The organism is Bradyrhizobium sp. i1.15.2, assembly GCF_040548425.1.
In the GTDB taxonomy this organism is placed as follows: domain Bacteria; phylum Pseudomonadota; class Alphaproteobacteria; order Rhizobiales; family Xanthobacteraceae; genus Bradyrhizobium; species Bradyrhizobium canariense.
Genome location: NZ_JBEPRQ010000027.1, coordinates 1 through 96,855, shown reverse-complemented (window position 1 = coordinate 96,855; position 96,855 = coordinate 1). Strand labels below are relative to the sequence as shown.

The 96,855-nt window shown below is 64.7% G+C and carries 93 protein-coding genes, 1 tRNA gene and 1 pseudogene; 50 read left to right on the top strand and 45 right to left on the bottom strand.

Features of this window, described 5'->3' with window-relative positions; translation table 11 throughout:
- Positions 1–97 precede the first annotated feature (97 nt).
- Positions 98–316 carry a helix-turn-helix domain-containing protein gene (locus ABIB80_RS32370; RefSeq protein WP_354128973.1) on the bottom strand — a complete coding sequence of 73 codons (219 nt, stop codon included), beginning with the start codon at positions 314–316 and terminating at the stop codon, positions 98–100.
- 107 nt (positions 317–423) lie between these two features.
- On the opposite strand from ABIB80_RS32370, the gene ABIB80_RS32365 reads away from it, so the two are divergent.
- From ABIB80_RS32365 to ABIB80_RS32350, 4 genes are all read left to right on the top strand, one after another.
- Positions 424–1,548, top strand: coding sequence for an ABC transporter substrate-binding protein (locus ABIB80_RS32365; protein ID WP_354128972.1), 1,125 nt, complete (start codon positions 424–426; stop codon positions 1,546–1,548).
- A 265-nt stretch (positions 1,549–1,813) separates the two neighbouring features.
- Positions 1,814–2,488, top strand: a complete 675-nt coding sequence (gene tenA, locus ABIB80_RS32360) for a thiaminase II (protein WP_007596695.1) — start codon at positions 1,814–1,816, stop codon at positions 2,486–2,488.
- A gap of 129 nt (positions 2,489–2,617) precedes the next feature.
- Positions 2,618–3,337: an Xre family toxin-antitoxin system antitoxin gene (locus tag ABIB80_RS32355; RefSeq protein WP_007596693.1), complete on the top strand. Its 720-nt coding sequence runs from the start codon at positions 2,618–2,620 to the stop codon at positions 3,335–3,337.
- Positions 3,338–3,346: 9 nt separating this feature from the next.
- The gene (locus ABIB80_RS32350; protein ID WP_219683703.1) at positions 3,347–3,826 is read left to right on the top strand and encodes an RES family NAD+ phosphorylase; all 480 of its coding nucleotides are present in this window, start codon (positions 3,347–3,349) and stop codon (positions 3,824–3,826) included.
- Here the strand turns inward: ABIB80_RS32350 and ABIB80_RS32345 are convergent.
- The 3 genes from ABIB80_RS32345 to ABIB80_RS32335 are packed head-to-tail and all read right to left on the bottom strand — an operon-like array spanning position 3,819 to position 6,862.
- Complete coding sequence (locus tag ABIB80_RS32345) at positions 3,819–4,763, bottom strand: AEC family transporter (RefSeq protein WP_354128971.1); 945 nt, start codon at positions 4,761–4,763, stop codon at positions 3,819–3,821. The genes ABIB80_RS32350 and ABIB80_RS32345 overlap by 8 nt on opposite strands.
- A gap of 6 nt (positions 4,764–4,769) precedes the next feature.
- Positions 4,770–5,693: an HpcH/HpaI aldolase/citrate lyase family protein gene (locus ABIB80_RS32340; protein WP_007596690.1), complete on the bottom strand. Its 924-nt coding sequence runs from the start codon at positions 5,691–5,693 to the stop codon at positions 4,770–4,772.
- Positions 5,694–5,695: 2 nt separating this feature from the next.
- Positions 5,696–6,862 carry a CaiB/BaiF CoA transferase family protein gene (locus ABIB80_RS32335; protein ID WP_007596687.1) on the bottom strand — a complete coding sequence of 389 codons (1,167 nt, stop codon included), beginning with the start codon at positions 6,860–6,862 and terminating at the stop codon, positions 5,696–5,698.
- Between the two features lie 321 nt (positions 6,863–7,183).
- Between ABIB80_RS32335 and ABIB80_RS32330 the strand changes: the two genes are divergently transcribed.
- The gene (locus ABIB80_RS32330) at positions 7,184–7,546 is read left to right on the top strand and encodes a hypothetical protein (protein ID WP_007596686.1); all 363 of its coding nucleotides are present in this window, start codon (positions 7,184–7,186) and stop codon (positions 7,544–7,546) included.
- Positions 7,547–7,946: 400 nt separating this feature from the next.
- The gene (locus tag ABIB80_RS32325; RefSeq protein ID WP_007596685.1) at positions 7,947–8,624 is read left to right on the top strand and encodes an AAA family ATPase; all 678 of its coding nucleotides are present in this window, start codon (positions 7,947–7,949) and stop codon (positions 8,622–8,624) included.
- Between the two features lie 77 nt (positions 8,625–8,701).
- On the opposite strand, the gene ABIB80_RS32320 is transcribed toward ABIB80_RS32325, so the two are convergent.
- From ABIB80_RS32320 to trxB, 5 genes are all read right to left on the bottom strand, one after another.
- Positions 8,702–8,881 (bottom strand): hypothetical protein, encoded by a 180-nt coding sequence (locus ABIB80_RS32320; RefSeq protein WP_007596684.1) that lies wholly within the window; start codon positions 8,879–8,881, stop codon positions 8,702–8,704.
- A 98-nt stretch (positions 8,882–8,979) separates the two neighbouring features.
- A complete protein-coding gene (locus tag ABIB80_RS32315; RefSeq protein ID WP_007596683.1) occupies positions 8,980–9,126 on the bottom strand; it encodes a hypothetical protein in 147 nt (48 codons plus the stop codon).
- Positions 9,127–9,305: 179 nt separating this feature from the next.
- Positions 9,306–10,214, bottom strand: coding sequence for a 4-hydroxy-tetrahydrodipicolinate synthase family protein (locus tag ABIB80_RS32310; RefSeq protein WP_007596682.1), 909 nt, complete (start codon positions 10,212–10,214; stop codon positions 9,306–9,308).
- Positions 10,215–10,677: 463 nt separating this feature from the next.
- Complete coding sequence (locus tag ABIB80_RS32305) at positions 10,678–11,601, bottom strand: LysR family transcriptional regulator (protein WP_007614700.1); 924 nt, start codon at positions 11,599–11,601, stop codon at positions 10,678–10,680.
- A gap of 5 nt (positions 11,602–11,606) precedes the next feature.
- Positions 11,607–12,572, bottom strand: a complete 966-nt coding sequence (gene trxB / locus ABIB80_RS32300) for a thioredoxin-disulfide reductase (protein ID WP_007596678.1) — start codon at positions 12,570–12,572, stop codon at positions 11,607–11,609.
- 265 nt (positions 12,573–12,837) lie between these two features.
- Here trxB and ABIB80_RS32295 point away from each other — a divergent pair, with 265 nt between their 5' ends.
- Positions 12,838–13,317: an Lrp/AsnC family transcriptional regulator gene (locus ABIB80_RS32295; protein WP_007596676.1), complete on the top strand. Its 480-nt coding sequence runs from the start codon at positions 12,838–12,840 to the stop codon at positions 13,315–13,317.
- Between the two features lie 89 nt (positions 13,318–13,406).
- Here the strand turns inward: ABIB80_RS32295 and greA are convergent, their stop codons facing one another.
- From greA to ABIB80_RS32280, 3 genes are all read right to left on the bottom strand, one after another.
- A complete protein-coding gene (gene greA, locus ABIB80_RS32290; RefSeq protein WP_007596674.1) occupies positions 13,407–13,880 on the bottom strand; it encodes a transcription elongation factor GreA in 474 nt (157 codons plus the stop codon).
- Positions 13,881–14,093: 213 nt separating this feature from the next.
- Entirely contained in the window at positions 14,094–17,558 is a 3,465-nt protein-coding gene (gene carB, locus ABIB80_RS32285; protein ID WP_007596671.1) for a carbamoyl-phosphate synthase large subunit, read from the bottom strand.
- Between the two features lie 145 nt (positions 17,559–17,703).
- Positions 17,704–18,873 (bottom strand): MFS transporter, encoded by a 1,170-nt coding sequence (locus tag ABIB80_RS32280; protein ID WP_007596670.1) that lies wholly within the window; start codon positions 18,871–18,873, stop codon positions 17,704–17,706.
- A 112-nt stretch (positions 18,874–18,985) separates the two neighbouring features.
- Here ABIB80_RS32280 and ABIB80_RS32275 point away from each other — a divergent pair, with 112 nt between their 5' ends.
- On the top strand, positions 18,986–19,357 hold the full coding sequence (locus tag ABIB80_RS32275; protein WP_007596669.1) for an ArsR/SmtB family transcription factor: 372 nt from the start codon (positions 18,986–18,988) through the stop codon (positions 19,355–19,357).
- 287 nt (positions 19,358–19,644) lie between these two features.
- Here the strand turns inward: ABIB80_RS32275 and ABIB80_RS32270 are convergent, their stop codons facing one another.
- Entirely contained in the window at positions 19,645–20,346 is a 702-nt protein-coding gene (locus ABIB80_RS32270) for a class I SAM-dependent methyltransferase (protein WP_007596668.1), read from the bottom strand.
- Positions 20,347–20,459: 113 nt separating this feature from the next.
- Here ABIB80_RS32270 and ABIB80_RS32265 point away from each other — a divergent pair, with 113 nt between their 5' ends.
- Positions 20,460–20,984 (top strand): Dps family protein, encoded by a 525-nt coding sequence (locus tag ABIB80_RS32265; protein WP_007596666.1) that lies wholly within the window; start codon positions 20,460–20,462, stop codon positions 20,982–20,984.
- 112 nt (positions 20,985–21,096) lie between these two features.
- Here the strand turns inward: ABIB80_RS32265 and ABIB80_RS32260 are convergent, their stop codons facing one another.
- Both ABIB80_RS32260 and carA read right to left on the bottom strand, forming a co-directional pair.
- Positions 21,097–21,618, bottom strand: coding sequence for a hypothetical protein (locus tag ABIB80_RS32260; protein WP_007596665.1), 522 nt, complete (start codon positions 21,616–21,618; stop codon positions 21,097–21,099).
- A 165-nt stretch (positions 21,619–21,783) separates the two neighbouring features.
- The gene (gene carA, locus ABIB80_RS32255) at positions 21,784–22,974 is read right to left on the bottom strand and encodes a glutamine-hydrolyzing carbamoyl-phosphate synthase small subunit (RefSeq protein WP_007596664.1); all 1,191 of its coding nucleotides are present in this window, start codon (positions 22,972–22,974) and stop codon (positions 21,784–21,786) included.
- A 131-nt stretch (positions 22,975–23,105) separates the two neighbouring features.
- On the opposite strand from carA, the pseudogene ABIB80_RS32250 reads away from it, so the two are divergent.
- From ABIB80_RS32250 to ABIB80_RS32235, 4 genes and pseudogenes are all read left to right on the top strand, one after another.
- A pseudogene (locus tag ABIB80_RS32250) lies at positions 23,106–23,849 on the top strand (alpha/beta fold hydrolase); the annotation flags it as partial.
- A 33-nt stretch (positions 23,850–23,882) separates the two neighbouring features.
- Positions 23,883–24,338 (top strand): GatB/YqeY domain-containing protein, encoded by a 456-nt coding sequence (locus ABIB80_RS32245; protein WP_007596662.1) that lies wholly within the window; start codon positions 23,883–23,885, stop codon positions 24,336–24,338.
- A 150-nt stretch (positions 24,339–24,488) separates the two neighbouring features.
- On the top strand, positions 24,489–25,625 hold the full coding sequence (locus ABIB80_RS32240; RefSeq protein ID WP_007596661.1) for an epoxide hydrolase family protein: 1,137 nt from the start codon (positions 24,489–24,491) through the stop codon (positions 25,623–25,625).
- Between the two features lie 115 nt (positions 25,626–25,740).
- Complete coding sequence (locus ABIB80_RS32235) at positions 25,741–27,351, top strand: acyl-CoA synthetase (RefSeq protein ID WP_007596658.1); 1,611 nt, start codon at positions 25,741–25,743, stop codon at positions 27,349–27,351.
- Between the two features lie 14 nt (positions 27,352–27,365).
- Here the strand turns inward: ABIB80_RS32235 and ABIB80_RS32230 are convergent, their stop codons facing one another.
- Positions 27,366–29,594, bottom strand: a complete 2,229-nt coding sequence (locus ABIB80_RS32230; RefSeq protein WP_354128970.1) for an ATP-binding protein — start codon at positions 29,592–29,594, stop codon at positions 27,366–27,368.
- Between the two features lie 316 nt (positions 29,595–29,910).
- Between ABIB80_RS32230 and ABIB80_RS32225 the strand changes: the two genes are divergently transcribed.
- Positions 29,911–30,684, top strand: coding sequence for a DUF2189 domain-containing protein (locus ABIB80_RS32225; protein WP_007596654.1), 774 nt, complete (start codon positions 29,911–29,913; stop codon positions 30,682–30,684).
- A 27-nt stretch (positions 30,685–30,711) separates the two neighbouring features.
- Here ABIB80_RS32225 and ABIB80_RS32220 read toward each other — a convergent pair whose 3' ends face one another.
- Complete coding sequence (locus ABIB80_RS32220) at positions 30,712–30,903, bottom strand: hypothetical protein (RefSeq protein WP_007596652.1); 192 nt, start codon at positions 30,901–30,903, stop codon at positions 30,712–30,714.
- Positions 30,903–31,709 (bottom strand): transglutaminase-like domain-containing protein, encoded by an 807-nt coding sequence (locus ABIB80_RS32215; protein ID WP_007596646.1) that lies wholly within the window; start codon positions 31,707–31,709, stop codon positions 30,903–30,905. The genes ABIB80_RS32220 and ABIB80_RS32215 overlap by 1 nt, the downstream gene beginning before the upstream one ends.
- Before the next feature lie 392 nt (positions 31,710–32,101).
- Between ABIB80_RS32215 and ABIB80_RS32210 the strand changes: the two genes are divergently transcribed.
- Complete coding sequence (locus tag ABIB80_RS32210; protein WP_035995268.1) at positions 32,102–32,281, top strand: hypothetical protein; 180 nt, start codon at positions 32,102–32,104, stop codon at positions 32,279–32,281.
- An 18-nt stretch (positions 32,282–32,299) separates the two neighbouring features.
- On the opposite strand, the gene ABIB80_RS32205 is transcribed toward ABIB80_RS32210, so the two are convergent.
- The 3 genes from ABIB80_RS32205 to ABIB80_RS32195 are packed head-to-tail and all read right to left on the bottom strand — an operon-like array spanning position 32,300 to position 33,586.
- Positions 32,300–32,812 (bottom strand): SRPBCC family protein, encoded by a 513-nt coding sequence (locus ABIB80_RS32205; protein WP_007596644.1) that lies wholly within the window; start codon positions 32,810–32,812, stop codon positions 32,300–32,302.
- Positions 32,809–33,279 carry an SRPBCC family protein gene (locus ABIB80_RS32200; RefSeq protein ID WP_007596642.1) on the bottom strand — a complete coding sequence of 157 codons (471 nt, stop codon included), beginning with the start codon at positions 33,277–33,279 and terminating at the stop codon, positions 32,809–32,811. The genes ABIB80_RS32205 and ABIB80_RS32200 overlap by 4 nt, the downstream gene beginning before the upstream one ends.
- Positions 33,272–33,586, bottom strand: coding sequence for an ArsR/SmtB family transcription factor (locus ABIB80_RS32195; protein WP_354128974.1), 315 nt, complete (start codon positions 33,584–33,586; stop codon positions 33,272–33,274). Before ABIB80_RS32195 ends, ABIB80_RS32200 begins: the two co-directional genes overlap by 8 nt.
- A 116-nt stretch (positions 33,587–33,702) precedes the next feature.
- Here ABIB80_RS32195 and ABIB80_RS32190 point away from each other — a divergent pair, with 116 nt between their 5' ends.
- From ABIB80_RS32190 to ABIB80_RS32180, 3 genes are read left to right on the top strand one after another with little or no spacing between them, the layout of a single operon-like run.
- The gene (locus ABIB80_RS32190) at positions 33,703–35,151 is read left to right on the top strand and encodes an LVIVD repeat-containing protein (RefSeq protein WP_219683733.1); all 1,449 of its coding nucleotides are present in this window, start codon (positions 33,703–33,705) and stop codon (positions 35,149–35,151) included.
- Positions 35,152–35,180: 29 nt separating this feature from the next.
- Positions 35,181–35,696 (top strand): hypothetical protein, encoded by a 516-nt coding sequence (locus ABIB80_RS32185; RefSeq protein WP_007596636.1) that lies wholly within the window; start codon positions 35,181–35,183, stop codon positions 35,694–35,696.
- 45 nt (positions 35,697–35,741) lie between these two features.
- The gene (locus tag ABIB80_RS32180; RefSeq protein WP_007596634.1) at positions 35,742–36,362 is read left to right on the top strand and encodes a LysE family translocator; all 621 of its coding nucleotides are present in this window, start codon (positions 35,742–35,744) and stop codon (positions 36,360–36,362) included.
- Positions 36,363–36,373: 11 nt separating this feature from the next.
- On the opposite strand, the gene ABIB80_RS32175 is transcribed toward ABIB80_RS32180, so the two are convergent.
- Positions 36,374–37,180, bottom strand: a complete 807-nt coding sequence (locus ABIB80_RS32175) for an N-formylglutamate amidohydrolase (protein WP_007596632.1) — start codon at positions 37,178–37,180, stop codon at positions 36,374–36,376.
- A gap of 91 nt (positions 37,181–37,271) precedes the next feature.
- On the opposite strand from ABIB80_RS32175, the gene ABIB80_RS32170 reads away from it, so the two are divergent.
- Both ABIB80_RS32170 and ABIB80_RS32165 read left to right on the top strand, forming a co-directional pair.
- Positions 37,272–38,183: a transglutaminase family protein gene (locus tag ABIB80_RS32170; RefSeq protein ID WP_007596629.1), complete on the top strand. Its 912-nt coding sequence runs from the start codon at positions 37,272–37,274 to the stop codon at positions 38,181–38,183.
- A 90-nt stretch (positions 38,184–38,273) separates the two neighbouring features.
- Positions 38,274–38,672, top strand: coding sequence for a gamma-glutamylcyclotransferase family protein (locus ABIB80_RS32165; RefSeq protein ID WP_035993593.1), 399 nt, complete (start codon positions 38,274–38,276; stop codon positions 38,670–38,672).
- Here the strand turns inward: ABIB80_RS32165 and ABIB80_RS32160 are convergent.
- From ABIB80_RS32160 to ABIB80_RS32150, 3 genes are all read right to left on the bottom strand, one after another.
- The gene (locus ABIB80_RS32160; RefSeq protein WP_007596625.1) at positions 38,669–39,232 is read right to left on the bottom strand and encodes a chlorite dismutase family protein; all 564 of its coding nucleotides are present in this window, start codon (positions 39,230–39,232) and stop codon (positions 38,669–38,671) included. The genes ABIB80_RS32165 and ABIB80_RS32160 overlap by 4 nt on opposite strands.
- A gap of 70 nt (positions 39,233–39,302) precedes the next feature.
- On the bottom strand, positions 39,303–39,542 hold the full coding sequence (locus ABIB80_RS32155) for a BrnA antitoxin family protein (protein WP_245285940.1): 240 nt from the start codon (positions 39,540–39,542) through the stop codon (positions 39,303–39,305).
- Between the two features lie 25 nt (positions 39,543–39,567).
- Positions 39,568–39,879 (bottom strand): BrnT family toxin, encoded by a 312-nt coding sequence (locus ABIB80_RS32150; protein WP_007596621.1) that lies wholly within the window; start codon positions 39,877–39,879, stop codon positions 39,568–39,570.
- A gap of 159 nt (positions 39,880–40,038) precedes the next feature.
- On the opposite strand from ABIB80_RS32150, the gene dnaG reads away from it, so the two are divergent.
- The 3 genes from dnaG (at position 40,039) to ABIB80_RS32135 (ending at position 45,169) form a co-directional block, all read left to right on the top strand.
- Complete coding sequence (gene dnaG, locus ABIB80_RS32145) at positions 40,039–42,051, top strand: DNA primase (protein ID WP_007596620.1); 2,013 nt, start codon at positions 40,039–40,041, stop codon at positions 42,049–42,051.
- 377 nt (positions 42,052–42,428) lie between these two features.
- Positions 42,429–44,579: an RNA polymerase sigma factor RpoD gene (gene rpoD / locus ABIB80_RS32140; RefSeq protein ID WP_007596618.1), complete on the top strand. Its 2,151-nt coding sequence runs from the start codon at positions 42,429–42,431 to the stop codon at positions 44,577–44,579.
- Between the two features lie 209 nt (positions 44,580–44,788).
- Entirely contained in the window at positions 44,789–45,169 is a 381-nt protein-coding gene (locus ABIB80_RS32135) for a thiol-disulfide oxidoreductase DCC family protein (protein WP_371261371.1), read from the top strand.
- Positions 45,170–45,187: 18 nt separating this feature from the next.
- On the opposite strand, the gene ABIB80_RS32130 is transcribed toward ABIB80_RS32135, so the two are convergent.
- A complete protein-coding gene (locus ABIB80_RS32130; protein ID WP_007596614.1) occupies positions 45,188–45,424 on the bottom strand; it encodes a hypothetical protein in 237 nt (78 codons plus the stop codon).
- A gap of 623 nt (positions 45,425–46,047) precedes the next feature.
- Entirely contained in the window at positions 46,048–46,986 is a 939-nt protein-coding gene (locus tag ABIB80_RS32125; protein ID WP_007596612.1) for an OmpA family protein, read from the bottom strand.
- 158 nt (positions 46,987–47,144) lie between these two features.
- Here ABIB80_RS32125 and ABIB80_RS32120 point away from each other — a divergent pair, with 158 nt between their 5' ends.
- Entirely contained in the window at positions 47,145–47,951 is an 807-nt protein-coding gene (locus ABIB80_RS32120; protein ID WP_007596610.1) for a lytic murein transglycosylase, read from the top strand.
- 191 nt (positions 47,952–48,142) lie between these two features.
- Here ABIB80_RS32120 and ABIB80_RS32115 read toward each other — a convergent pair whose 3' ends face one another.
- Positions 48,143–48,976, bottom strand: a complete 834-nt coding sequence (locus ABIB80_RS32115; RefSeq protein WP_007596608.1) for an SDR family NAD(P)-dependent oxidoreductase — start codon at positions 48,974–48,976, stop codon at positions 48,143–48,145.
- Between the two features lie 129 nt (positions 48,977–49,105).
- Here ABIB80_RS32115 and ABIB80_RS32110 point away from each other — a divergent pair, with 129 nt between their 5' ends.
- The 4 genes from ABIB80_RS32110 to ABIB80_RS32095 all read left to right on the top strand — a co-directional run bounded on the left by ABIB80_RS32110 (position 49,106) and on the right by ABIB80_RS32095 (position 52,586).
- Complete coding sequence (locus ABIB80_RS32110) at positions 49,106–49,480, top strand: response regulator (RefSeq protein WP_007596606.1); 375 nt, start codon at positions 49,106–49,108, stop codon at positions 49,478–49,480.
- 56 nt (positions 49,481–49,536) lie between these two features.
- Positions 49,537–50,148: a LysE family translocator gene (locus tag ABIB80_RS32105; protein WP_007596605.1), complete on the top strand. Its 612-nt coding sequence runs from the start codon at positions 49,537–49,539 to the stop codon at positions 50,146–50,148.
- A 565-nt stretch (positions 50,149–50,713) separates the two neighbouring features.
- Positions 50,714–51,925, top strand: a complete 1,212-nt coding sequence (locus ABIB80_RS32100; RefSeq protein ID WP_007596603.1) for a GGDEF domain-containing protein — start codon at positions 50,714–50,716, stop codon at positions 51,923–51,925.
- A gap of 34 nt (positions 51,926–51,959) precedes the next feature.
- Positions 51,960–52,586, top strand: coding sequence for a peptidoglycan recognition protein family protein (locus ABIB80_RS32095; protein WP_007596601.1), 627 nt, complete (start codon positions 51,960–51,962; stop codon positions 52,584–52,586).
- Between the two features lie 182 nt (positions 52,587–52,768).
- Here ABIB80_RS32095 and ABIB80_RS32090 read toward each other — a convergent pair whose 3' ends face one another.
- The 3 genes from ABIB80_RS32090 to ABIB80_RS32080 form a co-directional block, all read right to left on the bottom strand.
- The gene (locus tag ABIB80_RS32090) at positions 52,769–53,110 is read right to left on the bottom strand and encodes a hypothetical protein (RefSeq protein ID WP_007596600.1); all 342 of its coding nucleotides are present in this window, start codon (positions 53,108–53,110) and stop codon (positions 52,769–52,771) included.
- A gap of 190 nt (positions 53,111–53,300) precedes the next feature.
- Positions 53,301–54,200: an RNA polymerase sigma factor RpoH gene (rpoH, locus tag ABIB80_RS32085; RefSeq protein WP_007596598.1), complete on the bottom strand. Its 900-nt coding sequence runs from the start codon at positions 54,198–54,200 to the stop codon at positions 53,301–53,303.
- Positions 54,201–54,417: 217 nt separating this feature from the next.
- A complete protein-coding gene (locus ABIB80_RS32080) occupies positions 54,418–55,425 on the bottom strand; it encodes an RluA family pseudouridine synthase (RefSeq protein ID WP_007596597.1) in 1,008 nt (335 codons plus the stop codon).
- Here ABIB80_RS32080 and ABIB80_RS32075 point away from each other — a divergent pair.
- Both ABIB80_RS32075 and ABIB80_RS32070 read left to right on the top strand, forming a co-directional pair.
- Complete coding sequence (locus ABIB80_RS32075; RefSeq protein WP_007596596.1) at positions 55,424–55,768, top strand: hypothetical protein; 345 nt, start codon at positions 55,424–55,426, stop codon at positions 55,766–55,768. The two genes, ABIB80_RS32080 and ABIB80_RS32075, sit on opposite strands and share 2 nt — an antisense overlap.
- A gap of 188 nt (positions 55,769–55,956) precedes the next feature.
- Positions 55,957–56,031 (top strand) — tRNA-Glu (locus ABIB80_RS32070).
- A 96-nt stretch (positions 56,032–56,127) separates the two neighbouring features.
- Here ABIB80_RS32070 and ABIB80_RS32065 read toward each other — a convergent pair.
- Entirely contained in the window at positions 56,128–57,081 is a 954-nt protein-coding gene (locus ABIB80_RS32065; RefSeq protein ID WP_007596595.1) for an alpha/beta hydrolase, read from the bottom strand.
- 1,028 nt (positions 57,082–58,109) lie between these two features.
- Between ABIB80_RS32065 and ABIB80_RS32060 the strand changes: the two genes are divergently transcribed.
- Together ABIB80_RS32060 and ABIB80_RS32055 are read left to right on the top strand one after the other, a co-directional pair.
- Positions 58,110–59,600, top strand: coding sequence for an amidohydrolase family protein (locus ABIB80_RS32060; RefSeq protein ID WP_007596594.1), 1,491 nt, complete (start codon positions 58,110–58,112; stop codon positions 59,598–59,600).
- Between the two features lie 3 nt (positions 59,601–59,603).
- On the top strand, positions 59,604–60,533 hold the full coding sequence (locus tag ABIB80_RS32055) for a CobW family GTP-binding protein (RefSeq protein ID WP_007596592.1): 930 nt from the start codon (positions 59,604–59,606) through the stop codon (positions 60,531–60,533).
- Positions 60,534–60,595: 62 nt separating this feature from the next.
- On the opposite strand, the gene ABIB80_RS32050 is transcribed toward ABIB80_RS32055, so the two are convergent.
- A complete protein-coding gene (locus ABIB80_RS32050) occupies positions 60,596–61,069 on the bottom strand; it encodes a hypothetical protein (protein ID WP_007596590.1) in 474 nt (157 codons plus the stop codon).
- A gap of 12 nt (positions 61,070–61,081) precedes the next feature.
- Positions 61,082–61,582 (bottom strand): hypothetical protein, encoded by a 501-nt coding sequence (locus ABIB80_RS32045; RefSeq protein WP_007596585.1) that lies wholly within the window; start codon positions 61,580–61,582, stop codon positions 61,082–61,084.
- A gap of 295 nt (positions 61,583–61,877) precedes the next feature.
- Here ABIB80_RS32045 and ABIB80_RS32040 point away from each other — a divergent pair, with 295 nt between their 5' ends.
- From ABIB80_RS32040 to ABIB80_RS32025, 4 genes are all read left to right on the top strand, one after another.
- Positions 61,878–63,560, top strand: a complete 1,683-nt coding sequence (locus ABIB80_RS32040; RefSeq protein ID WP_007596584.1) for a methyl-accepting chemotaxis protein — start codon at positions 61,878–61,880, stop codon at positions 63,558–63,560.
- An 11-nt stretch (positions 63,561–63,571) separates the two neighbouring features.
- On the top strand, positions 63,572–64,255 hold the full coding sequence (locus ABIB80_RS32035; RefSeq protein ID WP_007596583.1) for an aspartate/glutamate racemase family protein: 684 nt from the start codon (positions 63,572–63,574) through the stop codon (positions 64,253–64,255).
- A gap of 127 nt (positions 64,256–64,382) precedes the next feature.
- A complete protein-coding gene (locus ABIB80_RS32030) occupies positions 64,383–67,688 on the top strand; it encodes a carboxyl transferase domain-containing protein (RefSeq protein WP_354128969.1) in 3,306 nt (1,101 codons plus the stop codon).
- 109 nt (positions 67,689–67,797) lie between these two features.
- Positions 67,798–69,663 (top strand): sigma-54-dependent Fis family transcriptional regulator, encoded by a 1,866-nt coding sequence (locus ABIB80_RS32025; protein WP_007596575.1) that lies wholly within the window; start codon positions 67,798–67,800, stop codon positions 69,661–69,663.
- 211 nt (positions 69,664–69,874) lie between these two features.
- Here the strand turns inward: ABIB80_RS32025 and ABIB80_RS32020 are convergent, their stop codons facing one another.
- Together ABIB80_RS32020 and ABIB80_RS32015 are read right to left on the bottom strand one after the other, a co-directional pair.
- Positions 69,875–70,444 carry a flavin reductase family protein gene (locus ABIB80_RS32020; protein WP_007596573.1) on the bottom strand — a complete coding sequence of 190 codons (570 nt, stop codon included), beginning with the start codon at positions 70,442–70,444 and terminating at the stop codon, positions 69,875–69,877.
- A 57-nt stretch (positions 70,445–70,501) separates the two neighbouring features.
- On the bottom strand, positions 70,502–71,599 hold the full coding sequence (locus tag ABIB80_RS32015; RefSeq protein WP_007596571.1) for an LLM class flavin-dependent oxidoreductase: 1,098 nt from the start codon (positions 71,597–71,599) through the stop codon (positions 70,502–70,504).
- A 240-nt stretch (positions 71,600–71,839) separates the two neighbouring features.
- Here ABIB80_RS32015 and ABIB80_RS32010 point away from each other — a divergent pair, with 240 nt between their 5' ends.
- From ABIB80_RS32010 to poxB, 3 genes are all read left to right on the top strand, one after another.
- Positions 71,840–72,754, top strand: coding sequence for a 2-dehydro-3-deoxygalactonokinase (locus tag ABIB80_RS32010; RefSeq protein ID WP_007596568.1), 915 nt, complete (start codon positions 71,840–71,842; stop codon positions 72,752–72,754).
- Positions 72,755–72,767: 13 nt separating this feature from the next.
- A complete protein-coding gene (locus tag ABIB80_RS32005) occupies positions 72,768–73,400 on the top strand; it encodes a 2-dehydro-3-deoxy-6-phosphogalactonate aldolase (protein WP_007596567.1) in 633 nt (210 codons plus the stop codon).
- Positions 73,401–73,480: 80 nt separating this feature from the next.
- A complete protein-coding gene (poxB, locus tag ABIB80_RS32000) occupies positions 73,481–75,217 on the top strand; it encodes a ubiquinone-dependent pyruvate dehydrogenase (RefSeq protein WP_007596566.1) in 1,737 nt (578 codons plus the stop codon).
- On the opposite strand, the gene ABIB80_RS31995 is transcribed toward poxB, so the two are convergent.
- Together ABIB80_RS31995 and ABIB80_RS31990 are read right to left on the bottom strand one after the other, a co-directional pair.
- Positions 75,214–75,579: a hypothetical protein gene (locus ABIB80_RS31995; protein WP_007596565.1), complete on the bottom strand. Its 366-nt coding sequence runs from the start codon at positions 75,577–75,579 to the stop codon at positions 75,214–75,216. The genes poxB and ABIB80_RS31995 overlap by 4 nt on opposite strands.
- A gap of 68 nt (positions 75,580–75,647) precedes the next feature.
- Positions 75,648–76,556, bottom strand: a complete 909-nt coding sequence (locus ABIB80_RS31990; RefSeq protein WP_007596564.1) for a PaaI family thioesterase — start codon at positions 76,554–76,556, stop codon at positions 75,648–75,650.
- 150 nt (positions 76,557–76,706) lie between these two features.
- Between ABIB80_RS31990 and ABIB80_RS31985 the strand changes: the two genes are divergently transcribed.
- Entirely contained in the window at positions 76,707–77,027 is a 321-nt protein-coding gene (locus tag ABIB80_RS31985; protein WP_007596563.1) for a hypothetical protein, read from the top strand.
- 38 nt (positions 77,028–77,065) lie between these two features.
- Here ABIB80_RS31985 and ABIB80_RS31980 read toward each other — a convergent pair whose 3' ends face one another.
- Both ABIB80_RS31980 and atzD read right to left on the bottom strand, forming a co-directional pair.
- Positions 77,066–78,535: an amidase gene (locus ABIB80_RS31980; protein ID WP_354128968.1), complete on the bottom strand. Its 1,470-nt coding sequence runs from the start codon at positions 78,533–78,535 to the stop codon at positions 77,066–77,068.
- 125 nt (positions 78,536–78,660) lie between these two features.
- Positions 78,661–79,773, bottom strand: a complete 1,113-nt coding sequence (atzD, locus tag ABIB80_RS31975) for a cyanuric acid amidohydrolase (protein WP_007596559.1) — start codon at positions 79,771–79,773, stop codon at positions 78,661–78,663.
- Between the two features lie 399 nt (positions 79,774–80,172).
- Between atzD and ABIB80_RS31970 the strand changes: the two genes are divergently transcribed.
- The 4 genes from ABIB80_RS31970 (at position 80,173) to ABIB80_RS31955 (ending at position 85,163) form a co-directional block, all read left to right on the top strand.
- On the top strand, positions 80,173–82,509 hold the full coding sequence (locus tag ABIB80_RS31970; RefSeq protein WP_007596557.1) for a Tex family protein: 2,337 nt from the start codon (positions 80,173–80,175) through the stop codon (positions 82,507–82,509).
- Positions 82,510–82,809: 300 nt separating this feature from the next.
- Positions 82,810–83,313 carry a hypothetical protein gene (locus ABIB80_RS31965; protein ID WP_007596555.1) on the top strand — a complete coding sequence of 168 codons (504 nt, stop codon included), beginning with the start codon at positions 82,810–82,812 and terminating at the stop codon, positions 83,311–83,313.
- A 97-nt stretch (positions 83,314–83,410) separates the two neighbouring features.
- The gene (locus tag ABIB80_RS31960; RefSeq protein WP_007596553.1) at positions 83,411–84,103 is read left to right on the top strand and encodes a response regulator transcription factor; all 693 of its coding nucleotides are present in this window, start codon (positions 83,411–83,413) and stop codon (positions 84,101–84,103) included.
- Complete coding sequence (locus tag ABIB80_RS31955) at positions 84,090–85,163, top strand: sensor histidine kinase (RefSeq protein ID WP_007596551.1); 1,074 nt, start codon at positions 84,090–84,092, stop codon at positions 85,161–85,163. Before ABIB80_RS31960 ends, ABIB80_RS31955 begins: the two co-directional genes overlap by 14 nt.
- Here ABIB80_RS31955 and ABIB80_RS31950 read toward each other — a convergent pair.
- Complete coding sequence (locus ABIB80_RS31950; protein ID WP_007596549.1) at positions 85,160–85,531, bottom strand: response regulator transcription factor; 372 nt, start codon at positions 85,529–85,531, stop codon at positions 85,160–85,162. The two genes, ABIB80_RS31955 and ABIB80_RS31950, sit on opposite strands and share 4 nt — an antisense overlap.
- A complete protein-coding gene (locus tag ABIB80_RS31945) occupies positions 85,528–86,394 on the bottom strand; it encodes a S1C family serine protease (RefSeq protein ID WP_007596547.1) in 867 nt (288 codons plus the stop codon). The genes ABIB80_RS31950 and ABIB80_RS31945 overlap by 4 nt, the downstream gene beginning before the upstream one ends.
- A gap of 199 nt (positions 86,395–86,593) precedes the next feature.
- Here ABIB80_RS31945 and ABIB80_RS31940 point away from each other — a divergent pair, with 199 nt between their 5' ends.
- From ABIB80_RS31940 to ABIB80_RS31930, 3 genes are all read left to right on the top strand, one after another.
- Positions 86,594–87,559, top strand: a complete 966-nt coding sequence (locus ABIB80_RS31940; RefSeq protein WP_007596546.1) for a VOC family protein — start codon at positions 86,594–86,596, stop codon at positions 87,557–87,559.
- Positions 87,560–87,623: 64 nt separating this feature from the next.
- Positions 87,624–88,499, top strand: coding sequence for a dihydrodipicolinate synthase family protein (locus ABIB80_RS31935; protein ID WP_007596544.1), 876 nt, complete (start codon positions 87,624–87,626; stop codon positions 88,497–88,499).
- Between the two features lie 231 nt (positions 88,500–88,730).
- Positions 88,731–91,055: a xanthine dehydrogenase family protein molybdopterin-binding subunit gene (locus ABIB80_RS31930; RefSeq protein ID WP_007596542.1), complete on the top strand. Its 2,325-nt coding sequence runs from the start codon at positions 88,731–88,733 to the stop codon at positions 91,053–91,055.
- A gap of 90 nt (positions 91,056–91,145) precedes the next feature.
- Here the strand turns inward: ABIB80_RS31930 and ABIB80_RS31925 are convergent, their stop codons facing one another.
- Genes ABIB80_RS31925 through ABIB80_RS31915 form a run of 3 tightly spaced genes read right to left on the bottom strand, consistent with a single transcriptional unit; the run spans position 91,146 to position 94,366 of the window.
- Positions 91,146–92,342, bottom strand: a complete 1,197-nt coding sequence (locus tag ABIB80_RS31925) for an acyl-CoA dehydrogenase family protein (protein ID WP_007596541.1) — start codon at positions 92,340–92,342, stop codon at positions 91,146–91,148.
- Between the two features lie 15 nt (positions 92,343–92,357).
- Positions 92,358–93,506 carry an acyl-CoA dehydrogenase family protein gene (locus ABIB80_RS31920; RefSeq protein WP_354128967.1) on the bottom strand — a complete coding sequence of 383 codons (1,149 nt, stop codon included), beginning with the start codon at positions 93,504–93,506 and terminating at the stop codon, positions 92,358–92,360.
- A gap of 5 nt (positions 93,507–93,511) precedes the next feature.
- Complete coding sequence (locus ABIB80_RS31915; protein ID WP_007596537.1) at positions 93,512–94,366, bottom strand: enoyl-CoA hydratase; 855 nt, start codon at positions 94,364–94,366, stop codon at positions 93,512–93,514.
- A gap of 181 nt (positions 94,367–94,547) precedes the next feature.
- On the opposite strand from ABIB80_RS31915, the gene ABIB80_RS31910 reads away from it, so the two are divergent.
- From ABIB80_RS31910 to ABIB80_RS31900, 3 genes are all read left to right on the top strand, one after another.
- Complete coding sequence (locus ABIB80_RS31910) at positions 94,548–95,156, top strand: LemA family protein (protein WP_007596535.1); 609 nt, start codon at positions 94,548–94,550, stop codon at positions 95,154–95,156.
- 138 nt (positions 95,157–95,294) lie between these two features.
- Positions 95,295–96,188, top strand: a complete 894-nt coding sequence (locus tag ABIB80_RS31905) for a TPM domain-containing protein (RefSeq protein WP_007596534.1) — start codon at positions 95,295–95,297, stop codon at positions 96,186–96,188.
- A gap of 3 nt (positions 96,189–96,191) precedes the next feature.
- Positions 96,192–96,689, top strand: a complete 498-nt coding sequence (locus ABIB80_RS31900; protein ID WP_007596533.1) for a TPM domain-containing protein — start codon at positions 96,192–96,194, stop codon at positions 96,687–96,689.
- Positions 96,690–96,855: the final 166 nt, after the last annotated feature.

Sequence of the window (96,855 nt, the reverse complement as noted above, 5' to 3'; positions counted from 1 at the left end):
GAAGAAAAACAGGTTGAAGTCGCGATTCCAGATTGACCACGCGGCTTGACCGATGCCAGAGAACCAGCCGGCCAGAACGCCTCGCCGCTGGGCGAAATCAAATCGGAAAGGTGGGCGACATCGTCTCGGAATCCACGGGCGACCTCATATCGGTACGCCTGGGCGACTTCGTCGGAATCCGCACCAATCTCCGCTCAAGAGCTTGGATTTGTCGCCCGACCGCCATTCGCGACAGACCAAGCGCCGCGGCTGCCGCCGCCTGACTGCCCAGATCGACGGTTCGAATGAAGGCTTCCAGTTCGGTCAAACGATCCATCAGCGATTGTATCGCTGCCGCGTTACTGTATGTCACAATTTCACGTGATTGTATCAGGCAAGCGCGCGGAATAACTGAGGGAAGCAAAATTCGGAGATCAAAGAGTCATGCAACAGTTCAGCCGTCGCGCCTTTGCGGCAATCTCTCTTGCAGCACCGCTCGTGCTTGCTGCCGCGCGTGCATCGGTCGCCAGACCTCAGTCAGTGCCCCCGGACGTTGAGACGCGCAGCCTGGACGAGCTGCATCGTGCGGCACTCGCGGAAGGCGGAAAGCTTGTGGTGTACGCAGGGGGTGACATTCCGAACGCCTCGGCGGGCCTGGAGCAGGCTTTCAAGAAGCGCTTTCCGGGCATGGACGCCCGCATCATAACAGATCTCAGCAAATTCCATGATGCGCGCATCGACCTGCAACTTGCGCGCGGTCGCCTGGAGGCTGATGTCGCGCACCTGCAGACGCTGCAGGATTTCGAGCGTTGGAAGACACAAGATCAACTCCTCGCCTACAAGCCGCTCGACTGGGACGCCATCGCGCCCGAATATAAGGACCCGGACGCCGCTTTCCACGCAATCAGCGTCGTCGCTTTCAGCAACTCGTTCAATATTGCGCTTGTTCCGGAGGCGGACGCGCCACGCGATGCGCTCGACTATCTCGATCCGAAGCTCAAGGGGCGCATCTGTCTCACTTATCCGCACGATGACGATGCTGTGCTCTATCAGTTCGATCGTATCGTCAACGCCCATGGATGGGAGTACATAGATCGCCTGCTGCAGCAGGACGTATTGTGGGTCCGTGGTACTGTGCCGGCGCGCCTAGCGGTGCAGGAGGGTAAGCGAGCCGCGACCTTCACCGCCTCCGGAGCATTTGCGCCGGCAGCTAATAGCCCGCTACGCTTCGCATTGCCTCGGCACGACGTGTTCCACAGCTGGCCGCAGACAGCGGCAATCTTTCGCGAGGCGCAGCACAAAGCCGCAGCACGGCTTTATCTAAGCTGGATGGCCTCGAAAGATGCCACGATTGCCCGGACCGGCCAGTGGTCGGTGCGTCGCGACGTGCCGGTCCCCGGTGGCTACAAGCCGATTTCGGAGTACAATACGGATCCGCTGCGTTTCCGGCTGTTCATGCAGGATCGGACACGCGTCGAACGGCTGAAGACTCAGTTCGAGGAGATGATCGGGCCTGCACTCGGCCCCAATCCGACTGGAGCCAAAGGCGTGTACCTCGTCGACATCTGAAGGCTCGCCGAGTGGGGCCGCTCCTGCAATCTTCTTTTCGGGTGAAGCGTGGCCGATGCCGAAATGGCAGCTTTGCGCGATCAAACTCTCGGAACGGTGGGTTCGGCATTACGGCGACAGTGCACACAACTCTCGACGCGGGGAGTGCCCCATCCGCAACGCTGCTCAAACCCAGTTTGTCCGCCGTCACCGTAGCTCCCCGGTTCGCAATGCGCTATCGGTAGCAAACTAAGGGCGTTCATGGACAGCAGGCCGGGCAGACATCGTGAGTTTCTTCGAGCGTCTCAAGACAGAAGCATCCGTTGAGTGGCGGGCCTACACCGAGCATCCCTTCACGAACGGATTGGCAGACGGCTCGCTCCCCGAAGCGGCGTTTCGTCACTACCTCGTTCAGGACTATTTGTTCCTCATCGAGTTTGCTCGCGCCTACGCGCTCGCGGTCTACAAGTCGCCAAAACTCGCCGACATGCGTGAAGCAGCGGCCGGACTTTCGGCCATCCTCGATGTCGAGATGAACCTCCACGTGAAGCTCTGTGCCGATTGGGGTCTATCGCCGACCGATCTTGAACATGCTCCTCCGGCGGCCGAGATGCTGGCCTATACACGCTACGTGCTCGACGCGGGAATGCGCGGCGATCTGCTGGCACTCAAGGTGGCGCTTGCCCCCTGCGTGATCGGGTACGCGGAGATCGCAACGCGGCTCGCCTCGCGACCCCTCGCGGACGCCGCGACGAACGCCTATCGCGTTTGGATCGCCGAGTACGCCGGCGCGCCGTACCAGGAGGTCGCTGCCAAAGCGCGGGCGCATATGGAGCATCTCGCCGATCTCTACGCCACGCCGGCGCGAGAGGCAGAACTGATTGCGATCTTCAAGGAAGCCACCAGACTCGAGGCAGACTTCTGGGAGATGGCCTGGCGTGAGGGCCAGCGTGTTCAATAGCCCTTTCAGGCATTGTCTGAGCTTCCCGGCATGAGGTCGCGAGAGCACCGCCGCGCTTGAATCCGGCAGCCCATGCGCTTAAATGCCACTTGGCTGTATTTTTTAGGCGTTTGGCATTACGGCGGACCAATGGCAAAGAACGAGCGGACTGGCAAAGGCGTTGGTTCAACTTCCCGCGGGCTTCGTGCCCCCGGCTCGCTGACCAACAAACAGATCAAGACGATCGCGGCGGCAGCCCTGACCCAGCGACCTGACCGCAAGCCATCATCGAAGCCGACGCACAAATCTCCTCCCGACAAATCGCGCGGGGGGGCGGCAATTGAACGCTTGTTCGCCTCCGAGCAGGACCACACCTATCAACCGCAAGCCGGCGCCATTGTCGTGCAGGGGCATTTCGATGCGGTCACGGGGCTCTCCACCGTCACCGACGCGCCTTCGCTCGGGCTGGGCAGGGGCGGGACGGATGAATCGCAGCCGTCGGCCGAGCTGTTCAATGTCGTTATCGACGCCAACAGCCTGTTTCGCATCGAACCTGCCGCGCTCAAGCGCCTCGCCAATTACAGCGACGACGAAATTCACGCGCTTGTCGTGCCGAAGCGCACACTGGCGCGGCGGCTGTCGGAGGGCGAGCCGCTGACGGTCGAGGAGACCGACAAAGCCGTGCGGCTGGCGCGGGTTGACCGATTGGCCGCCAACGTGTTCGGCGAGCCTGCGAAGGCGCACCGCTGGTTGCGCAAGCCCAAGAAGTTGCTTCGCGGGGAAACGCCACTTGCTTACCTCGCGACGGAGGCGGGCGCGCGCGTCGTCGAAGAGATGCTGCACCGGATCGATCACGGCATCCTTGCGTAAGGATTTGGCGTGAGGATCTGGCGGATCTCCAACTTCGACGATCTGTCTGGCGTGGGCGGCCTCAAGGCCGACGGCCGCTGGCATGATCGCGGCCGGCACGCGGTCTACGCAGCGGATCATCCGGCGTCGGCACTGCTCGAAGTGATGGTGCATCTTGAAATCGATTTCGAGGACCTGCCGACGAGCTACCAACTGCTCGGCATCGACGTGCCGGACGACCTCGCCGTCGAGACGGTGAGCCGGGCCGACATCGAGAGTATATCGCCGGATTGGGCTGACGATCCCAGGGTGAGCCGCGACGTGTTGCGGACCTGGTTCACTGAGGTGCGCACGGCGATGGTGTCGGTGCCATCGGTCATCGTGCCATTCGCGCAAAACTACCTCATCAATCCCAGGCACAAGGACGCGGCGCGCATCCGCGTGGCGCATGTCGCGCGCTATCCCCATGACCTCAGGCTGTTCGGCCAATGGCCGGCCAACGCTACCTAACCCCCGCCACCACCCACACCACCACCGGCAACGTCACCGCCGCCAGCAGCGTCCCCAGCGCCACCGCGCCCGATACCGGGTTCACCAGCCGCTGATACTGAACCGCGAAGATGTACGCATTCGCGCCGGTCGGCATCGCCGCGAACAGCACGACGACGCCGGCCGCGAGCGGCGGCAGGTCGAGCAGCTTTGCCAGCACGAAGGCGGCCGCCGGCATCGCCAGCAGTTTGAGCGCGCTCATGGCGAGGATGCCGAGCTTCTCGCCCTTGACCTCGAAACGAAAGAGATTGATGCCGAGCGCGATCAGGGCAGCGGGCGATCCCGCCTGCGCCGAGAGCTCGACGGTCCGGTCGACGACCGGATGCAGGCCGAGGCCGGTGAGGCGCCAGACGAGGCCGAAGCCGATCGCGAGCATGATCGGGTTGCGGGAGAGATCGCGCAGCACCGGCAGGATCAGCGATGCGGCCGAGGCGGTCTGCTTGCGGTCGACCAGCTCCATCTGCAGCGTGCCGCAGAGCCAGAGCAGCGGCGTGTTCACCGACAGGATCAGCGCCATCGGGCCCGCGGCCTCATTGCCCAGCGCCGAGAGCGTCAGCGGAATGCCGAGCATGACGATGTTGCCGTAGACCGAGCCGATCGCGAACACGACGCCGTCCTCGCGGTCCTCGCGCCGCTTCCGCAGCAGCGCCGAGAGGATGAGCGCCGCGATCCAGGTCAGCGCGAGCGCGCCGTAATAGGCGCCCCACATCCGCCACGGGCTGACGCCGGAGAATTCCGAGACGACGATGGTGCGGAACAGCAGGGCGGGAATGGCGATGCTGAAGGCGAATTCGGAGATGCCCTTATGCGCGGTCTCGGAGACGAAGCGAAACAACACCGCGGCATAGCCGGCCGCGATCAGCGCAAACACCGGCGCGACGATCAGCACGGTGGCCATGCGCGGCTACGACCCCATCTCGATGATCCGGCGCGCCATGCGCACATTGGCATAGTCGATCATCTTGCCGTCGAGCGTCACCGCGCCCTGGCCCTGCGCCTCGGCCTGCTCCATGGCCTCGACCACCCGCCGCGCGTGCGCGAGCTCGGTTTCGGAGGGGACGAACGCCCGCAGCGTGGGCTCGATCTGGTCGGGATGGATCACCTGCTTGCCGTCAAAACCCATCGCCGCCGCCTTGAGCGCGCTGCTTTCGGTCAGTCTGGCGTCCCGGAACGCGCCGCAAGGGCCGTCGATGGCGCGCAGGCCGAACGCGCGCGCGGCCACCAGCAGGCGCATCATCGGATAGGCGAACAGATCGAGCGGGGCGTAGGCATAGCCGCTCTCGGCGGAGCCGACGTGGCGATAGCCGTCCGGCGACGCGCCGATTTCCGAGGAGCGGGCCCCGATCGACGCCGCGAAATCGCCGACACCGAGATGAAGGGCGGCGACGCTGTCGTGCGCGGCGGCGAGCGCGTCGACATTGACGAGACCCAGCGCGGTCTCGATCAGCAGTTCGAGGGCCACAGGCGAGGGGCGACCAGGCGCGGCCGCGCGCAGCTGATCGGCAATGGCGGCGATGTCGCTCGCGCGCTCCGCCTTCGGCACGATCACCGAATCCAGCCGGGGCAGCGCAGCGAGCTTACGGATCTCCTGCGCGATGAAGGGGCTGTCGACGGCGTTGAGCCTGACAGCGACGACCTTGCTGCCCCAATCCAGAGAAGATAACGACCCCGCAGCTTCCTCCAGCGCCGCGCTCTTCTCGGACGGCGGCACCGCGTCTTCGAGATCCATGAACACCGCGTCCGCGGCCGAGCCAGCAGCCTTGGCGACGAGACGGGAGCGATGCGCGGGAACGGCCAGATAGACCCGCGTCGGCCGCTGAGGGGCCATCGTCATGTCTCCTTTGCGAGATCGAGCTCGCTGAGGATGGATTGGTTGTGCTGCCCGACGTCAGGCACCGCATCCATCCGAGGCGACAGGCCGGGAATGGTGAGAGCCGGCAGGAAGCTCATCACCGGGCCGCGCGGAGATCCCACCGTTTGCACCCGGGAGCGGGCGCGGAGCTGCTCGTGCTCCAGGAACGCCTCGACCGAATTCAGATGCGCATTGGCGATCGAGGCCTCGTCGAGCAGCCGCAGCACCTCGTCACTGGTCATCGCGGCAAAACGCTGCTCGATATGGACCTGCAGATCGTCCCTGTTCTGCATGCGCAGCGGATTGGTGCGGAAGCGGGGGTGGTCGGCAAAGGCGGCATCGCCAAGCACGATGGCGCACAGCGATCGCCATTCCCGGTCGTTCTGGATGCCGAAGAAGATCGTGTTGCCGTCGCCGACGCGGAAAGGGCCATACGGCGCTATCGTGGCGTGCTTGGCCCCGGTTCGCGGCAGCGGCCGGCCTGTACTTGCCGTGTAGAAGGCGGGATAGCTCATCCAGTCCGTAATGGAATCGAACAGCGAGGCCTGGAAGGCGGTGCCCTTGCCGGTGCGCTCGCGGCGATACAGCGCCATCAGCACGCCGTTGAGGATGTACATGCCGGTGGCGATATCGACCACCGAAAGCCCGACCTTGGCAGGCTCCGCCTCGGTGCCGTTGATGGCGAGGACGCCGGCCTCGCACTGCACCAGGAGATCGTAGGCCTTCTTGTCGCTGTAGGGTCCGCCCGCGCCATAGCCCGAAACGTCGCAGGCGATGATGCGGGGAAATTTCCGCAGCAGCGATGCGGCATCGAGGCCGAGCCGCTCCGCCGCGCCGGGCGCCAGGTTCTGGATGAAGACGTCGGCCTGCGGCAGCAGGGCGTCGAGCACCTCCTGGCCTTCGGGGCTTTTGATGTCGATGGCGAGGCTCTCCTTCGACCGGTTGGTCCAGACGAACTGGCTCGACATCCCGTTCATCACGTGATCGTAGTCGCGGCAGAAATCGTCATCGCCCGGCCGTTCGATCTTGATGACGCGCGCGCCCCAGTCCGCAAGATGCCGGCTGGCAAGAGGAGCCGCAATCGCCTGCTCGAGCGAGACCACCGTCACGCCGGACAGCGGCAGCTCCGCCTCACTTCGCTCCATGCAATCGTCTCCGCTCCCGCTCACGCTTTTGTCCAGCGCAGGAGACAAGCCGACCACCCCACGCACGTTCTGTGATGATGGCATCATGCTCCTGTTTTGCCCGACGAGTCAAATCTAATTTCGTAAAATCCGCAAATCGCGATCCGCAAAGTTCAATCGCCACATGGACTTGGCTACTGTGCATGGGGTTGTTTTCGCGTTTTTTGTTTTAGGGGCCCTGTTGCCGAGACCGCACACGTCGCGGCTTTCGCATCTCGCCTCGGTTGCCAACGAACGCCCGTTCACCCACTATCGCCTCCGACTCGACATTTGGGGGGATCGATGCCGGCGTTCCGCTTTAAGAAATCTTTCGCTGCTGCGATCACGGGGATCGCCCTGGCCGTCCTGATCCACCCGGGTGAAGGCTTTGCCTACTCCCAGGAGGAGCAGCAGGCCTGCACCCCTGATGCGATGCGGCTGTGCGGCGAGTTCGTTCCGAACGTCGACGCCATCACCGCCTGCATGATCCAGAAGAAGTCGCAGCTCTCGCCGCAGTGCCGGGTGTTCTTCCGGCCGGGGCCGGAGCCGGGCATGGCGGCCGCGCCCCGCGCCGGCAAGCCGACCAGCATTGCGCCCAAGAGCTCGGCCCGGACGGCGAAGAAGAGCACCAAGCCGGCCAAGAAGAAGAAATCCAGCGAAGGCTGAACGCGGACACCGCGTTCCCTCTTTGAAACTCGATCATGCCCGGGCCAAAGCGCGCAGTGCGTTTGAAGTCCCGGGCATTTGCGTGTCCGGCTCCTCGTTCGCTGTCGCCTTGAGTCAAACTGACCCAGGCATCAGCCCCACACCAGCCACCGGACTCGTTTTGTTCGCCTCCGATTGCGGACGCTTGCGACAAGGCGGGATGGAAACGGTTAGCGAAGCGGTTTGCGCGGCGAAGTTGCATTCCCCTTCGTCCCGCAGCGCCGCGCACGCAGCAGTGTGACTCAAAAGCCAACGCGCTTTGTTATTTCATGGCGCCAGCATAACTTATGATAAATTTTTCTTTCCCGAATCACCGCGGTGATTCATTTTCGCCGCCTGGGGTCAATCTGGAGGCAGAGGTATGAACGTTATTGTTTTTGCATCGCGTAAAGGTGGCTCAGGCAAGAGTACGCTGGCCGCGCATCTCGCCGCGCAGATCAAGGCGACCAAGCCGATCCTGCTCGTCGATGCGGATCCGCAAGGCTCGCTCACGCTGTGGCACAAGCTGCGTGGCACCAACGAACCGCCGATCAAGTCCGCGGTGAACTCGGTCAGCGGCATCGTCTCCGCGGCCAAGCGCGACGGTTATGAATGGGTGTTGATCGACACGCCGCCGAACCTCTCGGCCGTCGTCGACGACGCCATCCGCAATGCCACCATGGTGGTGATCCCCGCCCGTCCCGGCGTGTTCGACGTCAACGCGGTGCAGGAAACCATCCAGATGTGCCGCGCGGCGCGCAAGCCCTACGCGGTCGTGCTCAACGGTGCGCCGGCGCGCCGCGACGAGTCCGAAAGCCCGATCGTCACCATTGCCCGCGAGGCACTGGCGAAGTTCCGTGCTCCGGTGTGGGGCGGCCAGATCACCAACCGTTCGGATCTGCTGATGGCGCTGAGCCACGGCGAGGGCGCGCGGGAATATCAGGCCGAGAGTCGTGCGGCTCAGGAAATCGCAAGGCTGTGGGCGGCGATCGAACGTTCGGTAAAGGCTATTCGCGGCACGGCGTCGGCGTCCGGCGCAATGCACAAGCAGGCGGCGTAATTTTTCATAAATCATTCCCCGGACGAAAAACGCGCGGACATCCGCGCGTTTTGCGTTTCTGGAGATCGCTGTGGAGGCTATGCCACCATCAGCATGTAGAACACGATCACCGGCGACAAAGTGAGGATCACTGACCAGATGCCGGCGGCCCAGAGAATGTCCTCGGTGGTGAAGCCCTGCTGTCCAGCGTCGTAATGCGACGCCATTTCGTTATGACTATTCACAAACGCCCCCGCGATTTCTTCGCTTATGGGCATGAACGCTACACGGGATGATTTAAAAATCCGGGTCGCAGTTTCGCGCGCTTTCGAACACAGGTGCTACCACGGGTTAACCATCCCGACCCGCGCTTGCATCACGCCAGCCAGACTCGAAACACCAGCACCGGCATCAGGCCGAGCATCACCGCCCAGAAGCCAAACGACGACACCACCAGAATTCCCCGCAAGAAATCAGCCGACGCGAACATGTCTGCCGCCGTCGGGCGGATGCGCTGCCCCATGATCGTTCCCCCATTTGAAAAGACTTTGAATGAAGACGATAGGCGCGTTTGCGTAAACGAGCCGTGGATGCGCCATGCGGCAGCAGCGAAGGCCGTTGGCGCGCGGTTAACCAAGCACTCCGCTCTCTCACTCCCTCTCCCCGTTCTTACGGGGAGAGGGTGGGGTGAGGGGCTATCAGCTACGCCGCGACTTGCGTCCGCCGTTCGATCTCGCGGTCGAGCTGGACGGCGAGTTCGCTGCCGATCTCGATCATCGGCAGGCGCACTTCGGGGCTGTCGATCAGGCCCGTGCGCCACAGCCAGTATTTTGCCGGTGCGGGACTGGGCTCGGTGAACAACAGCCGCGTCAGGTCCGCGACCTCCTGCCAGCGCGCCAGCGCCGCATCGTGATTGCCGCGCTTCAGCTCGGCATGGACAGCCGCAAATGTCGCGGTCTCGAGATGGGCTGACAGCACGATGCCGCCGTCGGCGCCGTCGCTGAGCGCGTCGAAATAATTCGCATCCTCGCCGGTCAGCACGCGAAAGTCCGCAGGACGGTCGCGCAGCAACGCGATGGATTGCTCGCGGCTTGCGCCGCAATCCTTCAGGCCGATGATGTTCGGATGCCCGGCAAGCCGCAGCAGCGTCTGGTTGGTGATGTTGACCGAGGTGCGATAGGGAATGTTGTAGAGCGCGAGCGGCCAGGCGGCGTGATCGGCGAGCGCCTCGAAATGCGCCAGCAACCCGCGCTGCGACGGCCGCACATAATACGGGCTTGCGATCAGATAACCGTCGATCGGCCAGTCCGCGGTCGCGTCGAGACGCTCCTTCAGCCGCGAGGTGTCTGCGCCTGACAGTCCGAGGCAGATCGGAATCTTGCTGTGGCCGGTGGTCAGCTCGTCGCGCACGATGGCGACGAGGCGTTCGAGCTCGGCGTCGCGCAGCGTCATGCCTTCACCGGAGGTCGCCCCCAGGATGAAGCCGTCGACAGCCTGTCCGCTGTAATGCCGTGTCAGCCGGCGCAGCGACCTCTCGTCGAGGGCGCCGTCGCGAAATGGCGTCACCAGCGGCAGCCAGAGCCCGTGCAAATGTTCCTGTAGTCCGGTCATGTTCCATCTCCTTCTCGGGAAAAATCCTGAGACGAGGGCACATGAAAAAACCCCGTCCAGGCGGCGGGGTTTTCGAAGTTTCGGCTCGCGATGACGAAGGCTGTTAGCGCGTGCAAAAATCCGAGGTCCCCAGATGGGGGCCTTTTTTCGAGGCGATTGCCTGCGACGAGCTTACGCACGACTTCGTGATCATTTGCAAATCATGCGGGGTAAGCATGGAACTGTCAATACACGTGGAGGGCGAAGGCCGAATCCGCCAAAAAAAAGCCGGGCTCGATCGAGCCCGGCTTAAGGTATTGGCCACGTGAGGCCGACACAATCACCTTCCAAGAGGGATTACTGAACTCCCGCGCCACTGGAGGAGGGGGACAAATGCGCAACGCGAAGGCTCAGCGTGAAAAGATTATGGGCTAGCTTCGCGCCATGCATCAAGCGTCCAAGCCGCATGTCAGACATGCGGAAATCAGGACGGCCAACGCTGCGCCTTGCTCACCACGAAGTCGCGGAACACTTGCACGCGCGCGACCGTCTTCAGCTCTTCCGGATAAACAAAATACGTATCGAGCTGGATCGAATCCGATTCGCCGAACAGCTGCACGAGGCGGCTCTGTTCTTCGATCAGATAGTCGGGCAGCGCGGCAATGCCGAGGCCCTGCTGACAGGCGCGGACGAGGCCGAGAATGTTGTTGACCCTGAAATAGGCCTCGCGCGGACCCGAGCCGTTGCGCCCCGCTTCGACCAGCCAGTTGCGGTTCTGAAGATGCGGCGCGAAGTTGCCGTCGGAGAGCGTGATGATGCGGTGGGAGTCGAGCTCCTCCAGCGTGCGCGGCGTGCCGAAGCGCTTGATGTAATCGGGCGAGCAATAGGCGTGGAAGCCCATCGCGAACAGCTTGCGCTGGATGAGATCCGGCTGCGTCGGCTTGCGGGTGCGGATCGCGACATCGGCCTCGCGCATCGACAGGTCGAGCTCCTCGTCTGTGACGATCAGCGAAATCCGGATTTCCGGATAGAGCGCGGTGAATTCGCCGAGCCTGGGGATCAGCCAGTTGATGCCGACGCCGGGCGTGGTGGTGATCTTGAGATCGCCGCTCGGCCGCTCGCGGCTGTCGGTCAGTTTGGCGCGCGCCGCCTGCAGCTGCATGAACACGTCATGGGCGGTGCGGAACAGGAGGTCGCCCTGTTCGGTGAGGATCAGGCCGCGGGCGTGGCGGTGGAACAGCGAGACCGAAAGCTCCTGCTCCAGTGCCGAGACCTGGCGTGACACCGCCGATTGCGACAGGCCGAGCTGCTCGCCCGCGTGCGTGAAGCTGCCCGCTTCCGCCGCGGCGTGAAACACCTTCAGCTTGTCCCAGTCCATATCCGTAAATCCGTCGCGTGTTCTTGCCATGATGTCTATTCCGCTGCCGCGCGCTCGCTGGCGCGCAGGGCCAAAAATCGTTCCGCCTCGAGCGCTGCCATGCAGCCGAGGCCGGCCGCCGTGACCGCTTGACGATAGGTCTCGTCGGCGACGTCGCCGGCGGCGAACAGGCCGGGGACCGAGGTGGCGGTCGAGTTCGGGGCGACCTCGACATAGCCCGACGGTTTCAGCTTGATCTGGCCGGCCACGAGCTCGGTCGCCGGGGCATGCCCGATGGCGACGAAGACGCCGTCGGTCGGCACATCGGTCAAGGCGCCGGTCTTGACGTTCTTCAGTCGAACATGGGTGACCTTGTTCGGGTTCTCGGTGCCGCAGATCTCGTCGACGGCTGAGTCCCAGACCACTTTGATCTTCGGGTGCTTGAACAGACGCTCCTGCAGGATGCGTTCGGCGCGGAAGTGATCGCGACGATGCACGATGGTGACCTGCGAGGCATGGTTGGTGAGGTACAGGGCTTCCTCGACCGCGGTATTGCCGCCGCCGACCACCACGACTTCCTTGTTGCGATAGAAAAAGCCGTCACAGGTGGCACAGGCCGACACGCCGCCGCCCTGGAATTTCGCTTCGGACGGCAGCCCGAGCCAGCGCGCCTGGGCGCCGGTGGCGAGGATCACGGTGTCGGCGAGATAGACGTCGCCGCTATCGCAGGTCAGGCGAAAGGGGCGCTGCGAGGTGTCGAGCTTGGTCACCAGATCGGTCTTGATCTGGGTGCCCACATGCAGCGCCTGCTTCTCCATCTGCTCCATCAGCCAGGGGCCCTGGATCACGTCGGCGAAACCGGGATAGTTCTCGACGTCGGTGGTGATGGTCAGCTGGCCGCCCGCCTGGATGCCCTGGATCAGGATCGGCTCGAGCATCGCGCGTGCGGCGTAGATCGCCGCCGTGTAGCCGGCGGGGCCGGAGCCGATGATGACGACCTTTGCATGGACAGCGGCGGACATTTCGACAGATGCCTTTCACGGGGGACTGCAGCGCGGGCGCGGAACGTGCCGGGAGGCCTCGCGGAGGCGCTGAAATATCAGAGGTAATCTAAGCCTTCTGGTGAGCTATGCAAGAATTGCATTCCCTGTCGGCGGATTTTTCCAACAGGGAACAAAAGTCGATTGCGCTGCACGCGCAATAAAATTGCGCCGAGTGCGCGGTCTGGGCTATGAGGATTGCGACAGACCCACCAATACCGCCGCAAAGGCCAGGAGTTCCAATCACGTGTCGCGGAACCTAGACGAGATCGACCTGAAAATTCTCACCGAGATTCAGGCCGACGGTCGAATCACGAATGTCGAGCTGGCCAAGCGGGTCGGCATTTCGCCCCCGCCCTGCCTGCGCCGAGTCCGGGCGCTGGAGGAGGAGGGGTATATCCACGGCTACCGCGGGCTTCTGGACGCACGCAAGCTCGGCTTCGACGTCACGGTATTTGCCGCAGTGCACCTCTCCAGCCAGGCCGAGGCGGATTTACGCGCCTTCGAGGAGTTCGTCCGCGCCGAGCCGCTGGTGCGCGAGTGCTGGATGTTGTCCGGCGAGGTCGATTTCATCCTGAAATGCGTCGCGCCCGACATGGCCACCTTCCAGGATTTCGTCACCCATTTGACTGCCGCTCCACACGTCCGCAACGTGCGAACCTCGCTGGTGCTGCACAATTCGAAATACGAGGCGGCCGTGCCGCTGGACGTGAGGGGACGAAGGTAGCGCCTCCTCCGTCACTGCCAGCAACACGCAGCAACAAAAAAGGCCGCGCAGTGCGCGGCCTTTTTCAAATCACACGCAACGGCAAATCGCTACCGCCACTCCACCTTGGTGATCTCATAAGCCTTGGCGCCGCCGGGTGCATTGACCTCGACGGTTGAGCCCTTCTTCTTGCCGATCAGCGCGCGCGCGAGCGGCGAGGTGATAGAGATGCGGCCCTTCTTGGCGTCGGCCTCGACCTCGCCGACGATCTGCCACACCGTCTTCTTCTCGGTGTCCTCGTCGACCAGTGTCACGGTGGCGCCGAACTTGATGGTGTCACCGGACAGCTTCGAGATGTCGATGATGTCGGCGCGCGCGAGCTTGTCCTCGAGCTCGGCGATGCGGCCTTCATTGTGGGACTGCTCTTCCTTCGCGGCGTGGTATTCCGCGTTCTCCGACAAGTCTCCGTGCGAGCGCGCCTCGGCGATATGCTCGATGATCCGCGGACGGTCCTCCGACTGGCGCTTCTTCAGTTCTTCCCCGAGCGCGGCAAAGCCGCCCGCTGTCATCGGTACCTTTTCCATCTCTTCTCTCGTCCTTCGGTCGCGCGCGCCCTGACATGTCAGCGCGCACGCAACTTGATTCGTCAGTTCTGTCCGGGGGCTCAACGCGCGTGCCGCCGAACGTTCATATGGGCTTGGCGCCGGAACAGAACAACCTTATGGCCGGACAGTTCCTCCGGCCATAGTGGCTTCATCGCCAATCACTTAGCGGAAGGTTGGGCCTCCCGCTCGCGATCAGGTTTCCGAAAAGTAGCTCTGCAGGGTCCGAACCTCAAGGTCCCCGCCCAGATAGGCGCGGATGCCCTGCGCGGCCGCCACGGCCCCGGAAAGAGTGGTGTAATACGGCACTTTATGCAAGAGGGCCGCGCGCCGCAGAGAACGGCTGTCGGCGAGCGCCTGCGGCCCTTCGGTGGTGTTGAAGACGAGCTGGACGTCGCCATTGGTGATGGCGTCGACGATGTGCGGCCGGCCCTCCAGCACCTTGTTCACCTTCTCGGTCGGGATGCCCTGGTCGGTCAGGAAGCGGGCCGTGCCCGACGTCGCCAGCACCTTGAAGCCGAGCGAATGCAGCTCGCGGACGGCCTCGGTGATGCGCGTCTTGTCGCTTTCGCGGACCGAGACGAACACCGTCCCCTTGCGCGGCACCCGTGTGCCGCCGCCGAGCTGGCTCTTGGCGAACGCCACCGCGAAGGAGCGGTCGATGCCCATGACCTCGCCGGTCGAGCGCATCTCGGGGCCGAGCACGGTATCGACGCCGGGGAAGCGGGCAAACGGAAATACCGATTCCTTCACGCCGACATGATCGAAGTTCGCCTTCTTCAGCTTGAAATCGGCAAGCTTCTCGCCGGCCATGACGCGCGCCGCGATCTTCGCGACCGGCGTGCCGACCACCTTGGCGACAAAGGGCACCGTGCGCGAGGCGCGCGGATTGACTTCGAGCACGTAGATCTCGCCGTCTTTGATGGCGTATTGCACGTTCATCAGGCCGACGACGTCGAGGCCGAGCGCCAGCTCGCGGGTCTGCCGCTCCAGCTCCTCGATCATCTTGTCGTCCAGCGAGTGCGGCGGCAGCGAGCAGGCGCTGTCGCCGGAATGGATGCCGGCTTCCTCGATGTGCTCCATGATGCCGACGATGAAAGTGTCCTTGCCGTCGCAGAGGCAGTCGACGTCGATCTCGGTCGCATCGGACAGATAGCGGTCGAACAGCAGCGGGTTCTTGCCGAGAACGGTGTTGATCTGGCCGGTCTTGTCGTTCGGGTAGCGCGCCTTGACGTCTCCCGGCACCAGCTCCGGCAGCGTGCCGAGCAGGTAATCGCTGAGCTGGTTCTCCTCGCGGATGATTTGCATCGCGCGGCCGCCGAGCACGTAGGACGGGCGCACCACCAGCGGCAGGCCGAGATCGGTTGCGACCAGGCGCGCTTGCTCGACCGAATAGGCGATGCCGTTCTTGGGCTGCTTCAGCCGCAGCTTGTCGAGCACCCGCTTGAATCGGTCGCGGTCTTCCGCAAGATCGATGGCGTCGGGCGAGGTGCCGAGGATCGGCACTTCGGCGGCTTCCAGCGCGCGCGCGAGCTTGAGCGGGGTCTGGCCGCCGAACTGCACGATCACGCCGTGCAGCGTACCGTTCGTGCGTTCCTTCGCGATGATCTCCAGCACGTCCTCGGCGGTGAGCGGCTCGAAATAGAGCCGGTCGGCCGTGTCGTAGTCGGTGGACACCGTCTCCGGGTTGCAGTTGACCATGATGGATTCGTAGCCGGCGTCGTGCAGCGCGAAACAGGCGTGACAGCAGCAATAGTCGAATTCGATGCCCTGGCCGATGCGGTTCGGTCCGCCGCCGAGGATGATGACCTTCTTCTTGTCGGACGGCGAGCTCTCGTCCGCAGGCGTGCCCGCGAACGGCGCCTCATAGGTCGAGTACATGTAGGCGGTGGGCGAGGCGAACTCGGCCGCGCAGGTGTCGATGCGCTTGTAGACCGGGCGAACGCCGAGCGCGTGGCGCTTCGCCGTGACCTCGGCCTCCGTCGTCTCCGCGATCACCGCGAGCCGGGCATCGGAGAAGCCCATGGCCTTGAGCGTGCGCATGCCGAAGGCGTTGCCCGGCAGGCCGTTCTTGCGGACCTTCGCTTCCATGTCGACGATGCCGCGCATCTCGCTGAGGAACCACGGATCGATCTTGCAGGAATTGAAGATCTCCTCGTCCGACCAGCCGAGCCGCATCGCCTGGGCGACCTGGAGTAGCCGGTTCGGCGTCGGCGTGCCTAGCGCAGCGCGGATCGCATTCTTGTCGTCGTCGCGACCGAGACCTTCGATCTCGATCTCGTCGAGGCCGGTGAGTCCGGTCTCGAGCCCGCGCAAGGCCTTCTGAAGGCTTTCCTGGAAGGTGCGGCCGATCGCCATGACTTCGCCGACCGACTTCATCGACGTGGTCAGCGTGGTGGAGGCACCGGGGAATTTCTCGAAGGCGAAACGCGGCACCTTGGTGACGACGTAGTCGATCGTCGGCTCGAACGAGGCCGGCGTGGCGCCGCCGGTGATGTCGTTGGCGATTTCGTCGAGCGTGTAGCCGACCGCAAGCTTGGCGGCGACCTTTGCGATCGGAAAGCCGGTGGCTTTCGAAGCCAGGGCGGAGGAACGCGACACGCGCGGATTCATCTCGATGACGACCATGCGGCCGTCTTCCGGGTTGACGCCGAACTGCACGTTGGAGCCGCCGGTCTCGACCCCGATCTCGCGCAGCACCGCAAGCGAGGCGTCGCGCATGATCTGGTATTCCTTGTCGGTCAGCGTCAGCGCCGGCGCCACCGTGATGGAATCGCCGGTGTGCACGCCCATCGGATCGAGATTCTCGATCGAGCAGACGATGATGCAATTGTCTTTCTTGTCGCGCACCACCTCCATCTCGTACTCTTTCCAGCCGAGCACGGATTCTTCGATCAGCACTTCGTTGGTAGGAGACGCATCCAGGCCGCGCTCGATGATGTCGAGGAACTCTTCCTTGTTATAGGCAATGCCGCCGCCGGTGCCGCCCATGGTGAAGGAGGGGCGGATGATCGCGGGCAGGCCGATCTCGGACAACGCCATCAGCGCCTGGCCGAGCGCATATTCCTGGTAGCGCTTGCGGCGGTCGCTCTCGCCGAGCGTCCACTGCCGCTCGAGCTCTGCGAGCGCCGCGCCCGAGGCCTTCGCGCGATCGGCCTGGTACTTGTCGCGGAAGGACTTCTTCAGGGCGGAGGCGTTGGCGAGCCGCGACTTCGGTGTCTCGAGCCCGATCTTGGTCATGGCCTCGCGGAACAGCTGACGGTCTTCGGCCTTGTCGATCGCGTCCGCGGTGGCGCCGATCATCTCGACGTCATACTTTTCGAGCGTGCCTTGCTGGCGCAGCGACAGCGCGCAGTTCAGCGCGGTTTGTCCGCCCATGGTCGGCAGCAGCGCGAAGCCGCCGGGAATGACGTGACGTTCCTTCTCGATGATTTTTGCGACGATCTCGGGCGTGATCGGCTCGATATAGGTCGCATCGGCCAATTCCGGGTCGGTCATGATGGTGGCCGGATTGGAATTGACGAGGACGATGCGATAGCCCTCTTCCTTCAGCGTCTTCACCGCCTGGGTGCCCGAATAGTCGAACTCGCAGGCCTGGCCGATCACGATGGGACCGGCGCCGATGATCAGGATGGTGGTGATGTCTGTACGTTTGGGCATCAACTCTCGCCGAAGTGGAATTTGGGCACAAAAAAAGGGCGCGCCTGCTGCGCGTCCCTTTGGCCGAGAGCGCGGTGGTCCCCCCTCGCGCGCGGGGTGGGTCTTAGACCAGTTTTCGGGGCGGCGAAACCCCGAAAAACGCCCATCAACCGGCAATTTTGACCGGTTTTGGCCGGGCCTGCCAGCCCCGGGCGAGATGGACCAGAAGAGCCGCCGAAACGCTCAATCCGCCGACCCAGCCGAGATCGGCCGGGCTCCACGCCGCAAGCACGGCGCCGCCCAAGGCACCGCCGATCGCAAAGCCGAGATACATGGCCGAGGCGTTGAGCGAGAGCGCGATCATCGAGGCCTGCGGCTCGATCCGGATGATGCTGGCGACCTGGGCCGGGTAGAACGCCCATCCCGAGATGCCCCAGAGGAAGATCGCGCCCAGCACCGCATAATGGGCCTGTCCCGGCATCAGCTTCAGGACCAGCGAATGCAGGATCAGCGCGCTGGCCATGCCGGCAAGCCCGAGACCTGCTGTGGCGAGCGTGCCGAGCCGGTCGGCCAGGACGCCGCCGAGCATGTTCCCGATCGCGGCGGCGCCGCCGAACACCAGCAGCGCGAGGCTGATCTGCGACGCATCAAATCCAAGACCGCGCAGCGGGACCGCGAAATAGGTGAACACTGTGAAGCCGCCGAGCGCCCATAAGATCGTGATCAGAAGCGCCGTCAGGACATTGCGGTGACGCGCCACCGCCAGCCGATCGCTGAGCGAGGCCGTGTTGCGGGGCAGGCCGCGGGGCAGGCCGAGCAGGAGGCCGGCGAGCGCAACGGCACCGATCAGGGCGACCATGGCAAAGGTCGCGCGCCAGCCGAGCATGCTGCCGACGAGATTGCCGAGGGGAACGCCGATGACGGTCGCAACCGTGAGGCCCGAGGTGACGAGTGCCACCGCGCGGCCGCGTCGCTCCGGCGCGGCGACGGCCACGGATACGGCCAGCGCGGTCGGCATGCACAGCCCGGAGCCCAGCGCCATCAGCATGCGCGAGGCCAGCAGCAGGGCGTAATTCGACGCCACCATCGCCGCGAGGTTTCCGGCGATGAAGGTCGATAGCGCCAGGGCCAGCACGGTGCGGCGGTCGATATTGTTCAGCGTCACCGCCAGGATCGGGGAGCCGACCGCATAGGTGAGAGCATAGGCCGTGACCAACTGGCCGGCGGCGGGGACTGAAATCGCCAGGTCGGTGGCGATCGACGGCAAAAGCCCTGCAATGACAAAGCCTTCCGTGCCGATCGCAAAGGCCGCCAAGGCCAACCAGAATACGCTCATCCGAGAAATCCCGATGTTCAACGTTTATTGAACTATCGATGGGACGGGGTCAGGAGTCAATTGGTTCAAGAACTATTGAACATCGAGGCGATTTCACTATGATCCTCAGACCATGAGCCGCACGCCTCCCCACCCCACCCGCGAGCAGATCGAACTGCCGATGGTTCTGGATTGCCTGAGCGACCCGATCAGGTTGACGATTGTGTATCAGCTCGCGCAGCAGGAACGTGTCAGCGGCGAGCTGTGCTGCGGCGATTTCAACGGGCTCGCGGGCAAATCAAACCTCGCCTATCACTTCGCCAAGCTGCGCGAATGCGGCCTGATGCAGACCCGCGTCGCCGGCACCAACCGCTTCGTGCGGCTGCGCCGCGAGGATCTGGACGCACGTTTTCCGGGCCTGCTCGATGCCGTCATCGCCTCCGCGGCAAAGGATGCCGACCGGCTGCGACTCTTGCCTGAATGTGAAGTGGTCGAGGCGGAGTGAGGATTGGTCGGCCAGTCCGTCTACGCATGCGCTTCGCTCCAGCTACGCCGGACACGCTTCGCCCTTCGCCCTTCGGGCTTCGCGTGGCGGCGCCACGCGTAGCCCCCGCAGGGGCGAAGCGTGGAGACCCGGCCTGGATTTGAACCAGGATAAAGAGCGATGCATCGCCCTCGCGTAGACACTTCCGCCACCGGGCCGCGGCGATCATTGCCGATCAGGGTGCGACAAGCCACCTCAGGCAGACGTTATGCTTAACGAACCCAGGAAACTCACCGAACCCAAGAAACTTACCGAACCAACGGCGGCCGCGCGACGAACGTCATGCGCCAGCGATTGTGGCCGATATTGCGGTGAGCGCGCTGGACCGCGAAGCCGGCTATCTTGAGCTTGGCGGTGATCTCCTCCTCACTGTAGCGCTGCAGCCCGATGCGCGTGCGCAGATGACGGTAATCCGACAGTGCGGTGCTGATCAGCCCGATCAGCGCATCTTTCAAAAAGCCGTGACGCAGGCCGAAGCTGAGCAGCGCCGTGACGTCCCTGAACATGCCGACATTGGGCTGGAGGATGTCGCCGAGCACGAGCTTGCCGGAGGGCTTTAGGATACGCCGGAAATTGAGGAGCGCGGTGTCGAGCTCGTCCGGCGTCATGTATTGCGCGACCGAGTTCATCACGACGAGATCGATCGACTGCTCCTGCATGTTGTGGACGTCGTCGAGCGAGCGGACGCGGATTTTCGTGTTCGGGGCAAAGCGCGCGATCAACCGGCCGCGCACGCCGGGCGCGGGCTCGGCGAGGATCAGCTTTCCACAGGCCGCAGCGACCTCGCTCGCCGACAGCGCCTCGCCGCAGGCATAGTCGAGCACGGTCGCCTCGGGCGAAGAGATGTAGCCGATAATGTCCCGCGCGATAATCTGGAAGTGCAAGTCGCGATGCAGCTTGCTGACATAGATCGTGTGCGTCGAGTCGTAATAGTCGATCCAATCGTCCATGGTCGTCGAGGGTCCCGGCCAAACGGTTCCGATGCAGGAACCGGCGCTGCCCGCCTGCGTTAGGGGTGCGGCGGCGCGCCGTCAATGTCCGCGTCCTAACAGGAAGGTTTCCCGTGAGCAAAGCCCCACAAAAGGTCTCGCCCGACCTCGACACACCCACCGATCTGTCGTCCCAGGCGGTCAACAAGGTTTCGGAGGCGCTCAACGTGCTTCTGGCCGATGCGTTCGCGCTGTATCTGAAGACCAAGAATTTCCACTGGCATATCAGCGGCCGGCATTTCCGCGACTATCATTTGCTGCTCGACGAACAGTCCGACCAGATTTTCGCCACCACCGACCAACTCGCCGAGCGCGTCCGCAAGATCGGCGGTACCACGCTGAAATCGATCGGGCAGATCGCCAAGCTCCAGACCATCAAGGACAACAACGAAGATTATGTCCCGCCGCGCGAGATGCTGCGCGAGCTGATGCAGGACAACAAGCATGTCGCCGCGGCAATGCGCAAGGCACACGAGGTCTGCGACGACGCCGGTGACGTCGCCAGCGCCAGCATCCTCGAAAACTTCATCGACGAGACCGAGCGCCGCACCTGGTTCCTGTTCGAAGCCACGAGACAGGAAGGTGCGAACGAGGCGTAGGATAGGTCGTAGGGTGGATTAGCCGCAGGCGTAATCCACCGCCTCTGCCTCCGCGGAAACAGAAGAGGTGGGTTACGCTTCGCTAACCCACCCTACTGCAACGTCTTTGTAGCTACCGCCACAACCGCATCAGCGCGCCATTCTTGCCCGTCACCGGATCGGCCGGCGGCAGCGCGACCTTTGGAATCGTCTTCAGCGCCTTGGCGTGGTTCTCCGGCGTTGCGCGGGTGACCTCCATCTTCGCGCCCGGCGGATAGGCGCCGATCACACAGAAATCCGCGCTCGCCTTAATGCGTTGGTGACCTGTGCCGGCGGGCAGGATCGCGACGTCGCCGGCCTTGATCTCCAGCTCCTGGCCGTGGTCGCCGCCGAAGCGAACGCGGGCGCTGCCACGCGCAACGCCGAGCACCTCGTGCACCGTCGCATGATAATGCAGATAATCGAAGACGCCATTGCGCCACGTGCTGCCCCAGCCGTTCGCTTCGAACAAGCGTTCGATTGTCTCTTCCGGCTGTCTGGAATCAAGCTTCACTGCGGCCTGGTAGACCAGGAAGGGGAGGATATTGTTCGGCACGAGCCCGTCATCCTCAAACACGATGGCGAGCGGCTCGGCATTGTCGCGGACGACGGACATAAGGGCTCCTGCGTGAGCGTAGCAGGGATCAACGACAGGAATTGAGCGGCGTTCCTCGTTCCGCTGTCATTCCGGGTTCGCGCTGCGCTGCGCCCCGGAACGACAAAAGCCCGGGAGAAGACCCGGGCTCGATGTCGTCATAGCAGTTGCAGGAGAGCGCGCGCCTTACGCGCTCTTGTTCTGCCGCATCAGGTCCGCAAACCGCTGGAACAGATAGTGCGAGTCGCGCGGACCCGGTGAGGCCTCGGGGTGGTACTGCACCGAGAACACCGGCTTGCCGTCGAGCTGGATGCCGCAATTGGAGCCGTCGAACAGCGAGATGTGGGTCTGCGTCGCGCCCGTCGGCAGGGTGCTCTCGTCCACGGCAAAGCCGTGGTTCATCGAAGTGATCTCGACCTTGCCGGTGGTCTCGTCCTTGACGGGATGATTGGCGCCGTGATGGCCCTGGTGCATCTTCTTCGTCTTGGCGCCGACGGCGAGGCCGAGCATCTGATGGCCGAGACAAATTCCGAATGTCGGCGTGCCGGACTTGATCACGTCCTGGATCACGGGCACGGCATATTTGCCGGTCGCGGCCGGATCGCCGGGACCGTTCGACAGGAACACGCCATCCGGCTTCATCGCCAGGATATCCTCGGATGACGTCGTTGCCGGCACCACCGTGACCTTGCAGCCGACGCCGGCGAGCAGGCGCAGAATGTTGCGCTTGATGCCGTAGTCGATGGCGACGACGTTGAACTCAGGCTTGTCCTGACGGCCAAAGCCCTTCTCCCAGAGCCAGGGCGTCTCGTCCCAGGTGAAGCGCTGGCCGGAGGTGACCATCGGCACGAGGTCCATGCCCTCGAGGCCCGGCCATTCGCGCGCTTCTTCCTTCAGGCCGTGCAGGTCGAACTCGCCGTCTTTGGCGTGCGCGATCACGGCGTTGGGCATGCCCTTGTTGCGGATCAGTGCGGTCAGCGCGCGGGTGTCGATGCCGGAGAGGCCGATGATGCCGCGGGCCTTCAGCCACTGGTCGAGATGCTTGGTGGCGCGGTAGTTCGAGGGATCGGTGATCGCGGTGCGCAGGATCACGCCGCGCGCGCCGGGCGTCGCGGCCATGTTCACCGTCTCGATGTCGTCGTCGTTGGTACCGACATTGCCGATATGCGGGAAGGTGAAGGTGATGAGCTGACCGGCATAGGAGGGATCGGTGAGGATCTCCTCATAGCCGGTCATCGCGGTGTTGAAGCAGACCTCACCGACGGCTTGGCCTTCGGCGCCGAGGCCAAAGCCTTCGAGCACCGTGCCGTCGGCAAGCACCAACAGCGCGGTCGGTTTGTGGTCCGGCCAGGCGGTATCGTTTTCGGATTGTGTCATAAGCCCGGTTCATAGTCCCCGCGGGCGCTGCCGTCAAAGCGGAGAAGCGTGGATTCACATGCGTTTTTGCATATTTGACAGGTCGCCTTGGGCCCCTAAGCTCCGCGGCATAATTTCCGGCAAATTCCGGGGCTTGGGAGGCAATAATGGACCAGACGACGCCGATTCTGCTGGTTCCGGGATTAGCTTCCTCGGCCCGGATCTATGCGCCGGTGATCCCGGCGCTCTGGCGGTTCGGCCCGGTGATGGTCGCCAACCATGTTCGCGACGACAGCATGGCGGCAATCGCCCGACGGGTGCTGAGCGAGGCGCCGCCGCGCTTCGCGCTCGCCGGCCATTCCATGGGCGGCTACATCGCCCTCGAGATCATGCGCCAGGCGCCCGAGCGGGTGACGAAGCTGGCGCTGATCAACACCCAGGCGCGGCCCGACACGCCGGAGGCGACCGCGCGCCGCCGCGGCCTGATGGAGCGGGCCCGGCGCGGTGAGCTGCGTGCCGCGCGCGAGGAGATGTTTCCCGAACTGGTCCATCCCTCTCGCCGCGACGATTCCGGTATTCGCCAGCTCGTGCACGAGCAGGGCGAGGACGTCGGCGTCGAAGGCTATCTGCGACAGCAGACCGCGATCATCGCGCGAGTGGATTCACGGCCGACGCTTGCGACGATCAAATGCCCGACATTGGTGCTGACGGGAGATGCGGACAACACGATTCCCAACGCATTCTCGAAGGAGATGGCGGAGGGCATTGCCGGCGCAAGGCTCGTCGTTCTGGAGAATTGCGGACACCTGCCGCAACCGGAGCAGCCTGCGGCGACGGTGCGCGCGCTGGTCGAATGGCTGGAAACCCCCGTTGTCTCAGGGCCGCGAACGGCCTAGATCAGGCGTCGGATATTCTAGGGGAGCACGATCATGCTGCGCGACGACATCAACAATGCGGTCAAGGAGGCCATGAAGGCCAAGGAAGAGCGCAAGCTGTCCACGCTACGTATGGTCAACTCGACCATCAAGAACGCCGACATCGAGGCGCGCGGCAGCGGCAAGCCGCCGCTCTCGGACGCGGACCTGCTCGGCGTGTTTCAGAAGATGATCAAGCAGCGCCAGGAGTCGGTCGAGCTCTACGAGAAGGGCGGCCGTGCCGAACTCGCCGCGCAGGAGCGCGACGAGATCGCGGTGATCTCGGCGTATCTGCCGAAGCAGATGTCGGACGACGACGTGAAGAAGGCGATCTCTGACGCGGTCGCCGAGACCGGCGCCGCCGGCATGAAGGACATGGGCAAGGTGATTGCCGTGTTGAAGACGAAGTATGCCGGCCAGATGGATTTCGGCAAGGCGTCCGGTTTGGTGAAGGCTGCTCTGACGGGCTAGGCCGTCATTCCGGGGCGACGCATAGCGCCGAGCTATGATGCGCAATTGCGCATCTGAGAATCCATCGCGCCGCCGACTCTGTTGATCGATGGATTCCGGGCTCGTGCTCCGCACGCCCCGGAATGACAAGAAAAAATGGGGAGGCAACCGATGACCGCCATCAAGCCGTTTCGCATCGCCATCAGCGACGATATCCTCACCGACCTCAAGTCGCGCCTCGCTCGCACGCGCTGGCCGGAGGCGGAGCTGGTCGACGACTGGAGCCAGGGTGCGCCGCTGACATGGATCCAGGAGATCTGCACCTATTGGGCCGACGGCTACGACTGGCGCGCGCGTGAGGCCCAGCTCAACCGCTTCGAGCAGTTCACCACCGAGATCGACGGGCTCGACATCCACTTCCTGCATGCGCCCTCGAAGGAGCCGACGGCGCTGCCGCTGATCATCACTCATGGTTGGCCCGGCTCGATCGTCGAATTCCAGAAGGTAATCGCGCCGCTGGTCGATCCTGTCGCGCATGGCGGCAACCCCGCCGATGCCTTCCACGTCGTCTGTCCGTCGCTGCCGGGCTTTGGGTTCTCGGGCAAGCCGAACACCACCGGCTGGGGCGTCAATCGTATCGCCGCGACCTGGGCCAGGCTGATGGACCGGCTCGGCTACGCGCGTTATGGCGCGCAGGGCGGCGACTGGGGCTCGGCGGTGACGACCTCGCTTGGCATGCAGGACGCCGAGCATTGCGCCGCCATCCACATCACGCTCGCCTTCAACGCCGCGCCGAAAGTCGAGGGCGAACCGACACCGGAAGAGAAGCGCGCGCTCGCCGGCCTCAAGCATTACGTCGACCTCGACTCCGGCTATTCGAAGCAGCAATCGACGCGGCCGCAGACACTCGGCTATGGTCTGACGGATTCGCCGAGCGGGCAGGCGGCCTGGATTCTGGAAAAATTCTGGGCCTGGACCGATTGCAACGGTCATCCCGAAAACATCTTCACCAAGGACGAGCTGCTCGACAACGTCATGCTCTACTGGGCGACGGAGACGGCGACCTCGTCTGCGCGGCTCTATTGGGAAAGCTTCGGCAAGCGCCGGACCACGCCGATCGTCAAGGTGCCGACGGGCGTGGCTGTCTTCCCCAAGGAGATCATCACGCCGGTGCGGCGCTGGATGGAGCCGAACTTCCACAACATCACGCATTGGAGCGAGATGGAGAAGGGCGGGCATTTCGCCGCGTTCGAGCAGCCGGAGCTGTATGTCGGCGAGGTCAGGAAATTCTTCCGGACGGTGCGGTAGCCACAGCCGTCATGCCCGGGCTTGTCCCGGGCATCCACGCCCTTAAACTGGGGCCAAACAAGAACGTGGATGGCCGGAACAAGTCCGGCCATGACGACGCGGCCGGGAAACGACCATGCTCACCGAAGCCAGCACCTACGACGAACTCTACAGCAATTTCCGCTGGGAGATCCCGGCGCGCTTCAACCTGGCGGAGGCCTGCTGCGATCGCCACGCCGACGGCACCGGCCGGCTGGCGTTGGTCTATGTCGACGAGAACGGCGCCGTCACGCGCACATCCTTCGACGAGGTCGCGGAGATGTCGCGCCGCTTCGCCAATGTGCTGAAGGCGGATGGTCTTGCCCGCGGCGACCGCGTCGCGGTGTTCCTGTCGCAGTCGCTGGAGCTGCCGATCGCGCACATGGCCGCGTTCCGTTCGGCGATGATCTCCATTCCGCTGTTCGCGCTGTTCGGCGAAGACGCGCTGGAATTCCGTCTGTCGAACTCGCAGGCCAAGGCGATCGTCACCGACGCGGGAGGCTGGGAGAAGCTTTCGAAGATACGCGACCGTCTGCCGGAGCTGAAGAATGTCTACATCGTTGGCGAACGAACGCCGGCGGGCACGACATCGTTCTGGAATTCGGTCAAGGCGGCATCGCCCGACTTCACGCTGGTGGACACGTCTGCGGACGATCCCGCGTTGATCATCTACACCTCGGGCACGACCGGCAATCCGAAGGGCGCGCTGCACGCGCACCGCGTCGTGCTCGGACATCTCCCCAATGTCGAGATGTGCCACAACTTCCTGCCTCGTCCCGGCGATCTGATGTGGACGCCGGCAGACTGGGCCTGGATCGGCGGCCTCATCAACGGCCTGTTCGCGTTTTGGTATCACGGCATTCCCCTGGTCGGCCACCGCGCACGAAAGTTCGAGCCACAAGCGGCGATGCAGATGATGGCCGATCTCGGAGTGCGCAATGTCTTCCTGCCGCCGACCGCGCTGAAGCTGATGCGGCAGGCCGGCGTGACGCATTCCGGCGTCAAGCTGCGCAGCATCTTTACCGGCGGTGAGTCCCTTGGCGGCGAGCTGCTCGGCTGGGTGCGCGAGACTTTCGGCGTCGACGCGCATGAGGTGTTCGGCCAGACCGAATGCAATCTCGTGATCGGCAGCAACGCGAATCTGTTTCCGATCCGCCCCGGTTCGATGGGCAAGGCGACGCCGGGTTTCGACGTCCGCATCGTCAACGACAGAGGCGAGGAGCAGCCACGTGGCCAGCGCGGCATCATCGGCGTGCGCCAACCCTGTCCTTGCGCGATGCTCGAATACTGGCGCAATCCGGAGGCGACGGCGAAGAAATATGCCGGCGAGTTCCTGCTCACCGGCGATCTCGGCGTGCAGGACCAGGACGGTTACTTCTGGTACGTCAGCCGCGAGGACGACGTCATCACCACCGCCGGCTATCGCGTCGGCCCGTCCGAGATCGAGCACACGCTGATGAAGCACCCGGCGGTGGCGATGGCGGCCGTGGTCGGCATCCCCGATCCGATCCGCACTGAATCGATCAAGGCCTGGATCGTGCTGCGCCCGGGCTTTGCCGCTGGCGACGCACTCGCGCGCGAGATCCAGGAATTCGTCAAGGTGCAACTCGCCGCCCACGAATATCCACGGTTCGTGGAATTCGCGGAGACATTGCCGATGACTGCCACCGGAAAGGTGCTGCGCCGCGAGCTGCGAGCGCTCGGGTAGAGCACACCGTCATCTCACCGCGACGGCGCCGACAGCGCGGACCGCAGCATCGCGGCGAGGTCTCGCCGCCGGAACGGCTTGGTCAGCACGCGGGCATCGCCAATCCCGTCGGGGGCCTTGACCGGATTTTGGCTGTAGCCGGAGGTGAAGAGCACCTTGAGCCCGGGCCGCAGCTGGATTGCTTGCCTGGCAAGCTCCGGCCCGAACATGCCGCCGGGCATCACGACGTCGGTGAACAGCAGGTCGATGTCCCCGGACTGGTGCAACAGGTCGAGCGCAGCCGGGCCGCTCGCGGCTGTGATGACGCGATAGCCGAGCGTCTTCAGCTCGCTTTCGACATAGGTCCGAACCATGTCGTTGTCCTCGACGACGAGAATGGTCTCGCTTCCTTCGCGCGCGACGATCCCTTCGGCGGGTGAGGCGTCCTCGTTTGGCGGCGTGGCCAGGCGGGGAAAGAACAGCCTGACTGCGCTGCCTTGCCTCGGCGCAGACTGCATCTGCACCAATCCGCCGGACTGCCGCACAAACCCGTAGACCATGCTCAGGCCAAGCCCGGTCCCCTTGCCGACCTCCTTCGTGGTGAAGAACGGCTCGAACGCCCGGCTCGCCACCTCGGCGGTCATGCCGCTGCCGGTGTCGGTCACGGCCACCATGACATAGTCGCCTGGTCGCGGTTCGCCATTGATGTCCAAGTCGGATTCGCCGAGCGAGACGTTGCGCGCCTCGATGGTCAGCCTGCCGCCCAACTGCATGACATCGCGCGCGTTGAGCACGAGATTGAGCAGCGCAGTCGTTAGCTGGCCGGGATCGACGCTGATCAACCACAGGTCCGGTGCGAGCGCGAAGGTGCATTCGATGTGCTCGCCCAAGGGGCGGCGCAACAAGTGCTCCATCTCTTGAATCTTCTCACCGATGTCAATGTCTCGCGGCCTCAGGGGCTGCTTGCGCGCGAAGGCGAGCAGGCTGCGCGTCAGGTCGGAGCCGCGTTCGGCGGCTGTCGCGATGTCGCCGGCGATCCGGTGCAATTCCTTGTTTCCCGTCAGCCTGTCGGCAAGGTGCTCCGAATTGCCGAGAATGACGGTGAGGAGGTTGTTGAAGTCATGCGCCACGCCGCCGGTGAGCTGGCCCATGGCCTCCATCTTCTGGGATTGGCTGAGCCTCTGGTTGAGGTCCGCGATGGCCGCGCGTTGCTGCTCAAGCGACTCGGCGGTGCCATTGAGCAGGGTCATCAATCCGCCCAGCTCGCCGCGCGGATGGGGAGGAGGAATTCGCGCGCTGAGATCGCCGAGCCCGAGTCTCTTCGCCACGTTGGCGAGCCGCCCGACCTGGCGCCCGACGCTCACGGTCGCGAGGATCCATACACCGGCGAGCAGCAGCAGCAAGGCCACCGCGAGGATCGCCATGTCCTCGTAGAGCCGGCGATTCGCCGCCGCGACCAATCCGTCCTTGGAGCGTCCGACCAGGATGTAGAGGCCGGCATCACGGATCGAAGGTGAGTGGGCGACGGCCCAGACTTGCGTGCGGCCGTCGCGATCGGTCACTTCCTGAAATGCTTTTTGATCGGGAGCCGCCGCGAAGCGGAGCAGATCGGATCCCGCAATCGACGCGCCCACGGGCGCGGTCCAGCCGTCTCCCGAGGGGGCGACAAGAACGGTGCCCTTGCCGTCGATGAGCAGGATATCCTTCTCGGCGAGCAGCCGCTTGTGGTGATACTCGGCGAATTTGCGCAGGTTGAACGAGGCGAGCAGCACCAGCTTCAGCGCACCCGCCTCCGATCGCACCGGATATGCGATCTGGAGCACCGATGTTCCGGTCAGCCGGCCGAATACCGGCTCAACCACGACGCTGCGCGAGACCAGGGCCTGCTTGAAATAGGCGCGATCCCTCAGATCGAGGGTGCGGTTGGTCCGCAGCGAGTCGCAGAACAGGCTGCCGTCCGGGTCGATCGTCAGGATTCCCGTGAACTGAGGGTATTCCTCGCGCACGTCCGACAGAAACGCCGAGCATGCCGCCTTGTCGCGCGTGTCGATGTCGCGCGCTCGGGCCAGACCGTAGTGAAGCTGCGCGGTTCCTTGAATCTTCTCACTCAGATCGCTGGCAATGTCGTCGGCCGACGCCGCCAGATTGGCCAGGGCGGCGTTGATCTCACTGCTCCGGTTCTGCACGAAACGCAGCCCGACGAGGCTCGCCGGCACCAGCATGGCCGCGATGACGAGTATCAGTAGCCGGGTACGCAAGCTCATCGGTCGGACGGTCCACTCTGGTCATCGCAGGTGCTCGTTCAAGGACCCAATTTGCGGCACCATCCTCCGCTCAGTCCATAGGCAACGGGCCGAAAAAGTCCTCGGCGGGAAAGATTCAGAGCCGCGTGCAGCACGGATGAGCTCCCCGAACGGAGCGCCGCCGCCGGCGCGACGGCTTTCCTCGGTCTGCGCCGGCGGCGTCGGGATACCGTCGTGCAGCAATCCAACTCGCGCGTGCGCGCTGGCCGCGGGGACGCTAAGATCAAGGTCAATCCGCGCGCGACGGAGATCGCGCCGGCCAACGAGGAGGTAGCTGATGTCCATTTCGGGCAAAGTCGATCCGGTGGTGCGTCCCGTCGCGGCGACCGACATCGCCGAGGCGCTGGTCGAAGGCCTGCGTGATTTCCAGGCGCTGCCGCTTTACGGCCTCTGCTTCGGTGGGCTCTACGCCGCCGGCGGCATCGCCATCATGCTGTGCTTCACTGCGTTCGGCATGGTTTATCTGGTCTATCCGCTGGCCGCCGGTTTCGCGCTGCTCGGGCCATTCGTGGCGATCGGGCTCTATGAAGTCAGCCGCCGCCGCGAACGCGGCGAGCCCGTCTCGCTCGGCGCGATCTGGTCGGCCGTGCGCGCGCGCAGCGAGATCGGCTGGATGGCCTTCGTTACGCTGTTCGTGTTCGTGGTCTGGATGTATCAGGTGCGGCTTCTGATCGCGCTGCTGCTTGGCCTGCATGCCTCGTTCTCGAGCCTACAGGAATTCATGACGGTGGTGCTGACCACGAACGAGGGCTTGCTGTTCCTGGGCATCGGCAACGCGGTTGGCGCGGTGCTGTCGCTGATCCTGTTCTCGCTGACCGTGGTGTCGTTTCCGCTGCTGCTCGACCGCGAGGTCGATTTCGTCACGGCGATGGTGACGAGCGTGCGCGCGGTCGTGGCCAGCCCGCTGCCGATGATTGGCTGGGCCGCGGTGATCGTGATGGTCCTGATCGTCTCGGCGCTGCCGTATTTTCTGGGGTTGGTGGTGACGCTGCCCGTGCTCGGGCACGCGACCTGGCATCTTTATCGGCGGATCGTGGTGCCGGTGGCGTAGCAGGAAGCCGAACGCAACGGCAGCGAGCTATTCACCCGATGCCAGCCGACGCTCGCCGGATGAGGTCAGTTCGAGTTCGCCGAGGCGCCTGATCGCATAACCGAGGTTGGTCAGGCGCTCGCCGTGCGCTTGCGGAATTTCGCCTTGCGCCTTGCCCTTGCCGATCTCGGCCAAGGACGCAAATTCATCCGCGCTGAGCGCAACGCTGTTGTCTGTCATCAGGCAACCTCGTCGGTCCATACCTTGAAATTGACTAGCTTATTCGGACCGAAGGTCTGGGTGATCGGGACGTCCGCGGCATCGCGTCCTTGCGCGATCAGAACGCGGCCGATCCGCGGCGTGTTGTTGCGGGGATCGAACATGTGCCAGCTTCCGCCGAGATAAGCCTCGAACCAGCCGGCGAAATCTCCCACGGCCCAGGGCTTCGGCGTGCCGATGTCGCTGAGATAGCCGGTGCAGTAGCGCGCCGGGATGTTCATGCAGCGGCAGAACGCGATGGCAAGATGAGCATAGTCGCGGCACACGCCCTTGCCTTCGTCGTAGACTTCCCGCGCCGTCTTGGTTGCGCGCGCGTGCTCATAGCCGAAAGCGATGTGACGATGAACGAAATCGCAGATGGCCTGCACCCGCGCCCAGCCTGGCGGCGTGTGCTCGAACAGTTTCCATGCGATATCCGACAGGCGATCGGTCTCGCAATAGCGACTGCCGAGCAGATAGACGAGCGTGTCGGTCGGCAGCGCCTCGACGGCGTGCTGAGCCGCGTTCGGGAACACCGGGTCGGGCAGGCCGCTGTCGCTCACGACGCCGTCGCCGGCAAGCCGAAAGGCGCCGGCCGGCGCCACGATGCGGCTGCACCAATTGCCGAAGAGGTCGCGATAGGGAGTGATCGGAACCGAGGGTCTGGTGGTCACCAGGTCGGGCACGATGACATCGGAGGCGCGCGTGAAGTGCGTGCCCAATACCATGATCATGGGCGTGGGCTGCGGGAATTCGTACAGCATCTCAAACCCGACGCGGAGCTTCATACGTTTTTCCCTTGGCTAAGCTCCCAACATGGCTACGAAGCCGCCGATCACAAGGCTTTGACGGCTTATTCGCTCGCGCGCGGCATTTGGCACTTCAAAAGTGCGGCACGGGTGAGAAAACGATAGCTAATTGCGGCGATTGCGCGCACGGTGCGGGAATGTCGAAAGATCTGTCGTTTCTGCGCCTATGCAGCGCCACGACTATTCGCGCGACGTGAAGCGCCTCATTTCCTCGCACCGGCGGAGCCGACTCATCGCGACGTCGCAGCAGCCGTCGTTGCGCATATTGCCCGCTCCAGCGGGTGAGACGGGCGCGGCAGGCGCGTGCCGCGGACGCCTGAAGGTTTCACCGCGATTCGATCATGAGATCGAACGCCAACCGAAAGCACCAGATGCAAGCTCTCTCCCCACGGCACGTCAAGACAGAAGAAGCGCTCCGGCTCGGCGTCGAGTCGGGCTGGTACGCGATCAAGGTCAGCGGGACCTTTGTCTCGGGCCCGCACGGCTCGGAAGCGGATTGCAGTCGCAAGATCGACGAAATCAATCCGCCACCGGTGAAGAAGAAGCGATGACGGGGCGGAATTCGTCCGCTACGGCGTCTTGATACCCATCGCCTTCAACGCTTCCAGCATCTGCACCGGCGGCGCCATCTTGATCTGCGGCGCCTTGCCCGTTTCCAGCAGGCTCTTCAGCCCCGACAGGATTGCGGGCCAGCCGGTGCGGCCGCCGGAGAGGATGTCGTCGCTGAGCGGACGGTCGTGACGTTCGCTCATGGTGAGGCGGACGGCCTCGCCGGCTTGTTCGATCTCATAAGTGACAAGCGTGGTGCCGAGCTTCGCGACGAGGTCGGGCCAGTTGACGTTCCACGTCACCGTCAGCTTGGTCGGCGGATCGTATTCGAACACGTCACCCGAGATGTGTTCCGACCCGTCAGGCGCGCGGACGATGAATTTGCCGCCGAGTCTTGGCTCCATCTCAACCGCAAAGCCGGAAAAGTATTTGCGGCTGAACTCGGCGGAGGTCAGCGCCTCCCACACCTTGTCCGGCGTCGCGGCGATGTAAATCGTGTAGACGGTGAGCGGCTTGAACTGATCGAGGTTCATCTTGCATCGAATCCCTTGTTGAGGGCTGCACGCGGAATGGCTAGCACTTTGCCGCTTTCCAGCAGGCTCTTGAGACCGGACAGGATCGCCGGCCAGCCGTTGGAAACGGCGCCGAGATATTTGCCGCCTTCGACGAAGCCGTCATGCAGCACCGTCAAACGCACGAGCGAGCCGAACGGTTCGATGGTGAACACGACGCGCGAGATCGGCTCACTGCGCAGCTCCTCATATTTCTCATGCTTGAAGCTGTAGGACAACCGCCGTGGCGGATCGGCTTCGAGGATCTCGCCGGAATCGGTGGTCTCGCCATCCAGCAGCAGCGCGAAAGGGGAGCCGATTTTCCAGTCGGATCTGACCTCGGCGCCGAACCAGTATTGCTTGCTGAACTCGCTTGATGTCAGCGCCTCCCACAGCCTCGTTGGCGTGGTCTCGATGTAGGTGACATAGACGAATTGCGGCTTACTCATCACGCTTCTCCAACTGGCGTTTCAACTCGCCGAGTGCGGCGAGCTTGCCTCGCTCGAATTTCCTGATCCAGCGTTCGCCGATCTGATGGATCGGAACCGGATTGAGATAGTGCAGCTTCTCGCGGCCGTGCCTGATGGTCGTGACCAGATTGGCGTCTTCCAGAATGGCAATGTGCTTGGTCACCGCCTGGCGCGTCATCGCGAGGCCTTCGCAGAGCTCGTTCAGCGTCTGGCCGTTCCTGGTGTGAAGCCTGTCGAGCAGCGACCGTCGTGACGCATCGGCGAGCGCTTTGAAGACCTCATCCATGGCGGCGATAATAGGCAACCAAATGGTTGCCTGTCAAGATGGTCTCTTTGGCGCCAGCAAATGGCTGTGCTAGCGTCAACGCTCAGCCAACACAGATTGGTTCCGGGAGGACTTTGATGTTCCGTTGGGTCCCGCTTGCGATAGGCCTCGCCGTTTCTGCCTGCAGCATCGCGGCACAGGCACAACAGGAGCAGACCATCGGCGCGCCGCCTGAAGCTTCCAACATGAAGCTGGTCGGTGTGAGCGACCTTCAGGCGCGCAGCGCGTATCAGCCGACCATTCATCACCAGGGCGACCGCTGGATCGCCTATATCGGTCATCACGGCGGCACTGACGATGTGCCCGCGCCCGTCAATCCGATGACGGGGCAGGCCGAGCCGAACGGAACCTCGATCGTCGACGTCACCGATCCCGCGAAGCCAAAGTATCTGCGGCACCTGCCGGGGCAGGAAGGCAAGTATGAATCTGGCGGCGCGCAGATGGTGCGGGTCTGCGACGGCAAATCGCTGCCGAAAGGGGATTCCAATGCGGTCTACATGCTGCGCACTTTCGGTGGTCAGGCGCATGAGATCTGGAACGTCTCCGATCCCGCAAGCCCGGTGCTCATCACGCGCATTGACGGTCTGAAGGACACGCACAAGAGTTGGTGGGAGTGCGACACCGGCATTGCCTTCCTGGTCTCGGGCGCGCCGGACTGGCGCACGCGGCGCATGACGCAGGTCTATGATCTCAGTGATCCCGCCCATCCACAGAAGATCAGGGATTTTGGCCTGCCCGGTCAGGAGCCCGGTTCGACCGGCCCGGTGCCGACCGAATTGCATGGACCGATCTCGACCGGGCCCAACGGCAATCGTGTCTTTTTCGGCTACGGCACCAACAAGGGCGGCATCCTGCAGATCGTCGATCGCGACAAGCTCTTGAACGGGCCGAAGGAGCCGACGCCGGACAATCTGCGTTTTCCGGAGATTTCGCGCCTGCCGATGTCCGCCTTCAACGGCGCACACACCACGTTTCCGATGCTCGACATGCCGGTTGCGGAATTTGCCGAGGACAAGGACGGCAAGACCCGAGACATCGTCATGATCGTCGACGAGGCGATCCTCAACGAATGCGGCGAGGCGCGGCAGATGGTCTGGTTTGCCGACGTCACCACCGAGACGCGGCCGATGATGATCTCGAGCTACACCGTGCCGGAGGCGAGCGGACAGTTCTGCCAGCGCGGCGGCCGCTTTGGTTCGCATTCCGCGAACGAGAGCATGGCGCCGGTCTATTACAAGAAGATGGCTTTCATCGCCTTCTTCAATGCCGGCGTGCGCGCGCTCGACATCCGCGACCCCTATCATCCTAAGGAAGTCGGCTACTTCATTCCGTCGATCACGAGCGCGACCGACAAGCGCTGCATCCCGATCGAGGGCGGCCAACGCTGCAAGGTCGCGATCCAGACCAACAATGTCGAGACCGACGACCGCGGATATGTCTACATCGTCGATCGCGCCAATACCGGCCTGCACATTCTCGAATTGACCGGATCCGCGCGCGCCGTCGCCGGTCTGCCGAAGACCTGACGATGCGGCGTGGGGCAGCGTTAGCAGCAATGGTGATCGCACTCGGTGTGTCCGGGGTCGCGACCTATCAGCTTGCGCCGGCACCCGCCGAAGAGACGGCGCGCTGGCGCGAGATCGCCTGGCCGTTCCCGCGCGACGGCTGGCCGTCCGGGCGCGCGTTCCGTTGCGATGGCGCCTGCGCCGGCACTGAGCTGTACCTGCGCGCAAAACGCGGCTTTTGCAGCTGTGACCGCGGTGTCGCCGATGACGACGAGGTCGATCGTGTTGCGGATATAGATCTGATCAGCCCGCGCTTTGCGGCCGTCGCGCCGGGTGAGGAAGTTGGCATTGGAGCGATGCGCGGCCGTGCCAGGCGCTATGATCTGGATAGGCCCGACCACACTCGTCACGCCGCGCTCGGCATCGCCGTCTCACGGGGCTGCGATCTCTTCGTTGCGGCTGCGCAGGGAAGCGGGGGAACAGGCGTGATGCAGCGCGCGGTGCTCGTGTTCCTGCAGACGCCGGAGATGAAGACGTGGGTGACGGCTGCGCTGGACGGAAACTGAGGGTCATGCATTAATGTCCCAAACCGCTCTCAGCGAGTCCTCCCCATGATGTCTCTGCAAGCCTATCTCGCCTTCCTTGCCGCCTGCATCGCGCTCGCGCTGCTGCCGGGGCCGATCGTCACCCTCGTCATCGCCAACGGGCTGCGTCACGGCACGCGTGCGGCGCTGACCAATGTGGCCGGTGCGCAGGCCGGCCTCGCCATCGTCATCGGCATCGTCGCGGTCGGCCTGACCTCACTCATGGCGACCATGGGCTACTGGTTCGACTGGGTGCGCTTTGCCGGCGCCGCCTATCTGGTCTGGCTCGGCATCAAGCTGATCTGGGCGCCGGTCGAGGGCGTCAAGGTGGACGAGCCGCCGGCGCCGCCGCGCGGCGGATTCTTCCTGCAAGGTTTCCTGGTGCTGCTGTCGAACCCGAAAGTGCTGGTGTTCTTCGGCGCCTTCATCCCGCAGTTTATGGACATGAACCGCGACCACTTCCCGCAGGTCGCGCTGCTGGGAGCTACCTTCATGGTCACTGCGGTGATGACGGACGCGCTCTACGCCATCGCCGCCGGGCGTGCCCGAAAGTTCTTCTCGGCTCGCCGCACCCGCATGATGTCGCGCATCTCCGGCGGCTTCATGATCGGCGGCGGCATCTGGCTGGCGCTGACCAGGGCGAAATAACCGCCATCGGGCTAATCGACCAGCCTCGCCGCCCGCAGCTCCAGCTCGATCTCCGCGAAAATCCGCGCCAGCCGCTCGGCCCATTGTTGCTGGCCGGACTGGTCGGCGATCAGATCCTGGCGGATCTCGATGCCGGTGTTGACGAGGCCGCGGGCTTCGCCATGCACGGGGATGGTGTAGTCGGTGAGGTCGTTCACCGCATAGGGTTCGTTATCGCCGACGACGAGATCGCCCTCGCTGCGCAGATGCTTGAGCAGCAGCTGCGGCAGCACGGTGTCGCGATTGTAGAGCGCGCCGATGTGCCAGGGACGCGCGACGCCGGCGTAAACGGGGGTGAAGCTGTGCAGCGACACCAGCACCGTCGGCCGCTTGTCGTGCACGCGGCGGTCGATCGCGGCATCGATACGGCGGTGATAGGGCTCGAAAATCTCGCGCCTGCGCGCTTTGCGCTCCTGCTCCGAAATTCCCTCGTTGCGCGGGATCGCGGTTGCTTCGGAAATCACGGGGATCGAGCTCATGGCGGCCGGCGGCCGGTTGCAGTCGATCACCAGCCGCGAATAGCGCTGGGCGATCAGATGTGCGCCCAGCATCTCTGCCAGCCGGTCGGCAACCCCCGCGATGCCGATGTCCCAGGCGATATGCCGCGTCAGTTCGCCTCCCGCGACGCCCAGATCGCCAAGCGTACGCGGCAGGACCCGTCCGTAGTGGTCCGAGGTGAGCAAAAAAGGCGATGTCCCTTGCGCATTCACCTCGTGCACCGGGGGGACGTCACCCTCGCTGAGGAGTTGATTGGTCGCCTCGATTGTGTCTAAAGCCATCCTGATTGCCTAATGAAACAGCAGTCACCCCAAAGAATCGGGCTGGATTGCTATAGATTGGTCCGCCCGACATCACCATGATTGCCTGACGATGCCGCTGCTGACGATTCATCACAAGACCGAATATCGCTACACCCGCCCTGTGGCGTTCGGCGAACACAGGATCATGCTGCGTCCCAGCGACGGGCATGATCTGCGCGTGCTCGACTCCAGGCTCGAGATCTCGCCCGAGCCGATGTCGCTGCACTGGATCCACGACGTGTTCGGCAATTCGGTCGCGATCGCGAATTTCGACGAGCGCGCGGACACGCTGGTCTTCGACTGGCACGTCACCGTCGAGCACAATCCGGTCGAGGAGTTCGCGCTGACGCCGGACGACTCGGCCTATTTCTATCCGTTCGCCTATGACGACGAGGAATTTCCCGACCTCGTCCACTACATCACGCCGCAATATACCGATCCCGACGGCGAGATCGCGGAATGGGCGCGCGGCTTTCTCGACGAGGACGCGCCGACGCCGACCTTCAAGATTCTGAGCGGCATGACCCACGGCATCCGCGAGCGGTTTAAATACCGCAAGCGCCACGAGTTGGGCACGCAGCATCCGCTCGACACCTTGCAGTCCGGTAGCGGGACCTGCCGCGATTACGCGCTGTTCATGATCGAGGCGCTGCGCCATCTCGGCATCGCCGCACGATTCGTCTCCGGCTACATCTTCCTGCCGGAGGATATCGAGCAGCGCCATGTCGGCGGTGGTTCGACGCATGCCTGGGTGCAGGTCTACCTGCCGAGCGCGGGCTGGATTGAGTTCGATCCGACCAACGGCATCGTCGGCACCCGCGACCTCATCCGCGTCGCGGTCGCACGCGATCCGCGCCAGGCGATCCCGCTGCACGGCGTCTATATCGGCGCTGCGGGCGCGTTCGATGCCATGGACGTGACCATCAGGGTGGTGTCGGACGAGCAACGCAGCGGCGAGGAGCTGGAAGCCGAAGTTTCGTAGACGCTCACCGCCGTCGTCCTGGCGAAAGCCAGGACGACCATGGAATGTGTGGCGCTGTCGCTCTGCATCATTCGCAGCTATAGAGCCCGCATGATCTCCAATCGTCTTTTCGTCTACGGCACGTTGATGCGCGGCTTCGACCATCCGATGGCGCGGCTGCTTGCCGGGCACGCGGATTTTCTGAGTGAAGCGACCTGCCGCGGCCGGCTCGTTCTGGTGAAGCATTATCCGGGGCTGCTGCTCTCCGATGTGCCGTCCGACCGCGTCCACGGCGAACTCTTCCACCTGCGCGTACCCGACGAGCTCCTGCGCGAGCTCGACATGTACGAGGCCTGCGGTGAGGGCTTTCCCGAGCCGACCGAATATCTGCGCCGGCTGGTCGACGTGACAGGCGCGGACGGGGTGACGGCACCGGCCTGGACTTACATCTACAACTGGCCCGTCACCGATCTGCCGCGCATCGAATCCGGCCGCTTCCTCGATCACTAGGCCGAAAGCACTTCCTTCACCGCGCGCACGTCGACCTCGCGCTCGACATAGGTCCACTCCTCGGTCCGCCGGAGCATCGCGACCAGCTCCTCGAACAGCGAGGCGTGCGCGGGCGCGAATTCGAACCAGGTTAGGAAATCGAAGGGCCCGCCAAGGTCGCGGCAATGATAGAGCTGCCGCGCAATCGCAGGCAGGAAGCGCAGGCTGCTCGCGATGTGATGCGACTTGTCTTCAAATATCCTGCGGCGTTCTTCCTGGGTCAGATCCCACCAGGCCTGCGACTTGCGGATCGGGATCAGCGCGGCGCTGGTTGCTTCCAGCCGGCCGAGGCCGGCCTGCATGGCAGTGAGCTGCTCCTTCTCGCCGCGCTCGGTGTAGCGCAAGCTGCTCGCGACACCGACCAGCCGCCAGGCATTGCGCGAGGGCACCAGCGGCAATGCGATGGCCTCGCTGTCGGTGACCGACAGCGCCGGCATGAAGGCGAGGGGCTCGCCCGTGACGGGCGAAATCGAGGTGATGCGCCAACCCCCGCTCTGGCCGCCTCGGAAGGTCCTGAACATGGCCCATGGAAGCGTGGAACCGGGGCGGGTTCAAGGCTTCTGTCACGAGCCTCCGAAGATATTCTCCGGATCAAGCCCGCTTCTTCGGCTTCGACTTCTGCTGCATGAAGGAGCGCAGCACCGCATTGATGCGCCGCTGATAGCCCTCGCCATCGCGCTTGAAGAAGTCGAGCACGTCCTCGTCGAGGCGGATGGAGATCGCCTTCTTCCTCGGCGGCATCACCAGCACGGCGTCCGACCAGTCGACGTCCTTGAACTCCGCCCAGTCGGGATCATTTGCGATCGAGGCTTCCAATTCCTCGTCCGTCATTGCATCGACACGGGCCCAATCACTATTACCCTTGCGGCGATCTCCCCATCGACGCTTCACGATATGCTCTTTTTTCATCTGGCCTCGGACGTCGCGCTGAAATGATACGGATCGCTTTGTCTCTTCGCGTGAAGATCACTGTCAGAAGTCGGTCGTCGAGTTTTCCGATCGCGATCCACCGCTCTTCGTCGTTGCGATTCGACCGTTTGATGACGACACGTTCGTAGAAGACCTGACTGGCATCGTCGAAGCTGATGCCATGTTTGATCAGATTAGTCCGGTTCTTCTCTTCGTCCCATTCAAACCCGGCAGACGCGAGAGAGCTGAAATCCGGCATCAGTTTCTCTGTATATACAATCGTATTTTTGGATTATCAAGCCTGTGGATATGGACTGAACATATCATGAACATTAAATAAGGCGTTGAAGCAAGGCCGGCGTTCGCCTTTCTGAGGTGGGCGCTTCACGCGGCCGAGCTGACAGAGTTCCATTCCGCCATGCGCTTCACGCCCCAATTCCTCGACGAGCTGCGTGCCCGGCTTTCGGTCTCCGAAGTCGTGGGCAAGCGCGTCAAGCTGAAGAAGGCGGGGCGCGAGTGGAAGGGGCTGTCGCCGTTCCAGCAGGAAAAGACGCCGTCCTTCTACGTCAACGACCAGAAGGGTTTTTACCACGACTTCTCCTCGGGCAAGCACGGCGACATCATCAGCTTCGTGATGGAGACCGACGGCCTGCCGTTCGCGGAGGCCGTGGAGCGGCTCGCCAATATGGCGGGCCTTCCGCTGCCGGCGGTGACGCCGGATGCGGCGCGTCAGGAGCAGCGGCGCCGCTCGCTGCACGACGTGATGGATCTCGCGGCGAAGTTCTTTGCCGAGACGCTGGCCTCGCGCGTCGGCGCCAAGGCGCGCGGCTATCTCGCCGATCGTGCGATCTCGCCGGCGACGCAATTGCAGTTTCGGCTGGGCTATGCGCCGCCCGATCGCTTCGCACTGAAAGAGCATCTCGGCAAGCTCGGCGTCTCCGTCGACGACATGATCGAGACCGGCATGCTGGTGGCAGGCAACGACATCCCGGTGCCCTATGATCGCTTCCGCGATCGCGTGATGTTTCCGATCACGGATCTGCGCGGCCGCGTCATCGCCTTCGGCGGGCGCGCGCTGGAGAAGGACGTTCCGGCCAAGTACCTGAACTCGCCGGAGACGCCGCTCTTCCACAAGGGCGACAATCTCTACAACCACCAGACCGCGCGCAAGGCCACCCATGACGGCAGCGCCCTCGTCGTGGTCGAAGGCTATGTCGACGTCATCGCCATGGTCACCGCGGGCTTTGCCGGCAGCGTGGCGCCGCTCGGCACTGCACTCACCGAAAACCAGCTCGCGCTGCTCTGGAAGATGGCGGACGAGCCGATCCTCTGTTTCGACGGCGACCGCGCCGGCCAGAAGGCGGCTTATCGTGCCGCGGATCTCGCCTTGCCGTTCCTCGCGCCGGGCAAGAGTCTTCGTTTCGCGCTGCTGCCGGAAGGGCAGGACCCCGACGATCTCGTGCACTCCGGCGGTCGCGGTGCGATCGAGGAGGTGATCGCGGCGGCGCGTCCGCTCGCCGAGATGATCTGGTCGCGCGAGCTCGAAGGCGGCAATTTCGCGACGCCCGAGCGCCGCGCCGCGCTGGAGGCGCGCATCAAGGAGCTCTCCAACGGCATCCGCGACGAAGTAGTGCGGCGTTATTATCGGCAGGATCTTGCCGAGCGGCTTCAGCGCGCCTTTGCCCCCGAAGGCGGGCGCGGCGGCTTTGGCGGCGGCCGTGGTAATTTCCGCCCCGGCTCGGCCGGTCGTCAGTTTCAGCCCCGTGGTGGGGGAGGCGCGAATCGATTCGGCAATCAGGGATTTGGAGGCCGCCGCGGCCCGCCCGGTCCGATCCAGCTGCCCTCCGGGCCCTACCAAGCGGCGAGCGCGCAGCTCGCGGCAAGCCCGATCATGCGCGGTCAGCGCAGCGCCATCTCCCGCCGCGAGGCCCTGATCCTGCAAATCCTGATCAACCACCCCTGGCTGCTGCACGATCACCTCGAGGAAGTCGCGGCCCTGGAGCTCGCCCATCCCGAGGTCCATAAGCTCCGGGCCGGCATCATCGCCGCTTTTGCCAACGACCATCACCATTCGCCGGACCCTGGCGAGCTCGCCGAGAAAATGCGCAGCGATCTCGAGAAGGGAGGTTTTTCTCAGGCTCTTCAAAGGGTTGAGGGCGGCATCACGACCGCGGCGGTGTGGGGCGCCCGCGAGGGCGCGGCACGGGACGACGTTCTCTCCACCTGGCATCAGCTGGTTGCCTTGCATCGGCAGTACCATTCACTACTTAGAGAGCTGAAAGACGCCGAGCTGGCCTTGGGGGAAGATCCCAGCGAGGCCAACATGGCGTGGCTGCGCGACGTCAAGGCTCGGATAGGCGAAGTCGATGGCACCGAGGCCCTCATCGAGGGTTTTGGCGAGCTGTCGGGTCGGTTCCAGAAGAGCGTGTGATGAAAGAATCATGCGGACGGCCGGGGCCGGAACCGCTAAAAGACTCGCCAAATCCGAGGTTTGGCGGCAAAAACAGGGTTAATCGAGGCTTAACGGTCTTGTAGCACTTTGGCCACCAGGCGGCCGCAGGCAGAACAGATGCGTCAGGAATGAATCCGCGCAATTGCTGTTGGCACTATACCTGCAACCGCTGCGACAAAGAGGCTCTACGAAGCGTTAGGCAAATCCGGCGAGTGAAAGGTCGGGGGTGGCGACAAGAGGTCCGCGCCGCCCTTTCCGTGTCGAGATCTGACGAAGCGAGAGCATCGAACAACAGGTTCAAGTGATTTCACGCGGGCGCGGCGAACGTCTGTGTGAAACGCGTTTAGGAGCAATGGATGGCCACCAAGGCAAAGACGCTGCAGGCGAAGGACAAGGAAAAAGACGACAAGGCAGCGGACGCGCCGGAGAAGGACTCCCAGGACGCGCCCTCGCCGTTGCTCGATCTGTCCGACGCGGCCGTGAAGAAGATGATCAAGCAGGCCAAGAAGCGCGGCTTCGTGACCTTCGATCAGCTCAACGAAGTTTTGCCGTCCGACCAGACCTCGCCCGAGCAGATCGAGGACATCATGTCCATGCTCTCGGACATGGGCATCAACGTCACCGAAGCCGACGATAGCGAAGGCGAGGAAGACAAGGACGAGAGCGGCGAGGACGAGACCGACAACGAGCTGGTCGAAGTCACCCAGAAGGCCGTCACCGAGGTCAAGAAGAGCGAGCCGGGCGAGCGCACCGACGATCCCGTGCGCATGTATCTGCGCGAGATGGGCACCGTCGAGCTGCTGTCGCGCGAAGGCGAAATCGCGATTGCGAAGCGCATCGAGGCCGGCCGCGAGGCGATGATCGCAGGGCTGTGCGAGAGCCCGCTGACCTTCCAGGCCATCATCATCTGGCGCGACGAGCTCAACGAAGGAAAGATCTTCCTTCGTGACATCATCGATCTCGAAGCCACCTATGCCGGGCCCGACGCCAAGGCCGGCATGAACAATGCGATGATCGCGGGTCCCAACGGTGAGACCGGTGAAGCGCCGGCCGAAGGCGGCCAGGTCACCGGCGCCGCGCCCGCGCATGTCGCGCCGCCCGCCGCACCGCCGTCGCCGACCCCGTTCCGCGCCGCGCCTGTGCCCGGCAATGCCGGCGAAGCCGCGAAGGATCCGGCGGAGTCCGCCGCCGAAGCCGACATGGACGAGGACGACGAGTTCGAGAACCAGATGTCGCTTGCGGCGATCGAGGCCGAGCTCAAACCGAAGGTCGTCGAGATCTTCGACAAGATCGCCGACAGCTACAAGAAGCTGCGCAAGCTGCAAGAGCAGGACATCCAGAACCAGCTCGAGAGCACCTCGCACGGCCCCTCGCTGTCGCCGCACCAGGAGCGCAAGTACCGCAAGCTCAAGGACGAGATCATCGTCGAGGTGAAGTCGCTGCGCCTCAACCAGGCGCGTATCGACTCACTGGTCGAGCAGCTCTACGACATCAACAAGCGCCTCGTCTCGCATGAGGGCCGCCTGATGCGCCTCGCCGACAGCCACGGCGTCGCGCGCGAGGACTTCCTGCGCAACTACACCGGCTCGGAGCTCGATCCGCGGTGGCTCAACCGTGTCTCGAAGCTGTCGGCCAAGGGCTGGAAGAACTTCGTCCATCACGAGAAGGACCGCATCAAGGACCTTCGCCACGAGGTGCATCAGCTCGCGGCCCTGACCGGCTTGGAGATCATCGAGTTCCGCAAGATCGTGCACTCGGTGCAGAAGGGCGAGCGCGAAGCCCGCCAGGCCAAGAAGGAGATGGTGGAAGCCAACCTCCGTCTCGTGATCTCGATCGCCAAGAAATACACCAACCGCGGCCTGCAGTTCCTCGACCTGATCCAGGAAGGCAACATCGGCCTGATGAAGGCGGTCGACAAGTTCGAGTACCGCCGCGGCTACAAGTTCTCGACCTACGCCACGTGGTGGATCCGGCAGGCGATCACCCGATCGATCGCCGACCAGGCGCGCACCATCCGCATTCCCGTGCACATGATCGAGACGATCAACAAGATCGTGCGCACCTCGCGCCAGATGCTCAACGAGATCGGCCGCGAGCCGACTCCTGAGGAATTGGCCGAAAAGCTCGGCATGCCGCTGGAGAAAGTGCGAAAAGTCCTCAAGATCGCCAAGGAGCCGTTGTCGCTGGAGACGCCCGTCGGTGACGAGGAGGATTCACACCTCGGCGATTTCATCGAGGACAAAAACGCGATCCTGCCGATCGACGCCGCGATCCAGTCGAACCTGCGCGAGACCACCACGCGCGTGCTGGCCTCGCTCACCCCCCGCGAAGAGCGCGTGCTGCGCATGCGCTTCGGCATCGGCATGAACACCGACCACACGCTGGAAGAAGTCGGCCAGCAGTTCAGCGTGACCCGCGAGCGTATTCGTCAGATCGAGGCGAAGGCGCTGCGGAAGTTGAAGCATCCGTCGCGGTCGCGGAAGCTGCGGAGCTTCTTGGATAACTAGTTCAAGCGCCGCGACTTGGCGGTTGTTGAGACAATAACGGCGGGCGAAAGCCCGCCGTTTTCGTTCGCGCCTACTTCGACCGCGTTCAGCCAAAGAGCCTCATCAGCTTTCTATCGGATTATACTTCCGATGAGAAAGGTGCATCGATCTTGCAATGCCGAATGGATGGCTCCTGCCTCGACGTGGCGCAGATCGACATTTATGCTTCGATGATGCCGGCTCACCTCACCGTCTGGTACAACACCCGCTGCCCTGTCTGCGATGCCGGCATCGACTGGCAGCGCAACAAGCTGCTCGCGTTGGTGCGCGCGGGCACGATCGAATTCAGGGATATCAACGAGCAGCCCGATGCGCTGGCGCACTTTGGCGCCACGCTCGACGATATCAGGCGCCGCCTGCATGCGACCGATGAGGCCGGCCGACTTATCGTCGGCGCGGATGTCGCGATTGCGCTGTGGAGGCTGACGCCGGGAGAGGGGTGGCTTGCGGGGTTGTTCGGCAATCGCGTGGCGCTGCCGTTCACCCGGTTCTTCTATGACCGGTTTGCCGATCTGCTGTTTGCCTGGAACAGGCGGGCCGGGCGCTGGTGAGCGCCTGCCTGGATCGGCCTATTTCTTCTTCGCGCCGACCCGCTCGAGGTTCTTGATCTCCAGCGCCGGGCGGCCGGATTTTTCGGCGATCTCGCGGTCCTGCTCCATGATGAAGGCGCGGGCCGGCTCGTCGCCGTCGAGGCCGCCGAGCAATTCGGCGGGCACGCGCCGGTTGGAGCGTTGGGAGCCGTCTTCATAGAAGACGTTGAAAAAGGCGAATTCGCCCTTGGGATTGGTTCCGGGTTTTTTGGCCATGGCCGGCTTTTCGTCGATCAGGGGGCCATAGTCAAATGACTTTGGCAGGTTTCCGGAGGCCGGCTGCGGACGCTGCTGCGGCAGAACTGGCTGGGCGATCGATCGACGAACCCGTTTGCGCGGCGCTTGGATGTCGGGTGGAAGCGTCCAGCGCTTCGTAAAACCCGATGCGCTCCTTCGAGGAGACCCTTACCTTCAGCCTTGCCTCACCCTTGCCGCAACAAACGGCGGGCCGCGAAGCCCGCCGTTTATTTTGGTCTTCAGCGTCGCCCGGGGCTGGCAGGGCGACAACCTAGAATAGAATGTTATAACCGGCGCCATGCCATGGCAAGGCAAATCGTTGGCGCTGCGATGTCGCAGCGAGCGCATGAGATATGCAGTGGTCGCGACATCGCGTTTCGATCAGCATCAAAGCAATTGCTTGGACGGCTAAAGCACTTTGTTCATATTTCCTGCTCTCGCAACGCAACGCAACGCAGCGAGCGCTGCGCGCCTTGTCAGAACGCGCGTTTGCCTGCACGTATTCCCGCGTGCGTGCAGAAGTCGCGCTGACAAACATATGTTAATCCGTTTTCGCCCTTCACGCTGTTCCCATCACGTTACGAGTGCCGCATGCACCGTTCTCACGGCGCCACCAGCTCCACGCGCCGGTTGAGCGCACGGCCTGCGTCCGTTGCATTCGGGCCGACCGGCGCCAGCAATCCAACACCGGCAGTGCGCAACCGCGCCTGCGCGATGCGAAAGTTCTTCACCAGCTCGGCTGCGATGGCTTCGGCGCGGCGCTTCGACAGGTCGAGATTGTATTCATAGGCGCCCTGGCTGTCGGTGTGGCCGACGATGAAGACGTTGAGCTGCGGCTGGCTCGTCAGCAGCTTTGCGATCTGCTCCAGCGTCGGGCGGCTTTCCGGTTTGAGCACGGCCTTGTCGGTGTCGAAATAGATGCCATAGAGCGCGATGTGGCCGGTCTCGCCAAGCCCCTTCGCCATCGCGGCGGCGTCCACCATCTTGTTCGCGATGGCGCCGAGCTCGGCGACGGTGACCTGCGCGGTGATGTCCTGGTTGTTCTGGCTGACGAGGACGCTGGCGAAGGTCTCGCGCCCGCCCTCGGTCTTGCGGCCGGCGTAGTAACGGTAGTTGAAACCATCGACCCACATCTGCGGGACCGGCAACGTGTCGATGGCTTCGGTAAAGGGAATGGCGCCGCAGGCATCGGTGTCGCAGGTGAGCAGGGTCTCGAAACCGGCTTTGGTCAACTGCGTCTCGAAATTGCGCGACACTTCCAGGATCGAGGGGCCGGGATTGGTGCGATAGGCGATGCGAAAGACGCGGCCCTCGAGCCGCCGCGCATCGGCGGGCTGACCGTCCCTGAAGGGAGCCGCTTGCATCCGCGCCGCGTCAAAATCCTTCATCACATAGCCGGTGATGACGCTGCCGGCGAACCGGCCGATGCCGGGATAGTCGCGGCCACCGGCCACATCGCGCGTCTGCGCGGAAGCGGCCGTCAGGGTGAGGGAGAGCGATGCGAGGACGCCGAGCATGCGGCGCGACATGGACATAGACATGGTCATCTCGATCGGTTGGGGAGGGGGCGAGCGCATTTGATTTGTCGCAGACAGGATGCGATCGGTTCTGGCGGGGATTTGCCGCTTTGACGCGAATCCGGTTCCCGGGCATGATCGCGCGCTGCCTTCCCCGCCCATTCCCTGTAGGATTCATCCGAATGTCGAAATACGCCTTGGCCATCGCCTTCATCGCCTGTCTGGCCGGCGGATCGGCGCAGGCCGCGCGCTGCGGCGGCGACTTCAACAGCTTTGTCGCCAGCATGACCTCGGAAGCGCAAGCCGCCGGCGTCTCGGCGAGCGTGACCAGCGCGGCGCTCAGCGGTGTGCAGCAGGACGGCGCGGTGCTCGCCTTCGACCGGCGCCAGCGCTACACCTTCAACAAGAGCTTCGAGCAGTATGTCTCGACCCGTGTCGGCCCTGGCCGCATCAATGGCGGCAAGGCACTGCTGCAGCGCCACGCCGCACTGCTGTCGCGCATCGAACAGCAGTTCGGCGTGCCCCGTTATATCCTAGTTGCGATCTGGGGGCTGGAGAGCGATTTCGGCAAGGGCGACATCGGCAAGCTGCCGGTGATCCGCACCCTGGCGACGCTCGCGCATGACTGCCGCCGCACCGAGCTGTTCCAGGGCGAGCTGCTTGCGGCGTTGAAGATCGTGCAGCGCGGCGACCTGCCGCTGCGCGACCTGATCGGCGCCTATGCCGGCGAGATCGGCCAGACCCAGTTCCTGCCGTCGTCGTACGTCAAGTACGGCGTCGATTTCGACGGCGACGGCCATGTCGATCTCCGCCACAGCGTCCCCGACGTGCTCGCCTCGACCGCGAACCTGCTCCACACCAGCGGCTTCAAGATGGGCCAGCCTTACGGCGAAGGCACCGCCAATTTCGAAGCCATGCGCGAATGGAACAGGGCGGTGATCTATCGCAGGACGATCGGGTATTTTGCCGATCGGCTGGCGGGGCAGTGAGGGCGTGACGTCTCTCCGCCGTCGTCCTGGCGAAAGCCAGGACCCATTACCCCAGGCGGGACTCGTTACAACGACTGGCAGTCACGTACCTGGTAACTGGCAGTCTTCGCCAAACTGAATTCGGTGGCTATGGGGTCCTGGCTTTCGCCAGGACGACGGCCGCGGGTGAATGATGCCATTCGCCTCATGCCTCACTTCGTCCCCTTCGCCATTCTCTCCAGCTTGCGCTGTAACGGCGCCCAGTACGTTCCCGGGCGGAAGCGCTGCAGGAGATCCATGAAGCGCGCGTCGTTACCGATCAGGATGCGTGGCTCGTTTCTTTCGATGCCCCTGATGATGCGCAGCGCGGCGTCTTGCGGCGTGGTCTTGGCTGCGTTCTCGAACCGCTCGATCGATTGCGACCGGCGCGCATTGTCGGTGACGCCGACCCCGGTGTGCGAATTGCGGGCGATAGCGGTGGCGACGCCGCCGGGATGCACCACCGACAGCCTCACGGCGCTGCCCGCCATCGCAAGCTCGTGCCGCACGCTCTCGGAAAAGCCGCGCACCGCGAATTTCGCCGCGGCATAGGCCGACTGTCCCGGTGGGGCGATGATGCCGAAGATCGAGGACAGGTTGACGATGTGCGCCTCGCCCATCGTCTTCAGATGCGGCAGGAAGGCGCGCGTGCCGTGCACCACGCCCCAGAAATTGATGTCGAACAGCCAGTCCATCTGCGCCTGGTCGATCTCCTCGAACGAGCCCATCAGCGCCACGCCGGCATTGTTGACGACGATGCCGAGCGCGGGATGCGCGACGGTCGCCTCACGCGCGAACTGCGCGATGTCGTCGGGTTCGCTGACGTCGAGGCGATGCAGGCTGACCTTGCATGCAGCTCCGATCTCGGCCGCGAGCGTCTTCAGCCCGGCCTCCTCGCGATCGGCGAGCGCGAGATCGCAGCCGCGCCGCGCAAGCTCGATCGCCAGCGCGCGGCCGATGCCGCTTGCCGCTCCGGTGACGGCGGCGGCGCCGCGGATCGCAGTCATGATGATCCCCCGTCGAGCCTCTCGAGCGGAACTATGATTTACATTTTTTCATATTGGAACCGAACCGCATCGCGGTTCCCACCTTAACCTACGTTACTTGATGAAGACAGGCAGCATTGGGAGCCGCCGATGGGACAAGCACAGCCATTTCGCGCCACCGCACTGATCGTGGAAGACGACCTCATGCAGAGGGAGATGCTCAGTCTTCTTCTCGAAGAAAGCGGCTACGACGTCATTCAGTGCGAGAGCGCCGAGGCGGCCGAGCTGGTGCTCGACAAAAGCGCGGGCGTGCTCTGCCTGATGATGACCGACGTCCAGCTTGCCGGCCGCATGAACGGGGTCGAGCTCGCGCACGTCGCCAAGGACCGCAACCCCAGGCTCGACATCGTCGTCACTTCCGGCCGCCCCTTGATGCAGGCCTTGCCCGACGGCGCAAAGTTCTGGGCCAAGCCCTGGGCGCCGCTCGACGTGCTCCGAGAGGCCGAGATCGCACAGCTGTCCTGACGGTCGGTCCGGCTGGCCGGCTTTCGTGGTCCCGGGCGCGGTGATAAGGTCGGTCCATGACCTTGTCCTTCCTGCTCACTTCGCTGATCGTCGTCGCCTCGCCCGGCACCGGCGTGCTCTACACGCTGGCCGCCGCGCTGACCCGCGGCTCGCGCGCGAGCATCGCGGCCGCCTTTGGCTGCACCCTTGGAATCGTGCCGCACATGACGGCCGCGATGCTGGGGCTCGCCGCCGTGCTCCACACCAGCGCGCTCGCCTTCGCCGCACTGAAGTGGTGCGGCGTCGCCTATCTGCTCTACATGTCCTGGCAGGCGCTGCGCGAGACCGGGGCGCTGGCAGTCGACGGCGAGATCCGCGAGCGTTCGGTCGGCCGGGTGATCGTGACTGGCTTCCTGATCAACATCCTCAATCCAAAGCTGTCGATCTTCTTTTTGGCCTTCCTGCCGCAGTTCATCGCCGCGGACGAAGCCCATGTGTTGGCGCGGATGCTGGAATTGAGCGGCGCCTTCATGGCGATGACATTTGCGGTGTTCGTGGTCTACGGCCTCTGTGCGGCCTCGGTGCGCGAGCGCGTCATCTCCCGCCCGCGCGTCATGGCCTGGCTGCGCCGGAGTTTTGCTGCCGGCTTCGCCGCGCTCGGCGCCAAGCTGGCGTTCGCGGAGCGGTAGTTTCTCCAGCCAATAAAAAAGCGGGCCTTGCGCCCGCCACCTTCGATCTCTCGACCTACCCGAAGCCCGGGCGGAGCGAACTCCACCCGGGCAAAAGAATAAGAAGCCTCGTTACTTCTTCTTCGCTGCCTTCTTGGCCTTCTTCTTCGTCGCCTTCTTCGCCTTCTTCGCTTTCTTAGCCATAGGATCCTCTTAAGGGTTAATGGTGAAACGCGACACGAGGGATGCTCGGCGGAGGGCCAGCCTCGCAACATCCTCGATGACAAGCTCAGCAGATTCGCGCGCTTCTGCCCCGCGCTGTCACATCCGTGTCATCGCGTTATCCACAGCTCAGATGCGTTTTCTGGCGATTTTGGCCCGCGAATCCGCATCGCCGGCCATGCCTAACGATCCGACAATGCGCCAGCCGTTCATGAATCCAAAACCAAAGGCATGTTTTCGCGGATCGCAGTGAGACTCCGTTAAGCGCGACGGCCGCATTGTCCTCCGCAAGAAAACGGGGACGGGTCATGAACGGACAGCTGGCAGGGACAGAGGGCGCGACGCTGCGCGTGTGGCGCGCGCCATGCTGAACGTGCCGACGCTCTGGACCGTGTTCGTCGTCAACTTCCTGGCGCTCGGCCTGATCTGGGCCTACGTGACGCGCTCCTATCCGAAATTCGCGGCCGCGCGGTTCTGGATGGCATCGTGCTTCGTCGGCGCGACCGGCACGATGGCGGCCCTGATCCGCCTTTTCGTCGTTTCGCCTGTCCCGCTTCTGCTCGGAGCCGCCGGTGTCATCGCGGCGAGCTGCCTTGCCGCCATGGGCATTCAGCGCTTCTACGGTCGGCCGGTGTCCTGGCGCCTCATGACCGCGACGGGAATTCTCAGCCTCGGCGGCGTCGTGTTCTTCATGGTCGCATACGATCACATGCAGCTGCGTATGCTCAGCTACTCGCTCGGCCAGGCGCTGCCGCTGGCGCTGTCGCTGCGTTTGCTGCTTTCGCCGTCGGAAGGCCGTGCCAGCCCGGGAGCCCGGCTCTCCGGCATCGTGATCATCACCATCATCGCGATCTTCGCGGCTCGTGCGATCGGCAATCTGCTCGGCGGCGATTTCTCGTCGGTCTCCGGGGGGCAGTCTCATGCCGTGATGGTGCTGGGCCTCCTGTTCCTGTCGATGACGCTCAATTTCGGCTTCCTGCTGATGGCGATGGACCGCCTGCGCAACGAAGTTGCCGACCTCGCGCTGCTCGACGATCTCACCGGTGTCGCCAACCGGCGGCACCTGTTGCAGCGGCTGGGTGAAGAATGCGCCCGCTCGGAGCGCAGCAGCGAGCCGTTCTCGCTGCTGGTGATCGATCTCGACGGCTTCAAGGCCGTCAACGACACCCATGGCCATGCCGCGGGCGATGCCTGCCTGCAGCACTTCACCCTGATGGCGCAGACGCGCTTGAGGCCCGGCGACATGCTTGCCCGCACCGGCGGCGACGAATTCTGCGTCGTGCTGCCGTCGTCGACCTTGCGCGAGGCGGCTGTGATCGCCCGCCGCGTGCTCGAGGTCTGCCGCCAGGATGCCGTCAACTGCACCGGCATCGACATCCCGATCGCGATCTCGATCGGGGTGGCGCAGTGGGACCGCGGCGTCGGCCAGTTTCCGGACCGCCTGATCGCGCATGCCGACCACGCCCTCTATGCCGCCAAGAAGAACGGCAAGAACGACTTTGCGGTCCACGATCCGGCGCCGCCGCTCATGCCTGACCCGATCGGTCCAGGCGAGGCCTTGCGCAAATTCGCGTAAGGGCGTGCTAATCTCTGGTCCGCATTGGACCCGCATGATGATCTCTCGCCTGCTCGCGGCCGTTCTCGCCGCTCTCATTCTGATCACACCCGCCGCCGCGACCGACGCCGAGCTCGCAAAGCTCGCGCGCGCCTCCGGCACGCCCGACATTCCCGGCCTGAAGATGGTGTGGCTGGCGCCATGGGGCGATGTCGGCAACGCAAAACCCTGGCGCAACATCATCGTGCACCAGACCGAGGGACCGGCAGGCTCGGCGCGCGGCGGCGCGCAGGTGCAGGCTAAGAATCCCACGCGTCGCGGCGTCACATTGTGGGTCGAGACCGACGGCACCGTCTATTGGGCGGTCGCGGAAAACCTGGTGCCGACCCACGGCGACGGTGCCAACCGCAACGACAATAAGTACATCGACAACAAGCCGACCTATCGCCAGGTGGTGCGCGACAATTCGATCGGCGTCGAGTTCGCCGGCAATTATCCCGACGTCACCACGGGCCCGACCGCGGCGCAGGTCGCGGCGTGGAAGATCCTCGTCCAAATCCTGCGCGCGCGCTACGGCATCCCGCTCGACCACGTCTATGCGCACAACTGGATCGACTACAAGGACGCCCGCTATTGCGAAGGCTGCTGGCTCGCGACGCTGGCGCGGGTTTGGGGGGAGTAGGTTAGGGAGGCGCTGGTGGTGCGCTCTTCCCTTCTCCCCTTGCCGGAGAACGTGGCGCAAAGCGCCGGATGAGGGGTATCTCTCCGCGAATGACCATGTGAGAGGCGTGCTCGCGGAGGCAACCCCTCACCCGTCTCGCTCCGCGAGCCACCCTCTCCCGCAAGGGGAGAGGGGAAAAGCAGCTACACCGGCTCCGACATCCAGCCGAACAACCGCCGGATCAATCCCGGCCGCCGCGGCACTTCCGGCGGGCCGTCCGCTGCCAGCACGCGTTTGAAGAAGTAGTCCAGGAACACCATGTCGTTCGGCTCGGTGACGGTGAATGTCTCGTCGCCGAAATAGACGCTGTAATTGAAGAAGAACGGACCCATCAGCGGGATCGTCGCGGTCGAGGCATAGTCCTTCGAGATCACGAACTCCGAGGGCTCGAGCCCGTGCTCGCGCATCGCCTGCTCGACCAGCGGCAGCTTGCGCATGAACTGGGCGGAGAAGCCGCCGACGGTGGATTGCAGGATGATCGACACGGTGCGTGTCCGTTCTCTTGATGCTGTCGGCCCGATGCTTTTGGTCGGTCGACCGGCAGCGCGGGTTCAAGATGCCTGGTCCGCGTCCTCGCGAACATGCCGCGCCTCACACGCAAACAAAAAAGCCGGCGTTGCCGCCGGCTTTCTGTCTCTTGTCGATCCGCCAATCTCTGGCGCTAGAAACTCGCGCTTAGAGCGCGGCTTCCAGCGCGGCCTGTTCGGCCTTTGCAATCGTGCCCTTGACCGCGGACTGCACCTTCTCGAAGGCGCGGACCTCGATCTGGCGGACGCGCTCGCGCGACACACCGAACTCGGCGGCAAGGTCTTCCAGCGTCATCGGCTCATCGGCGAGGCGACGGGCCTCGAAGATGCGGCGTTCGCGCGGGTTGAGCACACCCATGGCGCCGTTCAAGGCGTCGCGGCGGTGATCATACTCTTCGTGCTCGGCCAGCATGGCTTCCTGGTTGGGCGAATTGTCGACCAGCCAGTCCTGCCATTCGCCGGCTTCGCCGTCGTCGCGGATCGGAGCGTTGAGCGACGCGTCGCCACCGAGGCGGCGGTTCATGTCGACCACGTCCTGGGCCGTGACGCCGAGACGCTTGGCAATGATGGCCACCTGGTCGGGGCGGAGATCGCCTTCGTCCAGCGCGGAAATCTTGCTCTTCGCCTTGCGCAGGTTGAAGAACAGCTTCTTCTGGTTCGCGGTGGTGCCCATCTTCACGAGCGACCACGAACGCAGGATGTACTCTTGAATCGACGCCTTGATCCACCACATCGCGTAGGTAGCGAGACGGAAGCCCTTCTCGGGCTCGAACCGCTTCACCGCCTGCATCAGACCGACATTGCCTTCCGAGACGACCTCGGAGATCGGCAGGCCGTAGCCGCGATAGCCCATGGCGATCTTGGCCACGAGACGGAGATGGCTGGTGACGAGTTGGTGCGCGGCGTCACGATCATCGTGCTCGCGCCAACGCTTGGCGAGCATGTATTCCTGCTGGGGTTCCAGCATCGGAAACTTGCGGATTTCGCCGAGGTAACGGGAAAGGCCGGATTCGCCATTAAGGACCGGCAAGGTAGCTGTACGGGCCATAGTGCGCCCTCCAAACAGGTTCAGGCCCCCGATAGCGGCGGGCCAGGCAGACGACCGCTTGGTTAAAGCCGATCGGTGCTGCGATGTTCCGCGTTGGTCTTCAACGCAAGCGCAATATACTCCATCGCGAGGCAAAAAGGGAAGGATTGCTGACGTCACGTCCCCGTGTGGCAGCTATAACTTTTTGTAATGTAAAGCATTTCTGAAGCGGCCTGCGTCATAGCGCCGCTTTCAGGGCCCCCTGGAGGAGAAGCAAATCCTCCGGCAGAGGCGCTTCCCAGTGGAGTAATTCTCCAGTCCTCGGGTGCTCCAATACCAGCAGGTAAGCGTGCAGGGCCTGCCGCCCCAACGCGGCCAGGACGGCCTGCGACTCCGGGCCCAGCTGGTTTGCCTTGGTCTTGAAATGCGGGCCGTAGACGGCATCCCCCATCAGGGGGTGGCCGATATGGGCGAGGTGGACGCGGATCTGGTGGGTGCGCCCGGTCTCGAGCTCGCAGGCAAGCAGCGCCGCGATCGGCTTGCCGTCGCGCCCGTTAAAACTCTCCAGAAGCTCCCAATGCGTCACAGCCTCGCGGCCGCCCTGGCGCACCGCCATCTTCTCGCGCGCATGCGGGTGGCGGTCGATCGGCGCGTCCACGGTGCCGCGATGGCGGCCCGGCAGCCCCCAGGCGAAGGCCATGTAGCCGCGCCGCATCGGCCCGGTGCGGCCGTGGTCGGCGAACTGCGCGGTGAGCGAGGCATGCGCGAGGTCGTTCTTGGCGACCACCATCAGCCCGGTGGTGTCCTTGTCCAGCCGGTGCACGATGCCGGGCCGGCGCACCCCGCCGATGCCCGACAGCGATGAGCCGCAATGGGCGATCAGCGCATTGACCAGCGTGCCGGTCTCGTGGCCGGCCGCGGGATGCACCACCAGCCCTTTCGGCTTGTTGAGGACGACGATGTCGTCGTCCTCGAACACGATATCGAGGGCGATATCCTCGCCTTTCGGCTCCGGCGCGGCCGCTTCCGGCACGTCGATTGTGATCGTATCGCCGGAGGCGACGTGATAAGCGGGGTCCCGGATCGCGGCGTCCCTGAGGCTCACCGCGCCCGCCAGAATCAGGGCTTTCAGCCTCGATCGCGACAGTTCGGCAAGGTGCACAGCCAGCACGCGGTCGAGCCGGGTCGAGCCCTCGGAGCCCTCGACGACAATCTCCAACCTTTGCGCAGAGCCAGAATTTTCCATGACGACGTCTGATACCGTTGTTCCCGAACCGAGCCCCGAGCAGGCCGCGCTGTTCGCCCGGGTGCGGCGGATGATGCTGATCGCGGGGTTGACCACGGCGCTGGCAATCTGCGCCGTGCTGATCGCGGTGGGCTACCGCCTTTTCAAGTCCGAGGGAAGGGCGCCCGAGCCAGCAGGCGACGTGACCGCCACCCTGCCCAAGGGCGCCAGAATCGTCTCGACCGGTGTGGCCGGCGACCGGCTCGTGATCACGCTTGATGTCGGCGGCGTCACCGAAATCCGCACCTTCGACGCCCATACCTTGAGGCCGGCCGGAAAGCTGAAATTCGCGAACGAGCCGTGAGTCTGGCCCCGGAACTCGCCGCCATCGTCGCGCTTGCGTGAACGAGAACGTCGTTCCGCTTTGCCTTAACCATCCGCATCCGGGCTGATGCGGTTCGGCTTTCGTCGGGACGACGCCAAGCAGACGTCCAAAACCCCTCGATCCCCGCTTGCCGCCGGCAAAATTCGAGGCTATGTCCTCTCCCTCACGCTCCCTTCGTCTAGCGGTTAGGACGCGGCCCTCTCAAGGCTGAAACAGGGGTTCGATTCCCCTAGGGAGCGCCATTTCTCCTGCCAGACCGGGCACTTCGAAAACCGGCCATTTCCGCTTGTAGCCCCCACCGGCGTGCGCAGTTCGCACGGCTCGGCGCGGGCGCTCTCCTAAGCGATCGTGCCGTCGATCGAGCGGCGGATCACCCGCTGTACTTCTGCATTCGACAGAAACAGATCGTGGTTGATGATGCCCCAGCCCTCCTGCGAAGCATCGACCACGCGCACACCGAGCTGCGCGATGACGGCTTTCTCGGCGGCGCCGACCCTGGTCATTCCACCTGCAATCTGTCCCGACAGCGCCAGGGCGCGATCGTTCGTGGAGGCGATCACGGTGATCTTGCCGGCAAGCGGACCGATGCGGTGGATCGCAGACGAGAACACGTCCATGTCGATATCGGGCGCGGCAAACACCACCGCGCCGATCTTGCTCGTCACTGTGTCGCCGTATCGCGCATAGAGCTGACGCAGGCTTTCGAGCGACAGCATGGTTCCCATGCTGTGCGCAACGATGTTCACGCGGCCGGTGCCTGGCGCCGACACGAGTGCGGAGAGCACGCGCTCAAACTCGTCGCGGGACCACATCGCACTGTCGCGGTCATAGGCATAGTCGAACAGTCCTGCCTTGGAAGGCCAGGAGAACACCATGGTCCGGCCGCGGAACTTGATCCCGTCGGAGAGATGGGCGCCATCGAGCACCGCCGTCTCGAACGTCTGCTTGAAGCCGTGCACATAGATCAGCACGTCTCCTCCGCCGGCCTGCGCGACGAGATCGCCGGCGTCGGCCGACACCGGTTCGACCCGGTCAAGGCGCCAATCGCCAATTCCAACCGAGGCGAGAGAAAGACGGCTCTCATCCGGCGCCCCCAGCTTCGCCCGCGCGACTGTCATGGTCGTCGCGCGCTCCGGGCCGAACCAGGGCTTCGTGCGACCGCCGTTCACCGGCTTGCGCGTGGTGGTGACGAGCAATGTGGGGTCAAGGGATAGCGATGACGCGTCGAAACGCGCGCCGGTCGCACCCAAGCCGGCGCATCCGCCGAGCGCGAGGGCGGTCCCTGCCGACATAAATCCGCCGAGGAGAGCGCGGCGCGAAATAGAATGACAGGGGTCGCGTTGCAGAAGAGGCCGAGCGATCACACGAAACCTTTGGGAACTTTTGTCCACCGTAGCGCCCCGCTACATCCCTGAATGACAATGGGGGCGAGAAGACGGCGGAGCTGCTTCGCGGTCCATTGCTTGGTCTTGGGTCAATCACCTCCGCGGGGCGGGCTAGAGTTAAGGTGACGGTGCACAGAACTCGTGCCGCCTTGTAAGCCGCGATCTTCTTGATCTGTGCTGCCTGTCGGGCAACACAGCCGAAGTCCGTCAACCCCTCCTCACAAAAATATTCCACTTTACCGAAATTCGGAAATATCGTATGTGTCGGCCATCCCAGCCCACAAAAGGGGCGGTCGTACGTCGTCACGAACGCGGGTTGGGAGTTGCGGTGGACGCGGGCGGCGTTAAAGGCGGGTGAGTGGCGTGCAGGGCGAGATGAACCTCGTGAGCATGTCACGAACCGCATCGACGGACGGCGCCGAAGCCCTGCGAAGCCTCTTGGCGAAGCAGGGTCAGCTCGCGTACGGCGAAACCGTGTGGTCCTGGCCGTCGTTGCTACGGTCAAGCCTTTGCGAAGGCGTCAGCGCGTCAACCGGCGCGGTGCCGTGCATTTCGCGGAGGTGACGGAGGCAAGAAGGAACTCGTCTCCGGGGAGAGCGCGGCATAGGCCGTCAAACCATCGCGCAGGGAAGGCCTGGTCTCGGCTGCCCTGTGTCTCCCCTGTGCATTGCGTGTGCAATCAGTTCGCATGGGGGTTTTTATGGGTGCCAGCCGGCGCCCGGTCTTCCCTGCGCCCTTTCTTGGAGGGCGTGAAGCGAGAAGCATAGCTCGGGCAAACCTGCCGCGAGACTGCGAGCGCGTGTCCGCGCCCCGCATGCAAATTGCACCCCCCCCTTTCGAGCCTTCCTTGCGAGCATGATGCGTCGGCATCGGTGGAGGTGGTCGTCCCTCCCGGAATCTGCCTTGATGCGAAATCAGCGTGAGGGAGCGACAATATGAGCGGCTTGGTGATCTCTGGCGGTCGGGTGGTGGATCCCGCCAGCGGAATGGACGCGGTTGGCGATGTGGCGGTGGTGGACGGCAGGATCGCCGCGGTCGGCGCCTCGCTCGGCAGCGCGGAGCGGGTGATCGACGCGACCGGCCTCGTGGTCGCGCCCGGCTTCATCGACCTTCATGCGCATGGCCAGTCGCTCCCCGCCGATCGCATGCAGGCATTCGACGGCGTCACGACGACGCTCGATCTCGAAGCGGGTGTGCTGCCGGTCGGCTCCTGGTATGAGCGCCAGGCGCGGAAGGGGCGCGTGCTGAACTACGGCGCCGCCACCAACTGGGCTTTTGCGCGCATCGGTGCAATGACGGGCTCCAATGCGGAGAGCTCGCTGGAGGCGTTCGGCAACGCCATGCGCGATCGCCGCTGGATGGACAACGTCGCGAGCGATGCGGAGGTATCGGGCATTCTGGAGCGCCTTTCGCGCGGTCTGAACGAGGGCGGCATCGGCATCGGCATCTTGAACGCGTATGCGCCGGGCGCCGGCGTGCAGGAGCTGACCGCGGTCTGCCAGCTCGCGGCCGCGCAGGACGTGCCGACCTTCACCCATGTCGCCTACATGTCGCGCGTTGATCCCGAGAGCGCGGCGGAAGCCTATATCCGCCTGATCGGTTATGCCGGCGCCACCGGTGCGCACATGCACATCTGCCATTTCAACTCGTCGAGCAAGACCGACGTCGAGCGCTGCCGCGTGCTGATCGCGAAAGCGCAGGCGCAGGGCCTGCCCATCACCGTCGAGGCCTATCCCTACGGCACCGGCTCGACCGTGCTGGCCGCTGCCTTCTTCAGCGACCCCGAATTCGTCGAGCGCAACGGCACCGGCTACGATTCCGTGCAGCGGGTCACCGACGGCCATCGCTTCAGCGATCGCGAGGAGCTCTTGAAGGCGCAGGCCGAAGAGCCATCGTCGCTGGTGCTGTGGCACATCCTCGACACCGAGAACAATGCGCATCACCGCGACCTGCTCGACATGTCGGTGCTCTATCCCGGCGGCGCGATCGCCTCCGACGCGATGCCGTGGACGACGTCGGACGGCAAGACATACACCGGCGATGCCTGGCCGCTGCCGGATGACGCCACCTCGCATCCGCGCTCGGCCGGCTGCTTCACGAAATTCATCCGCGAATGGGTACGCGAGCGCAAGACCGTGTCGTTGCTCGAAGGCGTGCGCAAATGCGCGCTGATCCCGGCGGAAATCCTGTCGCAGAGCACGCCCGCGATGCGCGCCAAGGGAAGGCTCGCGAAGGACGCCGATGCCGACATCGTCGTGTTCGACTACGAGAAGCTCTCGGACCGCGCGACCTTCACGGCGATGAACCGCCCGTCCGAAGGCGTGCGGCACCTCGTGGTCAGCGGCCAACCACTGATCACAGATGGTGTGCTGGATGTGGCGGCGCGGCCCGGCCGTCCGGTGCGCCGCCCTGTCGTCGGGGGCTGAGACATGCCGGTTCCCATTCTCCTGGTGACGGGCTTTCTGGGGGCCGGCAAGACCACTGTCGTCAACCATCTGCTGGCGCATGCGGAGGGGCGGCGAATCGCCGCTGTGGTCAACGATTTCGGCGCGATCAACATCGATGCCGAGCTGATCGCGGGCGCGAGCGACGGCGTGGTCAGCCTCGCCAATGGCTGCATCTGCTGCTCGCTCGAAGGCGACCTGCTGCACACGCTCGCGACGCTGCTGCGGCGTGATCCGAAGCCGGAATACATCGTCATCGAGACCAGCGGCGTCGCCGATCCCGCCGACATCGTCCGTAACCTGATGGATCCCGTGATCGTGCGCGAGGCGCCGCTGGAAACGGTGCTCTGCGTGATGGACGCGGCGACACCGCCGGCTGCCCTGGACGATGCGCTGCACCGTTCGCAATTGCGCGTCGCCGATATCGTGGCTCTGAGCAAGCTGGATCTGGCCGACGAGGGCGCGGGCTCCCGCATGCGCGAGGCCATCCGCGCGCAACGCGTTCCTGCCGTGGTGGTCGATGCGCCGCACGGCGAGATTCCTTCCGCGCTGCTGTTTCCCGCAACTGTCGATCGCGCGCCGCCGCTACGCGAGCCCGGACCGAAACGTCCCGCAGAGCAACGCTTCGAAACCCTGAGCTGGACCTCGGACCGCCCGATCTCGCTGCCCCGCCTGCAGCAGGCGATCGGCCGGCTTGCGCCAAAACTCGCGCGGGCAAAAGGCCTGTTCGAGACCGTCGAGCAGCCCGGGCGCCAGATGGTGTTTCAATTCGCCGCCGGCCGCGCCACGCTCGCCCCTGGCGAAGTGCCGATGTCGGGCGCGCCGCGTGCGCGGATCGTCTTCATCGCCGAGCTCGGCGTGCTCTCAAAGGCGGAGCTCGACGGGATCATGGAGACCTGTGTTGCCGATCGGTGAAGCTATCACCTCAAGCGAATTGCGCGAGGCGAGCACGGTGATCTGGCAGGACCGCTAAGGTGTCAGCAGAACGCGAGCGCGTTGACGGCCCTCGTCGTCGCAATCCCGTTCTCGTTGCCGACGAACTGGCAGACGGCGGATTCGAGCTCACCCGGCTGGTTGCCTCGTGCCACCGCCAGCAGTCGCATCAATTCCGTTTCGTCCTGCGACAGGCGCCGGCACGACGGCGGCATGAAGCACAATTGGCAGGGCCGGCCGCTGCGCAGAATTCTGACCAGCGCGGCAACGCGTGCGACCAGCAGCGGGCTGTCGGCGATGCCAGGCGCCTCGTCGGCAAAGCGATAGGCCGCCTCCCAGCAATCGGACGCGCCGGTCGCATAGGCGGCAGCGATGAACCGCAACAGCGAAAGCGTGACGCGGCCAAAATCATCGTAGCTCTCGACATTAGGCCGCGTCGCAAGCGCGGCCTGGAGCGGACAGAGCCGCGCCTGGCCGGCTTCCGTGACGGGCACAAAGCCGCAACTATCATGCATCATGCGCGATCCCGGTCAGTGCAAGGTGGGGCTTCCGACCAGCCAGCTCTTCATCGCCATCGTCCGGTCATGGTCGAAAGACGGAACGTGCCGGTCGGGCAGGATGAGACCCGCCATGCGGAAGATCGTTGCAAGCCCCCGCACCGGCGCGAGAGCCCAATCGGCGCCGACCGGCGGCAGCCAGCATTCGAACTGCTCGCGCGCGATATCGTCGCGCTCTTTCTGCGCGGCGGCGATCGCCCGCAACATGCCGTGCTCGCTGTCGGACATGCGCGGGCAGGTCGGGCAGTGCACCGCGATGGCCGTATGCGCCGTGCAGGCAAAGATCTCGATGATGCATTCCAGCGAAGGCACGGCGTCGCCCACGCGAAAGTGGTCGTAGACTTGGTGGATATCGGCCGCGGTCGGAACAGCGCTTCCGCTGCGCGCCTTGGCCCGAAACCCCCAGATGAAGAGCCGCTCCGCCGCGCTCAGCGCCGGAAGCTCGAGGGACCCTGTCGATGTCGATTGATGCATTGAACCTCTGGCCTCTGGCTGCGCCTACGCCCCGACCGGCGCTGATGATCTGCACCGATCGTTCCGTCAGAGCCCCCTGCAAGTCAACGCTCGGAGGGGCGATGTCGAGGTCTTCTAGTTTTGAAGAGTTCGCATCTCGGATGCAGCCAGCCTCGCGAGCTTGCGAGGCCGTCCGCAGCATGCCGGTAGGATCCTACGGAGTTTTGCGGGTGGTGGGGAACCCGAATGCTTAAAGCTTTGCTAAGGGGCGCGGGATAAACTGGCATATCAGCCCTTCCAATTCTTGCGAGCTCCGATGTTTTTCTCCCGCATCAGTTTCAAGCTGGTCCTGATTGTCGGCATCAGCCTCCTTGGCATGATCGCGCTGGCGCCGATCGCGCTATCGACCCTGCGCGCGCAGATGATCGCGGACCGTGAGGCCAAGACGCAGCACATGGTCGACGTCGGCTACGGCATCCTGGCGCACTACCAGAAGCTCGAGAGCGAAGGAAAACTCCCACGCGAGCAGGCCCAGGCCGGCGCGATCGCGGAGATCAAGAGCCTGCGCTACGACAAGGTCGAGTATTTCTGGCTCAATGACATGACCCCCAAGATGGTCATGCACCCGATCAAGCCCGAGCTCGACGGCAAGGATCTCTCCGGGATGAAGGATCCATCCGGCAACGCGCTGTTCGTCGGCTTCGTTGACGTCGTCAAAAAGCAGGGCGCGGGCTTCTACAGCTACCTCTGGCCGAAGCCCGGCTTCGACCAGCCGGTCGGGAAAATCTCCTATGTGAAGGGCTTCGCGCCCTGGGGCTGGATCATCGGCACCGGTATCTATCTCGACGACGTCGACGCCGTCTTCCGCCAGAATGCGATGACCTTCGCCCTGGTGTGCCTGGCCGTGTTCGTGCTCGTGCTCGGCGCCTCCTTCGTGATCGGCCGCAGCGTGACCCGGCCGCTGGCGAAGATCACCGCGCTCACCGAGCGCCTCGCCTCCGGCGACAGCGCGTTCGACGTGCCCCATACCGACCGTCGCGACGAGATCGGCGGGCTCGCCAAGGCGCTCGCCGTGTTCAAGGACAATGCGTCGGCGGTCGGCCGGATGCACGCCGAACAGCAGGAGACGAAGCAGAAGGCCGACGAGGAGAAGCGCAAGACGATGACCGACCTCGCCGGTAAGTTCGAGGCGAACGTTCAGGCCGTCGTCCGCGACGTCTTCAACGAGGCGCGCGCGATGCAGCAGGCCGCGCAGGGTATGTCCGAGATCGCCGACAAGGCGACCGACCGTGCTAGCTTCGTCGCCACCGCCTGTCAGCAGGCTTCGAGCAACGTGCAGACGGTGGCCTCCGCCGCTGCGCAGCTGTCGTCCTCGATCACCGAGATCAGCCAGCGCGTCGCGCAGGCTGCAAGCGTGGCCGACAAGGCCGCCGCCGACGGCCAGCGCACCAACGACACCGTGCAGGGACTGGCCGCCGCCGCGCACAAGATCGGTGAGGTCATCGACCTCATCAACCAGATCGCCTCGCAGACCAATTTGCTCGCGCTTAACGCCACCATCGAGGCAGCGCGCGCCGGCGAGGCCGGCAAGGGGTTTGCGGTGGTGGCAAGCGAAGTGAAGTCGCTGGCGAGCCAGACCGCGAAGGCGACCGACGAGATCGGCGCGCAGATCACCGCGATCCAGGCCGAGACCAACCAGGTCGTCGGCAACATCGACAGCATCCGCAAGACCATCTTGGAGGTCAACGAGATTTCCTCGTCGATCGCCGCAGCCGTCGAGGAGCAGGGCGCCGCGACCGCGGCGATCGCCCACAGCGTACGCGAGGCTGCCTCCGGCACCGACCAGGTTTCGCAGAACATCTCGGGTGTGACCGACGCGACGGCGGAGACCGGCCAGGCCGCCGGCCTCGTGCTGCAATCGAGTGGCCGGCTGTCGCAGAAGCTGCAATCGCTGGAAGACGAGGTCAGTGCTTTCGTTGCGGGGGTGCGGGCGGCCTAGTATAGCAGGGGATGAATCAGAGTTCTGATCGGCGCGCGCGCATTCTCCTGATCAATCCGAACAGTTCCGTGGCGACCACTGAGATGATGGTCGCCATCGCGAGGTCGACCGTCGTCGACGGCTTCGACATCGACGGCGCGACCGCAACGCGCGCGCCGCAAATGATCGTGACGCCGGATGCGCTGGATGCAGCTTCCGCCGAAGTTCTGGAGATATCGCAGTCGAACCGGCATGCATGCGACGGTATCATCGTCGCGGCGTTCGGCGATCCCGGATTGGCCGGCATCAAGGCCGCGATGAAACTGCCCGCGGTCGGCATCGGTGAGTCCTCGATGGTGGCAGCCGCCGAGAACGGCCGCCGCTTCGGCGTGGCGACCACGACGCCGCTGTTGGAAGCGAAGATCGACGCTCGGCCGGAAGCGCTGGGTCTGCGATCGTATTACACCGGCGTCCGCTTCGCGGAGGGCGATCCGCAGGAGCTGATGCGCGATCCGGCGCGGCTGCGAACAGCGCTCGCGGGCGCGGTCGAGGCCTGCATCGCGCAGGATGGCGCGGAGGCGGTCATCATCGGCGGCGGGCCGCTGGGCGAAGTCGCGCGCGAGCTTCAGCCGATCTTCACCGTGCCGGTCATCGCGCCGATCCCGTCTGCCGTGGCGCGGATTATTCGCCTCATCACGGCACGCGCGACCGACTGAAATTCCGGCCGGCGGGAACGGTCGTCGGGACCGGCGTTCTTGCCCTTGACGGCCTCGGTTAAAGTGACGAAGCAGAACAATCGGACCGGCCGACCCGCGCTTGGGCACGCGGGCATGGAGACGCTGCATGTCGTTCAAGAAGCTCCTGATCGCCAATCGCGGCGAGATCGCCATCCGCATCGCGCGCGCCGCAGCCGATTCCGGCCTCGCGACGGTCGCGATCCATCCCGCGGACGATGCGCTGTCGCTGCATGTGCGCCTTGCCGATGAGGCGGTCGAAATCCCCGGCCGCGGCGCGCGGGCCTATCTCGACATTGAGGCCGTGGTGAAGGCGGCGAGGAGCGCAGGCTGCGACGCCGTGCACCCCGGCTACGGCTTCCTCAGCGAGAACGCTGCGTTCGCGAAGGCCTGCGTCGATGCAGGCATCGCCTTCGTCGGGCCGAAGCCGGCGGCGCTCGAACTGTTCGGCGACAAGGTTGCGGCACGGCAACTGGCAAAGCGCTGCGGCGTGCCAATCATCGCCGGCACCAGCGGGCCCTCCTCGCTGGAGGACATCACGGCGTTCTTCACCTCGCTCGGCAGCAAGCCGGCGATCGTGATCAAGGCGATGGCCGGCGGCGGCGGGCGCGGCATGCGCGTGGTCGAGCGCGCTGCCGATCTCGCGGAGGCCTATGCGCGTTGCCAGTCCGAGGCCAAGGCCGCGTTCGGCTTCGACGGCGTCTATGCCGAGCGGTTGATCCGGCAGGCGCGCCATATCGAGGTGCAGATCATCGGCGATCGCCACGGCGCGATCTCCCACCTCTGGGAACGCGAATGCACCATTCAGCGCCGGCACCAGAAGCTGATCGAGGTGGCGCCGAGCCCGTCGCTCAGCGACGGCTTGCGTGGCCGTATCAGCGAGGCGGCGAAGCAACTCGCCGTGGCCGCGTCTTACGACAATCTCGGCACGTTCGAGTTCTTGGTCGACGGCACTGCCGACGACAGTTTTGCCTTCATCGAGGCCAACCCGCGGCTCCAGGTCGAGCACACCGTAACGGAAGAGGTGCTCGGCCTCGATCTCGTCCGCGCCCAGCTCGCGGTCGCCGCCGGTGCCTCGCTTGCGTCGCTCGGCCTGGCGCAAGGCTCGATCCCGAAACCGCGCGGCTATGCCATGCAGTTGCGTGTCAACATGGAGACGCTGGACGAGCTGGGGGCGACGCACCCGACCGGCGGCGTGCTTGCCGTGTTCGAGCCGCCGTCGGGCCCCGGCGTCCGCGTCGATAGTTTCGGTTACGCCGGCTACAAGACCAGTGCCGCCTTCGACTCGCTGCTGGCAAAGGTCATCGTTCATACGCCGGGTGAAGCCTGGCACGACGTTGTCTCCAAAGCCGCGCGCGCCTTGCGCGAGTTTCGAATTGACGGCGTCGTCACCAACATCGCTTTCCTCCAGGCCGTGCTGGCGCATCCCGATTTCAGGGCTAACCGCATCGCGACAGACTTCATCGATCGCAACATCGGCAAGCTCGTCGAAGCCGCCGATGGCGCGGCCAAACCACTCTATTTTGCGGCGACGGAGCGAAGCGGCGGTCCCGGCATCGAGGCGCATACCGCACAGATCGTGCCCGAAGGCACGGTGATGGTCGCAGCACCCTTGCAGGGAACCATCGTCACCATCCAGGTGAAGGAAGGCGAGATCGTGCGTCCGGGCCAGCAGCTCGCCGTGATCGAATCCATGAAAATGGAACATCTGGTCATGGCCGAGCAGGGCGGCCGTGTCATGAAGCTACTCGCCGGCGACGGTGTCACGTTGATGCATGGCGAGCCGATCATGTATCTGCAGCCGCTCGAGGTTGCGGCTGATGCGTCTGCAACGGAAACCGATATCGATCTCGACCACATCCGTCCCGATCTCGCCGAACTGATCGCGCGCCAGGCCAACACGCTCGACGAAATTCGCCCTGCTTCGGTCGAGCGCCGCCGCAACACCAATCAGCGCACCGCGCGCGAGAATGTCGCGCAGCTCGTCGACGACGGCTCGTTCATGGAGTATGGCAGCCTTGCGATCGCGGCGCAGCGGCGCCGGCGCAAGCTCGACGATCTCGTCAAGAACACGCCGGCCGACGGCCTCGTCATGGGCGTCGCGACCGTCAACGCCGAGAAGTTCGGGCCCGAGGGCGGGCGCTGCATCGTCGTGGCCTACGACTACACCGTGCTCGCGGGCACGCAGGGCCACATGAACCACAAGAAGATCGACCGCATGCTGACGCTCGCGGAAGACTGGCGCGTGCCCCTGGTGTTCTATGCCGAAGGCGGCGGCGGCCGGCCTGGCGATACCGACCGGCTCGGCATGACCGGGCTCGATGGTCCGTCCTTCGTGCAGTTCGCCAGACTCTCGGGTCTTGTGCCGGTCATCGGCGTGGTCTCCGGCTATTGCTTCGCCGGCAATGCCGCGATGCTCGGCTGCTGCGATGTCATCATCGCCGCCAAAAATGCCTCGATCGGCATGGGTGGCCCCGCGATGATCGAGGGCGGCGGGCTCGGCGTCTATCACCCGGCCGAGGTCGGTCCTGTTACGTTCCAGTCGCCGAACGGCGTCATCGACATCCTCGTCGAGGACGAAGAGGAGGCGACATCCGTTGCGCAAAAATACCTGTCCTATTTCCAGGGCGAGGTGACGGACTGGCAGGCCGCCGACCAGCGGCTGCTGCGCCGCGCGATCCCCGAGAACCGCCTGCGCGTCTACGACATCCGCAGCGTGATCGACCTCGTCGCGGACAAGGACAGCGTGCTGGAGCTGCGCCGCGACTACGGCGTCGGCATGATCACCGCGTTGATCCGCATCGAGGGGAAGCCGTTCGGCCTGATCGCCAACAATCCGCGCCATCTCGGCGGTGCGATCGACGCCGATGCCGGCGACAAGGCCGCGCGCTTCCTCCAGCTCTGCGACGCCTTCGATCTGCCGATCGTCTCGCTGTGCGACACGCCCGGCTTCATGGTCGGCCCGGAAGCCGAGAAGACGGCGATCGTGCGCCACGTCTCGCGCATGTTCGTGACAGGCGCGAGCCTGACAGTGCCGCTGTTCGGCATCGTCCTGCGCAAGGGCTATGGGCTCGGGGCGCAGTCGATGATCGGCGGCGGCTTCCACGCCTCGTTCTTCACCGCGGCCTGGCCGACCGGCGAGTTCGGTGGCATGGGCCTGGAGGGATACGTCCGCCTCGGCTTCCGCAAGGAAATGGAGGCGATCGCCGACCCCGTCGAGCGTGAGACCTATTATCGCAACAAGGTCGCCGAGCTCTACGCCAACGGCAAGGCGGTCTCGATCGCCTCCGTGTTCGAGATCGACAACGTCATCGATCCCGCCGAGACGCGGCGGTGGATCATGGCAGGCCTGCGGTCGGTGCCGAAGCCGCCGACGCGGACGGCGAAGAAGCGACCCTGCATCGATACGTGGTGAGGGCGGTGCAGCAATTATGATTGCGCTTCGCCGCGTTCCCGGTTCCCGATTGACATCCCCGCCTGCGCTGCCAGACTTTGCACAATAATACAGGGTGGAGACGTCCGCGATGGCCAGCCTTTCGGCCTCGAACCATGTCGCCCGTGTCTTGTCCGTCGCCAATCAGGTTGCAGACCGCTTGGCCGACGTCGATGCCTCTTCGCGCATTGCCAATTCCTGGCGGCGCTGCCTGGTCAGCCACAAGCTCGATCCCGCCCGCCAAGGCCCGCCGCAGACGCTGACCGAAGCCGAGATCCGGCATGTCGCCGAGCCGATGGAAGAGACGATCCGGCTTGCAACACCGGAGCTCGACGATCTCGCCCGGGTACTCCGCGATGCCGGTTATTGCGTCAACCTGGCGGACGTGAACGCAACCATGCTGTTCAGCCGCCTGCCCGGCGAGGCCGACGCAAGACTGTTCATGGACTGGAAGATCTACACCGGCTCGAATTTTTCCGAGGCCTTTGAAGGCACCAATGGGCTCGGCACCGCGCTTGCCGAGCAAAAGCCGATCCTGGTGCATCGCGACGAGCACTTTCGCGCGCAGTGGCACATGTTTTCCTGCGCCGTGACGCCGCTGTTCGACCAGGCCGGACGGCTCGCAGGCGCCGTGAACATCACCTCCTGCCGCGAGGACCTCGAACGCACCGCGCATCAGCTCGCGCTGGCGGTGACGATGGAGGCAACGCGGCGCATGGAGGGCGCGATCTTCCGCGGTCATTTCCGCAACGCCTGGATCGCGACCGTGCCGGGCGATGGCGGCAGCGGCCTGCTCGCCTATGACGACGATCGCCGCATCGTCGGCGCCTGCCGTTCGGCGCGCGCACTGCTGGGTCTCACCGACGGCTTGATCGCCTCCGGCATCGATCTGTCGCGCTATGTCAAATTCGACCATCCCGCCGCGCGCGACGCGGACGATCTCGTCGAGCTGCGCCGGGGCGATGGCAGTCCGTTGGGGCATGGCCATGTCGCGCCGCCGCTGCGGCCACGGGCGTCCACGCAGCGTCGTGACGTTCCTGTGGACCCCTTCGATGCGCTGCAGCGCCTCGCTGGCCGCGATCCAGGACTGATCAAGAGTGTAAAGCGGCTCAGACGCATCGGCGATCACAATCTGCCGGTGCTGCTGCATGGCGAGACCGGCGTCGGCAAGGATGTGTTCGCCCGTGCCATCCACGCGGCCGGCAATCGCGCGCGCCACAACTATGTCGCGCTGAACTGCGCTGCGATGCCGGACAGCCTGATCGATGCCGAGCTGTTCGGTTACGAGGCCGGCGCCTTCACCGGCGCGCGCCGCGACGGCTCGAAAGGCCTGATCGTGCAGGCCGACGGCGGCACGCTGTTCCTCGACGAGATCGGCGACATGCCGATTGCGCTGCAGACGCGGCTGCTACGGGTGCTGGAGAACCGCGAAGTCTGGCCGCTCGGCGCGCTGAAGCCCGTGCCGGTCGACATTCGCCTGATCAGCGCCACGCATCGCGATCTCGGCCGCATGGCCGAGGAGGGCGCCTTCCGCACCGACCTCTATTTTCGTCTCCGCGGCATGGAGGTGCGGCTGCCGGCCTTGCGCGAGCGCGCCGACCGCGACGACGTCATCCGCCAGATTGCGCGCGAGGAAGCGCCGAACTGTTCCCTCTCGGACGAGGCCTGGGCGCAGCTCTCGGCCTATCCCTATCCCGGCAACATGCGCCAGCTCCGGCACGTGCTGCGGCTCGCCGGCTGCACGGCGGAAGACGGTGTCATCACCGATGCCGACCTCGATTTGCCGCCGTTTGGTGGAAGGGCGGAGCCGGATCTCGCGGCGGCGGAGCGCGCCACGATCGTGGAGGCGTTGCGCGAGCATGGTGGTCGTGTGATCGAAGCGGCGCGCGCGCTGAAGCTCAGCCGCGCGACGCTCTATCGCAAGATCAAGCAGTTGAAGATAGAGACAGCGCAGTAGCACTCAGCTGCATGCGGCGAGCTTTCTTCCCCTCTCCCCCTGCGGGAGAGGGTGGCTCGCCGCGACAGCGGCGAGACGGGTGAGGGGTCTCTCTCCGCACCTGATTCTCTGGCTTCTGGATTCGCGGAGAGATACCCCTCATCCGGCGTTTCGCGCCACCTTCTCCCGCAAGGGGAGAAGGGAAGAGCGCACCATCAACGCCGCCGCTGCCTTACGAAAAATCGCTCCAGCTCAGATGTCGCGAGTCGAGGTCGCCGACGGTTACGGTGCCGCGGATTTCGCGCGGGGCGTGGAAGCTGCTGCGCAGATACACGAGCGGCGCCGCGCCGTCGGAATGCGATGCGCCGCGCACCTCGCCGACGAAGATCGAATGCGTCTTGGTCTCGAATTCCTGCGCCAGCACGCAGTCGAACGCGGCGACCGCATCCGTCAGCACCGGCGCGCCGGTCACCCCGCGCGTCCATTCCCCGAACGCAAAGCGGTCGTCGCCATTGACGCCCTTCTGGCCGCTGAAGGTCAGCGCCAGTGCCGCATGGTCCTCGTGCAGGAAGTTGATCGCGAACGCGCCTTCCTCGCGGATACGCGCGTGCGCACTGGCGTTGCGGTTGACACACACGATCAGGGATGGCGGCGAGTCCGACAGTGAGCAGGCCGAGGTCACAGTCAACCCCGTGCGCTTGCCGTGCTCGGCGCCGACCGTCACCAGCGCGACGGCGCCGGCGCACTGGCGCATCGCCTGCTTGAAATCCTTGGCGTCGAAAGCACTGGCGTCCACGCTCACGCGGAAATCTCCGAAATGGATGCGGATGCGGCACGATCGCGCCGCACCCGCGTCGGGTCAAGCCGCCTTCTGCGCGGAGCCGAGATGCTTCAGGCGCGGCATCACCTCGTTCCTCAGCAGCGACAGCGAGTGATGCCAGGCTTCAGCCTTGTGCTTGTAGTCGAAGCCGAACACCAGCAGCACGCCGAAGCCGCCGACCTCCTCGTAGATCTTCTCGATTTTCTCGGCGACGGTCGCGGGCGAGCCGACGATCCAGTTCCGCTTGGCGCAATATTCGACGGTGACGTCGCTATCGGGCACGTCGGGCGCGTGCTTCAAATAGTCCTTGAAGCCGAAATGCCCGAGCAGCGGCAGGAAGTACTCGCCCATCATCCGGCCCATCATGTCGCCGGTCGAGAGCCTCCACGCTTCCTCGTCGGTATCAGCGACGAACACCTCGCGCACCAGCCGCCAATCCGCGCGGTCCGGCTTGCGTCCGGTCTTGGCGGCACCGGCTACGACCGAATCCCAATGACTGCCGACATAGGCCGGGTTCAGGTTGAGGCTCATCGGGATGAAGCCGCGCTCGCCGGCGAGCTTCAGCGTGTCCGAATTCTTCGAGAGCCCGGCGACGCCGATCGGCGGATGCGGTGTCTGCAACGGCTTGATGTGCGGCTTGAGGAAGTCGAACATGGTGTCCGGCTTGGTCACCGTCCAGAACTTGCCCTTGTAGGTCCAGGGCGCGGGATCGCTCCACATCTTCAGAATGATCTCCAGCGCCTCGCGGGTCATGTCGCGGTTCTGTCCGCTCATGCCGTCGACGTTGAACATCGCCCAGTCGCTCGGCAGGCCGCTAGCTGCGACGCCGAAATTGAGTCGCCCCCCGGAGAGGTGATCGAGCATGGCGACGCGGTTGGCGAGCTCGGCCGGGTGGTGATAGGGCAGCAGGAAGCCGCCTGGTCCGATGCGAATATTCTTGGTCTGCATCAGCGCCTGTGCGATCAGAAGGTCTGGCGTCGGATTGGGTTCCCAGGGCGCGGTATGGTGCTCGCCGACCCAGGCCTCCTGATAGCCGAGCTCGTCGAGCCAGCGCATGACCTGCAGGTCCCAGTCGTTCCCTTCCTTCAGGCCGCACTCCGGCGGGTGCGAAGGCATCGTGAAATAACCGATCTCCATGGGTTTCCTCTCCACAATTGACGCGTCTTGTTGCGCGGTTCACGGATGTGAGCGGAAACGCTTTAGCAAGCGGTGTGCCAGCTCTTCGCGAGTGGTGGGCCAGCGCGAACGGCGCCTCAGACCTGCGAGAAAAGGCTGGTTTGCGGCGGCAATAGCCGATATCCCGGGACAGATTTACGGGGGCCTCGTCTCACTGTCGCGAGACGGCGTCTCGGCGGTGAGACGAGGATACGAATCGAGATGACTGAACCTGCCTATGTCGCGGTAGACTGGGGCACCAGCAGCTTTCGACTCTGGCTGATCGACCGCGCCGGCGAGGTGCTGGCCGAGCGCCGCAGCGATGAGGGCATGCTGGCCGCCGCGAAGGCCGGCTTTCCCGCCGTGCTGCAATCGCATCTCGCGGCAGTCGAGGCTCCCGATCATCTGCCCGTCCTCGTCTGCGGCATGGCCGGCGCGCGTACCGGCTGGGTCGAGGCCGGTTATGTCGACACGCCGGCACCACTCTCCGCTGTTCTGAAGCAGGCCGCGCACGTGCCCGGCGAAGCGCGCGACATTCGCATCCTGCCGGGTATCGCGCAGCGCGATGCAAAAGCGCCGGACGTGATGCGCGGCGAGGAAACGCAGCTGCTCGGCGCGCTCGGGCTCGATACCGCTGGCGAAGCGCTAGTCTGCATGCCCGGCACGCATTCGAAATGGGTGCGCGTGAAGGACGGCACGGTCGCGCATTTCTCCACCTTCATGACCGGCGAGCTCTTCAGCGTCGTGTCGCGCGAGACGATTTTGTCGCTTGCAGTCGCCGGGGCCGAAGACGCCGAGGATTTCGCGAGCTTCAAGGCGGCGGTGAAGGCCGCGTACGAAGCACCGGCCTTCGCGGCTAATTTTCTGTTCGGCGCACGCTCGCGTCAGCTCCTGTTCGGGAGCACACCGGCCGCGGCGCGCGAAACGCTGTCGGGCACGTTGATCGGCGTCGAGCTGGCGGCGGGGCTTTCCGGCGCGATGTCGAAAGCTGGCATCACGCTGATTGCCTCGGGGCGGCTCGCGATGCTGTATAGGCTGGCTTTCGACGCGCTGTCGGTCGCCGTGAACCAAGTCGATGCCGATGAAGCGGTCCGCCGCGGTCTGTCGATGGCGGCTGCCGCGATCTGGACGCAATGAGAGGACTGTCGAGATGAGCGTTCCCTTTCCGGCGATGAAGCGGCCACTGGTCGCGATCCTGCGCGGCGTGAAGCCCGAGGAAACGCAGGCTATCGTCGGCGTGCTGATCGAAGCCGGCATGACCGCAATCGAGATTCCGCTGAACTCGCCGGACCCGTTCCGCTCCATCGCAACGGCCGTGAAACAGGCGCCGGCCGGCGTGCTGATCGGCGCCGGCACGGTGCTGACCACTTCGGATGTCGACCGTCTCAACGATGTCGGCGGCAAGCTGATGGTCTCGCCGAATGTCGATACGCAGGTGCTCACGCGTGCGCACCAATACGCCATGGTCACGTTGCCGGGCGTGTTTTCGCCGACCGAGGCGCTGCTGGCCGCGCGCTCCGGCGCCTCTGGCCTGAAGTTCTTTCCGGCAAGCGTGCTCGGCGCGTCCGGTATTGCCGCGATCCGCGCCGTGCTGCCTGCCGGGGCGATGATCGCCGCCGTCGGCGGCGTCTCCGACCAGAATTTCGCGGAGTACATCAAGGGCGGCGTCACTGCGTTCGGGCTCGGCTCCAGCCTCTACAAGTCCGGCATGACGGCAACGGACGTTGCCGCTCGCGCAAAGGAGACGATTGCGGCCTACGATCGGGCGATTGCGAAAGAGTGAGATCGCAATAAACAAGCCGTGATCCCGTCACGGTCGCGCGTTATCCTATCTTGCTGGACCAGCGGGATCAGGAGACCGACATGGCGATCAACAACGTGGCCGATCTGTTCGTGGCAACGCTCGAACAGGCCGGCGTCAAGCGCATCTACGGCATCGTCGGCGACAGCCTGAATGCGCTGACCGAAGCGCTGCGGCGGCGCGGAACGATCGAGTGGATCCATGTCCGGCATGAAGAGGTTGCGGCCTTTGCCGCGGCCGGCGAAGCGGAGATGACGGGCAGTCTTGCGGTGTGCGCGGGCTCGTGCGGTCCCGGCAATCTGCATCTGATCAACGGCCTGTTCGATGCCCATCGCAGTCGCGTTCCCGTGCTGGCGATCGCCGCACAGATCCCGACCGCCGAGATCGGCAGCGGCTATTTCCAGGAGACCCATCCGCAAAACCTGTTCCGCGAGTGCAGCCATTATTGCGAGCTGGTCTCCGATCCGAGTCAGCTGCCCTACGTGCTGGAAAACGCCATCCGTGCGGCTGTCGGCATGCGCGGCGTTGCCGTCGTCGCCATGCCGGGCGACGTCGCCTTCCGCAGCCCACCGAAGCGCGCGCTGTCGACGGCGCGTGGCCTTGCGCTGTCGGCGCCGAAGGTCGTGCCGCAGGCCGATGAGCTGAAGGCGCTCGCGGACCTCTTGAACGGCGCCGAACGCATCACCCTGTTCTGCGGCCGCGGCTGCGCTGGCGCGCATGCGCCGCTGATGCAGCTTGCGGAAGCCTTGAAGAGCCCGATCGTGCATGCGCTGGGCGGCAAAGAACATGTCGAATACGACAATCCCTACGACGTCGGCATGACCGGCTTCATCGGCTTCTCCTCCGGCTATGCCGCCATGCACGCCTGCGACGCGCTCGTGATGCTCGGCACTGATTTTCCCTACAAGCAGTTCTTCCCGACCGATGCGAAGATCGCGCAGATCGACATCCGTCCGGAAAATCTCGGGCGGCGCTGCAAGATCGATCTCGGCCTCGTCGGCGACGTCAAGCTCACCATCGAGGCGCTGTTGCCGCTGCTCGAGGCCAAGACGCAGCGCAGGCATCTCGACGATGCCATCGTGCATTACAAGAAGGCACGCGAGGGCCTGGATTCGCTTGCGAAGGGCACGCCCGGAGCAAAGCCGATCCATCCGCAATATCTCGCAAAGGTCATCAGCGACCATGCGAGCGATGATGCAGTGTTCACCGCCGATGTCGGCACGCCGACGGTGTGGGCCGCGCGCTATCTCGAGATGAACGGCCGCCGCCGGCTGATCGGCTCGTTCGTGCACGGCTCGATGGCCAATGCTATGCCGCAGGCGATCGGCGCGCAGGCCGCGCAGCCCGGCCGCCAGGTGATCTCGCTCTCGGGCGATGGCGGCTTCACCATGCTGATGGGCGATCTGATCACGCTGACGCAGATGAAGCTGCCGGTGAAGGTGGTCATCTTCAACAACGGCGTGCTCGGCTTCGTGGCACTGGAGATGAAGGCGGCCGGCTTCGTCGACACCAATGTCGATCTGGAGAATCCGGACTTCGCAGCGATGGCGCGCGCGATGGGTATCTTCGCAAGGCGCGTCGAGGATCCCGGCGAGCTCCCGGGAGCGGTGAAGGACATGCTGGCCCACAACGGGCCGGCGCTGCTCGATGTCGTCACCGCCAAGCAGGAGCTGTCGATGCCGCCGACCATCACGCCCGAACAGATCAAGGGTTTCAGCCTCTGGGTCTTGCGCGCCGTGATGAACGGCCGCGGCGACGAGGTCGTCGATCTCGCCAAGACCAATTTGCTGCCGCGTTAACCGCGCTTGACCGACGGCAGGGGCAGCCGCTCATGGCGGCGCTGGAAGCGTTGCCAGTGCAGGACGATGCCGATCAGGAGCGCCGGCACGAAGCCGAGCGCAATCAGGAAATGCGGCAGCTGCGCCGGTGAGATGAACGCGATGGCGATGTCGGAGATCAGCCAGAGCGCGGCGAACATCACCGCGAAATCGGTGCGCGGGCAGCGCAGATAGTAGAACACGGCGGTGATGACGACGGCGGGTCCAATGGCGATGCCGATCATCACCGTCGTCAGCTCCTTCGGCGTCAGCGCGTCGAGCACCATCGCTGCCAGCAGCCAGAGCGCGGCGAACATGGCGACGATGTCGAGCGGATGCCGCAACCCAATACCTCTCGCAGAAAACGCACTATCGTTGTGGCCCGGACCTGGGCCGTCAAGGGAAAATGCGCCTATTCCTCGTCGTTTCCGGGCGTCGGCCGCAGCATGAAATGGCCGAAGGCGGTGGCGATCGGCTTGTTCGCATCGTCCTGCCAGGCTCGCGCCTCGAAGGCGACGATGCGCCGGCCCTGCTTCACGATCGAGACGTTGGCGAAGGTGTCGAGCGCGCGGCCGGAGCGCAGATAGTTGACGGTCAGTCCGATCGGCTTGGGCAGTGCGGCGGCGCCGAGCTCGCGCGCCACTCCGAAGATCGCGGTGGTCTCGAGGAAGGCGCCGGTCATGCCGCCATGGATCGCGGGCAGGATCGGGTTGCCGATGATCTTTGGCGAGAACGGCATCGTCAGGGTGTCGTCGTCGTTGACGCGAATGCCGAGGCAGCGCGCGAACGGGCTGTTGGCGAACGGACCGTCCGGATCGTCCGGCGCCTCCAGCGACGGGATGCTGGGCAAATCCATCCTGCGGTCCACGAGCATGTTGGTGCGGTTGGCGCCGATCATGAAACAGGCGGTCGCGGTCGCGACCGGATCGTCCTCGGACTCCTGATAGGCGGTCGATCGCACGAAGGCTATCGACCGCGTGGTGCGGTAGCAGACCGAATGCGCCTTGATGTCGAGCCCGGGCGTTGCCGGCTTCTGATAGTCGATGCGCAAATCAAGCGTCGCGATCGCGCTTGTGCCGTCGAGCGCGAGTTGCACCGCCATGCCGCAGCTCTCGTCCAGCATCGCGGTGACGACGCCGCCATGCAGGACGCCGGTCTCCGTGTCGCCGACGAAGACGGGCCGGTAGGGCAGGCTGGACCAGGCCTCGCGAGGTGCGAAGCGGTCGAGCTGGAGTCCGCTGATCTGGCCGTAATCGGAGCGGCGGCCCTTGATCGCCTCGGCGAGGTCCTCGAACGAAAGTGTGGTCGGTGAGCTGGACATGAGGACGTTCTAAACCAGCGGCGGGCGCGGTGCAAAACCCCGGATGGGCGTCCCGCGGCAGGAGTTCCGAGGCCGGTTTGGCCTCGACAGGGCCGGCCGAAGCAACGATGGTGGGCGCCTCGTTCGTTCGACCAGCCGCAAGGAGTGCCCATGGCCGATCCCGAAATGCCCGCCACCAGCCAGGGGCCCGTCATCATTTCGACCTCGAGCTCGGAGCGGGCGCCGATCATCTATTTCGACGGTGCGTCCTGCTTCGGCCACCACAACGGCGCTATCCAGATCGAGCTTGCTGCGAACCTTCTGATGCCGGTCGGCGCCGCCGTCAGGGTCGACGTGGTCCAGACCGCGCATCTGCGCTGCAGCGTGGCCGCCGCGCTGGCCCTGCGCGAAGCGCTCGACAAGGCATTGGCGATGTACCAGCAGGGTCAGCAGGAGCCCCGGCCGGAGGAAATTCCGACGGTGAAGAACTGAGGCAAGCGGCGGATCGCAAGTTAATGCGATCAACTCGCTCAGCTCACATGCACCTTCGGCTTCCTGCCATCGTTCCACTTGCCGTCGAGCGCGCGCTCGATCTGGGCGGCGAGTTGCAGCAGCAGGCCGTCATTGGCCTGTTTCGCAATCGCCTGGATGCCGAGCGGCAGGCCGTGGTCCTGCGTGGCCATCGGCATCGAGATCGCCGGCATGCCGCAGAGATTGGCGAGCGGCGTGAAGGCGAAGAAGCGCCAGAGATTGCCGAACCAGTCGAGCACGTCAGGATTGTCGGAGATGGTGAGATATTCCCGGGTGCCGACCTTCGGCGTCGGCAGCGCGGTGATCGGCGTCAGGATCACGTCCCACTGCTCGAAGAAGGCGCCGAAGGCGCGTGAGGTCGTGTTGAACACGCCTTGCATCTTCGCCCGCTCGGCGAAGCTCGTATGCCGGCCGGCTTCCCAGATCCGGATGTTCATGGGCTCGATGAGGTCTTCCGGGGGCCGCTCCAGCCCGCGCGCGGCGAGCATGTTGGAGATTACCACGGCAAAATTCGAGATATAGCAGGTGGTCTGCGCCTCGAACGCGGCGCGGAAGTCGAGCTCGGGCAGGCCGTAGTCGACGTGATGGCCGAGGCCTTCGAGGAAGCGGCCGGCCTTTGCCAGCTCGGCCGCGATCTCTGGCGTCGCGGTGTAGTCGCCCCAGCTGTGCGACAGCGCGATGCGAAGTTTTGACGGATCGCGTTTGATCATCTCGGAGTATGGTTGCGCCGTGGTCCAGAACGGCATGAACTCGCCCGGCGCCGCTCCCCTGGCATGATCGACGAAGGCGGCGGTGTCGCGCACCGAGCGCGACTGGCAGCCCTGGATCGAGACGAGGCCGGTGAGATCGGACATGTGCGGTGCGAGCGAGAACACGCCGCGCGAGACTTTCAGGCCGATATTGCCGTTGACCCCGGCGGGAATGCGGATCGAGCCGCCGCCGTCGGTCGCATGTGCGATCGGCACCACGCCGGCCGCCACCATTGCGGCGCTGCCGGCCGACGAGCCGCAGGTGGTGTAGTCGGTATCCCAGGGATTGCGCGTGACATAGACGGCGGGATTGTCGGCCGAGCTGCATACGCCGAATTCCGGCGTCGTGGTGCGTCCGATCAGGTTCAGCCCGGCCTGGCGGAATTTGCCGGTCAGGAACGTGTCGGCGCCAGCGCGATTGCCGCGCATCAGTAGCGAGCCCATCTCCTGGAGCCGGCCCTTCATGGTCGGGCCGAGGTCCTTCATCAGGAAGGGCAGGCCTGCGAACGGGCCGGCGAGATTGGCGCCGTCCTTGGCCGGATCGGCGATCACGTCATCGAACAGCTCGACGACGCCCGACAGTGCCGGATTGACCTTGGCAACGCCCGCAGCGGCCTGGCGCGCCAACTCCTTTGCCGTGAGCTCGCCTTTGCGGACGCGCGCGGCCAGTCCCACGCCATCGTGCTGCGCCCATTCGTTCCAGCTCATCGGGAAAGTCATGCGATCCAAACCTCTTCGTGCGGCGCCACCTTAGTTTCGCACGGGAACATTTTAATCAACTGAGGCGGCGCGAAGGGCAGGGTTGCGCGGGATGGAGAGGTAATCCTCCATTGCATGCGCACGCATCAATCCGAGAGCTTTGCGATCACCGCGACCGGCCCGCCGCCAGCGGGGCCCTGGTGCTCGGCGCCGCCGGAGACGTAGACCGCCCCGGTGCCGGCGAGGCCGGCAATCAGGCCGCCGACGGCAGCCCGGGCGTGGCGCGTCGAGCTGATATCGGTATCTTCCAGCATGGTGTGGCGGAAGCCGCGCACGCTGCCATCAGGCGAGGCCTCGGCCTTGGCGAAGATGTTGACGAGCTCGCGGCCGGTCGTCGTCTGCGGCGCGGCACAGAGCCCAACGCTCTCCAGCGCCGCGAGCACGGCGGCAGCGTCGATCGCATCGCTCATCACGGCATGCCCGATCTCGAATTCGCTCGTCGAGGACATCGAATTGCCGAGCACGATGACGACGTTGTGCGTCAGCTCGATTCCGGACGAGGTCGAGGCGACGTTCGAAAACAGATCGTAGCGCCGCAGCACGTCGTCGTCTCGTAGGTCGGTTGCGATCTCGCCGAGCGCGACTGCAACCCCGAGCGCGGAGGCGCCGCGCGAATAGGCCATCGAACTGTAGGCGCTGGTCGTCGCCGTCTTGTGGCCGCGCGCATTCGCCGCTTCGACGCGCTCGCTGGTGAGCAGCGGGCATTTGATCTGCACGAAATGGACGTCGGCGGGATCGGCGATCCCGGCATCCGCCATCGCGGCCTTCACGGCCTTGGCTGTCTCCGTGATCTGAGCGGAGCGGCCGAGCTCTTCAGGGAGAAAATCCCGCGTGTGCGCCATGCCGATGCTCAGGCGCTTGCCGGAGATGCCTGCCGGGCGCTGCAGAACGTCTCGGCGCGTGAACACCGTGATGTGCGGGCTCAGCACGCCCTCGGTGCCGCCGGACATCACGAAAGCGATGCGCTGCTCGACCTCCTGCGGCGACAGGCCGAGCTGCGGCGCCAGCGCCGTGCACAGCGCGGCAACGGCATATTCCCGGGTAAAGTCGTTGACGCCGCCATTGCCTTCGGTCTTGCCGAGGATGGCCAGGATGGATGCCGGATCAATCGCGCCGGAGCCGATCATGGCCATCAATCCGGAGACGTCGCCGGGGCCTTTGGTGGCGACCTTGAAGACGCCGACCGATGTCGTCCGCATGATAGTCCTCACATGGGGTTCAGGAGCCCGGCCGACAAAACAGCCGCTGAACCGGGGCGCCTGTCAAGGTGTCGAGGCAATCCCATCGTCGTCCTGGCGAGCGCCAGGACGCATGACCCAGGGGGCATTTGGCGAAGTCTCGTCGTTCGGTACGCCTACCGCCTACAATCGATGAATCACGCGCTATGGGTCCTGGCCTTCGCCAGGACGACGATGGAGTATGTGCGTCGTCCTCGCCGCCCCTCACGATTGTGGCGAGATCGCATCGGTTCGACAAAAAATCCCTTGTCGACGATCGTCCGCCGCACCTTGATGAATCAACCCCGATTGGTCCATAAGCGGCGTCCCGCAGCCGGTGGTTCGCCTCCGCGATGCGTGCTTGGATAGAGGGGTTCTCGCGTGGCAAATATCAACCAGAAAATTGCGCAGGAGCTTGGGGTTCGGGCGGAGCAGGTCGAGGCGACAGTGGCGCTGCTCGACGGCGGCGCCACGGTTCCCTTCATCGCCCGCTACCGCAAGGAAGCGACCGGTGCGCTCGACGATGCGCAATTGCGCACGCTGGAGGAGCGCCTGGGTTACCTGCGCGAGCTCGAGGACCGCCGCAAGGCCATCCTCGAATCGGTCCGCGAGCAGGGCAAGCTCGATGCCGCGCTGGAAGCCTCCATTCTCGCCGCCGACAGCAAGGCGCGCCTCGAAGACATCTATCTGCCGTTCAAGCCGAAGCGCCGCACCAAGGCGGAGATCGCCAAGGAAGCCGGCCTCGAGCCGCTCGCCAATCAGCTCATGGCCGACCCCACCAACGATCCGAAGGTCGTCGCTGAGGCCTTCGTCAATGCCGAGAAGGGTGTTGCTGATGCCGCTGCGGCGCTCGACGGCGCCCGCGCCATCCTCGTCGAGCGTTTCGACGAAGACGCCGACCTGATCGGCGCGCTTCGCGAAGAGGTGTGGACCAATGCGCGCATGGCCTCCAAGGTGCGCGACGGCAAGAAGACGGAGGGCGAAAAGTTTGCCGATTATTTCGAGTTCTCCGAGCCGCTGACGAAGCTGCCCTCGCACCGCATCCTCGCGATGTTCCGCGGCGAGAAGGAAGAGATCCTCGATCTCCAGATCCAGGCCGAGGCCGAAGCATCGCCGCCGGGCGTGCCGAGCGTCTATGAGCTGAAGATCATGAAGCGGTTCGGCATCGCCGACCTCAAGCGCGCCGGCGACCGCTGGATGATCGACACCGTGCGCTGGGCCTGGCGCACCAAGATCCAGGTGCATCTCAACATCGACCTGCGCATGCGGCTGTGGAATGCGGCCGAGACCGAGGCCGTGCGCGTGTTCGCCTCGAACCTGCGCGACCTCCTGCTGGCCGCGCCGGCCGGCACCCGCGTCACCATGGGACTCGATCCCGGCTTCCGCACCGGCGTCAAGGTTGCCGTCACCGATGCGACCGGCAAGGTGGTGGATACTGCCGTGATCTATCCGCACGAGCCGCAGCGACAGTGGAACGAGGCGCTTGCGATCCTCGGCAAGCTCGCATTGAAGCATCGCGTCGAGCTGATCGCGATCGGCAACGGCACCGCCTCGCGCGAGACCGACAAGCTCGCGGCCGACCTCGTCAAGGGCCTGCCCGACTTGAAGATGACCAAGATCGTGGTGTCGGAAGCTGGCGCGTCGGTCTATTCGGCCTCGGCTTTCGCCTCGGAGGAGTTGCCGGGCCTCGATGTCACCCTGCGCGGTGCGGTGTCGATCGCGCGGCGGCTTCAGGATCCGCTCGCCGAGCTCGTCAAGATCGAACCCAAGGCGATCGGCGTCGGCCAGTACCAGCACGACCTCGGCCAGGCCAAGCTCGCGAAATCGCTCGACGCCGTGGTCGAAGACTGCGTGAATGCGGTCGGCGTCGACGTCAACACCGCGTCCGCACCACTGCTCGCGCGCGTGTCGGGCGTCGGTTCCGGCCTTGCCTCGAGCATCGTGGCACACCGCGACGCCAACGGTCCGTTCAAGTCGCGGAAGGCGCTGAAGGACGTGCCGCGGCTCGGCCCCAAGGCGTTCGAGCAGTGCGCGGGCTTCCTGCGCATCCTCGGCGGCGAGGACCCGCTCGACGCCTCCGGCGTGCATCCGGAAGCGTATCCGGTGGTGCGCCGGATTCTCAGCGCCACCAAAAGCGACATCAAGGCGCTGATCGGCAGCAGCGACATCGTTCGCACGCTGAAGCCGAAAGACTTTGTGGACGAGACGTTTGGTCTGCCGACCGTCACCGACATCCTGCGCGAGCTCGAGAAGCCCGGCCGCGACCCGCGTCCGGCGTTCAAGGCCGCGGTGTTCATGGACGGCGTCGAGGAGATCAAGCACCTCAAGAAGGGCATGATCCTCGAAGGTACCGTGACCAACGTCGCCGCGTTCGGCGCCTTCGTCGACATCGGCGTGCACCAGGACGGCCTCGTGCACATCTCGGCGATGTCCAGGACCTACATCAAGGATCCGCGCGAGGTGGTGAAGCCCGGCGACATCGTCAAGGTCAAGGTGCTGGACTTCGAAGTCGCGCGCAAGCGCATCTCGCTGACATTGCGCCTCGACGACGAAGTCGGCGCCAAGAAGGACGCGCCGGGCATGCAGCGGGACAACAGCTCGCGCAATCCGTCCCGTATGACCTCGTCGGCCCCGCGCCAGCAGGAATCTTCCGGCGGCGGCGCCCTCGCGGAAGCGCTGCGCCGCGCGGCCGAGAAAAACGGCGGCAAGCGGGCGTAGCTTCTAACCTCTCCCCGCTCTTCTGCTGGGAGGTGTCGGATCGCTGCTCGATATATCGAGAGTTCTATCCGCGTCGTCATTGCGAGCGCAGCGAAGCAATCCAGAATCTTTCCGCGGCGGGACTCTGGATTGCTTCGTCGCAAGGGCTCCTCGCAATGACGAGGAGAGAGCGCGGGTCCGTCTCCCTAACTTCCGCGTCAGAATCTGGCGCGTTTGTAAGTTGAAGGTGCCGGTCTCTTCCTCTCATCTGATCCTTCTCGCGCGGCAGAAATATCGCCGCGCAGTACGGAGGATGCTTCGATGGACAACAGGCTTTTCAAAGGCCTCACTGCGGTGACGATCGCAGCGGTGATGGCGCTCGCTTCACCGGTGCTCGCCCGTGGCGGCGGTGGAGGCGGCGGCCACGGCGGTGGTGGTTTTGGCGGCGGAGGTCATGGCGGCTTTGGCGGTGGCGGGCATTTCGGTGGCGGCGGCATGCACGCGGGAGGCTTTGGGGGTGGCATGCACGCCGGTGGCTTCGGCGGCATGCACGTTGGCGGCATGGGTGGCGCCCGTTTCGCCCATGTCGGCGGACCGGGCTTCGGCGGCGCCCGCTTCGCGCATGCGGCGATCGGGCCGCGCTTCGCTGGCTCCGGCTGGCACGGCAGGCCCTTCATCGGCCGCCACGCCTTCTTCCGGCACCACCATCGCTTCTTCTTCGGAGCACCTTTCATCTATGCCGGCTACAATGACGGCTGCTGGCGCAGGAGCTGGACGCCCTATGGGTGGCAATGGGTCAATGTGTGCGGAGACTCTTGGTACTAGCATCGCCGTACCGCACCATTGTCGCGATCGTCATCGGACGGTTCCGCTCAGCCCCGGAACGGGATAGTCTGGTGGCGATCGTCGCGCGGAGTTTGTCATGTCCGGAGGTCACCGCCGCATTCTGGTCGTCGAGGACGATGCCGAAACCGCAGGCCAGCTCGTCGAGGAGCTGACGATTTCCGGCTACGACGTCGATCTCGCCGCCACCGGGCGCGAGGCCCTCAGCCACGGCGCCGCGCGCGACTATGCCGTGATCACCATCGACCGCATGCTGCCCGACATCGACGGCATCAGCGTGATGCGCCAGTTGCGCGACGACGGCATCGCCGCGCCGTTCCTGATCATCTCCGCACTTGGCGAAGTCGACGACCGCGTGCGCGGCTTGCGGGCCGGCGGCGACGACTATCTGGTCAAGCCGTTCTCCTTCACCGAATTGCTGGCGCGGCTGGAGGCGCTCGGCCGGCGCAGCGACACCGTTGCCAAGGAGACGATCCTGCGGGTCGGCGATCTCGCCATCGACCTGATCGCACGTAGCGCGAGCCGCCGCGGCCGGAAGATTCCGCTGTTGCCGCGGGAATTCCAACTGCTCGAATATCTCGTCCGCAACGAGGGCCGCGTCGTCTCGCGTGCGATGCTGCTCCAGCATGTCTGGGATCTGCATTTCGATCCCTCCACCAACATCATCGACGTCTATGTCGGGCGCGTCCGTCGCAAGGTCGATGATGCCCAGGCCTATCCGCTGATCCACACCATCCGCGGCATCGGATATTGTCTCCGTGCTCCTGGCTAAAACGCTCCGCTCCTCGACCTTCCGCCTTGCGCTGATCGCGATCGCAGCATTTGGGCTGATCGTCGCGGCGATCATGGCCTATGTCTATTTCGGCACGATCGCCTATGTGCAGAACCGTGTCGGCGATGCCGGCGATCACAGCGGCTTCACCGCGATGATCGAACTCGCAATGGCCGCTGTCGCGGTGCTGATGCTGGTGCTCGCCGGGCTCGCCGCGGTGCTGGTGACGCGCCGCACGGTCGGGCGAATCGAGGAGATCAACGCCACCAGCCGCGCCATCATGATGTCGGGCCTCGACCAGCGCATTCCCTTGCGCGGCAGTCACGACGAGTGGGACCGCGTCGCCGAAAACCTCAACCAGATGCTCGACCGCATCGAGACACTGATGGGCGAGGTCAAGCAGGTCAGCGACAACGTCGCCCATGATTTGCGTACGCCGCTGACGCGCATGCGGGGCCGGCTGGAGAAGGCCTATCACGCCCCTCGCAACGGCGAGGCCGACGCGGCTCTGATTGGTGACACCATCGCCGATCTCGACGCGGTGCTCGGCATGTTTGCCTCGATCACCCGCATCTCGGAGATCGAGACCCGCGCCCGCCGCAGCGCGTTTCGCACGCTTGATCTCACCGAAATCGCCGGCGAGGTAGTCGAGCTCTACGATGCCGCCGCCGAACAGGTTGCGACGCGGCTCAGCCTCGGCGGCGATCGCGAGGTGGCGATCACAGGCGATCGCGACCTCCTGTTCGACGCCATCGCCAATCTCGTCGACAACGCGATCAAGCACGGCTGCGAAGGCGGGCAGGTGATCGTCACCTGCCGCCGCACCGACGGCGGTGCGACGATCGCGATCGCCGACGATGGTCCCGGCATTCCCACTGATGAGCGCGATCATGTGTTCAAGCGCTTCTACCGGCTCGAACAGAGTCGCTACACCCCCGGTAACGGCCTCGGCTTAAGCCTGGTCGCCGCGGTCGCCCGCCTCCATGGCGCCGAGATTGCCCTGCACGACAACGCGCCGGGCCTCACGGTTCAGCTCAGCTTCCCGCCGCACCCGCTCTAGAGTTCGATCACGCCGCGGCGGGCCGCATGTGCCACCGCATCGGTGCGGCCGGTGGCGTCGAGCTTGTCGAGCAGCGAGCCGACATGGAATTTGACCGTGTGGACGGAAATGCCGAGCTGACGCGCGATCATCTTGTTGGAGCCACCTTCCGCCATCAACGCCAGCACATCGAGCTCGCGCTGTGTCAGCGCGATGTCCTCAGGCATGATGCGCGGATCGCGGGTGACAATCGTCGCGGCCGCCTTCTCGCCGGGTTCGGCGAGGCGAAGTCCGGCGATATGGCCGAGCAGAGCCGCCAGGCGATCGGCGAGAGCGGGATCGTCGATCTCCAAGGCCAGAACGATCTCGGGGGCGATATCCTCGCTCACGCCGCCGGCCTCTCGCCGATCGTGACCTTGAAGCTGACCGGTTCGCCGCCGCGGCGCGCCGCGATATCAACCACCGCTCCGACGCTAGCCGGACCCAGCGTCCGCGACAGCGCGCGTACGCCGGACAGCTTCTGGTCGTTGACGGCGACGATGACGTCGCCCTGGCGGATGCCGGCGGCCGCCGAAGGGCCGGCCTTGTCGACATTCATCACCATCGCGCCGACGCCGTCGTCGAGCCGGACCGGCTGCAGCCCGAGGCCGAGATATCCGCGTGCGATGCGGCCGCGCGCCTCTAACTGGGCCGCGACCCGCTCGATTGTCGCTGTCGGGATCACCAGCACACGCCTCGGGCCGAGCACGGCCATGCCGAAGGCTTCGCCCGATGCATCGAGCGCGAGGCCGCCCTGCTGGCTAGAGCGCAAGCGGACGTCGAGCTCGATCCGCGCGTCGATGTCGCCGCCGCGCAAGGAGCGCCAGCTCTTGCCGGACAGCGACACCATGCCGAGCGCGGCGCTCGGCGCATCGCGGTTGGTGGCGACAACAACCGACAACGCGCCGAGGGGCGGCACAATTGTGGCCAGCTTGACCGGGGCAATCGCGCTATCGACGCGCAGCAGTGCGACATCCGTCGTATGGTCGCGGCCTGCGATCGTGGCGGCCGCGGTGCTGCCGTCGGGGAGGCCGATCTCGACGTCGCCCTCGTCGGCCAGCGCCTCGTCGGCGGTGACGATCAGGCCGGGTTTCCAGACGAAGCCGGTGGCGCGGGAGCGATGCGAATGCACGGCGACGACGGAGGGCGCGGTGCGCGCCACGACGTCAGCGAGCGCCGACGATAGCGAGGTCAGGGGAGTTGAGTCGGTCATGGGGGGCTCCTGTAAGCTGCGCCCAATCTGGGATGTCGCGGCCGATTGTGAAACTGGCCGGATGGCCAGGAAATGAGCAGGGAAAGCTGGTCCGTAAGACCACGGCCGACGAACATGTGATTGGGAGCCGCTCACGGCAACGTGTAGCAATCGAGAAATTGCGCCGCACGGCCCTAAACCTTTCAGCGAGCCCTGACCGATGACCATCGACCTCACCCGCCGCACCCTGCTTCAACTCGCCGGCGCCACCTCGCTTGCAATGGCGGCGGCGGGCGCGGCGCGCGCCGAGGGCGCACCACAGGGCGGTGGGCCGACCTACGCCAGCCGCACCCCGATGCGGGTCGGCATGGTGACGCTCCGGGTGAAGAGTCTCGACAAGGTTGCGGACTACTATCGCGACGTCATCGGACTCACCGTGATGGAGCGCTCGGCAACTGCTGCAAGGCTCGGCACGGCCGGTATCACCCTGCTGGTGCTGGAGGCCCGTCCTGATGCCGAGATCGAGCCACGCAGCGCCGCCGGCCTTTACCACACTGCGTTCCTGATGCCGACCCGCAAGGACTTGGCGCGCTGGTTGGTCGCAGCGGCCTCGCATCGTGTGCCGCTGTCGGGCTTTGCCGATCACCTCGTTAGCGAATCCGTCTATCTCGACGACCCCGAAGGCAACGGCATCGAGGTCTATGCCGACCGCGATCCCTCGCAATGGCAGTGGAGCGAGGGCAGCGTGAAGATGGCGGCCGACGAGCTCAACATTCCCGACCTGCTGTCGCTGACCAATACGCGCGTGCCTGATTATGCCAAGGCGCCCGACGGAATGCGCATCGGCCACATGCATCTGCGCGTCGGCGACCTCACGCAGGCTGAGCGCTTCTATCACGGTGCCATCGGCCTGGACCCGACCCGCAGCCGCAACGGTGCCGCGTTCCTGTCGTCGGGGCACTATCATCATCACCTTGGCATGAACGTCTGGCAGAGCCAGGGTGCCGGCCAACGCGACGATCAGGCAACGGGGCTCGCCTGGTTTTCGCTGGTGACGGAGAAGCCGGACCTGCTTGCCGCCCAAGACGAGCGCCTGCGCAAGGGCGGCGCGAAAGTCACGGCGCTGGCGAATGGCGTGGAGGCGATCGATCCCTGGGGCACGCGGGTGCGGCTGATCAGGGTTTGATCGCGGGCGCGAGCGTTGGTAAGACCGGTCAGGCGCAAGCCAGTTTCCGGGATTTACAGCTGACATGTCCGATTTTCGCGGCGTCTTCCCCTATCTCGTCTCGCCCGTCGCTGCCGACGGCGCAGTGCGGACGAACGTGCTCGCAAGGCTCTGCGACGATCTGATAAGCGCTGGCGTCCACGGTCTGACCCCGCTCGGCTCGACCGGCGAGTTCGCCTATCTTAATGCCGCCCAACGTACCGCGGTCGTGCAGACCACGATCGAGGCGGCCAAGGGGCGTGTGCCTGTCGTCGCGGGCGTCGCCTCCACCTCGACGGCGGACGCGGTGGCGCAGGCGAAGGCATATCAGAAGCTCGGTGCCGACGGCATTCTGGCGATCCTGGAAGCGTATTTCCCCCTCGCCGATGCCCAAATCGAATCCTATTTTCGCGCCATCGCGGATGCCGTGAACATCCCCGTCGTGATCTACACCAATCCGCAATTCCAGCGCTCCGATCTCACCCTCGACACCATCGCGCGCCTCGCCGAGCATCCGCGCATCGGCTACATCAAGGACGCCTCGACCAACACCGGCCGGCTGCTCTCGATCATGAACCGCTGCGGCGATGCCTTGCGGGTGTTCTCGGCCTCCGCCCACATTCCGGCCGCAGTGATGCTGATCGGCGGGCTCGGCTGGATGGCGGGCCCCGCCTGTATCATCCCACGCCAGAGCGTCGCGCTCTACGATCTCTGCAAGGCTGGCCGCTGGGACGAGGCGATGGCGCTCCAACGCAAGCTGTGGCGCATCAACGAGGCTTTTGCCCGCTTCAACCTGGCGGCTTGCATCAAGGCCGGCTTGGCCATCCAGGGCTACGACGTCGGCGATCCCGTCCCGCCGCAGACCGCTCTCACCGCCGATGCGCGCAAGGTCGTGGAAGCGGCCTTGCGGGAGTTGGCGTAGCCATCCCCTCTCGTCATGGCCGGGCATAGCCGTCCGAAGGACGGCGTCGCTTTCGCTCGCCTATGTCCCGGCTATCCACGCGCTTCCACACGAAAAGTACGTGGATGCCCGGGACAAGCCCGGGCATGACGAAATCGCGGATATACCGCCTAAAAGCGCGGCTGGTATGCCCTTGATCGATCCGCTAAAAGGCGGCCCGCAGTTTCGAAAAGACCCTGAGGACCCCACGGAATGAACATTCTTCCCGGCAATTTGCGTTTCGGAGCGGGGCAGCCCGTCAAGCGTTTGGAAGACCAGCGACTGCTCACCGGGAAGGGACAGTTCATCGACGACAAGCCGGAAGATGGCGCGCTGTGGTTGTACCTGTTGCGCTCGCCGCATGCCCACGCGAAGATCGTCTCGATCGACACGGCCGCCGCCACGGCGATGCCTGGCGTGACCGCGGTCTACACCGGCGCCGACCTCGTCAAGGACGACATCGGAATCATCCCGACCTTGAGTATCTTCAAGCGCCCCGACGGCAAGCCGATGACGGTGCCGCCACGCCGCCTGCTGGCGCACGAAATCGTGCGCTATGCGGGCGAGGCCGTGGCCGCCGTGGTGGCCTCCTCGCGTGCCGACGCGCAGAGCGCGGCCGAAGCGATCGTGGTCGAATATGACGTGCAGCCGGCCGTGGTCGATCCCGTCGAGGCGGTCAAGCCCGGTGCGCCATTGGTGTGGCCGGAGGCGCCCGACAACATCGTGGGCGCGATGAGCTACGGCGATGCCGCCAAGGTGGACGAGGCTTTTGCCAAGGCGGCGCATACCGTCGAGCTCGATCTCGTCAGCCAGCGCCTGGTGCCGTCGGCCATGGAGCCGCGCTCGACCATTGCCGAGATCGACAAGACGTCCGGCCGCCTTCTGCTGCATGTGCAGTCGCAGACGCCCGCCTCGACCCGCGACGTGCTGGCCGAGGCCGTGCTGAAGCGGCCGAAGGACAGCGTGCGCGTCCTGGTCGGCGATATCGGCGGCGGCTTTGGCCAGAAGACCAACCTCTATCCCGAGGACGGCATCGTTGCTTACGCCGCAACCAAGCTGAACAAAAAAATCCGCTGGCGCGGCGATCGCACCGACGAGTTCGTCGGCGGCACCCATGGCCGCGATCTGACCTCGACCGCTTCCTTCGCACTCGACGAGAAAGGCAAGGTGCTGGCCTATCGCGTCAGCTCGATCGGCTGTACCGGCGCGTATTCCTCGGGCGCGGCCAACATCATTCCGCTGGTGCTCGGCCCGTTCGTGCAGACCGGCGTCTACGATTTGCCGCTGGTGCATTTCGAGGTGAAGTCGGTGATGACCCACACCGCGCCGGTCGGTGCCTATCGTGGTGCGGGCCGGCCCGAGGCCGTGTTCATCGTCGAACGCCTGTTCGACGCGGCCGCGCGGAAAATCGGCATGGACCCGCGCGCGATCCGGAAAGCCAACTACATCAAGCCGGCGCAACTGCCCTACACCAATGCTGCGGGGCAGGTTTACGACTCCGGCGCCTTCGCGCACATGCTCGATCGCGCCGTGAAGCTTGCGGACTGGGACGGCTTTGCCGCGCGCAAGAAGGCCGCGAAGAAGAAGGGCCTGCTCTACGGCCGTGGGCTCACCTCCTATATCGAATGGACCGGCGGTCGTGCCCACACCGAGAAGGTAAGCCTGCACGCGACCGCGCAGGGCCGTGTCGTCCTGCATTCCGGCACCATGGCGATGGGGCAGGGGCTGCAGACCACCTACACCCAGATGATCTCCGACACGCTCGGCATTGCCATGGACAAGATCGACGTGGTCCAGGGCGATACTGATCTGGCGACGGGCTTCGGCAGCGTCGGCTCGCGTTCGCTGTTCGTCGGCGGCACGGCGGTCGCGGTCTCCTCCAACGATCTGATCCAGAAGGCGCGCGAGAAGGCGGCGAACGTGCTGGAGACCTCGATCGAGGACATCGAATACCAGGGCGGCATGCTCACCGTGGTCGGCACCGACCGCCGCATCAGCCTGTTCGACATTGCCGAGAAAGAAGGCGGCGCGAAACTCAGCGTCGATTCCGAAGGCGAGGTCGACGGTCCGAGCTGGCCGAACGGCACCCATATCTGCGAGGTCGAGATCGACCCCGAGACCGGCGTGTCCAAGGTCGTGCGCTACACCACCGTCGACGACGTCGGTGTCGCCGTGAACCCGATGCTAGTGAGCGGCCAGATCCACGGCGGCGTCGCACAGGGCATCGGTCAGGCGCTGTATGAGGGCGTGTCCTATGATGCCGACGGCCAGCTGCTCACCGCGAGCTATCAGGACTATTGCATCCCGCGCGCCGACGACGTTCCGCCGATCGTTGTGACGCTGGACGATTCCGCGCCCTGCCGCACCAATCCGCTCGGCGCCAAGGGCTGCGGCGAATCCGGCGCCATCGGCGGTCCGCCCTGCGTCACCAACGGTGTGATGGATGCGCTCGCCGAACTCGGCATCACCCAGCTGAATACGCCGCTGACGCCGCAGAAGATCTGGCAGGCGATCCGGGATGCGAAGGTGGGCGGTTAGCGGCCATTGTCGTGCTGGCTGTCGCCACAAATCCAACTCGTCGTCCCGGCCTTCGCCGGGACGACACCGAGGGTGAGGAAAAAGTTCGCGCTAAATCCCCAGCATCATCTTCGCAATAATATCGCGCTGGATCTCCGAGGTGCCGCCGAAGATCGTGTAGGCGCGGCCGTTGAGATATTCCGGTACCACCGTCAGCATCTCCTCCGGCATCGGCGGCTCATGGTTGAGCCTGTAGAGCGGGCGCATCGGCTCGACCGCGAGGGCGTCATGGCCGATCACGTCGGCGCCAAGCCGGGTCACGGCCTGCCGGATCTCGCTGTTGCGCAGCTTCAGGATCGACGACACCGCACCGGGATTCTGTCCGGTCTGCAGCGCCGATAGCACGCGCAGCTCGGTCATCTCCAGCGCGTCGATGTCGACCTCGACCTCGGAGATGCGCGTCGCGATGTCGGGACTGTCGATGGCGCGCCCCGTCAGGTCGGACTCGGCAAGCTCCGCGACCGCCTTCAGCCCCTCGCGCAATTTTGCCGAGGCGATGCCGGAGCCGCGCTCGAACTCGAGCAGATACTTGCCGTAGGTCCAGCCCTTGCCTTCCTCGCCGACGCGGTTCGCCACGGGAACGCGCACGTCGTCGAAGAACACCTGGTTGACCTCGTGGTCGCCGCCGATGGTGAGGATCGGGCGCGTCGTGATGCCCGGCGTCTTCATGTCGATCAGGATGAAGCTGATGCCGTCCTGCTGCCGCGGGCCGTCGCTGGTGCGCACCAGCGCGAACATGCGGTTGGCGTGGTGGGCATGCGTGGTCCAGATCTTGGTGCCGTTGATGATGTAGTCGTCACCGTCGCGCACCGCGCGCGTCTTCAGCGAAGAGAGATCGGAGCCGGAGCCCGGCTCGGAATAGCCCTGGCACCAATAGTCTTCGCCGGAGAGAATGCGCGGCAGGTAGAAGTTCTTCTGCTCCGCCGAGCCGAAACCGATGATGACGGGGCCGACCATCTTCACGCCCATCACGTTGACATTGGGCACCCCGGCCCGCGCACTTTCCGTCTCGAAAATCCAGCGCTGCGCCGGCGTCCAATCCGGCCCGCCATGCTCGAACGGCCAGCCCGGCGCGCCCCAGCCTTGCTTGTGCAGCGTGCGCTGCCAAGCCATGCCGATATCGGGGTCGGAGAACACCGACGGCGTCAGCGCGGTCGCGCGCTTCATCTCCTCGGTGAGATTTTTCGCAATGAAGCCGCGCACCTCGTCCTGGAAGGCGCGCTCCTCGGCATTGAACGACAGGTCCATGATGCGCTCCTTGTGTCAGGCTGGCACGGTGGTGCGGCCAAGCCGGGCGTGGCGGCCATAATGGTGGGCGCTGCCGCCGAACAGCGTGTCGAACGCGACCAGCCGCTTGAAATAAGCGCCGACCTCGAGCTCCTCGGTGACGCCCATGCCGCCGTGAAGCTGGATCGACTGCTCGCCGACGAAGCGCGCGGATTTGCCGATCTTCGCCTTCGCGCCCGACGCGGCCCGCGTGCGCTCGACCGGATCGGCGTCGACCTTCAGCGCGGCGCGCAACGCTATCGAGCGCGCTTCGTCAACCTGCACCGCCATGTCGGCGAGGCGGTGGCGGATCACCTGGTTGGCCGAGAGCGGCCGGCCGAATTGCTTTCGGATTTTTGTGTACTCCAGCGTGGTGTCCAGCAGCACCTGCATGATGCCGACGGCCTCGGCGCCAAGCGCGGCCATGGCGCGGTCAACAGCCCATTCGATGGCCGGCAGCGCGTCATGCCCGTTGCCGAGCAAGGCATCCTCCGGCAGTTGCACGTCCGACAGCGCGATGTTGCAAGCTCGCCCGCCGCCGAGGCGCTCGTAGTCGGAGATGGCAACATTCGGCGTCGTCGCCGGCACCAGGAAAAGGCCGATGCGGCCCGACGGTCCCTGATGATCATGGATATGCGCGGAGACGATGATCTCGTCGGCGGCATGACCGTCGAGCACGGCAACCTTGCTGCCGGCAAGGCGCCAGCCTTGCGCCGTCTTGTGGGCGGTGGTTGCAACCTTGGCAAGATCGAACCGCGCCGCGCGCTCGGAATGCGCGAACGCGAGCTTCAACGATCCATCCGCGATCTTCGGCAGGATGGCCTGCTTTTGCGCCGTGCTGCCGCACCGCTCGATCAACGCAGCGCCAAGCACGACCGTTGCGATATACGGCTCCGACACCAGCCCGCGGCCGAAGGCGTCCATCAAAATGCCGATCTCGACCACGCCGCCGCCAAGCCCGCCAAATTCCTCCGCGATCGGTAATGCCAGCCAGCCGAGTTCGGCGAATTGCGTCCACATCGCCGGGCTGAAGCCGAGCGGGTCGTTCGCCATCTTGCGGCGGTGATCGGCATCGTAGCTTTCGGCCACGAAGCGCTCCGCGCTTTCGCGCAGCAGCCGTTGCTCGTCGGTGAGATTGAGATCCATCCTGTCTACTCCGCGGCTGCCGGCGGCTTGCGCACGGAGGGGTGCAGGCCGGATGGATCGACCACCATGCCGAATTCCTGAAGATTATGCGCGTGGCAGAGCTGATGCAGCGCAAAGGCCTGGTCGATCGCGGCCGGCTGGCCCATCACGTCAACCGAGCGGTTCACGGCTTCCTTGGTCAGCTTCAGCGCAAAGGACGGTTTTGACGCGATTTTGCGCGCCAGCTCCAGCACGACGGATGAAAGCTCTGCGCGCGGCACGACCCGGTTGACCATGCCGAGCTGGTGCGCCTCCTGCGCGCTCCACGCGTCGGCCGTGAATAGAAATTCCTTGGCCTTGCGCGGGCCGAGCTCCCAGGGGTGCACGAACCATTCGACGCCGCAGACACCCATGGTGACCACGGGATCGCAGAACTGCGCATCGTCGCTGGCGACGATCAGATCGCAGGCCCAGGCCAGCATCAGGCCGCCGGCGATGCACTTGCCGTGCACCTCGGCAATGGTCGGCTTGGCGAGGTTGCGCCAGCGCCGCGTGATCTGGAGATAGATTTCCTGCTCGCGCGCGAAGCGGCCATGAGCGTTTGCTTCGGCGAAACCGCCCCAATTCCCGATCGGCGGAAAATCCACGCCGGCTTCATTCTTGCTGCCGGGCCGCAAATCATGGCCCGAGGAGAAGTGCGGACCGTTGCCGGCGAGAATGATCACCTTGACCGAATCGTCCTGCACCGCCTCATCGAAAGCGGCGTTGAGATCGTAGGTCATTTGCAGGTTCTGCGCGTTGCGCGCGTCGGGCCGGTTCATCACGATCCGGGCAATCGCCGGCTCCGGCCTCTCCACGAGGATGGTCTCGAACGAACTCATCGCGTTCCCCTGGCGTTCCCGACCCGGTATTATTGTTCCCTCAAGTTGACTATTACAGCCGGGATTAAGCAAGAGGCTTGCGTACATCGGCTGCATTTCGCGGCCTCGGCCCGGACAAGATGTCTGGCATCTCGCGCGCGCAATCTGGTAGCTTGCACCCGATTCCACCGGGAGAAATTTGATGCGCAAGATCCTGACCGTACTGGCGGCGCTGGCCTCGTTGAGCCTCACCAATTGCGGCTACAACGCGATCCAGAGCGAGGACGAGCAGATCAAGGCCAACTGGTCCGAGGTCGTGAACCAGTATCAGCGCCGCGCCGATCTCGTGCCCAATCTCGTCAACTCGGTGAAGGGTTTTGCGCAGCAGGAGAAGGACGTGCTGCTCGGCGTCACCAATGCCCGCGCCAAGGTCGGCAGCATCCAGGCGACGCCCGAGGTGCTGAACGATCCCGCCGCATTCCAGAAATTCCAGGCCGCCCAGGGCGAGCTCTCCGGCGCGCTGTCGCGGCTGCTCGTGGTCACCGAGAACTACCCGCAGCTCAAGTCGGATGCGCTGTTCAAGGATTTGATGTCGCAGCTCGAGGGCACCGAGAACCGCATCACGGTGGCGCGCAACCGCTACATCAAGGCGGTCCAGGACTACAACGTCACCATCCGGTCGTTCCCGAGCAACGTCACCGCGATGATGTTCGGCTACAAGGAGAAGCCGAACTTCACGGTCGGGAACGAGAAGGAAATCTCGACCGCACCGAAGGTCGATTTCAATCCGGCGCCCGCGCCGTCGAAGTAAGTGCGCACTGTTTTGCGAACGCGCTTCGCCCCACCCACTACTGTCATTCCCCGCCAAAGCGGGGAATCCAGTACGCCGCGGCTTCGCCGTATCCCGCCGGCGTCTCTGGAATACTGGATCGCCCGGTCAAGCCGGGCGATGACAGCCCATGTGTGGCGAGCGATAGTCGCTGTCGCATTCTCATTCTTCCTCACCTTTGCGCTTCCCGCCTCGGCCGATGTCGCCATACCCCAACTCACCGGCCGCGTGGTCGATCAGACCGGCACGCTCTCCAGCGGTGACATCGCCGCGTTGTCGCAAAAGCTGCAGGACTTCGAGACGCGCAAGGGCAGCCAGGTCGCCGTCCTGATCGTGCCGACGACGGATCCGGAGACGATCGAGCAATTCGCGATCCGCGTTGCGGAGGCCTGGAAGATCGGGCGCAAGAAGGTCGATGACGGCGCCATCCTCGTCGTGGCCAAGAACGACCGGCATTTGCGCATCGAGGTCGGTTACGGCCTCGAGGGCGCGCTCACCGACGTCACGTCGCGGCGCATCATCGATGAAGCCATCACGCCGAAATTCAGGAGCGGTGATTTCGCCGGCGGCATCACGGCAGGCGTCGATCGCATGATCCGCGTCATCGACGGCGAGCCGCTGCCGACGCCCTCGCGCAGCGTGAATTTCGGCGATTGGAACGACGTCGAGCCGCTTTTTTACTTCCTGCTGTTCGGCCCGCTGGTGATCGGCGGCATCCTGCGCTCCATATTCGGGCGGCTGTTCGGTTCGGGAATAACGGGAGCGATCGTTGGTGTCCTCGCCTGGTTCGTGATCGGCTCCGCGGTCGTTGGACTGGGCGTCGGTGTGCTCGGCGCTGTCCTGACGTTTATCGCCGATCTGTTTGGGGCGGGATCGGGCACGGGGTCGTCGCGTCGCGGCTCGTGGTCGAGCGGCCCGTCATCCGGCGGCTGGAGCAGCGGGTCGTCGTCGAGTGGCGGCTTCAGTGGCGGTGGCGGCAGTTTTGGCGGCGGCGGCGCCTCGGGGAGCTGGTAGGTCATGAGCATCAAGCGCATCACCCGGCATCTGCTCCAGCATCATTGGCGTGCCAAGCAGGTGTTTCCTAAGGGCGTGCTCGACCGCATCGAGCAGGCGATCAAGCGCGGCGAAGCCAGCCATTCCGGTCAGGTCCGGTTCGTGGTCGAAGGCGCGCTCGACGGCGGTCCGCTGTTTCGCAACCAGCCGGCGCGCGAGCGCGCGCTCGACGTGTTCTCGCAACTGCGCATCTGGGACACCGCGCACAACAACGGCGTCCTGATCTATCTCCTGCTCGCCGACCGCGATGTCGAGATCATCGCCGACCGCGGTATCGATGCGAAGGTTGGCGCCGAGGGCTGGGAGAGCATCTGCCGCGCGATGGAGGCGGAGTTCAGATTAGGGCAATTCGAACGCGGCGTGATCGACGGCATCGAGGCGGTGTCCCGCGAGCTGGCAAGGCATTTCCCGCCGCAGGGCCCGCATGCGAACGAGCTGCCGGATGCGCCGGTGGTGATGTAGTCCCGGCTGATAGCCCACACTCCGTCATTGCGAGCGCAGCGAAGCAATCCAGATTGTCTCCGCGGTGGGACTCTGAGCCTCCCCTAAATCGGTGGACACCTATAGCTTAGACAGCAAGAGGTGTCAGATGACGAAACGGCAGCGACGTTCTTATTCGGACGAGTAC

What these genes read in the sequence shown, in the direction of transcription:
- ABIB80_RS32125 (WP_007596612.1), bottom strand. Translation starts at nt 46,986, where the DNA reads ATGTCTATGTCCATGTCGCGCCGCATGCTCGGCGTCCTCGCATCGCTC.
- ABIB80_RS32230 (WP_354128970.1), bottom strand. Translation starts at nt 29,594, where the DNA reads ATGAGCTTGCGTACCCGGCTACTGATACTCGTCATCGCGGCCATGCTG.
- ABIB80_RS32215 (WP_007596646.1), bottom strand. Translation starts at nt 31,709, where the DNA reads ATGAAGCTCCGCGTCGGGTTTGAGATGCTGTACGAATTCCCGCAGCCC.
- ABIB80_RS32320 (WP_007596684.1), bottom strand. Translation starts at nt 8,881, where the DNA reads ATGCCCATAAGCGAAGAAATCGCGGGGGCGTTTGTGAATAGTCATAAC.
- ABIB80_RS32075 (WP_007596596.1), top strand. Translation starts at nt 55,424, where the DNA reads ATGACGACGTCTGATACCGTTGTTCCCGAACCGAGCCCCGAGCAGGCC.
- ABIB80_RS32240 (WP_007596661.1), top strand. Translation starts at nt 24,489, where the DNA reads ATGACCGCCATCAAGCCGTTTCGCATCGCCATCAGCGACGATATCCTC.
- ABIB80_RS32010 (WP_007596568.1), top strand. Translation starts at nt 71,840, where the DNA reads ATGACTGAACCTGCCTATGTCGCGGTAGACTGGGGCACCAGCAGCTTT.
- rpoH (WP_007596598.1), bottom strand. Translation starts at nt 54,200, where the DNA reads ATGGCCCGTACAGCTACCTTGCCGGTCCTTAATGGCGAATCCGGCCTT.
- ABIB80_RS31930 (WP_007596542.1), top strand. Translation starts at nt 88,731, where the DNA reads ATGAACATTCTTCCCGGCAATTTGCGTTTCGGAGCGGGGCAGCCCGTC.
- ABIB80_RS32080 (WP_007596597.1), bottom strand. Translation starts at nt 55,425, where the DNA reads ATGGAAAATTCTGGCTCTGCGCAAAGGTTGGAGATTGTCGTCGAGGGC.
- ABIB80_RS32245 (WP_007596662.1), top strand. Translation starts at nt 23,883, where the DNA reads ATGCTGCGCGACGACATCAACAATGCGGTCAAGGAGGCCATGAAGGCC.
- ABIB80_RS31960 (WP_007596553.1), top strand. Translation starts at nt 83,411, where the DNA reads ATGTCCGGAGGTCACCGCCGCATTCTGGTCGTCGAGGACGATGCCGAA.
- ABIB80_RS32130 (WP_007596614.1), bottom strand. Translation starts at nt 45,424, where the DNA reads ATGGCCAAAAAACCCGGAACCAATCCCAAGGGCGAATTCGCCTTTTTC.
- ABIB80_RS31980 (WP_354128968.1), bottom strand. Translation starts at nt 78,535, where the DNA reads ATGACTTTCCCGATGAGCTGGAACGAATGGGCGCAGCACGATGGCGTG.
- ABIB80_RS32190 (WP_219683733.1), top strand. Translation starts at nt 33,703, where the DNA reads ATGTTCCGTTGGGTCCCGCTTGCGATAGGCCTCGCCGTTTCTGCCTGC.
- ABIB80_RS32025 (WP_007596575.1), top strand. Translation starts at nt 67,798, where the DNA reads ATGGCCAGCCTTTCGGCCTCGAACCATGTCGCCCGTGTCTTGTCCGTC.
- ABIB80_RS32220 (WP_007596652.1), bottom strand. Translation starts at nt 30,903, where the DNA reads ATGACAGACAACAGCGTTGCGCTCAGCGCGGATGAATTTGCGTCCTTG.
- ABIB80_RS32005 (WP_007596567.1), top strand. Translation starts at nt 72,768, where the DNA reads ATGAGCGTTCCCTTTCCGGCGATGAAGCGGCCACTGGTCGCGATCCTG.
- poxB (WP_007596566.1), top strand. Translation starts at nt 73,481, where the DNA reads ATGGCGATCAACAACGTGGCCGATCTGTTCGTGGCAACGCTCGAACAG.
- greA (WP_007596674.1), bottom strand. Translation starts at nt 13,880, where the DNA reads ATGGAAAAGGTACCGATGACAGCGGGCGGCTTTGCCGCGCTCGGGGAA.
- ABIB80_RS31905 (WP_007596534.1), top strand. Translation starts at nt 95,295, where the DNA reads ATGACAGCCCATGTGTGGCGAGCGATAGTCGCTGTCGCATTCTCATTC.
- ABIB80_RS32365 (WP_354128972.1), top strand. Translation starts at nt 424, where the DNA reads ATGCAACAGTTCAGCCGTCGCGCCTTTGCGGCAATCTCTCTTGCAGCA.
- ABIB80_RS32345 (WP_354128971.1), bottom strand. Translation starts at nt 4,763, where the DNA reads ATGGCCACCGTGCTGATCGTCGCGCCGGTGTTTGCGCTGATCGCGGCC.
- ABIB80_RS31915 (WP_007596537.1), bottom strand. Translation starts at nt 94,366, where the DNA reads ATGAGTTCGTTCGAGACCATCCTCGTGGAGAGGCCGGAGCCGGCGATT.
- ABIB80_RS31935 (WP_007596544.1), top strand. Translation starts at nt 87,624, where the DNA reads ATGTCCGATTTTCGCGGCGTCTTCCCCTATCTCGTCTCGCCCGTCGCT.
- ABIB80_RS32325 (WP_007596685.1), top strand. Translation starts at nt 7,947, where the DNA reads ATGAACGTTATTGTTTTTGCATCGCGTAAAGGTGGCTCAGGCAAGAGT.
- ABIB80_RS32330 (WP_007596686.1), top strand. Translation starts at nt 7,184, where the DNA reads ATGCCGGCGTTCCGCTTTAAGAAATCTTTCGCTGCTGCGATCACGGGG.
- ABIB80_RS32210 (WP_035995268.1), top strand. Translation starts at nt 32,102, where the DNA reads ATGCAAGCTCTCTCCCCACGGCACGTCAAGACAGAAGAAGCGCTCCGG.
- ABIB80_RS32120 (WP_007596610.1), top strand. Translation starts at nt 47,145, where the DNA reads ATGTCGAAATACGCCTTGGCCATCGCCTTCATCGCCTGTCTGGCCGGC.
- ABIB80_RS32045 (WP_007596585.1), bottom strand. Translation starts at nt 61,582, where the DNA reads ATGCATCAATCGACATCGACAGGGTCCCTCGAGCTTCCGGCGCTGAGC.
- ABIB80_RS32110 (WP_007596606.1), top strand. Translation starts at nt 49,106, where the DNA reads ATGGGACAAGCACAGCCATTTCGCGCCACCGCACTGATCGTGGAAGAC.
- ABIB80_RS32185 (WP_007596636.1), top strand. Translation starts at nt 35,181, where the DNA reads ATGGTGATCGCACTCGGTGTGTCCGGGGTCGCGACCTATCAGCTTGCG.
- ABIB80_RS32305 (WP_007614700.1), bottom strand. Translation starts at nt 11,601, where the DNA reads ATGGCAAGAACACGCGACGGATTTACGGATATGGACTGGGACAAGCTG.
- ABIB80_RS32050 (WP_007596590.1), bottom strand. Translation starts at nt 61,069, where the DNA reads ATGATGCATGATAGTTGCGGCTTTGTGCCCGTCACGGAAGCCGGCCAG.
- ABIB80_RS32355 (WP_007596693.1), top strand. Translation starts at nt 2,618, where the DNA reads ATGGCAAAGAACGAGCGGACTGGCAAAGGCGTTGGTTCAACTTCCCGC.
- ABIB80_RS32060 (WP_007596594.1), top strand. Translation starts at nt 58,110, where the DNA reads ATGAGCGGCTTGGTGATCTCTGGCGGTCGGGTGGTGGATCCCGCCAGC.
- ABIB80_RS32200 (WP_007596642.1), bottom strand. Translation starts at nt 33,279, where the DNA reads ATGAGTAAGCCGCAATTCGTCTATGTCACCTACATCGAGACCACGCCA.
- ABIB80_RS32135 (WP_371261371.1), top strand. Translation starts at nt 44,789, where the DNA reads ATGATGCCGGCTCACCTCACCGTCTGGTACAACACCCGCTGCCCTGTC.
- ABIB80_RS31945 (WP_007596547.1), bottom strand. Translation starts at nt 86,394, where the DNA reads ATGACCGACTCAACTCCCCTGACCTCGCTATCGTCGGCGCTCGCTGAC.
- ABIB80_RS32225 (WP_007596654.1), top strand. Translation starts at nt 29,911, where the DNA reads ATGTCCATTTCGGGCAAAGTCGATCCGGTGGTGCGTCCCGTCGCGGCG.
- ABIB80_RS32065 (WP_007596595.1), bottom strand. Translation starts at nt 57,081, where the DNA reads ATGTCGGCAGGGACCGCCCTCGCGCTCGGCGGATGCGCCGGCTTGGGT.
- ABIB80_RS32340 (WP_007596690.1), bottom strand. Translation starts at nt 5,693, where the DNA reads ATGGCCCCTCAGCGGCCGACGCGGGTCTATCTGGCCGTTCCCGCGCAT.
- ABIB80_RS32260 (WP_007596665.1), bottom strand. Translation starts at nt 21,618, where the DNA reads ATGTCCGTCGTCCGCGACAATGCCGAGCCGCTCGCCATCGTGTTTGAG.
- ABIB80_RS32170 (WP_007596629.1), top strand. Translation starts at nt 37,272, where the DNA reads ATGCCGCTGCTGACGATTCATCACAAGACCGAATATCGCTACACCCGC.
- ABIB80_RS32100 (WP_007596603.1), top strand. Translation starts at nt 50,714, where the DNA reads ATGCTGAACGTGCCGACGCTCTGGACCGTGTTCGTCGTCAACTTCCTG.
- ABIB80_RS32180 (WP_007596634.1), top strand. Translation starts at nt 35,742, where the DNA reads ATGATGTCTCTGCAAGCCTATCTCGCCTTCCTTGCCGCCTGCATCGCG.
- ABIB80_RS32315 (WP_007596683.1), bottom strand. Translation starts at nt 9,126, where the DNA reads ATGGGGCAGCGCATCCGCCCGACGGCGGCAGACATGTTCGCGTCGGCT.
- ABIB80_RS32055 (WP_007596592.1), top strand. Translation starts at nt 59,604, where the DNA reads ATGCCGGTTCCCATTCTCCTGGTGACGGGCTTTCTGGGGGCCGGCAAG.
- atzD (WP_007596559.1), bottom strand. Translation starts at nt 79,773, where the DNA reads ATGCGGACGACATCGGTCGGCGTCTTCAAGGTCGCCACCAAAGGCCCC.
- ABIB80_RS32105 (WP_007596605.1), top strand. Translation starts at nt 49,537, where the DNA reads ATGACCTTGTCCTTCCTGCTCACTTCGCTGATCGTCGTCGCCTCGCCC.
- ABIB80_RS31940 (WP_007596546.1), top strand. Translation starts at nt 86,594, where the DNA reads ATGACCATCGACCTCACCCGCCGCACCCTGCTTCAACTCGCCGGCGCC.
- ABIB80_RS31900 (WP_007596533.1), top strand. Translation starts at nt 96,192, where the DNA reads ATGAGCATCAAGCGCATCACCCGGCATCTGCTCCAGCATCATTGGCGT.
- ABIB80_RS32310 (WP_007596682.1), bottom strand. Translation starts at nt 10,214, where the DNA reads ATGACCGGACTACAGGAACATTTGCACGGGCTCTGGCTGCCGCTGGTG.
- ABIB80_RS32235 (WP_007596658.1), top strand. Translation starts at nt 25,741, where the DNA reads ATGCTCACCGAAGCCAGCACCTACGACGAACTCTACAGCAATTTCCGC.
- ABIB80_RS32015 (WP_007596571.1), bottom strand. Translation starts at nt 71,599, where the DNA reads ATGGAGATCGGTTATTTCACGATGCCTTCGCACCCGCCGGAGTGCGGC.
- ABIB80_RS32095 (WP_007596601.1), top strand. Translation starts at nt 51,960, where the DNA reads ATGATGATCTCTCGCCTGCTCGCGGCCGTTCTCGCCGCTCTCATTCTG.
- ABIB80_RS31910 (WP_007596535.1), top strand. Translation starts at nt 94,548, where the DNA reads ATGCGCAAGATCCTGACCGTACTGGCGGCGCTGGCCTCGTTGAGCCTC.
- ABIB80_RS32280 (WP_007596670.1), bottom strand. Translation starts at nt 18,873, where the DNA reads ATGAGCGTATTCTGGTTGGCCTTGGCGGCCTTTGCGATCGGCACGGAA.
- ABIB80_RS32195 (WP_354128974.1), bottom strand. Translation starts at nt 33,586, where the DNA reads ATGGATGAGGTCTTCAAAGCGCTCGCCGATGCGTCACGACGGTCGCTG.
- carB (WP_007596671.1), bottom strand. Translation starts at nt 17,558, where the DNA reads ATGCCCAAACGTACAGACATCACCACCATCCTGATCATCGGCGCCGGT.
- ABIB80_RS32205 (WP_007596644.1), bottom strand. Translation starts at nt 32,812, where the DNA reads ATGAACCTCGATCAGTTCAAGCCGCTCACCGTCTACACGATTTACATC.
- ABIB80_RS32160 (WP_007596625.1), bottom strand. Translation starts at nt 39,232, where the DNA reads ATGTTCAGGACCTTCCGAGGCGGCCAGAGCGGGGGTTGGCGCATCACC.
- ABIB80_RS31985 (WP_007596563.1), top strand. Translation starts at nt 76,707, where the DNA reads ATGGCCGATCCCGAAATGCCCGCCACCAGCCAGGGGCCCGTCATCATT.
- ABIB80_RS32270 (WP_007596668.1), bottom strand. Translation starts at nt 20,346, where the DNA reads ATGGACGATTGGATCGACTATTACGACTCGACGCACACGATCTATGTC.
- ABIB80_RS32370 (WP_354128973.1), bottom strand. Translation starts at nt 316, where the DNA reads ATGGATCGTTTGACCGAACTGGAAGCCTTCATTCGAACCGTCGATCTG.
- ABIB80_RS32275 (WP_007596669.1), top strand. Translation starts at nt 18,986, where the DNA reads ATGAGCCGCACGCCTCCCCACCCCACCCGCGAGCAGATCGAACTGCCG.
- ABIB80_RS32150 (WP_007596621.1), bottom strand. Translation starts at nt 39,879, where the DNA reads ATGCCGGATTTCAGCTCTCTCGCGTCTGCCGGGTTTGAATGGGACGAA.
- ABIB80_RS31920 (WP_354128967.1), bottom strand. Translation starts at nt 93,506, where the DNA reads ATGGATCTCAATCTCACCGACGAGCAACGGCTGCTGCGCGAAAGCGCG.
- rpoD (WP_007596618.1), top strand. Translation starts at nt 42,429, where the DNA reads ATGGCCACCAAGGCAAAGACGCTGCAGGCGAAGGACAAGGAAAAAGAC.
- ABIB80_RS32165 (WP_035993593.1), top strand. Translation starts at nt 38,274, where the DNA reads ATGATCTCCAATCGTCTTTTCGTCTACGGCACGTTGATGCGCGGCTTC.
- carA (WP_007596664.1), bottom strand. Translation starts at nt 22,974, where the DNA reads ATGACACAATCCGAAAACGATACCGCCTGGCCGGACCACAAACCGACC.
- dnaG (WP_007596620.1), top strand. Translation starts at nt 40,039, where the DNA reads ATGCGCTTCACGCCCCAATTCCTCGACGAGCTGCGTGCCCGGCTTTCG.
- ABIB80_RS32040 (WP_007596584.1), top strand. Translation starts at nt 61,878, where the DNA reads ATGTTTTTCTCCCGCATCAGTTTCAAGCTGGTCCTGATTGTCGGCATC.
- trxB (WP_007596678.1), bottom strand. Translation starts at nt 12,572, where the DNA reads ATGTCCGCCGCTGTCCATGCAAAGGTCGTCATCATCGGCTCCGGCCCC.
- ABIB80_RS32115 (WP_007596608.1), bottom strand. Translation starts at nt 48,976, where the DNA reads ATGACTGCGATCCGCGGCGCCGCCGCCGTCACCGGAGCGGCAAGCGGC.
- ABIB80_RS32030 (WP_354128969.1), top strand. Translation starts at nt 64,383, where the DNA reads ATGTCGTTCAAGAAGCTCCTGATCGCCAATCGCGGCGAGATCGCCATC.
- ABIB80_RS32335 (WP_007596687.1), bottom strand. Translation starts at nt 6,862, where the DNA reads ATGGAGCGAAGTGAGGCGGAGCTGCCGCTGTCCGGCGTGACGGTGGTC.
- ABIB80_RS31965 (WP_007596555.1), top strand. Translation starts at nt 82,810, where the DNA reads ATGGACAACAGGCTTTTCAAAGGCCTCACTGCGGTGACGATCGCAGCG.
- ABIB80_RS32035 (WP_007596583.1), top strand. Translation starts at nt 63,572, where the DNA reads ATGAATCAGAGTTCTGATCGGCGCGCGCGCATTCTCCTGATCAATCCG.
- ABIB80_RS31925 (WP_007596541.1), bottom strand. Translation starts at nt 92,342, where the DNA reads ATGGACCTGTCGTTCAATGCCGAGGAGCGCGCCTTCCAGGACGAGGTG.
- ABIB80_RS32175 (WP_007596632.1), bottom strand. Translation starts at nt 37,180, where the DNA reads ATGGCTTTAGACACAATCGAGGCGACCAATCAACTCCTCAGCGAGGGT.
- ABIB80_RS32155 (WP_245285940.1), bottom strand. Translation starts at nt 39,542, where the DNA reads ATGACGGACGAGGAATTGGAAGCCTCGATCGCAAATGATCCCGACTGG.
- ABIB80_RS31990 (WP_007596564.1), bottom strand. Translation starts at nt 76,556, where the DNA reads ATGTCCAGCTCACCGACCACACTTTCGTTCGAGGACCTCGCCGAGGCG.